This is a genomic window from Citrobacter sp. T1.2D-1 (assembly GCF_950098555.1).
GTDB classification, from domain to species: domain Bacteria; phylum Pseudomonadota; class Gammaproteobacteria; order Enterobacterales; family Enterobacteriaceae; genus Citrobacter_A; species Citrobacter_A telavivensis.
The window spans coordinates 1-115,343 of sequence record NZ_CATNHH010000003.1 but is presented as its reverse complement, the minus strand read 5'-3'; the positions used below and the strand labels follow the sequence as shown (position 1 = coordinate 115,343).

Below are 115,343 nucleotides of genomic sequence, written 5' to 3'. Positions count from 1 at the left end.
ATCAGCAGACTTCGGGATACCGGCATCAGCAAATTGCTGTACCAGGCGATCCACGGAGGTCTGTATCTCTACGGCCAGCGCTTTTACGGTTACATCTGTCATGCTGTTCCTTCCTGCTACAGTTTATTACGCTTCGTCGCCGAACCAGCAAATATTACGGGCAGCCATAATCAGCTCACCGGCTTTTTCGTCGGTCAACCCTTCGATATCAGCCAGATCATCAATGCCCTGTTCGGCGAGATCTTCCAGCGTACAAACACCACGGGCAGCCAGTTTGAAGGCCATATCGCGATCTAATCCTTCCAGATTCAGCAGATCGTCAGCCGGCTTGTTATCACCGAGACTTTCTTCCTGGGCCAGTGCCAGAGTGGTCAGTGCGTTTTTAGCACGCTCGCGCAGTGCTTCAACGGTCGGCTCATCAAGGCCGTCAATTTCCAGCAGTTCTTTCATTGGCACGTAGGCCAATTCTTCCAGAGTTGCGAACCCTTCTTCAACCAGAACTGTGGCGAACTCTTCATCAATATCGAGATATTTGGTGAAGGTATCGATCGCGGCATGTGCTTCAGCCTGATGTTTAGCCTGGAGGTCATCAACGGTCATCACGTTGAGTTCCCAGCCGCTTAATTGCGAAGCCAGGCGGACGTTCTGACCATTACGTCCAATTGCTTGCGCCAGGTTACCGGCTTCAACGGCGATATCCATGGTGTGTTTATCTTCATCCACCACGATAGACGCAACGTCAGCAGGCGCCATAGCGTTAATGACGAACTGCGCCGGGTTATCATCCCACAGGACGATATCGATGCGCTCACCGCCCAGTTCGGTCGAGACCGCCTGAACGCGCGCGCCGCGCATACCGACACACGCACCGACCGGGTCGATTCGCTTGTCGTTGGTTTTCACTGCGATTTTCGCGCGAGAACCAGGATCACGAGCAGCAGCTTTAATTTCGATCACTTCTTCGCCAATTTCCGGCACTTCAATGCGGAACAGTTCGATCAGCATTTCCGGCTTGGAGCGGGTGACGAACAGTTGTGCACCGCGTGCTTCCGGGCGAACAGAGTAGAGAACACCACGAATACGGTCGCCTGGGCGGAAGTTTTCACGCGGCAGCATATCTTCACGCAGGATCACGGCTTCAGCATTGCTGCCCAGATCCAAAGAGATGTTGTCGCGGTTCACTTTCTTCACCACGCCGGTGATGATTTCACCTTCGTGTTCACGGAACTGATCGACAACCATCGCGCGTTCAGCTTCACGAACCTTCTGCACGATAACCTGTTTTGCCGTCTGGGTCGTGATACGGTCAAAAGTCACAGATTCAATCTGATCTTCAACGTAATCGCCCAGGTTCAGGCTTTCGTCTTCATAACGCGCGGCTTCCAGCGTGATTTCTTTCGTCGGCTGGGTCACTTCTTCCACGATCACCCAGCGACGGAAAGTGTCAAAATCACCGCTTTTACGATCGATTTCTACGCGAACGTCAATCTCTTGTTCATATTTTTTCTTTGTCGCTGTAGCCAGCGCACTTTCCAACGCTTCAAAAATTTTCTCGCGTGGCAGCGCCTTTTCATTGGATACGGCTTCAACAACAGCCAAAATTTCTTTGTTCATCGCGGGCTTTTCACCTCATCCAGACTGTTAAAAGTGGGGAACCAGGTTCGCCTTCTGGATATTACTCAGCGCGAACACTTCATCTTTTCCTTCGACTGTGACAGTGATCATTTCACCATCTACCGCTTTGATAACGCCCTGCCATTTACGGCGGTTCTGTACCGCCATGCGGAGTACCAGCGAAACTTCTTCACCCAGGAAACGCACATAGTGTTCAGCAGTGAACATTGGGCGGTCGAGACCCGGTGAGGAGACTTCCAGGTTGTAAGCCACAGTAATAGGATCTTCGACGTCCAGTACTGCGCTCACCTGATGGCTCACATCAGCACAATCATCAACATTGATGCCATCTTCACTATCAATATAGATGCGCAGTGTGGATGTGCGACCGCGAATAAATTCGATGCCGACCAGCTCATAACCTAAGGCTTCAACTGGTGCTGTAATCATCTCTGTTAATTTTTGCTCTAATGTGGACAAGCCCACCCCCAAGACATAAAAAAAGGGCCTAAAGCCCAGTTATTCTGTAGTCAGATAACAAAAAACCCCGATAAATCGGGGCTTTAGATAACTGAACCCTATAACCGCAACTGCGGTCTGGAGAACCTTCCGAAAGAATTTTTTTCAAATCCAGCTACGAAGGCCATAGTCTTCACAGTATATTTGAAAAAGAACTCTTAGGGAAAGTGGTTGCGGGGGCCGGATTTGAACCGACGACCTTCGGGTTATGAGCCCGACGAGCTACCAGGCTGCTCCACCCCGCGCCTGAAACGTGGCAAATTTTACTCGTTTTGGGTAAAAGATGCAAATACTGTTGGGATTTGGTACCGAGGACGGGACGTAAAATCTGCGCGTATTATATTGATTAACTCCCCATTGTGTCAACCTTGTTAACGACATAACCTGAGACGTCGTCGTCAGCGTTATTTGTGGAAAAAAGCACGAAACTCTTCCTGTCTCCGTAAAAAGATGATTAAATGAAAACTCATTTATTTTGCATAAACATGCACTGAGAGCAGAAAGCCGATCTCACCATCAGTCTATCAAGCAGGGTTTTATTTTATGACGACGATTCTCAAGCATCTCCCGGTAGGTCAACGTATTGGTATCGCTTTTTCCGGCGGCCTGGACACCAGCGCGGCACTGCTGTGGATGCGACAAAAAGGGGCTGTCCCATATGCATATACTGCGAACCTGGGTCAACCAGACGAGGAGGACTATGATGAGATCCCTCGTCGTGCAATGGAATACGGTGCAGAGAACGCTCGCCTGATCGACTGCCGTAAACAGCTGGTTGCTGAAGGTATCGCCGCGATTCAGTGTGGTGCATTCCATAACACCACCGGCGGGCTCACCTATTTCAATACTACGCCGCTGGGTCGTGCAGTCACCGGCACCATGCTGGTTGCAGCGATGAAAGAAGATGGCGTCAATATCTGGGGCGATGGCAGCACCTATAAAGGAAACGACATCGAGCGTTTCTATCGCTATGGCCTGCTGACCAACGCCGAATTGCAGATTTATAAACCATGGCTGGATACCGACTTTATCGATGAGCTGGGCGGTCGCCATGAGATGTCCGAGTTTATGATTGCCTGTGGATTCGACTACAAAATGTCCGTCGAAAAAGCCTACTCCACGGACTCCAACATGCTCGGCGCGACGCACGAAGCCAAAGACCTCGAATTCCTGAACTCCAGCGTCAAGATAGTCAACCCGATCATGGGCGTGAAGTTCTGGGATGAGAACGTGAAGATCGCGGCGGAAGAAGTCACCGTGCGTTTCGAACAGGGCCACCCGGTCGCGCTGAACGGTAAAACCTTCAGTGACGATGTAGAAATGATGCTGGAAGCGAACCGTATCGGCGGACGTCACGGTCTGGGGATGAGTGACCAGATTGAAAACCGTATAATCGAAGCCAAAAGTCGTGGTATTTACGAAGCCCCGGGAATGGCGCTGCTGCATATCGCCTACGAGCGTCTGCTGACGGGTATTCACAACGAAGATACCATCGAGCAGTATCACGCCCACGGTCGTCAACTGGGCCGCCTGCTGTATCAGGGCCGTTGGTTCGACTCTCAGGCACTGATGCTGCGTGATGGTCTGCAGCGTTGGGTCGCCAGCCAGATTACCGGTGAAGTGACTCTGGAACTGCGTCGCGGCAACGACTACTCGATCCTGAATACCGTGTCCGACAACCTGACCTACAAGCCAGAACGTCTGACCATGGAAAAAGGTGACTCCGTGTTCTCACCAGACGATCGTATTGGGCAACTGACCATGCGTAACCTGGACATCACCGATACCCGCGAGAAGCTGTTTGGCTATGCACAGTCCGGCCTGCTTTCAGCCTCTTCAGCAACAGGTTTGCCCCAGGTCGAAAACCTGGAAAACAAAGCGAAGTAACGGGTTTAAAATCTGAAAAAGGCCGCGAAAGCGGCCTTTTTTTGGGTCGTGTCACCTACATCAGAATGTATATTGCAGCCCTAAACGATATCGACTTTCGCGATCGTCTCGTATCGGGGATACCGCAACATTTCCCACCTCGACATAGGGCGTCCATTGCGCAGAGGCTTTCCATGCAATTCGGCCATTATATTCATAATCCTCTTTCTTATTATCATACTTGATTGCGTCGCTGTGCTTATAGACGTAATTGGTTTCAAAGGTGAGCGTGTTCCACCGATATCCCAGCCAGATATCGCCTCGGTTAATATGTTCGTCATCTTTGCCCGCGCTGGTATCCCGCGCATACTCATAACGATACCGTGCGGAAAGATAGAACCCCGAATCAAAGTTATACCAACCGCGTAAGTACGGTTTATAGATTGTTTTAGACGACGTGGTTTCGAACTCTACTCCGGGTTGTAAATCGATTACCGGAGTCAGTTTGTACGTGTAATTAAGCGAGTATTCGCTACCGTTGTCGACAATATCTGAAAACGGTTTATCCGTTGAATCTCCACCCGATTTAAATTTCCCTTCAACAAAGAATCCCACACCATTCGCAAACCGATGCGAAACCTGAATCCTGTCACGGTGAACTTTATTATCGTCGAGATACTCATGCCTGAAATCAAGCATGACCGCAGTCGAAGAAAATGCTGTCGTGAATAAAAAGAGGCTTAATACAATATTCCTTTTCATAATATTACCCTGTGATATTTATTTTTAAAAATACCAATTTCAGAATTGGTTGCAGGGGAAATACGCAGCCGTAATTAAACCGTTGCCAGATAACGTCAATAATTCTATTGACTCACGTTCTTAAACGACCAGACGTATTTATTCTTATCGTCACTCAATAAGGAGACGTTTCCTTTACAGCAACAACCGTTAACGCCAGATATCTTCAATAATTTCACATTGCTTACTGGCGAGCTCCCTGTCCACCCAACTGCGGTCAGCGTTACCCGCCCGGGTTGCCAGCAATTTTTTACTGTCAAAAAGCTGATATTTTTCAGCTTCTGCCAGAAGTGCTCGCGCATCTTGTCGGGCAATAACAATTACGCCATCACCATCGCCGACAATGATATCCCCCGGCATTACCGACATACCGCCGCAGGATATCGGCACATTAATCTCCCCCGGTCCGTCCTTAAAAGGACCCGCAGGCGTACTTCCCGTCGCGTAAACCGGAAATTCCATCGCCTGAATACTGTATAAATCACGCACAGGACCATCCAGAACGATCCCGCAGGCCTTACGCGTTTGGGCATACGTAATCATGATTTCACCCATCAGCGCCTGGCTATTACCGCCATCATTGGAGACCACCAGCACATCACCCGGTGTCAGGATATTTAATGCCTTATGGACCATTAAGTTATCACCGGCACGGGCTTTCACTGTCAGTGCCACCCCAACCATGTTGTCTTTACATGGCAAAGACAGTCGACGGATAGTGCTGTTCATCGCACTGAGTCTTCCCATGCAGTCGGCAATATTCGCGGCCGGGATAGCTTTAAATGCAGCAATCAGCTCCGGGTCCGGAAGATGACGCTGAGTAAATACTCTGAATCCATTGCTCATACTCTTTCCTCCTTTTATTTGAGTGTCTCAGAGCGATATTCCACCGCTGAGTTTTTTGACTGCGTGTTAAGCGTCTGGCGCATTTGTTCTTTATCAAGAACACCGTCCCATGCAGACACCGCAATGGCTGCAATACCGTTACCGATCAGGTTGACAATCGCCAGTCCGGTTCCGACAAAACGGTGGATACCCAGAATAAGAACCATCCCGGCGACAGGCACGACGGGCAGAACAATCAGGGTACTGGTTAACATGACAAATGCCGCACCCGTCACGCCTGCCGCGCCTTTAGAGGTCAACATCGCAACAAGGATCAAGATCATCTGGCTGGAGAAGGAAAGTTCCGTATTCGTCGCCTGGGCGATAAACAGGATGGCCATCGTCATATACAGGTTGGTGCCATTAAGATTGAACGAATACCCTGACGGTATGACAAGCGCCACTACCGGTTTTGGGCACCCCATCCGTTCCACTTTTTCCATCAGGTGAGGTAAGACGACCGATGAAGAACCCGTCCCCAGAATGATCAACAGTTCTTCTTTGATAAACCGGAGATAAGCGAACAGGCTGAAACGGCAGACGCTGGCGACAGCACCATAAACAACGACCACAAAAACAATCAGCAGCAGATAGAAGCCGAAGACCATTTTGACCAGCGGGATCAACGACGCAAGCCCATAGGCGCCGATGGTATACGCAATGGCGCCAAATGCCCCAATTGACGACAGTTTGGAGATCAGATGCACATTATGGAAAAAGACGCGGGACGCACTTTCAACAAACTGAAATACCGGACGCCCTTTCTCACCGATGGCTGACAAAGAATAACCAAACAGAATAGACACCATCAGAATGGCCAGCACATTCCCCGAAGAGAAGGCGCTTACAAAGGTTGATGGGATAATACCCATCACGAAAGTCACCACGTTCACTTCTTTGGCGCTCTCGGTATATTTGCTTATCGCTGAGGTATCCAGAGTGGAAAGCTCAACATTAAATCCGGCGCCAGGCTGGATAACATGGCCGCCAATCAGACCGATAATTAAGGCGACAATCGACATGACCGCAAAATAGATCAATGCCTTGCCGCCCACCCGGCCCAGTTCTTTCATATCGCGCATCCCGGCAATACCGGTGACGACGGTACAAAAAATGATCGGGCCAATGATCATGGCGATCAACTTAATGAAGCCATCGCCTAATGGCTTCATTTTTACTGCCAGATCCGGAAAGAAATAGCCAAGAGAAACACCAATCACAATCCCAACTATTACCTGAAAATAAAGTTCTTTATAAAATGGTTTGCTGGTCATCTTATTCACCTCCACATTTCAATGTGGCTTCAGTAACCTCTGAACACTCAAATCCGTATAAAAAGTCACACGCCTCTGGTCGAGCTTATGCCTCAACAGGCGTAAAACCATAGATACGGACGGGGTTTTCGACGAGCAGTTTGCGGCGCATGTGCTCATCCTCACAGAAATCCAGCATCAGATTGACCAGTTCACCGTCGTTAGGCATGTCGTTACTGATATTGGGATGTGGCCAGTCGGTTCCCCACAACACCCGATCCGGGGCGGTTTCAATCAATGCGCGGGCAAAAGGAATGGCATCATTGAACGGTCGAATACCAGCAGAAATACGCTCCGAGCCGCTGACTTTAACCCATGCAAACGGATTGTCTCGCATGAGGTGCAGTAACTGCTGGAAGGGTTTTTGCTCAAGACCTGACGCGGTTTTCGCGCGGCCCATGTGATCGATAATGAACGGAATATCAATTTTGCTAATCACGTCGGAATAGGTAACGATATCCTGCGCGTCCAGATGCAGCACGACATGCCAGCCCAGGTCTTTAACACGGTGCAGAACCGAGAAAAAACGAGGGAGATCGGGTGCGCCGCCAAGGTGTTGAACGAAGTTAAAACGAACCCCTCGCACCCCACCAGTATGGAGCCGCTCCAGTTCGGCATCGCTTTCATCGCCATTGACCATGGCAACGCCGAGATAACGTCCTTTGCTTCGGGCGATAGCATCCAACATCGCGCGGTTATCAGTACCATGGCAGCTGGCCTGGACAATCACGGCCCGGCTGATACCCAGCCAGTCATGCAGCGCCATCAGCTTTTCAAACGGCGCATCTTCCGGGGTGTATTTCCGGTTTGGCCCGTAGGGGAAGATGCTACCAGGACCAAAAACATGGCAATGCGCGTCACACGCACCGGGCGGTAATATCGCCCTCGGTTTAATCGGGTTGGGATCGGGTGATTTGCAGCTTTTCATGGGGCCTCCTTGGGCATTATTTTTCATCAAGAAAACTGGGCGGTAACCTGCGGGAAAATGCGCTGATAACCTTCGGCGTATTTGATTTTCAAATCTGAATTTCTCGACGCCTGCACGCCGCGCTGCAACGCGACTCGGGTGTAGTACTCCCAGAGATGTTCCTGCGCCGCCATGGACTCCATCGCTTCACGCTTGGTTTGCCAGACGTCGCTGATATCCAACAGCACTTCTGGCTTCCATTCACATTGCTCGGGTTGATGAGGTTCAAACAGAAAGACGGGCGGTGCGCCAATCACGGGCTTTTCAGGATGGTGGCCGTGCGCCTGGGCGACGATACGCGCTTCCTGAGCGATATGCGTCGCCATTGGGTGGTCGAAGTTGTAGGGATCTTTCAACGAATGCGTCAGCACAAACTCAGGTTTGAGTTCACGATACAAATCAGCGAGGGCAAACAGAACGTCATCATTGACTCGCATGGGATAGTCACCGACATCCATAAAATGGATCGTTCTGGCCCCCAGGATCCCAGCAGCCTTCCGCGCTTCCTTCTCCCTTTCCTGTTTTACGGTGGTCATCTCCATGCCTGGCTGACGCCAGAGTTTGGCGGATTCACCACGTTCACCAAACGACAGGCAAACAATATGCATGTCCCAGCCACGAGCGGCATATAGCGCAATGGCACCACCCGCACGCCAGACAAAATCAGCGGAGTGAGCGCTGACGACCAACGCGGTTTTAGGTTGCGTATTCATATTTCTTCCTTCTGTGAGAGCTAACAAATCAAGGAACGAGCACGTCGCCACGCATGATCAACCGTGCCGTTCGCATCAATGCGGCCTGCGCCACAGAGCCATCCTCATTCAGGTGCAGATACACCGTTAATTCGCCGGAAGGATGCTCAATGGACAGGCGTTGTTCAGTGCCACCGGAAAGTTGTGATACGGCGTGAGCGACGGAACCCGGCATAACGGCAGCGGTAGCAACGGTGACGGCACCGAGGACGCCAATGGCGGCATGGCAGGTATGAGGGATGAAGGTTCTGGTGCAGAGCGCGCCGCCAGATTGCGCTCTGGCAACCATGCTGATTTTCGGCACCGACTTATTGGCTAAATCAGTGATTCCCATCAGCTTGCCGGCTTTCAAACGCAGGTTTTCAATACGCGCCGCCAGCGCGCTATCCGCATTAAGCCGATCTTTCGTTTCATAACCGGTTATCCCCATATCGCTGGCAGCAACAATAATGACCGGCATGCCGTTATCGATGCAGGTCACCCGGATGCCATCAATGACATCGCACAGTTGACCCGTGGGGAGTAAGGCGCCGCAGACCGAACCTTCCGTATCAAGAAAATTCTGCAACACCGGGGCGGAGGTTCCGGGAACACCGTCAATACTGACGTCCCCTTCGTAACAAGGATGTCCACCGGGCGTTTGTAGGGTCACTTCAGCGATCATGTTGGTATTGAGTGTACGGATACGCAGCACCGTTTGATCGCCCTGCGCGGCAATCAGCCCCGCCTCCAGCGCCGCCGGCCCTGCCGCGGCCAACATGTTTCCGCAATTGGGCGTGGTATCCACACGCCGTTCGTTGATGGCGACCTGGGCAAACAAAAAGTTGATATCAGCCTCTGCATCGGGGGCCAGCGAGATAATGCCGACTTTACTCGTCAGCGTCGTGGCACCGCCAAGACCATCAATTTGTCTTTCATCAGGAGAGCCCATCACTGACAGAATTAAACGATCGCGTTCGGCAATCTCCTCCGGCAGATCTTTCGCCAGGAAAAACGGTCCTCTTGATGTGCCACCGCGCATAAACCAGCAGGGTAATGTCTTCATGATCTTCTCGCTTCGTCATAACCATCAGGTCTGTGAGGACTAAGCTAACAACGAAGATGACTATGAAAAAGATGCAAACGGTTATAGCTGAATTGCATTTTTTGCATAGAAGTCGGGAAGCATGACCTCGTGATGACCACCAATGTCGGCAAGAAAAGATTCAGGATAATCGCTGACTGATAATCCGTTGCTGGAGAAGCAGTTCCATCGTCCGCTGGGCGAGAGAAGAGAAATGATGCTGGTTCGATGTGGCCAGGATGACCCGGTTCAGGATAGGGGGCGTAATGGGAACAGCTGTTAATCCTTCAGGGCGGTAATCAACTTCCAGTGAATTCGCGGGTAATACCGCGTACCCAAATCCTCTGGACACCAGTCCCAGCATTGAGGGAACCGTGTCAATCTCCAGGACAACGTTCAGACTGACATCATGACGGGCGCATTCTATTTCGACCAGATTGCGCAGCATTTGCTGTCGGTTAGGGATAATAAGGGGATAGGTGCTGAGTTCATGCAGTGGAATACTCATGTTGCTGGCAACAGGCGAATGACTCGGCGCAATAAGACATAATTTTTCAGTCCAGAGATGCTGATATTTCAGGCTGCGTTCAGGAGAGGGGTTATAAAGTATTGCAATATCCAGTTCCCCCAAAATTAAACGTTTTTGCAGCCAGTACGTCAGGTTTTCGGTAATCGCCAGGGAACAGTCAGGAAATTCAGCAAGAAAATCGGTGACCAGACCCACGGTTAAGAGTTTCCCCAGTGTAGGAGGCATGCCAACCGTCACTTTGCCCTGGTATATACCATCACCGGTACTCAACGCCTGCTCGGCGATTTCAACCTGCCGTAGAATACCTTTGCCGTGCTCCAACAGTTGCCGGCCTTCGGCGGTCAGCGTCACGCCACGACCGTTACGTTTAAGCAAGGTTTTCCCCAGTTCCAGTTCTAACTGACGTACCTGTCGGCTGACCATCGACTGAGATTGATCCAGTGTCTGGGCCGCCTGGCTGAAACTGCTTTGCTCCGCTACCCGGATAAAACTGCGTAATTTCTTTAAATCCACACATCCCTCCTGCGCCGTGTCATGTCATTCTGAATAAGACAACAGCGGACTAACGTAACAAAGGTCATCCAGGCAATTGGCTAACATACCTCTGGGCGGAGGTTGCGCCGCTGAAAAAATCAGGATTCTCCGACGTACCAGGCCGTCCTCTTGCTCTCTGATGGCACCATGATCCCAAACGTGAAGCCGTCATCATGTGATCCATCACTGATACTGATGATCCTCCTTCTTTTGATAACCATTACACGATCTGCGATCAAAATCACAGACGATCCTTCATCTGCCTGTATATTTAGGTAATCGATTACCTAAAATTAAAAACAATGAAAAAGAAACTGCTAATTAAAGATGTTGCAAACATGGCGGGTGTATCAACGGCAACAATCTCCCGTTTTCTTAATGGGAAATATCAGTCTATGAGCGAAACAACCCGCCAGAAGATTGCCAGTACGATCGAAAGCATTGGTTACCAACCCAATAACATTGCCAGGTCGTTACGCCGTCAGGAAAGTAAAACTATCGCCGTTATTATGGCAGATATTTTTAACCCGTACTCTATGGATGTATTACGCGGCATTGAGGAATATTGCTCGCAGGAAGGATACAAAATATTTATTTGCGATGCGAAAAACTCAGGAGTCAGAGAACGTAACTACATTGAAGAGATGGTTAACCGGGGAGTGGATGGGTTTATCCTCAACACTACCGGCGAAAACGATCTTTTTATTAAGGGCATTTCTTTAGAACACCCTGTCGTATTAATCGGCAGAAAGATAAAAAACAGCAACATCAGCAGTGTCGCGGCAGATAACGCCCAGGGTGTTAAGCTTGCCCTTGAACATCTGCTGAATACTCATTGCAGTCGTGTCAGTTATTTAACACCAACACCAGGGAATGTCTCACCACGTATTGAAAGAGTTGACACTTTCGAACGTTTTGCCGCTTTAAGCGCTTATTCGCATATTGCCTTTGAATGCATCCAGTTCGATATAGTCGATCGCGAACACGTGACAAAAGCACTGGAAACGTTGACTCCTCGTTCCTCACCAAACCACACCATCATCACTGGGAACGGGTTGCTGTCATTGTATGTGGTGCAGGCGGCTAAAGCGCTAAGTAAGCGGATCCCGGAGGATTTCTCGCTGATCGGTTTTGACGAGACCGAATGGTCGGAGATCCTCAAAAACCCGCTGACTGTCGTGGCGCAACCAACCTATGACATTGGCTGTAGTGCAGCGAAAAAAATAATCACCACGCTCAGAAAAGAAAATGAAAGCAATGAAGAAAGGATCACTCTCTTGCCATTTTCACTGATTGTCAGAGAAACCGCCTGACGGATGAGAGGATATGATGAAAATTAGATCAATCAATACCCGGGTAATTACTGACGAGTTGCCAGAGAAATTTGGCATGTCGCAATGGTTCTGGAATAAACGAGCAATATGCATCGTTGAAATAGAAACCGATGAAGGTATCACCGGCTGGGGCGAATGCTTTGGCCCGGCACAGGCGAATGCCGCGTTGATTAACGAGCTATTCGCTCCGCTATTAAAAGGCAAAAACCCGCTACAGCGCCGGGTAATATGGGAAGAGATGTACAATCGCACGCGGGAATTTGGCAGAAAAGGCATTGCCATTACCGCATTATCAGGAATTGATATTGCACTGTGGGATATTTTTGGCAAAGCCACCGGTAAATCCATTGCTGAACTGCTGGGTGCCGATCTTGAAACACCCATTACCGCTTACGCTTCCAGCTTTTATTATTCGCCCACGGATGATTTCCGGCAAATTGCAATAGACGCCAGAAGCGGCCTGGATGAAGGCTATCAACATTTTAAAATGAAAGTCGGCGCCCTGACGCTGCCAGAAGATATTAAGCGCGTTGCACGCGTGCGCGAACTCATTGGCCCTGACGTCACGCTCGCCGTGGATGCTAACCGTGCTTATACCACTCATGAAGCGCTGAAATTCGCCCAGGCGATTGAGCAATATGACATTAGCTGGTTTGAAGAACCGATCTTGCCCGACGATACGGCGGCATATCACCAACTTAAACAACAGTTCCCGATAAAACTCGCGGCTGGGGAATCGGAATTCACCCGTTTCGGTTTCCGTCGTTTCCTTGAGGCCGATTGCGTAGATATCGCGCAACCTGACGTCGCCGCCTGCGGCGGTATCAGCGAAATCCTTAATATCGCCGCCCTTTCCACCGCCTATGGTGTTGAGTGCTATCCGCATCAGTGGGGATCAGGCATCTCGCTCGCAGCCACGCTGCACGTGATGGCGGCGCTACCCGCCGCAGTACCACGGATGGCAAAAGAGCCGGCACGGCTGGAGCTCGATCGCGCACCCAATATTTTCCGTGACAAGTTAACCGATCTGGATATTGGTCCAGTCATGACCGTGCCTAATAAACCAGGGCTGGGTATCGAGATCGATCCTGACATGCTTGACCATTACGCGCTGAAATAAAAGGTAGAGAAAATGTTTAAATCAAAATGGTTCAGAATTGGCGTCACGCTGATGGTAGGGCTATTTGTTGCCTACCTTGATCGTTCAAACCTCTCTATCGCACTGCCGGGCATGGAGAAAGAACTCGGCATTGATGGCGCAGCCACAAAGAGTCTCGCATTAACGGGGTTTCTGATTGGCTATGCGCTGGCTAACTTTTTTGGCGGCTTTCTGGCGAACCGTCTGAATCCCAAAATTACCATTGTCACCATGGTGTTCCTGTGGTCGGTAGTACAGATTATGACCGCCTGGATCAGCTCAGCAGCGCTACTGATTGCATTCCGTATTATTCTGGGCATTGCCGAAGGCATTTACTGGCCACAGCAGTTTCGCTTCGCCAGGGCCTGGTTTAATAAAGATGAAATCACGCGCGGCACAAACCTGATCCAGTTTTACGGTCAATTTCTGGCGCTGAGTCTGGGCTTTATCATTCTGACCCCGATCTTCGATCACCTCGGCTGGAAATGGGTGTTTTACATTACTGGCGGCATGGGTGTCTTTATTGTGGTGCCAATGTTCCTCGCATTCCTGAAAAACAGCCCGGACAAGGCTTCAGCTCCAGACGAACCAGCGGAAGAACCGGAACCCGCTGGGGGTAAAATAAGCTTCAGCGATCTCGGCGGTGCACCGTTCCTGCTGCTGGTGTTCAGCTATTTTGCTAATGGCATGCTGTTCTGGGGGATCACACTGTTTATTCCAATGGCAGTGTTGTCACTAGGTTTCAGCGGATTTTCACAAGGTGTAGCAAGCGCGCTACCTTATTTTCTGGCGATTCTGCTGGCGATCCCGGTGTCGTGGTACAGCGATAAAACGCAAAAACGCGGGCTTATTGCGGCCTGCGGGCTTGGCTCAGCAGGGCTGTTTTTAATCGCGCTGCCATTTATCGACAGCCCGTTCGGCAAACTGGCGCTGATCACCTTAGCCATCGCCTGGTTCACCAGTTGCTACACCACCAATATCTGGTCAATTATCACTTCCAGCGTGAAGAAATCAGCGGTGGGACCAGCGGCAGGGGTCATAAACGGTGTGGGAGCAGGTCTTGGGGGAACGACAGCCGGGTTTGTTGTACAGTATCTGCAATCCTGGAGCGGATCGTATGTGCCAGGGTTCACGGTACTTGGCGTTGTCGCAATCCTGGGCGGACTCAGCGTTTACACCTACAGCCGGATTATGGCGGCGCGTCCGGTTATAGCATAATGGTAGAAACATAAGCGGCAGTCGTGACACCACGACTGCCGCTTATTTCTTTGCAGAGAACGCCCGGATTCACGACGTTCTCTGCAAAAAACGCGGGATTATTTATCTGCAGCTACCAGCTTTCGGGCATCGTCCCGCCATTGACGTGCATTCCAGTGGCACCAGATGGCTTTACTGGATTATCACCTGTGATTTACCCGTTCTGACCTTAGCATCCGTGATGCGCCTTAGGTTTTCCTCTATCCACCGGTACAAGGTTTACCTTTGCGAAGGTGGTACCAACATTTAAACCAACAAGGATTGATTGATATCGATTGAATTAAGTTGACGTCGGGAGGGTATAAAACGGAGAGAAAACCAGTCACTACGCGGATTTTAGATACAAAAATGGACGTCCGTTGACGTCCATTTTTTGAATATTGGTACCGAGGACGGGACTTGAACCCGTAAGCCCTATTGGGCACTACCACCTCAAGGTAGCGTGTCTACCAATTCCACCACCTCGGCACTGAGATCTTACTGCGGGATATCGCTGGTCGGCTTAGCCGGAGCAGCTGGCTGAGGCTGTTCGGTCTTCGCCGGCGCACTCAGATTTTCCCACTCACTTCCTTTATTGGTTTTGTTGCTGTTGATATTGCCCAGCACCAGACTGATGATAAAGAACAACGTCGCCAGCACAGCCGTCATACGGGTCATGAAGTTACCAGAACCACTTGAACCAAACAACGTCCCGGAAGCGCCTGCTCCGAAGGAGGCTCCCATATCAGCGCCTTTACCTTGCTGCAGCATGATCAAGCCCACAAGGCCAATTGCCACAATAAGGAAAACTACCAAAAGAGCTTCGTACATAATCAACCTGTTCCTTGCGGAGTTGCCGCATACCAATGCTTCTAACCAATAAAGCGGGATTTTTACTGTTTCCCACTGAAGCGGGTGTGAATACTAACCAAAGCGAATGACCTTCGCAAGGGCAATTTTAGTGCATTGTATCAACTGCGGAAAAAAACAGCAAAAGCCGAGTTTCTCGTGAGTAAAAAGGCGGCAAATACCGCCTTTTTATGCAGTTAAGTCTCTCTCACACCGCTTTGACCGCATCCGCAATGCGATGGGCAAACTCGGTCACCTGCGCTTCGTCTTCACCTTCTACCATGACGCGAATTAACGGCTCGGTACCCGATTTGCGCAGCAGGACGCGCCCACGATTGCCCAGCGCAGATTCCACTTCCGCAGTCACCGCCTTCACCGTGTCATTTTCCAGCGGATCACCGCTGCCAGCGGTGTAACGCACGTTCACCAAAATCTGTGGGAACATTGTCATGCCGCTGCACAGATCGTGAAGACTCATGTGATTACGCACCATCGCGGCGACCACCTGCAGACCTGCAACAATGCCGTCACCGGTAGTCGTTTTATCCAGCAGAATGACGTGGCCAGAGTTTTCCGCTCCGATACGCCAGCCTTTTTCCTGCATTTTTTCCAGCACGTAGCGGTCACCCACTTTCGCGCGGGTAAACGGAATACCGAGCTGCTTCAGTGCCAGTTCCAGCCCCATATTGCTCATCAGCGTCCCGACAGCACCACCGCGCAATTGTCCCTGACGCAGCGCTTCACGAGCGATGATGTACATGATCTGATCGCCATCGACTTTATTACCTTCATGGTCAACCATGATCACACGATCACCGTCGCCATCCAGCGCGATACCCAGGTCGGCTTTTTCCGCGATCACTCGGGCCTGCAAGGCACGTACATCGGTGGCGCCGACTTCTTCGTTAATGTTCACGCCGTTTGGCTCACAGCCAATAGTAATGACCTTCGCACCCAGTTCACGCAATACGTTCGGCGCAATATGGTAGGTTGCCCCGTTGGCACAATCCACCACGATTTTTAATTCGTTCAGGCTCAGCTCGTTCGGGAATGTGCCTTTGCAAAATTCAATGTAGCGACCCGCGGCATCGACAATGCGACTGGCTTTGCCGAGCTCCGCGGAGTCCACACAGGTGATCTCTTTTTCCATCTCGGCTTCGATGGCCTCTTCGACCGCATCGGGCAGTTTGGTCCCGTCGATGGAGAAGAATTTGATACCGTTGTCATAGAACGGGTTATGCGATGCGGAGATCACAATCCCGGCCTCAGCGCGGAAAGTGCGCGTCAGATATGCGACTGCAGGGGTCGGCATCGGGCCCGTAAACGACGCGGACAACCCTGCCGCCGCCAGGCCAGCTTCAAGCGCTGACTCCAGCATGTAACCGGAAATACGGGTGTCTTTGCCGATGATGATTTTACGCGAACCGTGGCGCGCCAGGACCTTACCGGCCGCCCAACCCAGCTTCAGCACAAAATCAGGCGTAATCGGCGCATCGCCCACGCGTCCACGGATCCCATCAGTTCCAAAATATTTACGGTTACTCATAGCGTTTGTTTTCCTTTGCGGACAATGTGGCTTCCACCACACGCATCGCTTCTACGGTTTCTTTGACGTCATGGACACGAATGATCTGCGCCCCCTGCATAGCAGCAATGACCGCACAGGCAAGGCTACCGCTCAGACGCTCTGATGGCCCCACGTTGAGCAGTTGGCCCACCATCGATTTACGTGACATTCCCACCAGCAGCGGCAGGTTAAAATGGTGAAACTCAGCCAGTCGCGCCAGTAATGTATAGTTGTGGGAGAGATTTTTACCGAAACCGAATCCCGGGTCGAGCAACAATTTCTCTTTTGCGATGCCTGCCCTTTCACAACGTGCTATTTGCTCAATAAAGTAGCGATTCACATCCGCAAACACGTCCTCATATTTGGGCGCTTCCTGCATGGTCTTCGGCTGGCCTTGCATATGCATCAGGCAAACCGGTAAACCGGTTTCTGCCGCCGCCTCCAGCGCACCAGGTTCAGAGAGCGAGCGAATGTCGTTAATGATGTGAGCGCCCACTCTTGCCGATTCGCGGATCACCTCAGGTTTTGAGGTATCGACAGAAATCCAGACTTCAAAACGTTGGGCAATGGCTTCAACCACCGGGATAACACGCGTCAGTTCCTCTTCCACACTCACATCCGCCGCACCGGGGCGCGTAGACTCACCGCCGACATCGATAATGGTCGCTCCGGCATTAATCATCAGATTGGCATGTTTCACAGCTTCAATCAGCGTGTTATGCGCTCCACCATCTGAGAAGGAGTCCGGCGTGACGTTAAGGATCCCCATCACATGAGGATGACTGAGATCCAGTGAGGTGCCCTGGGCATAGAGTTTCATGGTGTTATCCCTGGTATGAATTGATAAGAAAAAACCCCGGAGCAAGCCCCAGGGTTTTCAATAAAACGCAGTCATCAACAACGGTAACTTATTTGTCGCCTAACTGCTCTGACATGGTATTACCTGGGTTCGGCGTGCGCGGTTCATCAACCGGGCGCGGCGCACGAGGTGTGCCATTATTGTCAGAATTGTTAGAGCCCGGTTCTTCCCAGCCAGCAGGCGGGCGAACATCGCGGCGAGCCATCAGGTCATCAATCTGCGGCGCATCGATGGTCTCATATTTCATGAGCGCATCTTTCATGGCATGCAGGATGTCCATGTTGTCATTCAGGAGCTGACGCGCACGATTGTAGTTACGTTCAATCAGTGCTTTCACTTCCTGGTCGATGATACGCGCGGTTTCATCGGACATATGTTTCGCTTTTGCAACGCTACGACCGAGGAAAACTTCACCCTCTTCTTCCGCGTACAGCAGCGGACCGAGTTTGTCGGAGAAGCCCCACTGAGTCACCATGTTACGCGCCAGGTTGGTTGCAACCTTAATGTCGTTCGACGCACCGGTAGAAACATGTTCAACACCGTAGATGAGCTCTTCTGCCAGGCGACCACCGTACAGCGTGGAGATCTGGCTTTCCAGTTTCTGACGGCTAGCGCTGATCGCGTCGCCTTCAGGCAGGAAGAAGGTCACACCCAGCGCACGTCCGCGCGGGATAATCGTCACTTTATGCACCGGATCGTGTTCCGGGACCAGGCGACCGATAATCGCGTGGCCTGCTTCGTGGTAAGCGGTCGATTCTTTCTGCGCTTCCGTCATCACCATGGAGCGACGTTCCGCACCCATCATGATTTTGTCTTTCGCTTTTTCGAACTCAACCATCGACACGACGCGCTTGTTGCCACGAGCAGCAAACAGCGCCGCTTCGTTCACCAGGTTCGCCAGATCTGCACCCGAGAAGCCCGGCGTACCACGGGCAATGATTGCCGCGTCGATATCCGGCGCCAGCGGTACACGGCGCATATGCACTTTCAGGATCTGTTCACGACCACGTACATCCGGTAAGCCGACCACAACCTGACGGTCGAAACGGCCTGGACGCAACAGCGCAGGGTCAAGAACGTCCGGACGGTTAGTTGCCGCGATAACGATAATACCTTCGTTACCTTCAAAACCATCCATCTCAACCAGCATCTGGTTCAGGGTCTGTTCACGTTCATCGTGACCACCACCCAGACCCGCGCCACGCTGGCGACCTACGGCATCGATTTCATCGATGAAGATAATGCACGGTGCCGCTTTCTTGGCCTGTTCGAACATGTCACGCACACGAGATGCACCGACGCCGACGAACATTTCCACGAAGTCAGAACCTGAAATCGTAAAGAATGGGACCTTCGCTTCACCTGCAATGGCTTTCGCCAGCAAGGTTTTACCGGTACCCGGAGGACCGACCATCAGGACGCCTTTCGGGATTTTACCGCCCAGTTTCTGGAAGCGGCTCGGCTCGCGCAGGTATTCAACCAGTTCCGCCACTTCTTCTTTCGCTTCGTCACAGCCTGCAACGTCGGCGAAAGTGGTTTTGATCTGATCTTCCGTCAGCATGCGCGCTTTGCTCTTACCGAACGACATGGCGCCTTTGCCACCGCCGCCCTGCATCTGACGCATAAAGAAGATCCAGACGCCGATCAACAGCAGCATCGGGAACCAGGAAATGAAGATGGAAGCCAGCAGGCTCGGTTCTTCTGGTGGTTCACCAACAACCTTGACGTTCTTAGTCAGCAGGTTATCAAGCAGCTTCGGATCGTTTACCGGAATGTAAGTCGTGTAACGGTTACTATCTTTCTTGGTAACGTTGATCTCACGTCCGTTGATACGTGCTTCACGAACCTGGTCGTTGTTGACCTCTTGCAGGAAGGTAGAGTAATCCACCTTACGGCCATTAGACTCGCTGGGCCCAAAGCTCTGGAATACTGACATCAGCACAACGGCAATGACCAGCCAGAGTATTAGGTTTTTCGCCATGTCACTCAAGGGATTAACCTCTTATTACAACTGTGTTAAAAACAGCGTCAGGATACTCTATATCCAGCGTCTTTCAAACTTTCGTCTGAAATCGACCAGTTATGGTTTACGCCCGGTCGCTACAATATACACTTCACGCGAACGTGCGCGAGAAGAGTCCGGCTTACGAACTTTCACCTTCGTAAACAGGGAGCGAATTTCCCTTAGATACTCATCGAAACCTTCGCCCTGGAACACCTTCACTACAAAACTGCCACCCGGCGCTAGTACATCACGACACATTTCTAACGCCAGTTCCACCAGATACATGGCACGGGGGATATCCACCGCCGGTGTTCCGCTCATGTTTGGTGCCATATCGGACATGACAACCTGGACTTTACTGTCACCCACGCGTTCCAGCAGCGCCTTCATGACAAGTTCATCACGAAAGTCGCCCTGAAGAAAGTCCACACCAACGATAGGATCCATAGGTAAAAGATCACAAGCGATGATACGGCCTTTGCCGCCAATCTGCGAGACCACATACTGTGACCAGCCTCCTGGCGCGGCACCGAGATCGACTACCGTCATCCCCGGCTTAAAAAGTTTGTCACTTTGCTGTATTTCATCAAGTTTAAACCAGGCACGGGAACGCAACCCCTTTTTCTGTGCCTCTTGAACATATTTATCGCTAAAGTGTTCCTGAAGCCAGCGACTCGAGCTGGCAGAACGCTTCTTACCTGTCATTTAACTTTCCCATCGGGGCAGAACATCGTTGCCATACGGCGTAAATTTCCACGCACTATTTGGCGATATATGGGAGATGGCGGTAGAATGACCCGTTTTCAATCCCAACGTAAGCAAAAATATACGATGAATCTGAGTACTAAACAAAAACAGCACCTGAAAGGTCTGGCACATCCGCTCAAGCCGGTCGTTATGCTTGGCAATAATGGTTTGACCGAAGGGGTACTGGCCGAGATTGAACAAGCGTTAGAGCACCATGAACTTATCAAGGTGAAAGTCGCGTCTGAAGATCGCGAAACAAAAACCTTGATCGTGGACGCTATCGTGCGCGAAACCGGCGCCTGTAATGTACAGGTCATCGGTAAAATGCTGGTGCTTTATCGCCCGAGTAAAGAACGCAAAATCTCGCTGCCACGCTAAGAATATCCTAAAGTCGAACACAAAACCTGTGTAAAACGAGGGATTTCCCGCAAGCAGGAGAGCAAAATGCCACGCTCTCTTCGTTGATAAAAGGCCGCTATGCGGCCTTTTTCCTTTCTTTACAATACATCAACATCTTGAGCACTTACAGGTATTCTACCTTAGTGACCTCATATTCCACTTCGCCGCCCGGGGTTTTGATCACCACGACGTCATCCTGTTCTTTGCCAATCAGGCCACGCGCAATCGGCGAGTTGACGGAAATCAGGTTCTGTTTGAAGTCCGCTTCATCATCACCCACGATGCGCCAGGTCTGCTCTTCGTCGTTATCGAGATTCAAAACGGTGACTGTGGCACCAAAGACAACGCGACCGTTATTCGGCATTTTAGTGACATCGATGACCTGTGCATTCGACAGCTTCGCTTCGATGTCTTTGATTCGACCTTCGCAGAAACCCTGCTGTTCACGCGCCGCGTGATATTCCGCATTCTCTTTCAGATCGCCGTGCTCGCGCGCTTCGGCAATAGAGGCAATAATTTCAGGACGGCGCACAGATTTCAGAAAATCCAGCTCTTCGCGTAATTTTTCTGCACCACGTAAGGTCATCGGAATCGCTTGCATTTGTTATACCTCTTGAACATTCCTGTAGGGGGCGATCGCTCCGCCCCGGCTGTTAAGCCTGCCCCGGTATGGCGTCATACCCGGGCCAGAAGCAAAAAAATACCGACCCGGAAGCAAGGTCCAGGTCAGCTACAATTCTTAATTTGATGTTCATTTTACCCTGGAGTTCCCTATGGGTCATCGTTTACTTTGCAGGGCATTGCGCCGTAGTATGACGGCTTGTTTCCAGGTTGTTAGCGCGAGATTATGCGATTTCCCAGATTTATCATCGGATTGACTACCAGCGTAGCGTTCAGCGTCCAGGCCGCGAACGTTGACGAGTACATCAACCAGCTCCCTGCCGGAGCCAACCTTGCACTCATGGTCCAGAAGGTCGGCGCCCCGACCCCCGCGATTGATTATCATAGTCAGCAAATGGCGCTTCCTGCCAGTACGCAGAAAGTGATCACCGCGCTGGCGGCCTTAATTCAGCTCGGCCCTGACTTCCGCTTTACTACCACGCTGGAGACCAAAGGCAGCGTCGATGAGGGCGTGCTGAAAGGCGACTTAGTTGCGCGATTTGGTGCCGATCCGACGCTAAAACGCCAGGATATTCGGAATATGGTGGCGAACCTGAAAAAATCAGGCGTCACGGAAATTACCGGAAACGTCCTTATTGATACCTCTGTTTTTGCCAGCCACGATAAAGCGCCAGGGTGGCCCTGGAACGACATGACCCAGTGTTTCAGCGCGCCGCCAGCGGCCGCGATTGTCGACAGGAACTGCTTCTCAATTTCGCTCTACAGCGCGCAAAAAGCGAACGATTTGGCCTATATTCGCGTGGCGTCTTACTACCCTGTCACCATGTTCAGCCAGGTTCGCACCCTCGCGCGCGGCTCGGCAGAGGCGCAATATTGTGAGCTGGACGTGGTTCCGGGCGATTTAAACCGCTTCACGCTGACCGGTTGTCTGCCGCAGCGTGCTGACCCTCTCCCACTGGCATTTGCCATTCAGGACGGTGCAAGTTATGCCGGGGCGATCCTGAAAGATGAGTTAAAACAAGCCGGTATCAGCTATGGCGGGACATTATTGCGCCAGACGCAGGTCAACGAACCGGGTACCGTTGTGGCAAGCAAGCAGTCTGCGCCACTGCACGATCTGCTTAAGATTATGCTGAAAAAGTCGGACAATATGATTGCCGATACCGTCTTCAGGATGATTGGTCACGCGCGATTTAACGTGCCGGGAACGTGGCGTGCAGGCTCCGATGCCGTGCGGCAGATCCTGCGCCAGCAAGCGGGAGTGGATATTGGCAACACAATTATCGCCGACGGCTCCGGTCTGTCGCGCCATAACCTGATTGCCCCTGCCACCATGATGCAGGTGCTGCAATACATCGCACAGCACGACAACGAACTGAACTTCATCTCAATGCTACCGCTGGCGGGCTATGATGGCTCTCTGCAGTACCGTGCGGGTCTGCATCAGGCGGGCGTCGACGGTAAGGTCTCGGCGAAGACGGGGTCGTTGCAGGGTGTGTACAACCTGGCGGGCTTTATTACCACCGCAAGCGGGCAGCGGATGGCGTTTGTGCAGTATCTGTCGGGTTATGCAGTAGAACCTGCCGATCAACGTAACCGTCGCATTCCGCTGGTTCGCTTTGAAAGCCGGTTGTACAAAGATATTTATCAGAATAACTAGGTGGGTATTTTGCCGGATGGCGCTAGCGCTTATCCGGCCTACAGATGATGTATGCCCGGTAAGCGCTAGCGCCACCGGGCATTGAAACGGGGATTAACGCTTATAGATGAACTCGACGCCTTCTTCGTCGTCTTCGTCCCAGTCGTCATCCCAGTCGTCTTCTGCTTCTTCTTCCACTTCCGCGATTTGCTGGCGATGATAATCATCCCACATGAACTCGACTTTCTCTGGCTGCTTCGCTTCTTCCGCCTGAGTAATCGGGTTCTCGATGATAAAGGTCATCACATCCCAGCAGAGATCCTTCACGCCCAACTGGCTGGCGGCAGAGATCAGATAATATTTATCTTCCCAGCCCAGCGCCTGCGCGATGGCTTTGGCTTTCTCTTCCGCTTCGGCTTTATCCAGCAAATCGATCTTGTTGAACACTAACCAGCGCGGTTTGGCAGCCAGATCCTGACTGTATTTTTCCAGTTCACCAATGATGATCCGCGCATTCTCAACCGGATCGGAACCGTCGATCGGATCGATATCAATGAGGTGCAGCAGTACGCGGCAACGTTCAAGGTGTTTCAGGAAGCGAATCCCCAGACCGGCACCTTCCGCAGCACCTTCAATCAGCCCCGGGATGTCCGCGACCACGAAGCTCTTTTCGTTATCCATACGGACAACGCCAAGACTTGGCACCAACGTAGTAAACGGATAATCCGCTACTTTAGGTTTCGCCGCAGAGACCGCGCGGATAAAGGTTGATTTACCGGCATTTGGCATCCCCAGCATGCCCACATCCGCCAGCAGCATCAACTCCAGCAACAGGTCACGCTTGTCACCCGGCGTCCCCATCGTTTTCTGACGCGGTGTGCGGTTGACTGAAGATTTAAAACGGGTGTTACCCAGACCGTGCCAGCCGCCTTTTGCGACCATCAGACGCTGACCGTGTTTGGTCATGTCCCCCATGGTTTCGCCCGTGCCCTGGTCTATCACACGCGTACCTACCGGTACTTTAATGGTGACATCTTTCCCTCGTTTACCGGTACAGTCACGGCTGGCGCCATTCTGACCACGCTCTGCGCGGAAAGATTTCTCAAAACGGTAGTCGATCAGAGTGTTCAGGTTTTCGTCGGCTTCCATCCAGACGTCGCCACCATCACCACCGTCCCCGCCGTCCGGGCCGCCTTTCGGGATATATTTCTCACGGCGGAAGCTAACGCAACCATTACCGCCATCGCCTGCAACGACCAGAATCGTTGCTTCATCAACAAACTTCATTTTACTCTCCGTAAATCATTCGCCTGAGCGGGGCTGCGATACCACCGATTCATGCTTACGTAATCCGCCCCAAATACGATGACCAATGGCGGAGTACATCGCGCCCGCAACCACGACAAACGCACCGAGATAACCTAGAAGGTTTAACATCGGTCTGGCGAAGAAATCGGGCCAGGCCATAGATAAAAGATCTGAAAATAACAGCGTAAACAGCGGGGTGAGCGTGATTAATGCGCTCACCTGAGCTGCCTGCCAACGCGCCATCGCTTCCGCCAGGGCGCCATATCCTACCAGCGTATTCAGCCCACAAAAAATCAAACAGGCAAGCTGCCAGTCACTGAGCTGGGCTATTACGCCGGGCTTTGCCAGTGGCAACAGCGCTATCGTACATAAAGTGTACAGTAAAAACAGGATCTGCGGTGATGCCAGACGCCGCAATAACACCTTTTGCGCGACGCCATAACTGACCCAGACCATGGCCGCACCGACGCCAAAAATAACACCCCAGGTGTAATCGGTCAGTTTGGTAAAAATTTCTATCAGACTGGTGTTGAAGAACATCACCAGCCCGCTTAACAGCATTATCGCGCCAACAATCTGCGTACCGCGCATCTTCTCTTTAAGGATAAATACGCTCGCGACCATCATACCCACTGGCGACAGTTGACCAATCACCTGCGAAGCCGTCGGGCTTAAATACTGCAGGGAAGAGCTGAACAGGATGAAGTTCCCAAAGAGTCCAGCGGTGGCAATCGCCAACAGGATCAGCCAGCGCGACTTGCGAAAAATTCGCAGCGGCGGAAGCCTGCGCTTCGCGGTCAGAATCGCCCCGAGGCCAACGCTCGCGATTAAAAAACGGTAAAACACGATGGTAGAAGGTTCCATCACCTCCAGCACCTGCTTCATAGCAATTGGCAAAGCCCCCCAACACACTGCGGTTGTGAGCGCCAAAAGAATACCAATGCCAGCCTGCTGCTTCATGCCCGTTTTCCCTGCAAGGGCTCGTTATCCGGTACAAAGCGGTTTCACGAGCATATTTACCGGTCGTCGAATGTAAAAAGCCCCGCAACAGGGTGCGGGGCTTTTATCCGTTACCGGACCACGAAAAACTTACTCAGCAACGATGCTGATGTATTTACGGTTGTTCGGGCCTTTAACTTCAAATTTCACTTTACCGTCTGCTTTAGCAAACAGAGTGTGGTCACGACCGCAACCTACGTTGGTGCCAGCGTGGAACTTGGTGCCACGTTGACGAACGATGATGCTACCCGCCAGAACGGATTCGCCACCGAAACGCTTAACGCCCAGGCGTTTAGCTTCTGAATCGCGACCGTTACGAGTTGAGCCGCCAGCCTTTTTATGTGCCATTTAAATCTCTCCTCAGGTCTTAGGCGCTGATGCCAGTAATTTTCACATCAGTGAACCACTGACGATGGCCCTGCTGCTTACGATAGTGTTTACGACGACGAAACTTAACGATTTTAACTTTCTCGCCACGACCGTGAGCAACAACTTCAGCTTTGATTACGCCGCCATCAACGAAAGGAACGCCGATTTTGACTTCTTCACCGTTTGCGATCATCAGAACTTCAGCGAATTCGATAGATTCGCCAGTTGCGATGTCCAGCTTTTCCAGGCGAACGGTCTGACCTTCGCTTACTCGGTGTTGTTTACCACCACTTTGGAAAACCGCGTACATAAAAAACTCCGCTTCCGCGCACACCTTTCAATGATTCAGAGTGCGCTATAAATATTCACAATAGGGCGCGAATATTACGCAAAACGTGAGCCTTTGACAAGTGCTACAGTCAATACATGAAGAAAAAAAACACAACGTGTATGGTAACGTTTATCTGCGGCGTTTTTTCAGTACAATCAGCATATATTTCTAACCCTAAACCCTAAGTTACCTTGCCACATGATGAGGTAAACGGGGCGAAAAGCCCGGCTTTTGCGATGAATTTAGAAAAAATCAATGAGTTAACCGCGCAAGATATGGCGGGTGTCAATGCGACAATCCTTGAACAGCTTAATTCCGACGTCCAACTGATCAATCAGTTAGGCTATTACATTGTGAGCGGTGGCGGTAAACGTATTCGCCCAATGATTGCCGTACTCGCGGCGCGCGCCGTTGGCTATCAGGGACACGCCCATGTCACGATCGCGGCATTGATCGAATTTATCCACACCGCCACCCTGCTTCATGACGATGTGGTGGATGAATCCGATATGCGTCGGGGCAAAGCCACAGCAAACGCTGCATTTGGCAATGCTGCCAGCGTGCTGGTTGGCGATTTTATCTATACCCGAGCTTTCCAGATGATGACCAGCCTCGGCTCACTAAAGGTGCTGGAAGTGATGTCTGAAGCCGTGAACGTCATTGCTGAAGGTGAAGTCCTGCAGTTAATGAACGTTAACGACCCGGACATTACAGAAGAAAGCTATATGCGCGTGATCTACAGTAAGACAGCGCGACTGTTTGAAGCGGCGGCGCAGTGTTCCGGTCTCCTCGCAGGCTGTAGCGAAGCCGAGGAAAAAGGGTTGCAGGACTATGGTCGCTATCTGGGAACGGCTTTCCAGTTGATTGACGATCTGCTGGACTACAACGCCGATGGCGAACAACTTGGCAAAAATGTCGGTGATGACCTGAACGAAGGCAAACCTACGCTACCGCTGCTGCATGCGATGCGTAACGGCACGCCAGAGCAGGCGCAAATGATTCGCCACGCCATTGAACAAGGAAATGGCCGACACCTTCTGGAGCCGGTACTGGACGCGATGAACGCCTGTGGTTCACTGGAATGGACACGCCAGCGCGCAGAAGAAGAGGCTGACAAAGCCATCGCCGCACTGCAGGTACTTCCTGACTCCCAATGGCGCGAGGCGTTGATCGGTCTGGCGCATATTGCCGTACAGCGTGATCGCTAATGACGACGCAATCATCCCGCCACGTCGCGCGGGATGATTCACATAAGTTCCAATAAAACCCGTACAAGCTCACTTCCCCATTGCAACTCACGCAATAAATCTTAATAAATTCTGAATATTCAAACTCTTTACATGAACATATTAGAACATCAATTCTCTGAGCGTATAGTGTCTTTTGCAAATTGATTGTGCAAATCAACGATGAATGACCATGAGCGAGGGGATAAATGGAGAGCAAACTCATTGACTGGCATCCGGCAGATATCATTGCTGGATTACGTAAAAAAGGGACATCAATGGCTGCCGAATCGCGCAGGCATGGATTAAGTTCCTCCACGCTGGCAAACGCCTTAACCCGACCGTGGCCGAAAGGCGAGCTAATCATAGCGAAAGCGCTCGGAACGGAACCCTGGGTTATCTGGCCGTCACGCTACCATGATGCCAGAACACACGAATTCATCGACAGGACGCGTCTGATGCGGGCGGCGCGCCGGGAAAAGCCGGACGTAAAGTAACTCGCGAAACAGTAGCCCCGGCACAGCGCATCGGGGCTACTCAATGACACACAATTATTCGGCTTTCACGCGCTCGATGTTAGCGCCCAGCGCACGCAGTTTATCTTCGATGCGCTCATAACCGCGATCGATATGATAAATACGATCAACGACCGTCGTCCCTTCCGCAATACATCCCGCCAGCACCAGACTGGCAGAAGCACGCAGATCCGTCGCCATCACCTGCGCGCCGGAGAGCTTATCGACACCGTGACAAATCACAGTATTGCTTTCGATTTCCGCATGGGCACCCATACGGCTCAGCTCAGGCACGTGCATAAAGCGGTTTTCAAACACGGTTTCCGTGATGAAGCCAGTCCCTTCCGCCACCAGATTCAACAGCGTGAACTGGGCCTGCATGTCCGTCGGGAATGCCGGATGTGGAGCGGTGCGCACGTTGACCGCTTTCGGACGTTTGCCGTGCATGTCGAGGCTAATCCAGTCTTCACCCACTTCGATATCCGCACCGGCATCGCGCAGTTTCGCCAGAACCGCATCCAGCGTATCCGGCTGCGCGTTACGGCAGATAATTTTGCCACGGGAAATCGCCGCAGCCACCAGGAACGTCCCGGTTTCGATACGGTCTGGCAATACGCGATAAACACCGCCACCCAGGCGTTCTACGCCTTCGATGGTGATACGATCGGTCCCCTGACCGGTAATTTTCGCCCCCAGCGCAATCAGGAAGTTGGCGGTGTCGACAATTTCCGGTTCACGGGCGGCGTTTTCAATGATGGTGGTGCCTTCCGCCAGCGTCGCGGCGCACATGATTGTCACCGTTGCGCCAACGCTGACTTTATCCATGACGATATGCGCGCCCTTCAGACGACCATCAACAGAAGCTTTCACATAGCCTTCTTCCAGCGTGATCGTCGCGCCCAGTTGCTCCAGACCGGTAATATGCAGATCAACCGGACGTGCGCCAATAGTGCAACCGCCAGGCAGTGAAACCTGACCCTGACCAAAACGGGCGACCAACGGCCCCAGCGCCCAAATCGATGCGCGCATGGTTTTCACCAGATCATACGGTGCGCAGAAGACATTAACGTCGCGGGCGTCGATGTGCACGGAACCATTGCGTTCCACTTTCGCACCGAGCTGGCTCAGCAGCTTCATCGAGGTATCAACGTCCTTCAGTTTCGGGACGTTCTGGATCTCTACCGGCTCTTCCGCCAGCAACGCCGCAAAAAGGATCGGCAGAGCGGCGTTTTTCGCGCCAGAAATTGTGACTTCGCCCTGGAGCCGGGTTGGCCCCTGTACACGAAATTTATCCATGATGTTGTTCTCAGTTAAAATTCATCGTCGTTACCGGTGCTTCACCCGTAACTCAAAAACCGTTTAGTTTACGATCGCGCGCCCACTCTGCTGGGGTATACGCTTTGATCGACAGGGCATGAATGCGGTTGTCCGCAATGTATTCCATCAGCGGCGCATAAACCGACTGCTGTTTCTTCACCCGGCTCATGCCGTCAAACATCTCACCCACGGCAATAACCTGAAAGTGACTGCCATCGCCAGAGACGTGGACTTCCTGGAGGGAGAGTGCGTTCATCAGCACGCTCTGAATTTCATTATTTTCCATGGGCTCTTCATTCGTCAGATTGTGAAAACAGCCCAACATCTTAGAGCAAAGTTGCGCTGTCATAAATAAGCAAAAAGCCTCGCGGGTAAATCCAGCGAGGCTATAGATAATAACGTACTGATATCACTGACGCGGGAGCACGTCAGCAGGTAAGTTATAGAGTTCCGCCAGGGTGAAGACTTTGTCGTTCACCCCCGTCAGAGACACGTTGTTGCCCTGCTTTTTCGCCAGACTGATGAGATGGACCAGCAGCGCCAGTCCCCCCGTATCCACTCGGGAAATCTGGCTGAGATCGATGCAGGTCACGCCGGTCATCGCCTCAACGCGCGCATCCCACAAGGGATTCAGCACGTCCTGGTCCAGCTCTCCCACGAGCGCCAGCCTGTCACCGTCACGCATCCAACTGAGTGACTGAGTCATTTACTTCTTCTCTTCCAGCGTGATTTTTTGCTGCGCAATAGATTTCAACTGCGCCGTCAGTCCATCGATCCCTTTAGTACGCAGCAGATCGCTCCACTCGTTCTGTTTGGTGGTGATCATGCTGACGCCTTCAGCGATCATGTCATAGGCCTGCCAGTGACCCGTCTGGGTATTTTTACGCCACTGGAAGTCCAGACGTACCGGAGGACGACCGTTTGGATCGAGAATCGTCACGCGAATAGGAACGATGGTCGCATCACCCAACGGTTGTTCCGGGGCAATCTGATACGTCTGACCGTGATACATTGCCAGCGCCTGGCCGTAGGCCTGTTTCAGGTATTCGCGAAACGCGGCGAAATAGGCATCACGCTGAGCCGGAGTCGCCTCTTTGTAATAACGACCCAGCACCAGCGCGCCGGCGTATTTCACCTGGACATACGGCAGCAGTTCCTGGTCAACCACATCGCGCAGATAGTCCGGATTCGAACGGATTTTCGGCTGTTCGTTTTTCAGGCGGTCGAAGGTTTTCTGCGCCGCTTCATCCATCAACTTGTAAGGGTTGGTCTGATCGGCTGCAATGGCGGTGCTCAGCGGTGCAATCACCAGTAGAGCCACCATCATTAAACGTTTAATCATAATTCGATTCTCCTGAGATTAATTCGTTGTGCCCGCAGGCCCAGTGGCTTCATTATGACCTTCGGTCGGCGCCGATGCATCGCCAGAATTCTTATTGTCATCGCCTTTACTGTTGCTGTTGTAAAGGAACTGACCAATCATATCTTCCAGCACCATCGCGGATTTAGTGTCCTGGATCGTGCCGCCATCCTTGAGGATAGACGTTCCGAGCTCAGGATCTTCAAAACCAACGTTCAGCGCCAGGTACTGTTCCCCCAGCAGACCGGACGTCCGGATGCTCAGTGAACTGGTATCAGGGATGTTGTTATAGCGCTCTTCGATGTCCAGCGTCACACGGGGTAAATAGGTCTTCGGGTCTAAGGAAATATCCGCCACGCGGCCAACCACCACGCCACCGATGCGCACCGGCGAACGCACTTTCAGACCGCCGATATTATCGAATGTCGCGTAAATCGTGTAGGTCGGTTCTGTGCGCATAGAGGTCACGTTGGCCGCCTTCAGGCAGACAAACAGCGCGGCCAGCAATGCGGCTAACAAAAAGATCCCCACCCAAATTTCATTTTTTTTCGTTTGCATGAACTCAATTCCCAAACATCAATGCGGTCAGTACAAAGTCCAGACCCAGAACGGCCAGCGACGAGTGCACAACGGTGCGTGTGGTTGCCCGGCTAATGCCTGCCGAGGTCGGAATCGCATCATACCCATTGAACAATGCAATCCAGGTTACCGTAATGGCGAACACCACGCTTTTAATCAAACAGTTGACCAGATCCAGACGCCAGTCGACGGCATTCTGCATCGCAGACCAGAAGAAACCGGCGTCAATCCCCTTCCAGCTTACGCCGACCAGAGAACCGCCCCAGATCCCTACGGCCACAAACAAAATCGTCAGCAGCGGCAGCGAAATCACGCCCGCCCAGAAACGCGGGGAGATCACCCGACGCAGTGGGTCGACGGCCATCATTTCCATACTGGAAAGCTGCTCCGTGGCGCGCATCAGGCCAATTTCAGCGGTCAGAGCGGAACCCGCACGACCGGCAAACAGCAGCGCGGCGACGACCGGACCGAGTTCACGTAGCAGCGACAGCGCCACTAACATCCCCAGACTGGTTTCCGCACTATAGGTGGTGAGTACCAGATAGCCCTGCAACCCCAGCACCATGCCGATAAACACGCCAGAAACAATAATGATCAGCATCGACAAGACGCCCACATTATAAAGCTGGCGCACCAGCAGCGGCGCGTGTTTACGAAATTCCGGTTTGCCGACCAGCGCATTGAACAACATTAACCCAGCGCGCCCGAACGTTCTGAGGGTTTTAATCCCCTTATGTCCCAGCGTCGCCAGTGCATTTAACAGCATGAGTGGCTTAACTCCCTGTTCCGAGTAAATCAGAGTGATAATCGCCCGCAGGATAGCGGAACGGGACCGGCCCGTCTGCAATGCCATCCAGGAACTGACGTACGCGCGGGTCGTCATTCTCTTGCAGCGCTTGCGCGCTGCCGTGGGCCACAATCTTTTTGTCCGCCATAATATAGGCGTGATCGGCAATGCTCAGAACCTCCGGCACATCGTGAGAGACCACGACGCAGGTCACGCCCAGCGCATTGTTTAATTCTGAAATCAGTTTGACCAGCACGCCCATGGTGATCGGATCCTGACCGACAAACGGTTCATCAAACATGATGAGATCCGGTTCCAGCGCAATGGCGCGCGCTAACGCCGCCCGACGGGCCATCCCTCCGGACAGTTCTGAAGGCATCAGTTTTGCCGCACCGCGCAGACCGACGGCTTCCAGTTTCATCATCACCGTGCTTTTCAATAACGACGGGGGAAGCGTGGTATGTTCGCGTAACGGATATGCCACGTTATCAAACACGTTCATGTCAGTGAACAGCGCCCCTGACTGAAACAGCATACTCATCCGTTTGCGTACCGTGTAGAGGCGCGAGCGAGACATTTCAGGGATGTTCTCACCATCAAACAGGATCTCTCCCTTATCTGGCAGAATTTGTCCGCCGATCAGGCGCAGCAGCGTCGTTTTACCGATCCCCGATGGCCCCATGATCGCGGTGATCTTGCCACGCGGTACGGTCAGAGAGATGTTATCGAAAATGCAGCGATCGCCGCGCGTAAAGCTGACATCGCGCATGTCGACTAAATTCGCCACAGACTGACCCATTGATTCATCCTTCGTGTTGCTTGTTGATCTCAGCATGGCGTGGAATTTAGCCATGAACCCAACATATTTACAGAATATTACCCGCGCTGGTTAGCGAAAGCTGGCATTTGTTTTACTTTTTAGCTGCATAAAGTCAAAATTAAGACTTCGTAACGGTTTCCAGACAATCCCGGTGGACCGGCGAGTATACCTGAAGAAAGGACTTTAGATGCTTTTAGCCACGGCGCTGTTAATTATTGGTTTATTATTGGTCGTCTACGGCGCCGACCGCCTGGTATTTTCCGCGTCAATCCTATGCCGAACCTTCGGGATCCCGCCGCTGATCATTGGTATGACGGTAGTCAGTATAGGCACATCTCTGCCTGAAATTATTGTTTCTGTCGCCGCCTCCCTGCACGGGCAGGTAGATTTAGCCGTTGGCACCGCGCTCGGATCCAACATAACCAACATTTTGTTGATCCTCGGACTTGCCGCGCTGATCCACCCTTTTACCGTGCATTCCGATATTCTACGTCGCGAATTACCGCTAATGTTACTGGTTAGCGTCGTGGCCGGATCCGTACTGTATGACGGACAACTCAGCCGCAGCGATGGTATCTTTCTTTTACTATTAGCCGTGTTATGGCTGTTGTTCATTGTTAAAATCGCCCGTCTCGCTGAGCGTCAGGGCAATGACAGTCTCACGCGGGAGCAGGTTGCTGAATTGCCGCGCGAAGGCGGACTGCCGGTGGCGTTTTTATGGCTGGGCATTGCGCTGATTATCATGCCAATGGCCACCCGAATGGTGGTGGATAACGCCACCGTGATTGCCAATTACTTCGCGATGAGCGAACTGACGATTGGCCTGACGGTAATCGCGATCGGCACCAGCCTGCCTGAACTGGCAACCGCCATCGCGGGCGTGCGCAAAGGTGAGAACGATATCGCGGTGGGCAATATTATCGGCGCGAACATTTTTAACCTCACCATTGTCCTCGGCCTCCCCGCCCTGATTACGCCGGGTGAGGTGAACCCGTTGGCGTTCAGCCGTGACTACAGCGTGATGCTGCTGGTGAGCATCATCTTTGCATTACTTTGCTGGCGGCGTCCCCGCCAGTCCGGTCGCGGCGCGGGCGTGCTGTTGACCGGCGGTTTTATCGTATGGCTGGCGATGTTGTATTGGCTGTCGCCGCTTCTCGTTGGATAACTGGAAACAGACATATGTCGCACTTAGCGTTACAACCGGGTTTTGACTTTCAGCAAGCCGGCAAAGAGGTTCTGGCGATTGAACGTGAAGGCCTGGCGGAACTCGATCAGTACATCAACCAGGATTTCACTCTCGCCTGTGAAAAAATGTTCAATTGCACCGGCAAAGTGGTGGTGATGGGCATGGGGAAATCGGGGCATATTGGCCGCAAAATGGCCGCGACCTTTGCCAGCACCGGTACCTCTTCATTCTTCGTCCATCCGGGTGAAGCCGCCCACGGCGATCTGGGGATGGTGACCTCGCAGGATGTGGTGATTGCCATCTCCAACTCTGGAGAATCCAGCGAGATCGCGGCCCTGATTCCGGTCCTTAAGCGACTGCAGGTTCAGCTTATCTGCATCACCGGTCGACCAGAAAGCAGCATGGCACGTGCTGCGGATGTCCATCTGTGTGTTAAAGTACCGCAAGAAGCCTGCCCGCTTGGACTGGCACCAACGAGCAGCACCACCGCCACGTTAGTGATGGGCGATGCGCTGGCGGTGGCGTTATTAAAGGCGCGCGGCTTTACCGCAGAGGATTTTGCCTTGTCGCATCCGGGCGGTGCGCTGGGGCGTAAACTGCTGCTGCGCGTTAACGATATTATGCATACGGGCGATGAGATCCCGCATGTCACCAAAGATGCCAGTCTGCGCGACGCGCTGCTGGAAATCACCCGCAAGAACCTCGGGATGACCGTGATTTGCGATGATGCGATGAAGATCGACGGTATCTTCACCGACGGTGATTTACGTCGCGTCTTTGATATGGGTGTTGACGTGCGCCAACTCGGTATTGCCGACGTGATGACGCCAGGGGGCATTCGCGTGCGTCCAGGAATTCTGGCGGTCGATGCCCTGAACTTAATGCAGTCCCGCCATATCACCTCCGTGATGGTTGCCGATGGCGACCAGTTACTCGGTGTGTTACATATGCATGATCTCCTGCGTGCAGGCGTTGTGTAGAAATTCAAGGATAAAGAGAAATGAGCAAAGCAGGTGCGTCGCTTGCGACCTGTTATGGACCCGTCAGCGCGGACGTCATCGCCAAAGCAGAGAATATCCGTCTGCTGATTCTTGATGTCGATGGCGTACTGTCGGATGGCCTGATTTATATGGGCAACAACGGTGAAGAACTGAAAGCTTTCAACGTCCGTGACGGTTACGGGATTCGTTGTGCGCTGACGTCTGATATCGACGTCGCCATCATTACCGGACGAAAAGCTAAACTAGTAGAAGATCGGTGTGCCACACTGGGGATCACGCATCTGTATCAGGGGCAGTCGGACAAACTGGTCGCCTTTCACAGTCTGCTGGCAAAACTGGCGATTGCGCCGGAAAACGTGGCCTACGTCGGGGATGATCTGATCGACTGGCCAGTGATGGAAAAAATTGGCCTAAGCATTGCCGTTGCGGATGCGCATCCGTTACTGCTTCCGCGCGCGGATTACGTCACCAAAATCGCGGGCGGACGCGGCGCGGTACGCGAAGTCTGTGATTTACTATTACTGGCGCAGGGTAAGCTTGATGAGGCCAAAGGGCAATCGATATGAGTAAAGCCAGACGTTGGGTTATCATTCTACTGTCGTTGGCCGTGCTGGTGCTGATTGGTATTAACCTGGCCGATAAAGACGACACGGCTCAGGTGGTGGTGAATACGAGCGATCCGACCTACAAGAGCGAGCACACGGACACCGTTGTCTACAGTCCGGAAGGCGCACTGAGCTATCGTTTGATCGCCCAACATGTTGAATATTATTCCGATCAGGCCGTTTCGTGGTTCACGCAACCCGTGTTAACGACGTTTGATAAGGACAAGATCCCGACGTGGTCAATCAAGGCTGATAAAGCCAAACTGACCGAGGATCGAATGCTGTATCTTTATGGTCACGTTGAAGTCAACGCGCTGGTGCCTGACGCTCAACTTCGCAGAATTACCACCGATAACGCGCAGATCAATCTGGTGACGCAGGATGTTACCTCTGAAGACCTTGTCACGTTATACGGAACTACATTTAACTCCAGCGGACTGAAAATGCGCGGCAACTTACGCAGCAAGAACGCCGAGCTGATTGAAAAGGTTAGAACCTCCTATGAAATTCAAAACAAACAAACTCAGCCTTAATCTTGTGCTTGCCAGCTCACTTCTGGCCGCCAGTATTCCGGCGTTCGCCGTCACCGGTGATACCGAACAGCCGATCCACATTGAATCGGACCAGCAGTCTCTGGATATGCAGGGCAACGTCGTGACCTTCACCGGCAATGTCATTGTGACCCAGGGCACCATCAAAATTAACGCCGATAAAGTGGTCGTTACCCGTCCTGGCGGTGAAGAGGGCAAAGAGGTCATTGACGGCTTCGGCAACCCGGCCACCTTCTATCAAATGCAGGACAACGGTAAGCCGGTAAAAGGCCATGCGTCGAAAATGCATTATGAGCTGGCGAAAGATTTTGTCGTGCTCACCGGCAATGCGTACCTGGAACAGCTCGACAGCAACATCACCGGGGACAAAATTACCTATCTGGTGAAAGAGCAGAAAATGCAGGCCTTCAGTGAGAAAGGCAAGCGTGTGACCACTGTTCTGGTTCCGTCGCAGTTGCAGGACAAAAACAAAAACCAGGCCCCGGCTCAGAAGAAGAGTAACTAATTCGCTATGGCAACATTAACTGCAAAGAATCTGGCGAAGGCCTATAAAGGCCGCCGCGTCGTGGAAGATGTCAGCCTGACCGTCAACTCGGGCGAGATTGTCGGTCTGCTTGGGCCAAACGGTGCGGGTAAAACCACCACCTTTTACATGGTCGTCGGTATTGTGCCGCGCGATGCCGGTAACATCATCATTGATGATGAAGACATCAGCCTGCTGCCGCTACATGCCCGCGCACGCCGCGGGATTGGCTATCTGCCACAGGAAGCCTCGATTTTCCGTCGTCTGAGCGTGTTCGACAACCTGATGGCAGTACTGCAAATTCGTGACGATCTCTCTAGCGAACAGCGTGAAGACCGTGCGAACGAGCTGATGGAAGAGTTTCACATTGAGCATCTGCGCGACAACATGGGTCAGTCGCTCTCCGGGGGGGAACGTCGCCGTGTGGAAATCGCCCGCGCGCTGGCCGCCAATCCAAAATTTATCCTGCTGGATGAACCGTTTGCTGGTGTTGACCCCATCTCCGTTATCGATATCAAACGCATTATTGAGCATCTGCGTGACAGCGGCCTCGGCGTGTTGATTACCGACCATAACGTCCGTGAAACGCTGGCCGTGTGTGAACGGGCCTATATCGTGAGCCAGGGACACCTGATTGCGCACGGTACGCCGACAGAAATCCTGCAGGACGAACACGTTAAGCGCGTATACCTTGGGGAAGACTTCAGACTCTGATAGGGTAGAAGTTTGTGACGTCATAGCGGGAGAAGACGACTCTGAACATGAAGCAAGGTTTGCAACTCAGGCTGAGCCAACAACTGGCGATGACGCCGCAACTACAACAGGCGATTCGTCTGTTGCAGTTGTCCACGCTGGAACTGCAGCAGGAACTCCAGCAGGCGCTGGAAAGTAATCCGCTGCTGGAGCAAACCGATCTTCACGACGAAGTTGATACCCACGAAACTCAGGACAGTGAATCGCTGGATACCGCCGACGCCCTCGAACAAAAAGAGATGCCGGAAGAGTTACCGCTCGACGCCAGCTGGGATGAAATCTACACCGCCGGGACGCCATCGGGCACCAGCGGTGACTACATCGACGATGAACTGCCCGTTTACCAGGGAGAAACCACACAGACCCTGCAGGATTATCTGATGTGGCAGGTAGAACTTACCCCGTTCTCCGATACCGACCGCGCGATCGCCACCTCGATTGTTGATGCCGTTGACGACACTGGCTATCTCACCGTTTCGCTGGACGATATCCTCGAAAGCATGGGCAATGAAGAGGTGGGTCTTGACGAGGTTGAAGCCGTTCTCAAACGTATTCAGCGGTTTGATCCTGTTGGCGTGGCGGCAAAAGATCTGCGCGATTGTCTGCTGATCCAGCTCTCGCAGTTCGACAAAGCGACGCCTTTCCTTGAAGAAGCCCGGCAGATCATCAGCGATCATCTCGATCTGCTGGCGAACCACGACTTCCGCACCCTGATGCGCGTCACGCGCCTCAAAGAAGAGGTGCTCAAAGAGGCGGTCAATCTGATTCAGTCGCTCGATCCCCGCCCCGGTCAGTCGATCCAGACCGGTGAGCCAGAATACGTGATCCCGGATGTACTGGTGCGTAAGCATAACGGTCACTGGACGGTCGAGCTCAACGGCGACAGCGTTCCCCGCCTACAGATTAATCAGCACTACGCCGCAATGTGCAGCGGTGGACGCAATGACGCCGACAGCCAGTACATCCGCAGCAATTTGCAGGACGCAAAGTGGTTGATTAAGAGTCTGGAGAGCCGCAACGATACCCTGTTGCGCGTCAGTCGCTGCATCGTTGAACAGCAGCAAGCCTTCTTTGAGCAAGGCGAAGAGTTTATGAAACCGATGGTGCTGGCGGATATCGCCCAGGCCGTTGAGATGCACGAGTCGACCATTTCTCGTGTGACCACGCAGAAGTATCTGCACAGTCCACGCGGCATTTTTGAACTGAAGTATTTTTTCTCCAGCCATGTGAATACCGAGGGGGGTGGCGAAGCTTCCTCCACGGCGATCCGCGCACTGGTGAAGAAGTTGATTGCGGCGGAAAACCCCGCGAAGCCCCTGAGCGACAGCAAGCTAACATCGATATTGTCGGAACAAGGTATCATGGTGGCGCGCCGCACCGTTGCGAAGTACCGAGAGTCTTTATCCATTCCGCCGTCAAACCAGCGCAAACAACTGGTTTGACCCAACCGATAAGGAAGACACTATGCAGCTCAACATCACTGGAAACAACGTCGAGATCACAGAAGCCCTGCGTGACTTTGTGAATACCAAGTTCGCCAAACTCGAACAGTATTTCGACAGGATCAATCAGGTCTATATTGTGTTGAAAGTGGAGAAAGTCACCCACATCTCGGATGCAACACTGCATGTAAACGGTGGCGAAATTCATGCCAGCGCGGAAGGTCAGGATATGTACGCGGCCATTGATGGCCTGATTGATAAGCTGGCAAGACAGCTCACTAAACACAAAGATAAATTGAAACAACACTAATTGTCCGGGCAGTTAGCGGGTGCAGGACGGCCTGTTGTGCAGAACAACAGGCCATTTGTACAGTTAGCGCTCCGAACTTGTCCCGCCGTTGTGGGGCAGGTTCTTAGGTGAAATTATGATAAATAACGATACGTCTCTACAACTGAGCAGTGTACTTAACCAGGAATGTACGCGCAGTGCCGTTCACTGCCAGAGCAAAAAACGCGCGCTGGAAATCATCAGTGAACTGGCGGCAAAACAGCTCAGTTTACCGCCGCAGGTCGTTTTTGAAGCGATCCTGACGCGCGAAAAAATGGGCAGTACCGGCATCGGCAATGGGATCGCCATCCCGCACGGTAAGCTGGAAGAAGATACTCTGCGCGCCGTCGGCGTGTTTGTGCAACTGGAAACGCCAATCGCCTTCGACGCGATTGATAACCAACCCGTTGATCTGCTTTTTGCTCTGCTGGTGCCTGCGGATCAAACCAAAACGCATCTGCATACGTTATCACTGGTGGCTAAGCGCCTGGCGGATAAAACCATCTGCCGTCGGCTGCGCGCCGCACAAAGCGATGAAGAGTTGTATCAAATCATCACTGACACCGAAGGTGGTCAGGATGAAGCGTAACTCCCCTTTTGCCGTGGTGAGGAGAAACAGTACATGGTACTGATGATCGTCAGCGGTCGTTCAGGGTCAGGTAAATCTGTTGCCCTGCGCGCGCTGGAAGATATGGGCTTTTACTGCGTGGATAACCTCCCCGTGGTGCTGTTACCCGATCTGGCTCGTACGCTTGCCGAACGCCAGATTTCGGCAGCGGTCAGCATTGACGTACGCAATATGCCAGAGTCGCCAGAAATTTTTGAGCAGGCAATGAACAACCTGCCCGAGGCGTTCTCGCCGCAGCTGCTGTTTCTTGATGCCGATCGCAACACGTTGATTCGTCGCTATAGCGATACGCGTCGTCTGCACCCCCTCTCCAGCAAAAACCTGTCGCTGGAAAGCGCCATCGATCAGGAAAGCGACCTGCTGGAACCGCTGCGTTCTCGCGCCGACCTGATTGTCGACACCTCAGAAATGTCGGTACATGAACTGGCAGAAATGCTGCGAACTCGCCTGTTGGGTAAACGTGAGCGTGAACTGACCATGGTGTTTGAGTCCTTCGGCTTTAAGCATGGGATCCCCATCGATGCCGATTACGTCTTCGACGTACGCTTCCTGCCGAACCCGCACTGGGACCCGAAACTACGTCCGATGACCGGTCTCGACAAACCCGTTGCCGCCTTCCTCGACAGGCACACAGAAGTACACAATTTTATCTACCAGACTCGCAGCTATCTTGAGCTATGGTTACCCATGCTGGAGACCAACAACCGTAGCTATCTGACCGTTGCTATCGGTTGTACCGGCGGGAAACACCGTTCGGTGTATATTGCAGAACAGCTGGCAGACTACTTCCGCTCACGCGGTAAAAACGTACAGTCACGCCATCGTACGCTGGAAAAACGCAAAACATGACCGTGAAGCAAATTGTTGAAATTACGAATAAGCTGGGCATGCATGCCCGGCCAGCAATGAAGCTCTTTGAATTAATGCAGGGATTTGATGCGGAAGTCCTGCTACGAAATGATGAAGGCACCGAAGCGGAAGCCAACAGCGTCATCGCTTTGCTGATGCTGGACTCCGCCAAAGGCCGACAAATTGAGATCGAAGCCTCGGGTCCGCAAGAAGTCGAAGCGCTGGCCGCCGTCATCGCCCTTTTCAATTCGGGATTCGACGAAGACTAAGCTTTCACGTCCGACGGATAGCTTCACAGAAAACGCCACCCGGCGTTTTTTTATTTTTTACCCCCTTAACTGTACAATTCGTGCGCTTTTTCACTTAAGGATTATCTTAAGAAAACCTTAAGACAAGTCGTTTAGGTTTCATTTAACTTGAGTGTTCATACTGGATTATTGTCAGTAAATATTTCCAGGATATCACTCATGATTCGTTTATCAGCAGAGACTCCCCTGGGCACCGGACGACATCGTAAGTGCTATGCGCATCCGGATGATGCTCAGCGTTGTATTAAGATTGTTTACAACAGTGGCCAGGGCGGCGACAAAGAGACACAGCGCGAGCTGAAGTACTACGCGCACCTCTCTCGCTACCTGAAAGACTGGAGCGGTATCCCGCGCTATTACGGCACGGTAGAGACCGACTGCGGAACGGGTTATGTTTACGATGTGATTGCCGATTACGACGGCAAGCCGTCCATCACTCTCACCGAATTTGCCCGCCAATGTCGTTACGAAGACGACTTTGTCGTGCTACGTCAGATGCTGAAGAAGCTAAAACGCTACCTGCGTGACAACCATATCGTTACCATGACGCTGAAACCACAGAACGTTCTCTGTCACCGTATCAGCGAATCGGAAGTGGTGCCGGTGGTTTGCGATAACATTGGCGAAGGAACGTTGATCCCGCTGGCGACCTGGTCAAAATGGTTCTGCCGTCGTAAGCAGGAAAGATTGTGGCAGCGTTTTATCGCCCAACCGGTCCTGGCCGTCGCGCTGGAAAAAGAAGCCCAACCGAAAGAACGCGGCGGATTGTCGCTCTCTTCGCGCGAGGCTTAATGCAGGTGATGGCGGGTCATAAATGACTCCCCGCCCAACTGCCGCATTTGACGCAGTATCCACGCCTGACGGCTACGCACATAGCCTGAGGGCGCGGCGGCCTTAAAGCGCAGAGGATTGGGCAACACAGCAGCAAGCAGCGCCGCTTCTGACTGGGTTAATCGGCTGGCCGGTTTGCCAAAATAGCGCTGCGCCGCGGCTTCCACGCCAAATACGCCATCACCAAATTCCGCGATATTCAGGTAAACGGTGAGGATCCGTTTCTTACTCCAGACGGTCTCAACGCCGACCGTAAGCCCGGCCTCAAGTCCTTTGCGTAGCCAACTGCGCCCATCCCAGAGAAAGAGATTCTTAACGGTCTGCTGTGACAACGTCGAGGCACCGCGAATGCGGTTTTCATTACGTTCGTTATGTGACAACGCCTTCTCGATGGCGGCGACGTCAAAGCCCCAGTGGTCCGGGAAGGTCTGGTCTTCTGCGGCAATCACCGCGAGTCCCATCCACGGTGAGATCTCATCCATGCTCACCCAGTCGGAATGGGCAACATAGCCAAAATCGCCCTGTAGCCAGGCGCCTACCTGTCGCTCGACCATCACCGCCGAAAAGGGAACAGGCACCACGCTGAACAACGCAATGCCACCTCCCCAGAACACAGCAAGGACGATCGCGACACGCCACATCACCCGCCGCAGAAAGACGAAAACTCCTTTTTTCATTCCGCCAGAACCAGCACGCGTGATACCAGTTTTTCGATACCCATTGCCGCCTGAGCGATATCCTGCGCCAGCATATAGGCAGGCGTAGTGACGATTTTATTGTCTTCATCAACGACGATATCGTCGACCGGGCACGGTACATGCTCCGCCCCCATCTCTTCCAGCACTTCTGCCGTATCAATATCGGTCCCGATAGTCAAACGCAGCGGGAAGTCGAAGATTTTCGGCAGCATTGCCGGGGCGATGCACATAAAACCCAGCGGCTTACCAGACTGGTGCATCGCCAACGCGAGCCCGGCTAAATCCGGATCAACCCGGCATTCGCTGCCCTGACTGGCGAAGTTGCTCAAATTTTTAGCCGCGCCGAAACCACCGGGAACAATCAGCGCATCCAGGTCCGTCGAGACGGCCTGAGAAAGTGGACGAATATTGCCACGCGTAATACGAGCCGCTTCAATCAGCACATTGCGGGTTTCCGCCATCGGTTCGCCCGTCAGATGATTAATGACATCAACCTGCGCTTTGTCGGGCGCGAAGCAGACGGCCTGCGCACCGCTGCGGGCAATAGCCAGCAACGTCAGTACGGCTTCATGAATTTCAGCACCGTCATACACACCGCATCCACTAAGAACTACGCCAATTTTTTTCATTCAAATGTCCTTTTCACCACTTTCTGCAGCACATTAATAATTGTGATTAAAATGCTACGCTTCACACATTTAACTGATTCATGTAACAAAGCATTTAAGATTTGCTATCTTAACTGCGTGCGGCCCGAATTTAAGCGCTGCGCCTTTTAAATCACAATTATAACTTACGGCGCAGCCACGATTTCCCTGGTGTTGGCGCAGTATTCGCGCACCCCGGTCAAGCCGGGGTCATTTTTTTCCAGCGTTTGCCACCCAGGCTTTTAACACCGCAACGTCGTGTTGCCACTCCTGCTTCATCTCTTCAATCCATTCGCCCACGTTATCTTCCCATGCAGGAAGATCGGGTGACTGGATCTGCTGCCCCAGTTGTTGCAGATGACGAAGGCCAACAGAACCAGCAGCCCCTTTAATTTTGTGCCCTTCTTCAACCACACCTTTCTTATCACGCGCGGTCAGATTGGATTCCAGAACGCTTAAATAGCCTGGCATCATCTTCTCGAAGACTGCCAGCCCATCGGTAATCAGTTTCGGCCCCACCAGCTCTATGTACTGTTCCAGCATCGGAATATCTAATAGCGCTTGCGATTTACTGCTCTCTTCAGATTTCACCGTGCACTCCTCTTCGTCTTGGGTATCCCAGTACTTCTTAATCATGGCGGTTAACGCCGGTACCGATAGCGGCTTGCTCAGCACGTCATCCATACCCGCATCCAGATACTCTTTTTTATCTTTCAGGACGTTCGCCGTAAGCGCCACCAGTGGCGGCAGATCTTCACGCGTATAGCGCTGGGTTAGTTCGCGCGAAATATCGAGGCCGGTCATATCCGGCAACTGAATATCCAGCAACACCAGGTCATACTCACCCGGCGTGAACATCTCCAGCGCCGCTTTCCCGGTCATGGCGACATCCACGCTGTTGCCGAGTTTTTCCAGCACCGAGCGTGCCACAATGACGTTCAGTTCGATATCTTCCACCAGCAGGACGTTCAATGCCGGCAGCGGCAAATCATCATCCTCAAATGCATCTTCAACTTCTTCCGCCACCGCAGGCGCATTGACGGTCAAGGTAAAGATCGAGCCTTTGCCGGGCTGACTTACCACGGTGATATCCCCACCCATGTTTTTTGCCAGACGTCGCGAGACCGCCAGACCGATGCCCGTACCGGTCGCCGGTTTTCCGCCGTGGCTGTCTTTCACCTGATAATACATGGCGAAGATTTTATCCTGCTCATCCTGCGGAATGCCGATGCCGGAGTCTTCCACTTCAAAGTGCAGAATGCCGCCTGCGTCGTAACGTACGCGCACGGTCACCTGACCCTGCTGGGTAAATTTCACTGCGTTGCTGATAAGGTTCCACAGGATCTGCCGCAGACGCGTTCCGTCGGTCACGACTTTATGCGGCAGCGGCAAGGTCGGGTCGAGCACAAAACGCAATCCTTTCTGCTGCACCTGCAGGCCAGAGAGGTTCTCCAGATCGGCCAGGAAGCTGGTGAAATCCACCGGCTGGTTATCCAGTTGAACTTTGCGCCGCTCCATCTTATCCATATCAATGATATCGTTGAAGATATTCCCCAACGTCACGGCGGAGACATGGATAGTTTTCAGGTATTTTTCCTGCTCGGTCGTCAGTTCAGTATCCAGCAGAATACGGCTCAGGCCGACAATTCCGTTCAGCGGCGTACGCAGTTCGTGACTGATGGTGGAGATAAAGGTCGTTTTATCGCGACTGGCGCGTTCAAGTGCATCCTGATAGCGCTTGCGCTCGGTAATATCACGACCAAATCCCATCAGGCCATGACGTTTACCCACGCGATCGTAATAAGGTACTTTGCGGATTTCAAAACAGGCTTTGCGCCCGTCCGGATAATCGAGCCATTGCTCATAGGTCAGCGACACATTATGGCGGAAGACTTTTTCGTCGGTCTCAATGACCTTTTCGGCCGCTTCCGGCGAGTACACATCGGCAGGCTTTAAATGCACCAGCTGCTTTTCGCTTTTGCCGGTGAGCAATTCCATCGCCCGGTTACAGCCGGAAAACTCTTTATCTTCATTGCGATAAAAAACCAGATCTGGCGAGGCATCCAGAAAGGAACGTAAGAAAGAGGATTGCTGTTCAAGCTGAATCTGCGCCTCTTCGCGCTCTTTGATCTCAACTTTGAGCTGTTCAAACGTTGACTGGCGTTCCGCCTCCGCCTTTTCGCGGTCGGCAATCTCCTGATTCAACTGCGAAATATTATCTTTCAGTTGGACGTTAAGCTTGAGGTCGCGTTCGCGCATCTCTTCCAGCTTTTGCACCAGTCGGGATAACCGCTGACGGGACTCCTCCAGTTGCTCCACCACCACCGACAAAAAATAGACCGCCCAGGGGGTGATTAACAAACCAAAGAAAATGGAGCGAATGACATCGATCTGTTCGACCCGACCATGCAGCACCATGGTGACCGCCATCTGCACCACAATTGCCAGCACAACGAGCGCTAACGCCAGCAACAGCGAAAAGCGCACCAGACCCAATTTCATCATCAGGTCCACATAGTACTGCGCCAGCATACGAATTTGCTTCATCAGGGATTTCCTTTACGACAACCTGGCACAATAATACTCAATTCTGCGCAAGACGTTAGAGAATGTGCAAGAAATCCGTAGGCCCGTCATAGTTCAGGCGTCAGGCGAAACCCATGGCCGCCCAAGCGCAGAACCCTGTACGCCATGAGTATTCAAATAACGATCCAGTTCGACCATCCCGGTCCAGCGGTTTTCGCACCACAGCGGTGCCAGCAGCGTGGGGCGGCGTGCGCTGGCAGAAATACGATGATAAATCACCTCCGGCGGCGTATGGCGGATCATCTCGCCTGCGGTTTGCGTGTAGTCCGCCAGTTCAATCCCGTTCAGACGCCCCGCCTCCCATGCTCTGGCCATAATGCTTCCCTTCACGATGTGCAGCGGGTGCAGTTTGATGCCATCCACTCCCGTCTCCACCACCCGCTCAAGCGTTTGCAGGCATTCGGCCTGCCCTTCTCCCGGCAGGCCGACAATAAGATGCGAACAGACTTTCAGTCCGCGCTCACGCGCAAGGCGGGTCGTGCGCTGATAGCAGGCAAAATCGTGCCCGCGATTGATACGATGCAGGGTTTTGTCATGCGCGGTTTGCAATCCCAGCTCCAGCCACACTTCATAACCCTGATCTTTATATTCACAGAGCAGATCGAGAACCGCCTCCGGTACGCAGTCGGGACGCGTCCCCACGCACAGGCCAACAATACTGGCCTGGCTGACTGCCTGCTGATACATCGAACGCAATACCTGCACTTCAGCAAAGGTACTGGTGTAGGCCTGGAAGTAGGCCAGATAACGTTTCGCCCGATTAACCCGATGCGCCTGGTGCGCGAGCTGTTCCGCGATCGAATGATGCTGCTGCGCTTCATCCGCAAAAGAAGCAACATTACAGAAGGTGCAGCCGCCGCGTCCGATGGTGCCATCGCGATTTGGGCAGCTAAATCCACCGTGGAGCGTCAGTTTATGAACCTTTTGTCCATAACGACGAGAAAGATCCCCACCAAACATATTGACTAATTTCTGTAACTGCATAATCTGATAGACCGCGCCTTGAAAAGAGGCCAAAGCCTGCCATTTTTAGCCCTTGTCGGCGATGACCTGGATCAATCGCCCCGGCAGGCTTTTATCAATTGCATATCCAGTCAAAATAAACGATATTTCATTCACAACCCAGCCAATTACTTTTCCTTATCTCCGGCCATTTTTTTTATCTTCTGACGTCGATTGCGCAAAAACAGTGACATAAAACGCCATATCGCAACAAACCAGCATGAAACACTGTATATGACGGTGAATAAAGCGGAGACATGAGCTAACAGGCGGTTATGACAGTGAGACAGATCACACTCCCCGCCTCGTTTCCAGTACGTTAATTCAATGTCAAAATGATATTATTCTTAATACTTTCATCAAGATATATGCTCGATAGCACATTATTAGAGAAATAAGATTGCCATTTGACCTGTGTGTGGATTCCCGATAACGTGGAAATCCGCTGGAAGCTTTCTGGATGAGCGGTGTGCTCATCATATTTATGCAGTAATTGAGATTCCCTCTGACAGCAAGTCCTCAAACTTGTTTGACCTAAGCGAAAAGGATAAAGAGGGCGAATGCGAGGTAAGCGTATGACACGCAAACCCCGTCGCCATGCTCTTGGTGTGCCCGTGCGCAAACGGTATCGGAAGGGGGTCCCGCAGAGCCTGGGGAGGTTCACTGATATGTTGTACGATAAATCCCTTGAGAAGGATAACTGTGGTTTCGGCCTGATCGCCCACATAGAAGGCGAACCTAGCCACAAGGTAGTGCGTACCGCCATACACGCACTGGCCCGAATGCAGCACCGTGGCGCAATCCTCGCCGATGGTAAAACGGGCGATGGTTGTGGTCTGCTGCTGCAAAAACCTGACCGCTTTTTCCGCATCGTTGCCGAAGAGCGCGGCTGGCGTTTAGCCAAAAACTACGCGGTCGGTATGATCTTCCTGAACAAAGATCCTGAACTGGCCGCTGCATCTCGCCGTATTGTCGAAGAAGAGCTTCAGCAGGAAACCCTGTCGATTGTTGGCTGGCGCGATGTGCCGACCAACGAAGGTGTACTGGGTGAAATCGCCCTCTCCTCCCTGCCGCGTATTGAACAAATTTTTGTGAATGCCCCTGCGGGCTGGCGTCCACGCGATATGGAACGTCGTCTGTTCATCGCCCGTCGCCGTATTGAAAAACGACTGCAGGAAGACAAAGACTTCTACGTCTGTAGCCTGTCAAACCTGGTCAACATCTATAAAGGTCTGTGTATGCCGGCGGATCTGCCGCGCTTCTACCTGGACCTCGCGGACCTGCGTCTGGAATCGGCCATCTGTCTGTTCCACCAGCGCTTTTCCACCAACACCGTGCCGCGCTGGCCGCTGGCGCAGCCGTTCCGCTACCTGGCGCACAACGGTGAGATCAACACCATTACCGGTAACCGCCAGTGGGCCCGCGCCCGTACCTATAAATTCCAGACCCCGCTGATCCCGGATCTGCACGACGCCGCGCCGTTCGTTAACGAAACCGGCTCCGATTCCAGTTCCATGGATAACATGCTGGAACTGCTGCTGGCCGGGGGGATGGATATCATCCGTGCCATGCGCCTTCTGGTGCCGCCGGCCTGGCAAAACAACCCGGATATGGATCCGGATCTGCGCGCCTTCTTTGACTTTAACTCCATGCACATGGAGCCGTGGGACGGCCCGGCGGGTATCGTCATGTCCGACGGGCGCTTCGCCGCCTGTAACCTCGATCGTAACGGTCTGCGTCCGGCGCGTTATGTCATCACCAAAGACAAGCTGATCACCTGCGCGTCTGAAGTCGGGATCTGGGACTACCAGCCTGACGAAGTGGTCGAAAAAGGTCGCGTCGGCCCGGGCGAACTGATGGTTATCGACACCCGTGGCGGCTGCATTCTGCATTCGGCCGAAACTGACGACGACCTGAAAAGCCGCCATCCGTATAAAGAATGGATGGAGAAGAACGTCCGTCGCCTGGTGCCGTTTGAAGATCTGGCTGACGATCGGGTGGGCCAGCGTGAACTGGACGACGACACGCTCGCCAGCTACCAGAAACAGTTTAACTACAGCGCCGAAGAGCTGGATTCCGTACTCCGCGTGCTCGGTGAAAACGGTCAGGAAGCGGTCGGCTCAATGGGTGACGATACCCCGTTTGCCGTACTTTCCAGCCAACCGCGCATTATTTACGACTACTTCCGCCAGCAGTTTGCTCAGGTGACTAACCCACCTATCGATCCGCTGCGTGAAGCACACGTCATGTCGCTGGCGACCAGCATCGGTCGCGAGATGAACGTCTTTTGCGAAGCGGAAGGACAGGCGCACCGTCTGAGCTTTAAATCGCCGATTCTGCTGTACTCCGATTTCCAACAGCTCACCACGATGAAAGAAGAGCACTATCGCGCTGACCGGCTGGATATCACCTTCGATGTAACGCAAACCACGCTGGAAGAAACGGTCAAAGCGCTGTGCGATACCGCCGAGCAGATGGTACGCAGCGGCACCGTTCTGCTGGTGCTGACGGATCGTAATATTGGCAAAAATCGTCTGCCGGTACCGGCTCCAATGGCGGTCGGCGCGGTACAGACGCGGCTGGTAGAACAGAGCCTGCGCTGCGATGCCAACATCATCGTCGAAACCGCCAGCGCCCGTGATCCACATCACTTCGCCGTGCTGCTGGGCTTTGGCGCAACGGCCATTTATCCGTACCTCGCGTACGAGACGCTGGGCCGTCTGATAGACACCCAGGCGATCGCCAAAAACTACCGTACCGTGATGCTGAACTACCGTAACGGCATCAATAAAGGGCTGTACAAGATCATGTCCAAAATGGGCATTTCGACCATCGCCTCCTACCGCTGCTCCAAACTGTTTGAAGCGGTAGGTCTGCATGATGATGTCGTTGCGCTGTGCTTCCAGGGCGTGGTCAGCCGTATCGGCGGCGCGGGTTTTGCTGACTTCCAGCAGGATCTGCTGAACCTGTCTAAGCGAGCCTGGCTGGCGCGTAAACCGATTACGCAGGGCGGCCTGCTGAAGTATGTGCACGGCGGCGAATACCACGCCTACAACCCGGATGTCGTACGTACTCTGCAACAGGCGGTTCAGAGTGGTGAATACAGCGACTATCAGGAATACGCAAAACTGGTCAACGAACGTCCCGCGACGACGCTACGCGATCTGCTGGCAATTAACCCCGGCGACGAGGCGGTCAGCATTGAGGCGGTCGAACCGGCAAGTGACCTGTTCAAACGTTTTGATACTGCGGCAATGTCGATTGGCGCACTGAGCCCGGAAGCACATGAAGCGCTGGCCGAAGCGATGAACAGCATCGGCGGTAATTCTAACTCTGGTGAAGGTGGCGAAGATCCGGCGCGCTACGGCACCAATAAAGTGTCGCGCATCAAACAGGTGGCTTCCGGTCGTTTCGGCGTCACGCCGGCGTACCTGGTTAACGCCGACGTCATTCAGATTAAAGTCGCTCAGGGCGCGAAGCCCGGCGAAGGCGGTCAGTTACCAGGTGACAAAGTGACCCCGTACATCGCTAAACTGCGCTACTCGGTGCCGGGCGTGACGCTGATCTCCCCGCCGCCGCACCACGATATCTACTCTATCGAGGATTTAGCACAGCTGATTTTCGACCTGAAGCAGGTTAACCCGAAAGCGATGATCTCCGTGAAGCTGGTTTCTGAACCGGGTGTCGGCACCATCGCCACCGGCGTAGCGAAAGCCTATGCGGATCTCATCACCATCGCCGGTTATGACGGCGGCACCGGCGCGAGCCCGCTCTCTTCGGTGAAATACGCGGGCTGTCCGTGGGAACTTGGACTGGTGGAAACCCAGCAGGCGCTGGTCGCTAACGGCTTGCGTCACAAGATCCGTTTGCAGGTCGACGGCGGTCTGAAAACCGGCGTGGATATCATTAAAGCGGCGATTCTCGGCGCAGAGAGCTTCGGCTTCGGGACCGGTCCGATGGTGGCGCTGGGCTGTAAATACCTGCGTATTTGCCATCTGAACAACTGTGCAACCGGCGTAGCAACCCAGGACGATAAACTGCGTAAGAACCACTATCACGGTCTGCCATTTAAAGTCACCAACTACTTTGAGTTCATCGCTCGCGAAACTCGCGAACTGATGGCGCAGCTTGGCGTGACGCGTCTGGTGGATCTGATTGGCCGTACCGACCTGTTGAAAGAACTGGACGGGTTTACCGCCAAACAGCAGAAGCTGGCGCTGTCCCGACTGCTGGAAACCGCAGAACCGCATCCCGGCAAAGCGCTGTACTGCACCGAAAACAACCCGCCGTTTGATAATGGCGTGCTGAACGCGCAGTTACTACAACAGGCGAAGCCGTATGTCGACGAACGCCAGAGCAAAACCTTCTGGTTCGATATTCGCAACACCGATCGGTCCGTTGGCGCATCGCTCTCGGGGTATATCGCTCAGACCCACGGCGATCAGGGACTGGCCTCTGACCCGATTAAAGCGTACTTCAGCGGCACGGCAGGCCAGAGCTTCGGCGTCTGGAACGCGGGCGGCGTGGAGCTGTATCTGACCGGCGATGCCAACGATTATGTCGGTAAAGGCATGGCGGGCGGCCTGCTGGCGGTACGTCCTCCGGTTGGTTCCGCTTTCCGCAGCCATGAGGCGAGCATCATCGGTAACACCTGCCTGTATGGTGCGACCGGTGGTCGTTTGTATGCCGCAGGGCGAGCAGGTGAACGTTTCGGGGTACGTAACTCCGGCGCGATCACCGTGGTGGAAGGGATTGGCGACAACGGTTGTGAATACATGACCGGCGGGATCGTCTGTATCCTCGGCAAAACCGGGGTGAACTTCGGCGCAGGCATGACGGGTGGGTTCGCCTACGTGCTGGACGAAGACGGCGAATTCCGTAAACGCGTGAACCCAGAACTGGTCGAAGTACTGGGCGTTGATGAACTGGCTATCCACGAAGAGCATCTGCGTGGCCTGATCACCGAACACGTGCAGCATACCGGTTCGCAGCGCGGAGAAGAGATTCTGGCCAACTGGTCAGCCTTCGCCAACAAATTCGCGCTGGTTAAACCGAAGTCCAGTGATGTGAAAGCACTGTTGGGTCACCGTAGTCGTAGCGCAGCAGAGCTGCGCGTGCAGGCGCAGTAAGGGGTAGCAACAATGAGTCAGAACGTATACCAGTTTATCGACCTGCAGCGTGTTGATCCGCCGAAGAAGCCGCTGAAGATCCGCAAAATCGAGTTTATTGAAATCTACGAACCGTTTTCAGAAGGTCAGGCAAAAGCGCAGGCAGACCGCTGTCTGTCCTGCGGCAACCCGTACTGTGAGTGGAAATGTCCGGTTCATAACTATATTCCAAACTGGCTGAAGCTCGCCAATGAAGGACGAATCTTTGAAGCAGCGGAACTGTCTCACCAGACCAATACGCTGCCCGAAGTGTGCGGACGCGTGTGCCCACAGGACAGACTCTGCGAAGGTTCCTGTACGCTGAACGATGAGTTTGGCGCCGTCACCATCGGCAACATCGAGCGTTATATCAATGATAAAGCGTTTGAAATGGGCTGGCGTCCGGATATGACCGGCGTTCGCCAGACCGACAAACGGGTGGCGATCATCGGCGCCGGCCCGGCTGGACTGGCCTGTGCCGACGTGTTAACCCGCAACGGTGTGAAGGCCGTGGTGTTTGACAGGCATCCGGAGATCGGCGGCCTGCTGACTTTTGGCATTCCGGCCTTCAAACTGGAAAAAGAGGTGATGACCCGCCGCCGTGAAATTTTCACCGGTATGGGGATCGAGTTCAAACTGAACGTGGAAGTGGGTCGTGATGTACAGCTCGACGACCTGCTGAAAGAGTACGATGCGGTATTCCTCGGCGTCGGCACCTATCAGTCCATGCGCGGCGGGCTGGAAAACGAAGATGCCGATGGCGTATTCGATGCCCTGCCGTTCCTGATCGCCAACACCAAGCAGATCATGGGCTTTGGTGAAACCACCGACGAGCCGTACGTCAATATGGAAGGGAAACGCGTGGTGGTGCTGGGCGGCGGCGATACCGCCATGGACTGCGTGCGGACCTCCGTTCGTCAGGGCGCAACGCACGTCACCTGCGCCTATCGTCGTGATGAAGAGAACATGCCGGGCTCCCGCCGCGAAGTGAAGAACGCGCGCGAGGAAGGCGTTGAGTTCCAGTTCAACGTGCAGCCGCTGGGCGTGGAAGTAAACGCCAATGGTAAGGTCTGCGGCGTGAAAATGGCGCGTACCGAAATGGGTGCGCCGGATGCGAAAGGCCGCCGCCGTGCGGAGATCGTAGCGGGTTCCGAGCACATCGTGCCGGCAGATGCCGTGGTCATGGCGTTTGGTTTCCGTCCTCACAGCATGGAGTGGCTGGCGAAACACAGCGTCGAACTGGATTCTCAGGGTCGAATCATCGCCCCGGAAGGCAGCGACAACGCTTTCCAGACCAGCAACCCGAAAATCTTCGCCGGTGGTGACATTGTGCGCGGTTCGGATCTGGTGGTTACCGCCATTGCCGAAGGGCGCAAAGCAGCTGACGGGATCATGAACTGGCTGGAAGTGTAGTAAACCTTTCTGACTCCCCTGCCCCGAGAACTCGCTCAGGGATGGGGAGTCACTCTTGTTCTTCACATTATCCCACCTCCATTCTTCGAAAGCGGCTCGCAAATATCGCCGTAAGTGGATGTAATGGGCTGAGAAGAATTGACCGCATATCCCTTAAGTATACTGATAGCGATATATTTTCAATTCGTAACTATCATGTCAGGGATAATATGATGGCAACAACATCAGCACAACACACAGACGATTATCAGCAAATCCACGACGGCATTATCCATCTGTTGGATACCGCCAGGACAGAGACCGTCCGCAACATCAACGCGATCATGACGGCGACGTACTGGGAAATTGGCCGACGCATTGTCGAGTTTGAGCAGGGCGGAGAAGCACGGGCAGCTTATGGTACTCAACTGATTGAGCAACTGTCCGTTGATTTAACCCGGCGCTATAAACGAGGTTTCTCAACCGGAAACCTGCGTCAAATTAGAGCTTTTTATCTTTATTTTCAGCATATTGAAATTCACCAGACGGTGTCTGGTGAATCTATAAATCTCATACAACTCGCCAGGATATTCCCGTTGCCCTGGTCAGCCTATGTCCGGCTCCTGTCGGTTAAAAACGCAGATGCCCGCACCTTTTACGAGAAAGAGACATTACGCAACGGTTGGTCGGTACGACAACTCGATCGGCAAATCGCTTCTCAGTTTTATGAACGGACAATGCTGTCTCATGATAAACCCGCATTGCTGCAACAGGCCGCACTCACCGTGCCCGACGTCTTACCAGAACACGCAATACGCGATCCCTTTATTCTCGAATTCCTCGAACTAAAGGATGTGTATTCGGAATCCGATCTGGAAGAAGCACTGATAAATCATCTGATGGAGTTTATGCTTGAGCTCGGTGACGATTTCGCTTTTGTCAGCCGCCAGCGCCGATTGCGCATTGACGATAGCTGGTTTCGCGTCGACCTGCTTTTCTTCCATCGCCGCTTGCGCTGTCTGTTAGTCGTTGACCTGAAAGTGGGAAAATTCAGCTATGCCGACGCAGGACAAATGAACATGTACCTGAACTACGCTAAAGAGCACTGGACAATGCCTGGGGAAAATCCGCCAGTCGGGTTAATCCTGTGTGCGGGAAAAGGAGCTGGAGAAGCACACTACGCGCTGAACGGTTTACCGAATACTGTGATGGCAAGCGAGTACAAAGTGCAATTACCTGACGAAAAATTACTGGCAGATGAACTCATCCGTTCGCAAATAGCACTGACAGCGCAGAAAATTGAATCCTCAGAAACGCGTTTGACGGAATGATGAACGGAAGGAATATAAAAACGTAAATCCGGATGGTAAAAACCATCCGGCCTTTTCATGCGGCTAACAGGCTGGCGCGCACCTTCACGACAACTTTCTTAATCTCTTTCGGTTCACCAACACAGCATCCTGGCTTGTGTGGTTCTCCTGGCATAAACACCGCGAACATACCAGGCTGTAGGGAAATGGTCTGGCAATCAGCAATCTCACGGCAAAGCTGATAGTCCTCTTCTACATGCACCTCTTCACACTGGCGCGCGGAATCGACCACGCCGAACTGAATACGCTCCTCCCCGGTCAGTAATAGCTGGATATCGATATACTGCTCGTGCCGCTCTGCCTTTTTCTCTGTGGACGATTGCGTGGCAAACTGCATCACATTCATAAAGATATCGTCCCCGCGTAGCTCAACGCGACCAGGGGCTTGCTCTTGTGGTCTGGCGGTCAACGCCAGCGTCAGCGCCTCTTCCAGTACAGGATGCAGACCCGCTGCGGACAACGAACTAACTTCACCCAATATCATCCTTTTTCTCCCTGTGCTAACAATGCCGCGCCCAGCAGTCCCGCGTCGTGACGGTAGTGTGCTGCGCTTAATTCAACGTGATAAACCGGGGGCATCTGTTCGAGACAGGCGCGGACCTGCGCCAGATACCCTTGCGCCAGTCCAACGCTGCCGCCGACAACCACCCGCTGGCAATCGGTGATCGCTTTCGTATCGGCTATCAGCCGCGCCAGCACCTGTGCGGAGTATGCGACCAGACGACTGGCCTGTTCATCACCCTCTGCCGCACGGGAAAAAATGGTTTTCGCATCACATCCGGCGAGCGCCCCTTGTGCCGCTGCGGCAATCCCGCGCCCCGACGCGATCGCCTCGACGCACCCCACCCGCCCGCAGCCGCACACCGGTCCATTAGGATCCGCGAGGGTATGTCCCAGGTGTCCGGCCAGGCCGCCAGTGCCGGTAACTAAACGACCGCCGCTGATCACCCCTCCGCCCACACCGGTTGAAACGGTGATAAACACCATATCGCGCGTATCATCGGCCATGGCGTGATACTCCGCCCATGCGGCGGCCTGTGCATCGTTGACCGCCAGCGTTGGTAAACGGGTGAGGGCTTCTAACGTCTGCACCAGCGGAAAGTGAAGCAATCCGCCCAGGTTCCCCGGGTTAATCGCCAGCAGATTCCCTTCACGAATAATCCCCGTCGAAGCAATTGCCACCCGATGCGCCTGTGCCTGCAACGGTTGCACCAGCGTTTTCAGCGCGTCGCACAGTGCCTGCGACGTTTTACTGGCAGGCGTGGGCAGCTCGCGACGTTCGCGAATCTGCAAATCATCCTCCACCAGCGCGGCGGCAAGTTTCGTGCCGCCAACATCAATTGCCAGTGTCGTCATAGCACCGCCTTTTTCAGCGCCGTGTTATACCACTCGCAGATGTGCTCCAGCCGGGTAATTGCAGATCCGACCGTCACCGCCCAGGCACCGTGTCGCATCGCTTCACCAGCCTGCGCTGGGGTGTTGTAACGGCCTTCGGCAATCACCCGACAACCGGCTTCGCTCAGCGCTTTCACCAGCGCCAGATCCGGCTCTGCAGGCGTTTCTGCCGTGGTGTAACCCGAAAGCGTGGTGCCAATAATTTCTGCACCGAGCGCCTGACAGGCCAGACCGTCCTTCAGCGAGGAGCAATCGGTCATTGCCAGCAACTGGTGATGATGAATACGGGTCAGCAGCGCTGCAACCGGCACCGGACGCACACGGTCAGTCCCGTCAATCGCAATAATGTCCGCACCGGCCTGCGCCAGCGCATCGACATCCTCCAGAAACGCGGTAATGCGCACCGGAGAATCCGCAAGATCGCGCTTGAGAATGCCAATTATCGGTACGGAAACGACGGCACGCGTCGCCTTCAGATTCTCAACACCTTCAATACGCAACGCGACGGCACCCGCCTGCTCTGCCGCCAGCGCCATCGCCGCCACAATCTCAGGTTTATCCAGTGGGCTGCCGGGAACCGGCTGGCAGGAGACAATCAGACCACCCTGCGCGGCAATGTTTTTATCCAGTTGTGCAAGTAACGACATACCTCTTCCCTTACGAATGCTGCCCGGTACAGGACCGGGCAAGTGGATTAACTTTTGCTTTTGACTAAAGGGCTTTTATCACCGCCGAACGGGATGGCACCGCTAAACGGTTTACCGTCGATAGCGTCATGGGTACGCAGCGCCTCAGGTCGCAGCCAGCGCTGGACGCGGGACGGCATATCCAGACCAATCAGCAGGATCACCACAAAGGTCAGGCTGAAAGAGAGCGATCCCAACGCGGTCCCCAGATCCAGACGCTGGGCAATCAGCGCCCCCAGAATCGGTGCCAATGCCCCGCCGAGCGCCCCGACGTTATAGGTGAAGCCCAGACCGGCCGCACGCTGATCGGTATCGAAATAGCCGCCAATCAATTTCGGCAAGATCCCGGAGATCCCTTGTCCCAGCATCTGCTGGAAAAACAGCAGAAAGCCGAGCACCCAGACGTTAGTACCACCTATCGCAAACACCGGAATGATCAGCACCTGTGAGGCCAGCAAGCTGCACACATAAGCTTTGCGGGTCCCCAGCCAGTCTCCGAGGAAGCCACCCACGCAGCAACCGACCGCGGCGCCAAAGCCGCTAAAGAAGAGCACGCGCGCCACGGTGGAAGGATCGTATGCCAGTTCAGTTTTCAGATAGGTAGGCAACAGCGCCTGAATCGGCCACGAGTAGAGGAAAGCAAACAAGACGACAACCATGAGCGTGACGCCCGTCGGCCAGCGCTTGCCGCTGCTTTGTACCATGAAGCTGATGAAGATCACCGCACACAGCAAACCCAGTACCGCGACAATCGCCGCATTTTGCAGGTCGCCGGCAAAGCAGAACCACAGTGCCGCCGCCGCTGCTATTGTCATCAGAATGTTGACGACGCGATGCTCACCCCGATAGAGAATATCAACCATCGTACGTACCGGCGCTTTGCCTGCATGCTTCTCTTTCCAGTCCTCAGCTTCCGGTATGTTTTTCCGCAGCCAGAGGGCAAAAATAATCGGCAGAATGCCAATGAAGAACAGCGCGCGCCAGCCCCAGACCGGCACAACCAGGCTGTAGACCTGAGCCGCAATCACGGCGCCAACGGAGAAGCCCGAGATAAGAAAACCACTGGCCTTATTACGCAGATGCTTCGGCCAGCTTTCAATAACATAGGTTGCACTGGAGCCGTATTCGCCCGCCATCCCCATGCCAATCACCAGTCGGGCGATAAACATGGTGGTGTAACCCGGCGCAAAACCACAGGCCAGCGTCCCCATTGAAAACAGAATAATACTGGTGACCATTGCCAGACGGCGTCCATAACGGTCGCCCATTGCGCCCAGCATTAACCCGCCAAACCAGCGGGAAATAAAAGCTGCCGAAATCAGACTCGCCGCCTGAACCGTCGTCAGCCCAAATTCTCCCTGTACTTCCGTCAGCACAAGGGCAATCAACACAAAATCAAAACCATCCAGCAAATATCCCAGCCATGCGGCGGAGAATGCCCGCCATTGTGCCCGGTTGAGATGGCGATACCACGGGATGCTTTGGGTAGAAGTACTCATTTTACTCTCCCGACGATTTTTTTATTGTATTGCCGGATGGCGGCTTCGCCTTATCCGGCCTACGTATCGTGTTGTGTTTTGTAGGCCGGATAAGCATCAGCGCCATCCGGCACCCCATCAGGAACGTTCCGCCATCAATTGTTCCGCCAGTGCTTTCAGCGCAGGCACGTATTTTTCCTCTACAGGGGCAAACGGCTTACGGCACAGTGGTACAGAAACCACGTCCATATAGTGCAGAACCGTTTTCAGCCCACGGAACACGCCGGCCTTAATAAGGAGATCGATAACCTTATTGCACTCTGTTTGCAGTTTTTGCGCCGTCCGGATGTCGCCTTCTTTGAGCGCTTTCACAATTCCCAGATATCGCCAGCCCATGATGTTGTAAGTGCTGCCGATACCACCGTCCGCTCCGGCCAGCAGGCCAGAAGCGAAAATTTCGTCATAACCGTTATAGAGCACCAGATCCGGATGCGCGCGGCGGATCTGTTCCATCTGAAACAGATCGCCCGACGTTTGTTTCAGTGCGCCAACGCCAGGCAATGTCACCAGCGTGTTGATCTGATCCAGCGTTAACTTCACGCCACTCAACGCCGGAATGTTATAGACCACCATCGGCAGGCCATCTGCTGAATCAATAATGGCCCGGTAATGATCGCAGTGTTCTTCAAAGCTGAACGGATAGTAGAACGGCGTTACCGCAGAGACGGCGTCAAAGCCGTAACGGTGCGCTGCGCGAGCGAGTTGCTGGCTCTCGTGAGTGCTGACCGTTCCAACATGAGCGATAAGCGTCACCTTGCCCTTCGCCTCTTCCGCGACCACTTCCAGCACCTGCTCCCTTTCCGCACAGTTCTGCACAAAGGCTTCGCCGGTAGAGCCACCGACGTACAGCCCATCAATACCCTGAGCGATGTTAAAACGCACCAGTCGGCGCAGGCTCTCAATATCCAGTTTTTGTTGGTTATCGAAGGGGGTTAACAACGCTGGCATCACGCCTCGTAAATCTTTTGCCATAACGACCTCTGTCATGATTAGTGTTATCTAACTGCATACCTTTATACCTGTTATACCAGATCAAATAAGCAGCAGCACAATACAGAACGCTTATAGTGCGATCTGCTTCACTAAACGATCGTCAGGATCGCGATCACTTACGTGTTTTTGAATTTTTACCGAGCGCGTGCCAGGTGGCGGAAACGCTGTTGAGATGAGATTGCAAGGCGCGGTCGGCTTCATCCGGATCGTGCTGGCGAATGGCCTCTACGATGGCAATATGCTGCTGATAACTCACGTTATTGTGCTCGTAAAGCTCACGATCCGACACGGTCGGGCGAGCGGCGATCAGCCAGTCAAGCAGCGCAACGTGGATCGCCATAAAGATCGGATTGCCGGGGATCTCCGCCAGCACGCGATGAAAATCGACATCTGAACGGATGAACAGCGCGTTATCATCCAGCGACTGACTGTTGATCTCCAGTGCTTTTGTCAGCAGATCGATTTGTTCCTCTGTCGCATTCTCCGCGGCATAACGCACGAGGCTGGACTCAAAGAACAGACGCAATTGCTCAAAGTGGGCAATACCGCCAGGATGCGCGAGGAAATCTTTCGCCATTCCGGACAGTTCACCAATGATGGTGTCCGCCGAAGGACGCGAAACGCGGGCGCGTTCGCCGTTGTTGATTTGCACCAGACCTTTACGCTTCAGCGCTGCCAACGCCTCACGTACAGAAGGACGACCGACGTTGAAAAAGGCCATCAGTTCCCGCTCGGACGGCAACTGTTCTCCCTCGCCGAATTCACGACGACGGATCATCTGCTCTAACTCTTCCTCGACCATTTCCGACAGCTTTTTACGCGCCAGCGGACGACGACGAAGGCTACGCCCAATGGTAGCGGGAGAATCTTCTGCTTGCGAATCGAATGCGTTCATAAGACCTATTTGCGAATCACGGTGACAAACAACAGCAGGCTCATCGTAACACAGGATCGGAAGGAGGGCGAAACCGTGGTCGGCGCGATCAAAAACAGGCCTCACTGGGCCTGTTTTCATCTATTTAACAACACGTAATGCCGGTCGGCCACCACGCGGCGGTGGCGGATCGTCATCCGGGCTGTTGTCATCATCATGATCCGGCTTATCACCGTCAATGACTGACATAACGGTTTCGCTCTCTGCGCCAGATGCCGCATCATCATCGTTGAGACTGGCAACATCCTCGTCATAGGCCGCTTCCGGTTCAAACATCGTTCCGGCACCGTTTTCACGCGCATAAATAGCCAGCACTGCTGCTAACGGCACAGAAACCTGACGTGGAACACCGCCAAAACGGGCGTTAAAACGCACCTCGTCATTTGCCAGCTCCAGATTTCCCACCGCACGCGGCGCAATGTTCAGGACAATCTGCCCGTCGCGTGCATATTCCATTGGGACATGCACACCAGGCAACGTCACATCCACCACCAGGTGCGGCGTGAGCTGGTTGTCCAGCAACCACTCATAGAAAGCGCGCAGCAGATACGGACGACGTGGTGTTAGCTGTGACAAATCCATCAGTATTAACCCCGGCCAAGACGCATTTCGCGTTCAGCTTCGGTTAAGGACGCCAGGAAAGAATCACGCTCGAAGACGCGGGTCATATAACCTTTCAACTCCTTCGCGCCCGCCCCACTGAACTCAATTCCCAACTGCGGCAGACGCCACAGCAGCGGCGCCAGGTAGCAATCCACCAGGCTGAATTCATCGCTCAGGAAATACGGTTTCTGACCGAATACCGGTGCAATCGCCTGCAGCTCTTCACGCAGTTGTTTGCGGGCAACGTCAGCTTCTGAAGCAGACCCGTTAACGATGACGTTCATCAACGTATACCAGTCTTTTTCGATACGGTGCATGTACAGGCGGCTTTCACCACGTGCCACCGGGTAAACCGGCATCAATGGCGGATGAGGGAAACGCTCATCCAGGTATTCCATAATGATGCGAGATTCCCACAGGGTCAGCTCACGATCCACCAGTGTCGGGACGCTCTGATTCGGGTTGAGGTCAATCAGATCCTGCGGGGGATTGTCCTTTTCCACGTGCTCGATCTCGAAACTTACACCTTTCTCCGCCAACACAATGCGGACCTGATGGCTATAGATGTCAGTAGGACCAGAAAACAGCGTCATTACCGAACGTTTGTTGGCAGCGACAGCCATGAAAACCTCCAGGTATATTCAGAATTTTTACTGCTACCGGCCATCGCATGGCCAGTCAGAAGTGATGACACCCACTTCGGAAAAGTCATCATCGTTCAAAAAGCAAACAAAAAATGAGCAATACCCGATATTTGGGCGGAAAATTGGATGATAGTTTACCAGATTTTGTGACCTTTGTGGTGAGTCGATTCTGGAAATGGGGAAAAAGAGGGTTTTGTCAGAGGATTACGCCAGGTTTATTCATAAAAAAACCCGCCGAAGCGGGTTTTTCGCCAACGGTAATCTGCCAAAGGCAGAAAACAATTAACGTTTGGAGAACTGCGGACGACGACGTGCTTTACGCAGGCCGACTTTCTTACGTTCAACCTGACGAGCATCACGAGTAACGAAGCCAGCTTTACGCAGTTCGCCACGCAGGGACTCATCGTACTCCATCAGAGCGCGGGTGATACCGTGACGGATCGCACCAGCCTGACCAGAGATACCACCACCTTTAACAGTGATGTACAGATCCAGTTTCTCAACCATGTCGACCAGTTCCAGCGGCTGACGAACTACCATGCGGGCAGTTTCACGACCGAAGTACTGTTCCAGAGAACGTTGGTTGATAACGATTTTGCCGTTGCCCGGTTTGATGAAAACGCGAGCTGCGGAACTTTTGCGGCGACCAGTGCCGTAGTATTGATTTTCAGCCATTGCCTATAATCCCGATTAGATGTCAAGAACTTGCGGTTGCTGTGCCGCGTGGTTGTGCTCGTTGCCAGCGTAAACTTTCAGTTTACGGAACATAGCACGACCCAGCGGGCCTTTTGGCAGCATGCCTTTAACCGCGATTTCAATCACACGCTCAGGACGGCGGGCAATCATCTCTTCAAAGGTCGCTTCTTTGATACCACCGATGTGGCCGGTGTGGTGATAGTACACTTTGTCAGTACGCTTGTTGCCGGTTACAGCAACTTTGTCAGCGTTCAGAACGATGATGTAATCACCGGTATCTACGTGCGGAGTGTATTCCGCTTTATGCTTACCGCGCAGGCGACGAGCCAGTTCAGAAGCCAGACGGCCCAGAGTTTTACCGGTCGCGTCAACAACGTACCAGTCGCGTTTTACGGTTTCTGGTTTAGCTGTAAAAGTTTTCATTAAAAGCTTACCCAATAAATAAGTTACACGTTGGTGAACACCCAAACGTTATGTCAGTTGAGGTTCACACGACAAAGTCCGGCAAACCTACCCCTTCGAATAGCCAATGCCAGCACACAAAAAGTTTTGGGAAAAAACTTTCTTGTAACGTGGGGTCGCAAGATTATAGAGAAGTCGGGGTCAAAGATCGACCCCTAAATGTGATTTGCTCAACAGTTTGTTGGTAGGCGTCAGGGCATATGTTCCCGCTTCAGATACTCTTCGCTCTGCATCTCCTGCAAACGCGACAGACAGCGCTGAAATTCGAACTTCAGTCGCTCGCCCTGATACACCTCATAGAGAGGCACGGCGGCGCTCACCACCAGCTTGACGTGGCGCTCATAAAATTCATCCACCAGCGCGATAAAACGGCGCGCTTCGCTTTCCATCAGCGGCGTCATCACCGGTACGTCAAACAGCATTACCGTATGGTACAACCGTGACAGCGCAATGTAGTCATGCTGGCTACGGGCATCGACGCACAGGGTGTGAAATGACACCGCCAGCGTCTGGTTTTCCATGCCCAGCGTCGGCAACGGGCGGTGATTGATCTCCAGAACCGGCCCCTGTTCACGTTTGACACCCGCCAATGCCAACCAGAGGTTGTCCATCTGCTGCTGCGTTTCATTGTTCAGCGGTGAGAGCCACAAATGCGCCTGGGTCAACGTCCGCAGACGATAATCCACACCCGCGTCTACGTTCATGATGTCGCAATGTTGTTTAATCGCATCGATCGCGGGAAGAAAACGCGTGCGCTGTAACCCGTTACGGTAGAGCTCATCAGGCGGAATGTTCGATGTCGCCACCAGCGTAATACCGCGCGCAAACAGCGCCTTCATCAGGCCGCCGAGCAGCATGGCGTCAGTAATATCAGAAACAAAAAACTCATCAAAGCACAGCACATCCGTCTCGGCCTTAAAGCGGTCGGCCAGGATTTCAAGCGGATCGGTTTGCCCCTGCAGAGCCGTTAACTCCTCATGCACGCGCAGCATGAAGCGATGGAAGTGCAGGCGCTGCTTCCGAACGCCTGGCAGGCTATGGTAGAACAGATCCATCAGCCAGGTTTTCCCTCGCCCTACGCCCCCCCACATATATAAGCCTCGCACCGAAGCGCTATGCGCCGCTTCCTTTTTTCCCAACAGCTTACCGACGCGGGCCATAAACCCTTTTGTTTCAGGGACTGAGGTTTTGTTCGAGGTCAACGCCTGATAAATAATCTCCAGACGATTGACCGCCTCTTTTTGCACGTCATCGGGCTGGTGAGTACCCTCGCTAATGGCTTTCAGATAACGGGATGTGGGGGTAAAGCTTTGCATGATGTTATTGTTATTCCTTGAAAATCGGTGTGCCGTCGTTCACGGTTGACGAAAAAAAGGCCGTTCTACACTACGCGATATAAAGACGGGATTCCACTTCTGCGGGATTAGCGGTTATAGTGGCAGTATCAGGCGCAGGCATGGAGCCTAAAGCCAACACCCTACGGAAACAAAAGACAGCGGGAGATGTTCATGACCTGGGAATATGCGCTAATTGGGTTAGTCGTCGGCATCATCGTCGGTGCTGTAGCCATGCGTTTTGGTAACCGGAAATTACGTCAGCAACAGGCGTTGCAGTACGAACTGGAAAAGAATAAAGCCGAGCTGGAAGAGTATCGTGAAGAGTTGGTCAGCCATTTTGCCCGCAGCGCTGAGTTGCTGGACACCATGGCCCACGATTACCGCCAGCTGTATCAGCACATGGCGAAAAGCTCCAGCAGCCTGCTGCCGGAACTGTCAGCGGAATCTAACCCGTTCCGTAACCGTCTGGCCGAGTCTGAAGCCGGCAACGATCAGGCACCGGTACAAATGCCGCGTGACTATTCCGAAGGCGCATCCGGCCTGCTGCGTAGTGGTGCAAAGCGCGACTAATCGCACATCGTTAATATTTTTCCTGGGCGCAGCGATTGCGCCCACCTCTTATCTCCCGTCCCGACTATCATTTAATCATTATCCGCATTGTTAGCAGATTGAAAATTCAATAACATCAAACTGTTTTGAATCGTCTTTCCCTTTACTCAAGGTACGAGAGCAGGATCAATGAAAATACAAACCCAGCTGTTGAGTGCATTAGCGTTAAGTGTCGGGTTAACTCTCTCGGCGCCATTTCAGGCCATTGCGTCGATTCCAGGCCAGGTTCCCGGCCAGCCCGCGCTTCCCAGTCTCGCCCCGATGCTCGAAAAGGTGCTGCCTGCCGTCGTTAGCGTGAAGGTTGAAGGCACCGCAACCCAAACGCAGAAAGTCCCGGAAGAGTTTAAAAAATTCTTTGGTGATGACCTGCCGGATCAGCAGGCGCAGCCGTTTGAAGGGCTGGGTTCTGGGGTCATTATCGACGCCGCGAAAGGCTATGTTCTGACCAATAACCACGTGATTAATCAGGCGCAGAAGATCAGCGTCCAGTTGAATGATGGACGTGAGTTCGAGGCTAAACTGATTGGCAGCGACGATCAAAGCGACATCGCCCTGCTACAAATTCAAAACGCCAGCAAGCTGACGCAAATCGCCATCGCCGACTCGGATAAACTGCGCGTCGGTGATTTCGCCGTGGCAGTCGGTAACCCGTTTGGCCTGGGGCAAACTGCAACTTCCGGTATCGTCTCGGCGCTGGGGCGCAGCGGGTTGAATCTGGAAGGTCTGGAAAACTTTATTCAAACCGACGCCTCTATTAACCGCGGGAACTCCGGCGGCGCGCTGCTTAACCTGAACGGTGAACTGATCGGTATTAACACCGCCATCCTTGCACCTGGCGGCGGCAGCGTTGGGATCGGTTTTGCCATCCCCAGTAATATGGCCCGCATCCTGGCGCAGCAACTGATTCAGTTTGGTGAAATCAAGCGCGGTCTTCTGGGCATTAAAGGCACCGAAATGACTGCCGACATCGCCAAAGCGTTCAAAATGGACGTACAGCGCGGTGCCTTTGTCAGCGAAGTGCTGCCGAACTCCGGTTCCGCCAAAGCGGGCATTAAGTCCGGCGATGTGATCACCAGCCTCAACGGTAAACCGCTCAACAGTTTTGCCGAACTGCGCTCCCGAATTGCCACCACAGAACCCGGCACCAAAGTGAAGCTGGGCCTGTTGCGTAACGGCAAGCCGCTGGAGGTGGAAGTGACGCTCGATACCAGCACCTCGTCGTCTGCCAGCGCGGAGATGATTGCCCCGGCATTGCAGGGGGCGACGCTGAGTGACGGTCAGCTTAAAGACGGCAGTAAAGGCATCAAAATTGACAGCGTTGAAAAGAGCAGCCCCGCCGCACAGGCCGGTCTGCAAAAGGATGATGTGATCATTGGGGTCAACCGTGACCGGGTGAACTCTATCGCCGAGATGCGCAAAGTGCTGGAAGCCAAACCGTCCATTATCGCGCTACAGATAGTCCGCGGTAACGAGAGCATTTATCTGCTCCTGCGCTAAATCCAGGCTGCCGGACATCAGCCTCGCGTGTGATGTCCGGTTAACTCGTGATATGCTGCTGCCGTTCCCTTTATTAATGACGCCTCCATCATGTTAGTGAAGCTCTTACGTTCGGTCGCAATTGGTTTGATTGTTGGCGCCATTCTTCTGGCCGCCATGCCTTCGCTTCGCAAAATCAACACGTTTTCTGCGCCGCAATATGACAGTGCCGACGAGACGCCCGCCAGCTATAACTCTGCGGTACGTCGCGCGGCCCCTGCTGTGGTCAACGTCTATAACCGCAGTATGAACAGCACCGCGCATAATCAACTGGAAATCCGCACTCTGGGTTCCGGTGTGATTATGGATCAGCGCGGCTACATCATTACCAACAAGCATGTGATCAACGATGCCGATCAGATTATCGTCGCTTTACAGGACGGACGAGTGTTTGAGGCGCTGCTGGTCGGCTCCGATACGTTGACCGATCTGGCGGTACTGAAAATCAATGCCACTGGCGGTCTGCCGACGATTCCGATCAATGCCGGACGTTCACCGCATATCGGCGACGTGGTGCTGGCGATCGGTAACCCCTATAACCTCGGACAGACCATCACTCAGGGCATTATCAGCGCTACGGGGCGCATCGGCCTGAACCCAACCGGACGACAGAACTTCCTGCAAACGGATGCTTCTATCAACCACGGTAACTCCGGCGGTGCACTGGTGAACTCGCTGGGCGAACTCATGGGCATCAACACTCTGTCATTTGATAAAAGCAATGACGGCGAAACGCCAGAAGGGATCGGCTTTGCCATTCCGTTCCAGTTGGCGACCAAGATTATGGATAAGCTGATCCGCGATGGTCGTGTTATTCGTGGCTACATTGGGATTGGCGGTCGTGAAATCGCCCCACTGCACACCCAGGGCGGTGGCATAGATCAGATTCAGGGGATCGTCGTCAATGAAGTGGCACCTGATGGCCCAGCGGCACAGGCCGGTATTCAGGTTAACGATCTGATTATCTCCGTGAACAGCAGGCCCGCAGTCTCCGCACTGGAAACAATGGACCAGGTGGCAGAGATTCGCCCCGGATCGGTGATTCCGGTGATTGTCATGCGTGATGATAAGCAACTGACGCTACAGGTCACCATCCAGGAATACCCGGCAACGAATTAACCTTAATTGAGATGTAAAAAAAACCGGAGCCCGCTCCGGTTTTTTATGCGTCTCGATGAGTTTGTAGGCCGGATAAGGTGTTTACACCACCATCCGGCAATCGTACTTACTTGTTAACGAACTCTTCGCCCAGCTGAATATCTTTCTTCAGGGTATCCAGCATGCCTTCCAGCGCGTTCTGCTCGAATGCGCTCAGTTTGCCGATAGACTGACGCTCTTCCACGCCGTTTTTACCCAGCAGCAGCGGCTGAGAGAAGAAACGTGCGTACTGGCCATCGCCTTCAACGTAGGCACATTCTACAACGCCTTTTTCGCCCTGCAGTGCGCGAACCAGTGAAAGACCGAAACGCGCGGCCGCCTGGCCCATAGACAGGGTTGCCGATCCGCCACCCGCCTTCGCTTCAACCACTTCAGTACCAGCGTTCTGGATACGTTTGGTCAGGTCAGCCACTTCCTGCTCAGTGAAACTTACGCCCGGGATCTGCGACAGCAGTGGCAGAATGGTCACGCCAGAGTGTCCGCCGATAACCGGAACTTCAACTTCAGTCGGCAGCTTACCTTTCAGTTCCGCTACAAAGGTGTTGGAGCGGATAATGTCCAGCGTGGTCACGCCAAACAGTTTATTTTTGTCGTAAACGCCCGCTTTTTTCAGTACTTCTGCGGCAATAGCGACAGTGGTGTTCACCGGGTTGGTAATGATACCGATGCAGGCTTTCGGACAGGTCGTCGCGATCTGCTGTACCAGGTTCTTCACGATGCCCGCATTGACGTTAAACAGGTCGGAACGGTCCATACCCGGTTTACGCGCCACACCTGCGGAGATCAGCACCACATCAGCACCGTGCAGTGCCGGGGTCGCGTCTTCACCGGAGAAGCCTTTGATTTTCACAGCAGTTGGGATATGGCTCAGATCTACAGCCACACCGGGAGTCACTGGAGCGATGTCGTACAGGGAGAGTTCTGAACCTGAAGGCAGTTGGGTTTTTAACAGTAGTGCAAGCGCCTGGCCGATACCGCCAGCTGCGCCGAGGACTGCGACTTTCATCCTAAACTCCTTATTATATTGATAAACTAAGTGTTTGTTGCTCCGCGGCGGCGACGTTAAACCACAATTTCGATGAACACAATCACCCGTATTCAATTCTGTGTAGTCACGCGAATTTAGCTTTTATGCATTTAATTGACGTAACCCGAAGATGTCTGTGCTGTAGAGCAACTTTCCAACAGGTGGTGACAATATACCCTACTGTCAGCCCAAAACAACATCAATTTGATAACAATTAATTTACTTTTAAGCTTATTTGCGAGGCGTGACATAGGCATGTTTCTTGATAACGAAATTTGATAAAATTCCGCTCTTTCATAACATTATTTCAGCCTTCATTTGGGCAGACCGTTTGCATAAAAATTCATCTGTATGCATAATAATGTTGTTTCCACTCTCATACTACGGGTGACTTATGCGAAGCTCAGCTAAGCAAGAAGAATTAGTTAAAGCGTTCAAAGCGCTACTTAAAGAAGAAAAATTCAGCTCTCAGGGCGAAATTGTCCTCGCATTGCAGGATCAGGGCTTTGATAACATCAACCAGTCCAAAGTTTCACGCATGCTGACAAAGTTTGGGGCTGTTCGTACCCGCAACGCAAAAATGGAGATGGTGTACTGCCTCCCGGCTGAACTGGGCGTACCCACTACCTCCAGCCCGCTGAAAAACCTGGTTCTTGATATCGACTTTAACGATGCGGTGGTGGTGATCCACACAAGCCCAGGTGCGGCGCAATTGATCGCCCGCCTGCTGGACTCCCTGGGCAAAGCAGAAGGTATTCTCGGAACCATCGCCGGGGATGACACCATTTTTACCACTCCGGCCAATGGCTTTACGGTGAAAGATCTCTACGAAGCCATTCTTGAACTGTTCGAACAAGAGCTTTGACCCTTCCCACCCCGCCGCCGACGTGGCGGGGTAAAACCCTGCATTAACGTCCGTTCCCCGTTAATTTAACTGCCTCTTATTTAGCAAATAGTGCGTTTATCTGCCCAAAATCATTCACACAGTGAATATGCAAACGAAAAACCGCACAAATCGCAAAATTTAATATCCATATGATTTTATTAGATATAAATAAAATCCCATGACTTTTTAATTCCAGATAAGCATAAAAAACAAAATATTCATTACTTACCCATCAGCGAAACAATTAGCGTGGTATTAATTTATCGCGTGATTAGTGTATACTTGATTTTGTGATGAGGGTCACGAAACGAAGACCCCCAATAATAAATTCGACGAGGTACTTATCATGAAAATCAAAACAACTGTTGCTGCGTTAAGCGTTCTCTCTGTTCTTTCTTTCGGCGCATTCGCCGCAGATTCTATTAGCGCAGAACAAGCACAAAATCGCGAAGCGATTGGCTCTGTCTCCGTAAGTGCAATCGGCTCTAGTCCAATGGACATGCATGAAATGCTGAACAAAAAAGCCCAGGAAAAAGGCGCATCAGCGTATCAGATCACCGAAGCGCGTAGCGGTGACACCTGGCATGCCACTGCCGAATTGTACAAATAAACCCTCGTCGTCTAGTCCGACGACCTTGCCCCCGACTGTCGGGGGCTTTTTTTATCTCTCAATGACGAACATTAAAACGCAGTTGACCTTCCAGCTCTTCTTCCGCTTCATCAAACAACAAAATCAATGCGCCATAACGTCGGCGTGATTTGTCGGGTAGATGCACAAACTCGATCTCCAGCGGTAACGGCAGCGCTTCACTCATGATGATGTCCCACAGAGAGTCGAGGTCACTCACTTTCTCTTTGGCAAGGCCGAACATCCGCGCAAACTCACGGTAGAAGTCGTCCTGATCTTCAATTTCATCAAAATCAAATGTATAGATATTCATCTATTGCCACCTTCCCGACCTCAGTCTAACTACAGGCCGCCAATATGCAGGGTTTTCACTTCCAGAAATTCGTCTAACCCCAGCACCGATCCTTCACGACCCAGTCCGGACTCTTTCACCCCGCCAAACGGTCCCAGTTCGGTGGACACTGCACATTCGTTTATCCCGATCATGCCACTTTCAATGGCCTGGGAGACACGGAACACCCGTTGCAGGTTTTGCGTATAAAAGTAAGCGGCCAGGCCAAACGGCGTGTTGTTCGCACGCTGAATCACCTCTTCTTCGCTGGTAAAGCGGAAGCAGGCGGCAACAGGACCGAACGTTTCTTCACTCGCCAGCGTCATGCCATCACTGCACTCACCCAACACGGTAGGTTGCCAGAAGTTGCCGCCGAGCGCGTGCGCTTTCCCGCCCGCCAGCACTTTTGCCCCTTTCGCAATGGCATCTTCAACGTGCTCACGCACTTTATCGACCGCAGAAGGTTCGATCAGCGGCCCCACTACTACACCCTCATCCAGACCATTCCCCACCTTCAATGCCTGAACCGCATCGGCCAGTTTTCGGGTGAATTCATCGTAGACGTCCTCCTGGATATAAAAGCGGTTCACGCTGACGCAGACCTGCCCGGCATTACGGAACTTATTGGCGATAGCGCCTTTCACCGCCGCATCGATGTCGGCATCGTCAAACACGATGTAGGGGGCATTACCACCCAGCTCCATCGATACTTTCTTCATGGTTTCTGCGGCGTTACGCACCAGCGTTTTACCGACTGCCGTTGAACCGGTGAATGAAATTTTGCGCACCTCATGGCTTGCCATGATGGCGTCGCTGATTTCCGGCGTATTGCCCGCTACGGCGTTGAGTACGCCATCGGGCACCCCCGCTTTCTTCGCCAGCGTAAGTAGCGCAAAGGCACTCAGCGGCGTGTTATTGGCCGGTTTTATCACCCCGGTACAGCCCGCCGCCAGCGCCGGGCCAAGCTTACGGGTCAGCATCGCCATCGGGAAATTCCACGGCGTGATTGCCGCCACCACGCCTATCGGTTCGCGGGTCGCCAGAATGCGGGAGCCGGGTTTGATCGGCGGGATGATTTCACCATTGGCGCGCTTCGCCTGCTCGGCAAACCATTGAATAAAGCTGGCCGCGTACTCTACCTCACCCTCGGCTTCTTTCAGCGGTTTACCCTGCTCGATGGTCATCAGCCGTCCCAGCCAACTCTTGTTTTCGATGATCAATTCATACCAGCGGTACAGAATCGCCGAGCGCTCTTTTGCCGTTTTTGCCCGCCAGGCAGGAAATGCCTTACTGGCCGCCGCAATGGCCTCTTCGGTCTGTTGTTTCCCCGCTTTCGCCACCTTCGCGATCGTTTCGCCCGTTGCCGGATTAAGCACATCAAAGGTGGTATCAAGCGTTTTCCACCGCCCATCAACCAGATATCCCGTCTGAAAAAGTTCGTTGTCCTGAAGCGTTTGCATGCTGTTTTCTCCTTCTGATGTCCTGAGTTGCGCACATCGAATAAGTATAGCCATAAAAAAACCGACGCTTTTGGCGTCGGTTTCTGTGGGTTAGCTGTCGGTTAGCGCATGCTGGTACTTGTGCAACATGCCGGTCAACCGTTTCACCGGTTCGGTGACCTGCGGCGGCGCTTCCCAGACCCGCAGTTTTTCCTGATACACGTCCAGTTCGTCTAATAGCTGACCAAAGTAGCGTCGGCGCTTGTCATCATTCACGGCAGAAATGACGTGATCCGCCGTACGACGCAACTGCTGGTGGAAGGCGGAGAGATCGCTATTGACCGGAATCGGCGCATCCCGCAGGCGCTGGTGCGCAATGATCATTGTCAGCGCCAGGCGGAACTTCGGCAAATCACCGGGGAATTTGTTCATCAACAGAAACAGCTGCTGATAGAGCGCGGGAAGATGGTTCTCTTTGCGTCGCACCGCGTTGGTGGTCATCGCCGACACCGCCGCAGAGACGAACTGGTTGAGCAGCACGCGGCCCGTACGGTCGCGCGAGTTATCGCGCACAATCACGATGACCAGAAAGGCCAGTACACAACCCACAATCTGCCCTAACGCACTGTCCAGGAACAGGCTGAAGTGGAAGGTCATCGGGTTATCCAACACGATAATGTTAATGGTACTGGCCAGCGCGCCCATAGAGCCCAGCCGCCGCTTCTGTACTTCGATCCCCAGAAAGAACCCCAGTACCGCGAGACTCAGACAGAGCAGCAGCATGCTTTGCTGGGTATTGGGGAGGATCACCAGAAAATAGAGCGCCCCCAGGGGTAGCGCGGCAAGCGTCCCGTAAATAAAGTCAATGGCGACCATGCGCGGATTCGGCAGACGCATCGCCAGCGAAGTGACCACCGCAATCATCACCATGGCGCCGTTACCGGAGGTCCAGCCGGTCCACAGCCAGAACAGCGTCCCCAGCACGCAAGAGATCGTGGTGCGCCAGAAGTTCACCATGGCATGGTGGCGCTCGGCAGATTCGACTTTCACCACGGGTTCATCCTGCAGCACCTCCTCTTCCGTGGCGCTGATTTTGGTATTGCTGATCACGCCACGCTTGAGCAGCAGATAGCGCGTGGCCGCTCCGGCCCAGGTATACAGCGTAACGGGCGTTTCGCGCTCACCAGTCCATGCAATCACCCGGCGCAGACGCTTAAGCTGTTTATGCACATCCTGCGCGGTTTCAACCGGCATGGCGAAGAACTCACGAAAGGTATCGGTGATCAGCTCAGGACGCGTGTTCTGGATCAGGTAGGTTTCGCAGGATTGCGTAATCATGGTCAGCGACAGCGTATTAATCGCCTTCAGGCGGCGATTCGCCCGCGCCCAGCGGGAGGATTCCATGTTCAGGTTGCTACGCATTCCTTCCAGCGCGGTTGCCCGACGCACCAGCGAGCCCCAGGCCTTATCCACGTCTTCGCTATCACCATGCTTAATGCACAGCTGCATCAACTGGTACTGCGCCACCAGCAGGCTATCCAGTTCGCGATCCACCTCCTGTTTGATCGATCGCGGAGAAAAAATCAGATCCGCCATAATGGCGCAGACAATACCAATGACAATCTCACTACAGCGCTCTACGGCAAACTGCGGCGTCAGCAGCGGCTCGGTTTGAATGGTAATGACGATAATCAGCGCAGTGTAGCCCGATAACCCCCACGCATAGGAGTTCTCGACGCGGACCAGCGAGGAGATCCAGGTACAAAAACCCGCCCAGATACAGCAGACAAGAATCATCAGCAGCGGTGCGCGGATCATCGCAATGATGATCGCCAGCGCTGCAATTGAACCGATAAACGTCCCGACGATGCGCAACATCCCACGATAGCGAATCGCGCCGGAGTACGGTTCGCCGCCAGCGGCAAAGGCCGGGCCCGCTGCGACAATCGCTGCCGTCAGTACCGCCCAGCGCGGCGTTTCAAGCTGAAAGTGGAAGCCAACAAACAGCGCGAGAACAATCGCACAGGCCAGTTTGACCGCAAAGCGAATGTGCTGGTTGGCGATGGAAAAAATGCCCATCGCGATTAACCAAATTCGCGCAGACGATGCGCCATTTTGCGGAAGAACGAGTCATTATTTTCATCACGATCCTGCTTGCCGGTGATCACGACAGTCGCGGTGGTACCGGCTGGCCACAGGTTTTCCTGCTGATCGTCAAGCTGGATCCGTACCGGAACGCGTTGCGCGAGGCGTACCCATTCCAGATTCGAATCGATGGTCGCCATGCCTTTATCGTCGCGGGTGCTGCTGGCATTGGTGACCCCTGCCGCGATGCTATCGACTCTCCCTTTTAAAACCTTGTTGCTGCCCAGCGGGGTAATTTCTGCGCGATAGCCAGGGCGTACGCCTTCCAGTTTGGTCTCTTCCATATAGGCCAGTACATAGAAAGAGTTCTGTTTCACCAGCGCCACGGCGGTTGAACCCCGGGTGATAAACTCACCGGTATAGACGTTCAGGTTGGTCACCCAACCATCCGCAGGGGCACGAATGACGGTACGTTCAAGATCTAACTTTGCGAGATCGCGGGTCGCCTGCGCTTTGGCAAGCTGATGTAATACGGTTTGCAGAACGTTGTTGGCCTGATCGATCTCTTCACGAGACATCGCCTGGACGCCAAGACGGTTACGACGTCCGGCTTCCTGGCGTTTCTCTTGCGCCAGCACCTGGTAATAGGCGACATCGGCTTCAGCTTCTTCCAGTGCTTTTTGGTAACGCGGTTGATCGATGGTGAACAGTACCTGATCTTTCTTCACCAGATCGTTATCGTGGACATTAACATGCGTGATAAGTCCGGCAACATCCGGCGCGATGGCAACCACGTCCGCACTGAAGCGGGCGTCACGCGTCCATGGTGATTCAGTGTAATAGACCCAGGTGCGGAAAATAGCGATGAACGCCAGGATGACCAGAACGAGGGTAATGGCCGTACGGGAGATTTTTCTTGTTAGTGTTTTCACTTCAACCTCAAACGAACAGGCGCGATATCAAGTAAAAGAGACAGCAATACAGCGCAGTATTAAACAGCGCCGGATGCCAGACAAAATCATAGATGCCCGTAGGCACCAGCACCCGGCGCACCAGCCAGAAAATCGCCAGTGACAGAAGCAATTCAAAGAATATCGGTGGGAAGGAAAGACCAAACACCACGATAACGGGAAACAGACTCATGTTGACCTTGATATTTTAGAGAGTGCAGGCGATGCAGTTTTCAGCTGATGTCGACGCGGAGAAGGGCAAGGAAAGCCAGGCGAGAGCGACACAGCCTTTATTTGAATAATAATATATTACCGTAACTGTTATGCTGTTATCTATAATATGTGATCTAAATCACTTTTAAGTCAGAGTGAATAATGGAACGATTAAAACGCATGTCGGTGTTCGCGAAAGTGGTGGAATTTGGTTCCTTCACCGCCGCTGCCAGACGGTTACAAATGAGTGTTTCGTCGATCAGCCAGACGGTGGCAAAACTGGAAGATGAGCTGCAGGTTAAGTTGCTGAACCGCAGCACGCGCAGCATTGGGCTTACTGAAGCTGGCAAAATTTATTATCAGGGCTGTCGGCGTATGCTGCATGAAGTGCAGGATGTTCATGAGCAGCTTTACGCCTTTAACAACACGCCGATTGGTACGCTGCGCATTGGCTGTTCTTCAACCATGGCACAAAATGTCCTCGCGGGGATCACCGCCAAAATGCTCAAAGAGCATCCAGGCCTGACGGTCAATCTGGTCACCGGTATTCCGGCACCCGATCTGATTGCCGACGGCCTGGATGTCGTCATCCGCGTGGGCGCCCTGCAGGATTCCAGTCTGTTTTCCCGTCGCCTGGGCGCAATGCCGATGGTGCTGTGCGCAGCGAAAAGCTATCTCGCCCAATACGGTATACCGGAAAAACCGGCCGACCTCACCAACCACTCCTGGCTGGAATACAGCGTGCGTCCGGATAATGAATTCGAACTGATCGCCCCGGAAGGGATCTCCACGCGACTGATCCCACAAGGGCGATTCGTCACTAACGATCCGATGACCCTCAACCGCTGGCTGACCGCCGGTGCGGGGGTCGCCTATGTCCCGCTGATGTGGGTGATCAACGAGATCAATCGGGGCGAGCTTGAGATCTTACTGCCGCGCTACCAGTCCGATCCGCGTCCGGTCTATGCGCTGTATACCGAAAAAGACAAACTGCCACTGAAAGTGCAGGTGGTGATTAACTACCTGACCGACTATTTCGTCGACGTGGCAACGATTTTTCAGGGAATGCACGGACGAGGAAAAGAGAAATAGACACCTTATTCAGGCGAGACAATAGCGGATAACGGCCAAAAAACCCCGTTATCCGCCAGAAACACGCCAGCCGTCTGACTACGCCTCATCCACCCAAATCCGCATCTCCCCTTCGCCGCGGTTGGCCCAGCTAAACCATGGGATAAACGTCAGCGTGTGATCCTGACGCGCACCGGGGGCGGTGTCGTAGTGCCACAGCGGCTGCTCGCCCTGCTGTTTTGGGCTTTGCCGGTATCCCTGCGCCTGAATCAGAACGTTATGCGCGAAAATACCTTTCCCTTCGATGGCGGTAAACGCGCTCTCTTTCGGCAGGCTCAGATTATGCAGTAACGCGCCGTTGTCGGCTTCTTCCAGACAGTACACCAACGGCCCGCGTTGTAGCGCGACTTTACCCGCCACGTGGCGCACCTGCGGATTGCCGTAAACACGGCGTACCGGCATCGGCAGCGTTAACGTGAGGGTGTCGCCCGCTCCCCAGTCACGGCGGATATGCAGATAGCCCTTGCGTACCTCACCCTCGGCAGGCGAACCGTTGAGCAACACCTGTGGCTTGTCGCACCAGTCCGGCAGCCGCAGCGCCAGCGTATGCGCCACCGGCTGTGGGGAGTCGATACTTATCTCCACCCGTTCCTGCCAGGGGAAATTACCGCTAATTTTCAGGCCCAGCTCACCGCCATTGACCGGAACCGTTACGCGGTTGCCGATATACAGATTGATATAGAGCGCTTCCGGGCGCGGCGTATAAATATAGTGACCAATAGAGGTCAGCGTACGCGCGATATTCGGCGGGCAGCAGGCGCAGCCGAACCAGCGCTGACGAACAGGTTTGATGTGATCGTAAATATGGTTGAATTTCAGTACGTTTGGCTGCACTTCCAGCGGATTCACATAGAAGAAATGCTTACCGTCCAACGCCATGCCGCCCAACACAGTATTGTAGAGCGCGCGCTCCATCACGTCGGCGTACTGGCTGTCGGCTTCCATTTCCAGCATCCGACGCGCAAACATCATCAGGCCGATGGAGGCGCAGCTTTCGGCGTATACCGTATCGTTTGGCAGATCGTAGTCGCAACTGAACGCTTCACCACGTCCCTGCGAACCGATACCGCCGGTGATGTACAGCTGGCGCTGCGCCATGTTTTTCCACAGACGCAGGCAGATCTGGCGTTTTTCTTCGTCCTGACTTAAGCGCGCCAGATGTGCCACGCCGGTCATCAGGTAGACAAAACGCACCGCGTGACCGATGGCCGTCTGTTGATCCGCTAACGGTAAATGCGCCTGGCTGTAGTCCTTATCGTGCGTCATCCAGCCCGCGCCGTAAATCAGCCAGTGCGAAGTGCCACCGCGTTTTTCAAACTCAATGTCGTAATAGTGCGGCTGCGTACCGCGCGCTTCGACAAAATAGCGCGACAGATTCAGATAGCGCGGCTCCTGTGTCACTTCATACAGCCGCATCAGCGCCAGCTCCACCTCCGGGTGGCCGGGATAACCGTGCAGCTTGTGCTCTTCTTTGCCGAACACGCTGTCGATATAGTCAGCAAAGCGGCACACCACGTTCAGCAGGCTACGCTTGCCGGTGGCCTGAAAGAAGGCGACGCCCGCTTCAATCATATGTCCGGCGCAGTAAAGCTCGTGGCATTCGGCCAGATTGCTCCAGCGCTTATCCGGCGCTTTGGCGGTGAAATACGTATTCAGATAACCGTCTTCACACTGGGCGGCGGCAATCAGCTCGATCACCTCGTCGGCGGTTTTCTCAAGTTCCGCATCTGGCTTCTGGCACAGCGACCACGCCACCGCCTCCAGCCATTTCGCCACATCGCTGTCCTGGAACACCATGCCGTAAAACTCCCCCTGCTGCCGCCCGGCGGCGATACGGAAGTTTTCAATCGCATGGCTGGGTTCCGCTTCCGCAATACGATCGTTAAGCGCATCCCACTGATAAGGGATTACCACATCGCGCACCAGTTGCTGGTACTGGCCGAAAAACGGATCGCTGACCTTAAGCCGGTGGAGATCCACTTCCATGATTTCAGGTTTCATTTTTTTGCTCCTACAGGGCCTGGGCGTGACGCTGGCGTAAATCACCGGAAATACGGGCCATCATCGGGTTATTGAGTTTACAGGCGCGGATAGACAGCGCCAGCAGCAGGTGGAACAGTGCGGGCAGCAGGCTTTCCATTGAGAAAATCCCCTGCAATGACGCGGGCGTCTGGTTTTCCGCCCCTGCCCTGTAAGCAACGGCAATAAACACCAGGCTGATAATTCCGGCGCTGGAGGCCCATGCCAGCTTGATAAAGAACAGGTTGAAGGCAAAGTTCATGCCGGAGGAACGCACGCCGGTTTTCCACTCGCCGTAGTCGTCGGCAAAGGCCATCAGCGAAAAGTGCAGCGGTAGGGTAAAGCCAAGGATAATGCCGTTCCCGAGGATCACGACCAACCATAACGTCTGCCAGTCAGGACTGGCGGGCAGAAACCACATAATGACCGCAAGTAAAGCTAACACCAGGTTAGTGTGATAGTAGAGTTTGACCGTATCAATGCGGCGCGACAGCAGGTTAACCATCACCGAACCGATAATGGAAGCGAACGTCACCATGGTAAAAAACAGCGAGGTGTAGGCGGTGCTGCCCTGCAACACGTAGGTGATGAAGTACATGTAGCCGCCGCCGCGAATATTAAACACGTTAATCAGTAGGAATGACATCAACAGCATCAGCAGTAACTGGTCGTTTTTGCGCAGGCCCGCCAGATGTTCGCGCAGGGAAAAGTGGCCCATCATGTTGAGCGACACCCGCTCACGTACCCAGAAGAAGCAGCACAGGAACATTACCACCGCGACGGCGCACAGTACGCCGACGCCAAGCTGGTAACCCTGCGCGGTGTTGCCATGGCCGAGCGTCTCCACCAGCCACGGCAGCCCGACGGAGACCAAAAAGCCCGCCACACCGCACAGCACAAAGCGCCAGGACTGGCAGGCAATGACTTCAGTGTGGCGCGTGGTCATGGTATTGATTAGCGCACAATAAGGAACGTTAATCGCGGTATAGCTCACCGAAAGCAACAAATACGTGCCAAAGGCCCAGGCGATTTTGACCCCCGTTGATGCGTCCGGAACGGTAAAGGTCAGTACGCCGATAACGCCGATGGGCACGGCGATCCACAGTTGCCACGGGCGAAAACGCCCCCAGCGGCTGCGGGTACGGTCAGCAACCGCGCCCATAATCGGATCGGAAATAGCGTCGAAAACGCGCAGCACCAAAAACAAGGTGCCAACCAGTGCGGGCGTCAGCCCGAAGACATCGGTGTAGAAAAAGGTCAAAAAGTTCATGATCAGGCAGGTGATCACCGTGCCACCCGCGTCGCCCAGCCCGTAGCCAATCTTTTCTCGGATCGACAATTTTTCGTCGGGATGACTTCCGGCAATATCCGTTTCCGTCAGTGATGTAGAGGTCATAAAAAGGTTCCTCGTCTGAAGCAGATTTATCCCGATAAATTCGCAGGATTCCGGTTTTAATAAGAAAATTCAGATGTCATTTTGCCCGGAATTACCGTGCCAACAAGGCGATAAACAGGTATAAAAAGATGACGATTCCGACCTGCCGGCAAAACTGTGAGGCCGATCGGCAAATATCAAATAACTTTTTATTAATCATATAGAAAGGTCATTTACGCCTAAAAAAAACGCGAGAAATTACATATCCATGCTTGATTTATCCATAGCGCTTCCGATTAGGGTACAAAACGGCGGTTTGTTCATCTCGCGCGGCGTAGGCAGCCATCCGGCACGCAGGCTGGAATCCTGGGAGTTGATTTTTGTACAACAGGGGACGCTGACCATTAGAGAGAACGACGTCCAGTTTGAGGTTAAGGCCGGAGAAAGCTTGTTGCTGTGGCCTCAGCGCCGCCACGTCGGGATTGGGGATTTCCCGCCGGATCTCACATTTTACTGGGTGCATTTTGACGTGCTGCCCGCGACAACAAATCCGACACAGTTACTCTCGTTACCGCAGCATATCAGCGTCAGCAGCCCACAGTACGTCATGTCGCTGTTTCGTCAGTTTTTAAGCGAACAGGAAAACAGGCGTCACGGCCCGGCACTGGAATTTATTTTGCTGTTGATTTTGCAGCAAATCGCCTCAGCGGCGGGGAGCGAAACCCACGGTGATAGCGCTGGCGTGGCGTTGGCCTATAAGGCGCGCAAGCAAATTCGCACCCAGTATCACCTGCCACTCTCCACATCGCAGCTTGCCCGGGAGTTGCATTGCAACGCCGATTACCTGGGACGGGTTTACCGACGGATATTTCATATGACGATGACCGAAGCCATTCATCGACAGCGCGTCAGTGCCGCAGAAAAACTGTTAATTAGCGATTCGCTGGCACTCAGCGAAGTGTCGGAAAAGTGTGGATTTAATGACGTTGGATATTTTCGGCAGATTTTTCGCAAGCATACTGGCCTGACGCCAGCCGCATGGAAACGGCGATATTGTAAGGAACATATCAATTCAGACTGAAACAAGCGCTGGCCGGATGGGGCGTTTTGCCGCCATCCGGAAAATAGGGCTACGCAGTACCGCCGACGGTCAGGTTATCCACCTTCAGCGTCGGTTGACCCACACCAACCGGCAGGCTCTGGCCTTCTTTGCCACAGACGCCGACGCCGTTATCCAGCTTCAGGTCGTTTCCGACCATCGAAATCTGCTGCATCGCTTCGATACCCGAACCAATCAGCGTGGCTCCTTTCACCGGTTTCGTTACTTTGCCATTCTCAATCAGATAAGCCTCTGAGGTAGAGAAGACAAACTTACCGGAGGTGATATCCACCTGACCGCCGCCAAAGTTTGGCGCATAGATCCCGTACTCTACGGACTCAATGATCTCCTGCGGCGTGGATTTGCCCGGCAGCATATAGGTGTTGGTCATGCGCGGCATCGGCAAATGCGCGTAAGACTCGCGGCGACCGTTCCCGGTCGGCGCCACGCCCATCAGTCGCGCATTCAGTTTGTCCTGCATGTAACCTTTCAGAATGCCGTTTTCGATCAATACGTTGTACTGACCCGGCGTCCCTTCGTCGTCAATAGCCACGGACCCCCGGCGATCCGCCATCGTGCCATCGTCCACCACGGTACACAGCTCAGAAGCCACCAGTTCACCCATATGACCGCTGAATACGGATGTGCCGCGACGGTTAAAGTCTCCTTCCAGACCATGCCCCACTGCTTCATGCAGCAGCACACCCGGCCAGCCGGCACCCAATACGACAGGCAGTGTCCCGGCGGGTGCCGCGACCGCAGACAGGTTCACCAGCGCCATACGCACGGCCTCTTTCGCCCATACGTCGGCGCGGACGTCGCCGTCCAGATCCGCGAGGAAATAATCATAACCAAAGCGCCCGCCGCCACCGCTGGCACCGCGCTCACGTTTACCGTCTTCTTCCACCTGCACGCTGACCGACAGACGCACCAGCGGACGCACATCGGCGGCCAGCGTCCCGTCGGTGGCAGCAACCAGGATCAATTCATACACGCCGGTCAGGCTCGCCGACACTTCCTGCACGCGTTTATCCGCTTCGCGGGCGACTTTATCGACGCGGCGCAGGATATCGAGTTTCTCTTCACGGCTCATGCTTTGCAGCGGATCGACAGAGGTGTACAGCGCCGGATACTCCACGGCACCGAGGGTCTTCACTTTCCCGTCGCCATTGTCTCGCACGATGGTACGCGCGGCGCGCGCGCTCTGTTCCAGCGCCTGCAGGCTAATCTGGTCAGCATAGGCAAATCCGGTTTTTTCACCGCTCACTGCGCGAACGCCAACGCCCTGATCGATATTGTAAGAACCATCTTTAATGATGCGGTCTTCTAAAACCCAGGATTCGTGATAGCTCGACTGAAAATAGAGATCGCCGTAATCGAGACGACGTTCGGCCAGTTGGCCCAGAATGGCAAACAAATCCTGATGTTTCAGGCCGTTCGCCGCTAGCAATTGTTCACTTACCAGGTTCAGACTCATCGTTATTGCTACTCGTTAGTGACTGCGATAGAGGATCTATGTACTGAGAGTGGGGCAATTCCTTGCCCTCGTCAAATCATTGCGAATTTTCTTTCCGCGGCTGGCGCAGGACTTCGTTGATCTGCGGTTTGTCGAGCGGACCGGTGATCCGATAGCGCAGAATCGAGACTTTACTCCACAGCGGTCCAAGCACTTTACTGGCGGCAAAGACCGCCGCGCCAACGATCGGGTTCACCGCAAACGCGGCTGCCACCCCCACCGTGGCGGAGATTTCCGGAGCCACCACCGCTTCAACATCCAGTTCGCGGCGCACCAGGTTGACCGATCCTTTCATGGCGATATCCGCTTCCAGTCCGTCCACCAGCGTGTCGTCCGTATGCAATATGCCGTCTTTGATCCAGGCGGTACTGCGAATGGAGTCGAAGTAAAATCCTTCGTTGAAGGTATCGCTAAAATCAAAGCGTAGTTTGCGCAGCAGTGCGTCAAAGCTCAGCAGGCGCAGCAACTGCCCCGCGTGCCCGGTGCTTAATTCGGTGATATCCCCTTTGCCCAAGCGGGTGCGGATAATGCCGTTCAGCGAGGCTTCTTCCGGCTTCCACGGCGGGTTGCGCCAGTGCAGATCGTAATCAACGTTAAACGACGCGTTGCGAATGGGGGTGGAGACGCCAAAGAATCCTGCCGCCGCATCAATCTTATTACCCCGCAGCTTCCCTTTTAAAGAGGTGCGTTCACTGCCGGGGGTGTTTACCCACTGTCCATCCGCCGTCAGTCGGGTGAAGCCGGTATCCAGCAGGCCGTTACTCAGGTTCAGGGTGTCGCCCTGAATGGCTACATCCGCATCGATACGTCCGTACTTCTGTCCCCACATCCAGCACTCTTCACAGCGCAACTGCACGTCAGGCCAGCCGCGGAAACTAAAGCGTTCTACGGATGCAAATGGCGAAGCTGGTGCGTCGCTTTTATCCGTTGTGGCTACGGTGGGGTTGTAATAAAGGTATTTGATAAAAGCCTGCCACGGCGCGTTATTGCGCATTGCCAGCGTGGCATTGATCTCACGCCCCTGTGCCTCGACTTTAGTGCCATTCGGCGCCGGTTCAGAAACGATACTCAGGTTGTTCCACTGCTGTCCTCCCAGCGTTAACGCAGGCGTACGCAACGTGACATGTTGTGGGAAATTCGCGTTGGCCCCAACGTTATCGACCGCGCCTTTCTGGAACAGGGCCAGCCATTGCGCACCATCCATCGATGGCAGATTCAGCTCAATACCTTCCCGTTCAGGCAAAGGCGGTGCCGTCTGGCTTTCTGCCGTCCAGATTGCACGATCCAACGTCAGTTTCTGATTCAGCAACCAGCGGCTGTTAAAATGATTTTCCTGCCCGGCGCTACCGGTCAGCGTAAAGCTGCGCAGATCGCCGGTTGCTTTGATTTTAACGGGTAACGCCGCGCCAGCCTCTTTATCCAGCGGAGAAGGTAAGTGACTACTTACATTCCTGAGATCGCCGTTCAGTTCAATGTTATACGTCGTGCCGGAATGATACGGCAGGTCAATCCCCACCTTACCGTTCCACGCCATGCTGCCGCCGAGCGCCTCATTAACCTGCGAAGGCAACACACCGGTGCGAGCGGGCTGCCAGTTGCCGTTGAGATTCACCGCGACCTGATAGGCTTTCGCGCCCTCTGTGGTTGTAAAATCAACGTTCAGCGGCTGATTGAACCAATTCGCCGTCATCGGCTCGCTTTTCAGGTTGCCATTGATAAAACTGAATTTGCCGCTGAGGTTTTTCAGGGTGCTGTCGAGCGGTTTGATGAACAGGCTGTTATCGCGCAGCGACACATCGCCCTTTGCGGTAACCATTTCGCCGTCCAGCGGGATATCCAGATGTAAGCGAGCATTCACATCGCCATCGATCTGCAACTGCTCAAGCGTGGCGCCCAGCGACGTCTTCAACGGCGTGTCGTCAAAATACGGTCCTACCGCTTTGCCTGGCCCCTGAATATCGGCGTCAATCAGCAACTTTTCTTTGGCGTAGTCCGGGATAATAGCCGTCAGGTTCGTGGCCTTCACGCCGCCTAAATTGACGCCATCGGTTTTCATCCACAGGCCGTCGTTGAGAAAATCCAGTTCGATACTCAGATCGGTCAGTGCAGGCCAGTCCGGCTGGAAGGCAAATTTCGCATTGCGCAGCGGGACCAGCACTTCAAACTGGCCTTCATTGTGCTTGTACGGGAACAAATGCGGATTCCCGCCGTACACCAGCGTCGCATTATCCGCTTCTCCGCCCTGAATCGCGCCGCTGAGATAGTCCACCAGCGCCTTGCCCATCAGATTCTCCGGGAAGTAACGCCAGGCCTGAGAGCCGTCGTCAGTGCTGATGCCAGCCAGAATCCCCAGCCAGGGGTCATCGCCTGCCGGTTGCAGATAGCGGAAACCGCCGCGCGCATGAACCGCTTTCGCCTTCACGTCGATGTTGCGCCCGTCCAGTTGAAAGCCTTTGTCATTCTTCAGCCAGTTCAGCGTGGCAACACCGTCTTCAATTTCTAATGGCGCGCGAAAGACCGTTTCGTAGGGCATTTTTGCCTGTTTCATCGACGCGGTCAGCGCGCCGTTTTCCACGCTCCCGGAGAGCGTTCCGGAGAAATGCTCTCCCCCAGGCAACAGCTTCCACTGCTTCCATGCCAGATCGCGCCATGACGCCTGAAAACGGGTCTTTTCCGTGGCCTGGAGTGGGATATCCAGCGCCAGGGTATCGATATTTCCACTCGGTTGAGTGGCAAGCCAGATATCACCCAGCGCGGGCGAAAGCTTCGACACCATCGGGCGCAGCCCCTCAAGCCCGGTCAACTCCAGATGGCTGGCGCGAATGCGCAGTTCGTCACTGCGTTTGCTGTCCACGCCGCCGACTTCCTGTTCAGGGATCCAGGCAAGCTGTAGCGCACCGCGCGGCCATGCCTTGCCGTCCATCGTGATGCGGGTATCAGGAATAGAAAACTGCCAGCCGGGCTGTTCACGGCTGATATGTGCCGTCAGGTTGTCCACAGAGAGCGTATGGGAGTGATTGTCGCCTTTCCAGCTCGCTCCGCCTTGTTTCAGCCAGACATCGCCACCGGCGATTTCACCTTTGCTGATGGTCATCCAGCCTTCAAGACTGAAGCGCGCGGTCTCCAGCGCCACGTTATCCTGCATCCACTTGCCCAGCCACGGCTTCACGTCGATGTCGTCAGCCTGCAGCCAGACCCGACCATTATTCAGCAGACCGTCGTCATCACGCAGATCCATGCGCACCTGCATGATGCCGTGCTGGCCGGTCAGACTGGAGAGGCTCACCTGTCCTTCCGCGCGGTGGCGGTTTTTACCGTTAACCCAGGTGAGTTGCGGAATCGCCAGTTCGGCGCGCTGGCCGGAGAGCGTCAGAAAGCTGATTTGGCTGTCGCGGAGATCGAAGTGATCGAACTGGCGCAGGAAAAGATCGTTGATTCGGCTGGCTTCCAGCCCGTCACCGCTTTCGCTGCGCTCAATCGGCGTGTTGGTACGGAAGTTCAGTTGCCAGAAGGTGAGATCGCGAAACTGCCAGCGCATGTGCAGCAAACTCTGCCAGACATCCAGCGCCAGGGTAACGCGTTTAACCGAGAATTCACCGCCGTCTTTCAGTTCCGCGTGGATATCACGCGCTTCGAGGGTGGGACCGAAATTTTGCCAGTTGGCAGAGATCTGGCTGGCTTTGACCGGCAGTCCCGTTGCAGACTCAATTTTGCTGAGGATCGTCGGACGCCAGCTGTCGAGATGCGGTAATGCCAGGCGCAAACCACTGACCAGCAGCGCTACGACAACAACGAGCGCGGCTCCAGTGAGCAATAATATCCCCGGCAATCGCCTCACGCGTCTCTCCTTGTCTGCCTAAAAATGTGACTCACAAACCCACTTCTCCGGATGGCGGCGTGAACGCCTTATCCAGCCTACGTCTGGTTTGTAGGCCCGATAAGCGCAGCGCCATCGGGCACAGTCGTTTTACATCATGACGACGTCAAACTGCTCCTGGTTATAGAGCGGTTCAATTTGCACTTTGACCTGTTTGCCGACAAAAATCTCCACTTCCGCCAGCGCGTGCGACTCTTCCCCTTTCAGCGTTTCCGCAACGGAAGGAGAAGCATAGACCAGGAAGCGGTCAGAGTCGTAAGCATGGTGCACGCGAACGATTTCACGCATGATCTCATAGCAGACGGTTTCCACTGTTTTCACCGTGCCGCGTCCATGACAGGTCGGACACTCGTTGCACAGCACATGCTCCACGCTCTCACGCGTGCGCTTGCGCGTCATTTCTACCAGACCCAACTGGGAAAAACCGTTAATGCTGGTTTTCACCCGATCTTTACTCAGCGCCTGCTCAAGCGAATGCAGCACCCGTCGACGGTGATCTTCATTATTCATGTCGATAAAATCGATAATAATGATGCCGCCGAGATTACGCAGTCGCAGTTGGCGGGCAATCGCCTGGGTCGCTTCAATATTGGTGTTGAAGATGGTGTCATCGAGATTACGATGGCCGACAAACGCGCCAGTGTTGATATCGACGGTGGTCATCGCTTCAGTCTGATCGATAATCAGGTAGCCGCCGGATTTCAGTTCAACTTTGCGCTCCAGCGCACGTTGGATCTCATTTTCAACGTCGAAGAGATCGAAAATCGGCTGACGTCCGCTGTAATGCTCCAGCTTGCTGGTCATTTCCGGGATGTACTCCGCCGTAAATTCCAGCAGGGCTTCATAGGTCAGACGGGAATCCACGCGAATTCGGTCTAACTGCGCGTCGGCAAAATCACGCAGCACACGCTGTGCCAGCGCCAGTTCGCCATACATCTGGTAACGCGTCTGCGGGCGCTTTTTGCGTTCCATCACTTTGGTCCAGACGCGCTTAAGGTACGCAGCATCTGACGCCAGATCCTCTTCACAGACCCCTTCCGCCGCGGTACGGATGATAAATCCGCCCTGCTCGTCGCAGTACTCGGCGACCACTTTTTTCAGTCGCTCACGCTCGGCTTCGCTTTCGATACGCTGAGAAACGCCAACGTGCGAGGCGCCAGGCATAAAGACCAGATAGCGAGACGGTAAGGTGATGTCGGTTGTCAGGCGCGCGCCTTTGGTGCCCAGCGGATCTTTTACCACCTGCACCATCAGGTCTTGCCCCTGACGCACCAGCTCTGAAATATCGCGAACGGTGAACTGCTTCTGCTCTTCCCCCGCCACGCATTCAGTGTGCGGCATAATGTCAGAAGCGTGAAGAAACGCGGCTTTATCCAGCCCAATATCTACAAAAGCCGCCTGCATACCCGGAAGTACGCGACTGACCCGACCTTTGTAGATATTGCCTACGATCCCGCGTCGCGCTTCGCGCTCAATATGAATTTCCTGCAGAATACCGCCATCAATGTACGCCACGCGTGTTTCCGATGGCGTTACGTTTACCAACAATTCAGCCGTCATGTTTATCCCTTTTCTCACGCAGTGAGTTAAAATTGCTCAGCAACTCATACGTTTCAACCAGCGGTAAGCCGACCACGGCGTGATAGCTGCCATTTATCTTCCTGACAAAACAGCCACCCTGCCCCTGAATACCGTATGCACCTGCTTTATCCATCGGTTCACCGCTGGCGATATAGTCAGCGATATCCGCATCCGTCAGCGCTCTGAACGTCACCTCGGTCATCACCAGGCAGTCGAGCACATACTGGCTATCCGCCAACGCAACGGCCGTCATCACCTGATGCGTTTGCCCGGATAATTTACGCAACATCAGCGCCGCATGGTGTGCGTCACGCGGCTTCTCTAACACTTCACCGTTGAGGATAACGATGGTATCCGCTCCCAGCACGGGAAGATCGCGCGGCGTCAGCGCCACACCGGCCCGGGCTTTTTCCCGCGCCAGGCGTGACACATACTGCTGTGCGCTTTCTCCCTCGCCACGCGTTTCTTCTATTCCCGTGACAATACGTTCGAAAGAAATGCCTAATTGCGAGAGCAATTCCTGGCGGCGCGGCGAACCAGAAGCTAAGTATAAAGACGTCATAGAAACCTTTATTGCACTGCAAATTGCTGGCGGACTTTGCGCATCAGCAAGAAAAGCCACGGCCAGAGCACACCGTTGACTACACTACTCCAGAATACTTCAGGCCTGAAAGAGACGTTGATCACTAAAAACTCTGACCAGAAAACAATAATATCCACCACGAGCGAAAGCAACATCACCACCAGCGCCTGTTGCCAGAGCGCCAGATTGCGAAAGAGCTGAAATTTCAGCGCAACCAGATAAGCGATGATACTCATCGACAACGCCCTCACGCCAAGCGTGGAACCGCTAATGAGATCCAGTATGGCACCCATCACGAAACCTGTGCCCACATTGACACGGTGCGGCAGGGCGAGGATCCAGTAGAGTAAAATGAGCAGCACCCAGTTTGGCCGAAAGACAATGATCTCTTCCGGCCAGGGCATCACTTGCAGTAACAGTGCGATAAAGAACGAGAGCCAGATAACCCAGCGTCCCTGGCTACGATAGCTTGCCACTACTGGCCTCCCGGCGCGCGCGGTGCAGGCGGCGTCGTACCAGCTGGCGGAGCGGCAGATGACGAAGTGATACCGGTCGCTGGTGCAGGCACGGGCGGCGGCGGCCCCATCATATCCGGAGACGGCAGCACTTGCGGCATCATCTGCATCAGACGTTCATTCGCGACACGATGCACTTCTTCCGGCGTCATCGGGTTGGCACCGTTACGGTCGGCCCCCCACAGCAGCAGCAGATAGCGCAGACGTTGCAAGCCCGCGGTAGGGCGCGCCTGAATCACAGTGTAAGCACGTTGGGTATCCAACTTAACGGAAGAGACAACCGCCACCGGATAGCCTTCCGGGAAACGGCCGCCCAGCCCCGACGTGACCAGCACGTCGCCAACGCGAATATCGGTATTGGCCGGCAGGTGTTCGAGTTGCAAATCGTCGGTGCAGCCGTTGCCAGCCGCGATCACCCGGATGTCGTTGCGCAACACCTGAATAGGCAAGGCATGAGTGGCATCGCAAATCAGCAGAACGCGGCTGGTCAGTTTCGCCACTGCGACGACCTGGCCGACAACGCCTTTATCGCTGATCACTGGCTGGCCTTCGTAAACGCCGTTCACGCTGCCTTTGTCGATAACCACCTGGTCGCTGTAAGGATCGTTAACCGTGGAGATGACCTGCGTCACCATCTTTTGTTCATCCTGACGCAGCGGCGAACCCAGCAGCTCGCGCAGACGCGCGTTCTCCTGTTTGTACTGCCCCAGCATCAACAGCTCGCTGTTTTTCAGCAGCAGTTCCTGACGCAGCGCCCGGTTTTCAAGCTCAAGCTGGTCGCGCGACGCGAGCGTTTGCGAGACGCCATCAAGCAGTTCACGGGGACCATTGGAAATAAAGTAGAAAGGACTGACGGCGGTATCCATGTACGTACGGATCTGACTGAACGTACCCAGGCGGCTGTCGGCAATAATAACGCCGAGCGCCACCAACACCGCCAGAATAAGGCGAATCTGTAGCGACGGGCCACGGCTAAAAATTGGCTTCATAAGTTTGCGTATTCTCGTATCAGAGTCGGCAGGACAGCGTGACGCTCTCCTGCCGGCATCCGATTACTCTTCGCTGAACAGGTCGCCGCCGTGCATATCGATCATTTCCAGCGCTTTGCCGCCGCCACGCGCCACACAGGTCAGCGGGTCTTCAGCAACAACAACTGGAATACCGGTTTCTTCCATTAACAGACGATCAAGGTTACGCAACAGCGCGCCACCGCCAGTGAGCACCATACCGCGCTCGGAGATATCAGACGCCAGTTCCGGCGGGCACTGTTCCAGTGCAACCATCACCGCGCTAACGATACCGGTCAGCGGCTCCTGCAGGGCTTCCAGAATCTCGTTAGAGTTCAGGGTAAAGCCGCGAGGAACCCCTTCTGCCAGGTTACGACCGCGCACTTCAATTTCACGCACTTCGTCGCCCGGATAGGCGGAACCGATTTCATGCTTGATACGTTCTGCGGTGGCTTCACCGATAAGCGATCCGTAGTTACGGCGCACATAATTAATGATTGCTTCGTCGAAGCGATCGCCGCCGATACGTACAGAAGAGGAATAGACCACGCCGTTCAGGGAGATAACGGCGACTTCCGTCGTACCGCCACCGATGTCCACAACCATTGAACCGGTCGCCTCAGAAACCGGCAGGCCAGCACCAATTGCCGCAGCCATCGGCTCTTCGATCAGGAAGACTTCGCGGGCGCCAGCGCCCTGTGCGGATTCACGAATAGCACGACGCTCAACCTGAGTGGCACCAACCGGTACACACACCAGCACACGCGGGCTTGGACGCATAAAGCTGTTGCTGTGCACTTGCTTGATGAAGTGCTGGAGCATTTTTTCAGTCACGAAGAAGTCAGCAATAACGCCGTCTTTCATTGGGCGAATAGCAGCAATATTGCCCGGTGTACGACCCAGCATCTGCTTCGCATCATGACCTACTGCAGCCACGCTTTTCGGTGAACCGGCACGATCCTGACGAATGGCCACAACGGAAGGCTCATTCAATACGATGCCTTGTCCTTTTACATAAATGAGGGTATTCGCGGTACCCAGGTCAATGGACAAGTCATTGGAAAACATGCCACGAAATTTTTTCAACATACTAAGGGATAATCCTGAAAGCTGGGGCGGAAAACAAAATCCGCTTACTTTACCAACCACACGCAGCAGCGACAAGGCGCAAAAATCATCTGCTACGGTGAAAATTAGTGCAGTTCGTTTCCTTTGTTACAAATCTCTACCTGAGTCCCTCAGGGCTGAGCACTTTAGCAGCAATCCTCGCCCTCATTTGCAACCGGTTTAAGGTCATTCACCTGCATATGTGCTGTTACAAAATGGCGAGCAGACAAGCACACCCCCATGAAGGCACAGCGCGCGTTATTCTACGTGAAAACTGAACAAACGGCAGGTTAAACCGAGTATCTTTGAGAATATTTTTTCACATTGGTATCCAGCGGCTGGGAGGCAGCAAAAAAATCCCCCTGTCCACCGGAAACACCACGCGCTGTCAGCGTCTGCCACTCACCGCGCGAACGTACGCCCGTTGCGTAAACCTGGGTGTTGGTGCCCGAGCAGGCTTCCACCAGACTTTGAACCAGCAACTGGTTTTCCGTTCGCTTCTCAATATTCCTGACCAGACTCGGATGGAGCTTGATCAATTCCACATTGAGTTCTTTAATCCAGCTGGTACTCACCAGCGTTAAACCCGCCTGCGTGACGGCAACCCGAACCCCCAATGCATTCACTAAACGGATAACAGGCTGCAATCGGCTGATGTGTTGACCTACATCCGCCTCTGCAAGTTCAATAATTATGCGTTTTCGTTGCGATTTTTCACACTGCATCAAGGTATCGCGTAACCAACGCTGAAAACGCGGACGAATCAGTGACTCAACCGTCACCTGTATCGCCAGATTCTCTTCTGGCCAGTAGTTCAACAGCGGGATGACACGACTTATTTGTAAGCGGTCATACTCTTCTGATAAACCAAACTGTAAAACCATCGGCATGTATTCCGCCGAACTGACCTCTTCATTACCATCAAAGATGCGGCACATCAGTTCCCGATGATGAACGTGCCCGTCCCGGGTGACGGCCGGTTTCTGATAGATTCGCGGGCCGCCGCGGCTGAGCATCTGTTCAATCAGCGTCCGCCAGCGCACATTGCCACGCCCTTTTTCCGGCAACGAATCGTCATACACCGTCCAGCTATTCCCGCCCTGCAACACGGCGTTGCGGGTCGCCGCTTCCGCATGTTCCATCACCTGTTCGGTCGACTGTCCGCTGCGCCAGGCGCAAATGCCGATATGTACCATATCGTCACGATCGAGCATTTTATTAGTCGGAAGTGCATCAACCGCTTTTAATAATTGTCCAGCCACGCTTTCCGCCTCTTTCAGAGTACGGTGTGGCAGAAGAACGGCAAAGTCGCTGCGGTGGTAGCGCGCCAGCAGTGCCCCCGGATAACGCATCATAAAAGTGGACAATAAATTGATCAGGCTGAAAAGCTCTTCTTCAGCCAGGTTACGCCCCCAACTGTCGCGCAGCAGGTTAAAGTCCGGTAGGCGAATCATCATCACCACGCCATGCGCGCCGACTTTTTCCTGATCGTCCAGCAGCGTCGCCAGTTGGTTGTCAAAAAAGAGTCGATTGCTGAGGCCAGTTTTGGTGTCCTGCGCGGCGTAAGATCGAATCAGCGTATCGAGTCGGCTCCGCTGCTCCTGGGCACTCTGGATTTCGGCCAACAACATATCCAGCGCGCTGCTGGTGCGCGCCGGCCATTCATAGACCGTACCGCGCACGCTGGCGCCGCGTTCTCCGTTCAAAATTCGCGTCGAACGTATCTCCAGCAGTTCCTGGCCGGAAAGTTGGCGCTGAAGCCAACGTACCGACAGAAACAGCATCAGCACAATAAAGCCAATGGCCAGCGTGAGCGGCGCAGTGGTCATCAGTGAATGAAAATAGTTGCCCATCGGATCCTGATAGACCAGATCCATCGTCATTCCCGGGTGCTTCATCAGCGGAACCGAGAGCTCGCGAAAGAGATTACTGGTGCCAACCGGGCGATAGCTGCTGTTGCGTGTTTGGCTATAAATGACCTTATCGCCCTGCCGGAGATCCACGCGCACGACGTCCGCTGACACCATCAGTTCATCGATCTGCGACGTTAACTGTTTGAAATCGCGAGAAACAAGATGCGTATCAATCGCTGTCGCCACCGCCTGGACACGATGGTTCATCTTGTACTGGATAGCATTATAAAAGCTCAGCGAGCAGCCGATCAGGGTGACAAAGATCGTTAACCCGGTGAGCAGCGTGACAAAAGCTGAGAATTTCGTCGTTAATCGCATCCTTGAGTTAACTCCGACGGTTGAATTGCGACACGGAACAGCTTAACCAAACGCAAAATTCGTCCGGTTGCGCAAAGAGTGAGTGCATACTACCAAATCAGGTGTATCTGGCAATTTATTGCGTTGCATCGGCTTCACGTTTCAATTAGCGAGTATAGTCTTCAGACGTCATTTTCCAATCCACCATGCAGAATTGAGGACAGGTTATGCAGGCTTTGATCTTAGAACAGCAGGACGGTAAAACCCTTGCATCCGTGCAGACTATCGAAGAAAGTCGGCTGCCAGAAGGCGATGTCACCGTGGATGTCCACTGGTCCAGTCTGAACTATAAAGATGCGCTCGCCATCACCGGAAAAGGAAAAATCATCCGCAACTTTCCGATGATTCCTGGTATTGATTTCGCCGGCACCGTTCGGGCCAGCGAAGATCCTCGTTTTCATGCGGGCCAGGAAGTGTTGCTGACCGGTTGGGGCGTGGGCGAAAACCATTGGGGCGGTCTGGCAGAACAGGCACGCGTGAAAGCGGACTGGCTGGTAGCGCTGCCAAAAGGGCTGGACAGCCGTAAAGCGATGGTGATCGGTACCGCCGGATTTACCGCCATGCTGTGCGTGATGGCTCTTGAAGAGGCAGGCATTCGCCCGCAAGACGGTGAAATCGTGGTCACCGGCGCCAGTGGCGGCGTCGGCAGTACCGCAGTCGCACTGTTGCATAAGCTGGGCTATCAGGTTGTTGCGGTGTCTGGACGCGAAAGCACCCATGATTATCTCCGCCAGTTAGGCGCAAGCCGTATTCTGGGCCGTGATGAGTTCGCCGAATCTCGTCCGCTGGAAAAACAACTGTGGGCCGGAGCGATTGATACCGTGGGCGATAAAGTGCTGGCGAAAGTGCTGGCGCAGATGAACTACGGCGGCTGTGTTGCGGCCTGTGGCCTGGCGGGTGGTTTTGCCCTGCCGACGACGGTGATGCCATTTATTTTGCGCAACGTCCGCCTGCAAGGGGTCGATTCCGTAATGACACCGCCGGCGCGCCGCGCAGAGGCCTGGCAGCGTCTGGTGAAGGATTTACCAGAATCGTTCTACGCACAGGCAGCGACGGAAATTTCGCTGGCCGATGCGCCGAAGTTCGCTGAAGCCATCATTAATAACCAGGCGCAAGGCCGTACGCTGGTTAAAGTGAAGTAAACACAAACGCCGCAGAAATTTACACTTAATTAACTAAATTTCGCTGCGCACTGACAGACTCCCTGCCATAGTAACTACGCGTTACGCGTACGCCGGGAGCCTGTTATGAAAAAATCACGTCCACTTACTGAAGCCGATGTCACTGCAGAATCGGCTTTCTTTATGCATCGCCGCCAGGTGCTGAAAGCGCTGGGGATCGGGGCTGCCACGCTGTCGCTACCGATAGCGGCGCAGGCGGATCTACTGAGCTGGTTCAAAGGCAACGATCGCCCACCCGCGCCCTCCGGCAAACCGTTGGATTTCAGCAAACCTGCGGCATGGCAAAACGCACTGCCTTTAACGCCAGAAGAGAAAGTCACCGGCTACAACAATTTCTACGAGTTTGGTCTGGATAAGGCCGATCCTGCCGCCAATGCCGGCAGCATGAAAACCGATCCCTGGACGCTGAAAATCAGCGGCGAAGTAGCCAAACCGTTAACCCTGGATCACGATGCGCTGACAACGCGCTTTCCCTTAGAAGAACGAATTTACCGGATGCGCTGCGTTGAAGCCTGGTCGATGGTGGTGCCGTGGATTGGCTTTCCTTTACATAAACTGCTGGCACTCGTCGAACCCACCAGCAATGCTAAATATGTCGCATTCGAGACACTTTACGCGCCGGACGATATGCCAGGACAAAAAGATCGCTTCATTGGCGGTGGATTGAAATACCCCTATGTCGAAGGTCTGCGGCTGGACGAAGCGATGCATCCGCTGACGTTGCTGACCGTTGGCGTTTACGGTAAAGCGCTGCCGCCGCAAAACGGTGCCCCCATTCGCCTGACGGTGCCATGGAAATATGGCTTTAAAGGCATTAAATCGATCGTCAGCATCAAACTGACTCGCGAACGGCCGCCAACCACCTGGAATCTTGCCGCTGCCGATGAATACGGTTTTTACGCCAATGTGAATCCGCATGTCGATCATCCACGCTGGTCGCAGGCAACAGAACGGTTTATTGGCACGGGCGGGATTCTGGATGTCCAACGGCAACCCACTTTACTGTTTAATGGCTATGCCAATGAAGTGGCTACGCTGTATCGCGGCCTGGATTTGCGGGAGAATTTCTAAGTGCGGCTAAGTGCAAAACAGATAACCTGGTTGAAAGTTGCCCTTCATCTGGCGGGACTGCTGCCGTTTCTCTGGCTGTTCTGGGCGATTAATAGCGGCGGGCTCAGCGCCGATCCCGTGAAGGATATCCAGCATTTTACCGGTAGGATGGCTCTGAAATTTCTGCTCGCCGCCTTGCTGGTCACGCCGCTCGCGCGCTACGCTAAACAGCCATTATTGATACGCACCCGTCGTCTGCTGGGGTTATGGTGTTTCGCCTGGGCCACGCTGCATCTGACCAGTTACGCGCTGCTGGAGTTGGGTATCCATAATCTCGGATTGTTGGGACGAGAACTGATTACGCGCCCGTATTTGACGCTTGGGATCACCAGTTGGCTCATCCTGTTCGCGCTGACGCTAACGTCAACACAGGCGGCACAACGAAAACTGGGCAAGCGCTGGCAACTTTTACACAATTTCGTCTATCTTGTGGCGATCCTCGCCCCGATACATTACCTGTGGTCGGTGAAGATCTTGTCGCCTCAACCCATCATTTATGCCCTGCTGGCACTACTGCTTTTGGCCTGCCGTTACAAGAAGTTCCGCCAGTGGTGGCGCTAGTTCGGCGAACTGTGCAGTCGGTTACAAAATGCAGAGACTCGGATGTTATTTGTGTGTTAGCGGTTGATTATCTTCCCTGATAAGACCAGTATTTAGCTGCCAATTGCTACGAAATCATTATAATGTGCGACCTTGGCTCCCTGGACGGCGTTTTTAGACCGCTGAAAAGGTGACAATCGAGCATTGAAGGTATATTTTGTTTTTTGCCGGAGGATTGCAGCAAATCGCAGCATGTTAACCGACAAGTCTCACATAAATCGTTGAGGCGGAATATACCGGCGTCCAGGCAGGCAGAAGCCGTTTTGCCGTCGGGACTCACGCTTTACAGACAGCGCTTAACGCCTGTCACAATCACACTAAACAAAGAGTACGGAACCCACTCATGGATATTCGTAAGATTAAAAAACTGATCGAGCTGGTTGAAGAATCAGGCATCTCCGAACTGGAAATCTCTGAAGGCGAAGAGTCTGTACGCATCAGTCGCGCGGCGCCAGCAGGTAGCTTCCCGATGATGCAACAAGCCTACGCTGCACCAATGATGCAGCAGCAACCTGCTCTGTCTAACGCAGTTGCTCCGGCAGCAGAAGCGCCGGCTGCGGCAGCCGCAGAAATCAGTGGTCACATCGTACGTTCCCCAATGGTTGGTACTTTCTACCGCACCCCGAGCCCGGACGCAAAAGCGTTCATCGAAGTGGGTCAGAAAGTTAACGCAGGCGATACCCTGTGCATCGTTGAAGCCATGAAAATGATGAACCAGATCGAAGCGGACAAATCAGGTGTCGTGAAAGCCATCCTGGTCGAAAGTGGTCAACCGGTAGAATTTGACGAGCCGCTGGTCGTCATCGAGTAACGAGGCGAACATGCTGGATAAAATTGTTATCGCCAACCGCGGCGAGATTGCATTGCGAATTCTTCGTGCCTGTAAAGAACTGGGTATCAAGACTGTCGCTGTGCACTCAAGCGCGGATCGCGATTTAAAACACGTATTACTGGCGGATGAGACGGTTTGTATTGGCCCGGCTCCGTCCGTAAAAAGTTATCTGAACATCCCGGCTATCATCAGCGCCGCTGAAATCACCGGCGCGGTGGCGATTCACCCGGGTTATGGCTTCCTCTCTGAGAACGCCAATTTTGCTGAACAGGTTGAACGTTCTGGCTTTATCTTCATCGGCCCGAAAGCTGACACCATCCGTCTGATGGGTGACAAAGTGTCGGCGATCACCGCGATGAAGAAAGCTGGCGTCCCAACCGTACCGGGTTCTGACGGCCCTCTGACCGACGATATGGATGCTAACCGCGCCCATGCAAAACGCATCGGCTACCCGGTTATCATCAAGGCGTCCGGCGGCGGCGGTGGTCGCGGTATGCGCGTAGTACGCGGCGATGCCGAACTGGCGCAATCCATCTCCATGACCAAAGCGGAAGCAAAAGCAGCTTTCAGCAACGACATGGTTTACATGGAGAAATACCTCGAGAACCCACGCCACATCGAAATTCAGGTGCTGGCTGACGGTCAGGGTAGCGCTATCTATCTGGCTGAGCGAGACTGCTCTATGCAGCGTCGTCACCAGAAAGTCGTCGAAGAGGCACCGGCACCGGGCATTACCCCGGAACTGCGTCGCTACATCGGTGAGCGTTGCGCGAAAGCGTGTGTGGATATCGGCTATCGTGGCGCAGGCACCTTTGAGTTCCTGTTCGAAAACGGCGAGTTCTATTTCATTGAAATGAACACCCGTATTCAGGTTGAACATCCGGTGACCGAAATGATCACCGGCGTTGACCTGATCAAAGAACAGCTGCGCATCGCGGCGGGTCAACCGCTGTCGATCAAGCAAGAAGAAGTGGTGGTCAAAGGCCATGCGGTGGAATGCCGTATCAACGCCGAAGATCCGAACACCTTCCTGCCGAGCCCGGGTAAAATCACCCGTTTTCACGCGCCGGGTGGCTTTGGCGTACGTTGGGAATCGCATATCTATGCCGGTTACACCGTACCGCCATACTATGACTCAATGATCGGCAAGCTGATCTGCTACGGTGAAACTCGTGACGTGGCAATTGCCCGCATGAAGAACGCCCTGCAGGAACTGATCATCGACGGCATCAAAACCAACATTGATTTGCAGACCCGTATCATGAACGACGAGCACTTCCAGCATGGTGGAACCAACATCCACTATCTGGAGAAAAAACTCGGTCTTCAGGAAAAATAAGACTGCATCAGCGTCAAAAGGCCGGATTTTCCGGCCTTTTTTTATTTCTGGGGGTCGTCAATTCCATAAGGTACAATCCCCGCTTTCTTTTTTCACAAGGGACAAAAAATGGACAACCGTTTTGTTCAGGCCCACAAAGAGGCGCGCTGGGCGCTGTGGCTGACCCTTCTCTATCTGGCTGCGTGGTTAGTGGCTGCTTACTTACCTGATTCGGCGATCGGCTTTACCGGTCTGCCACACTGGTTTGAACTGGCCTGTCTGCTGACGCCGCTGATCTTCATTTTACTGTGCTGGGCCATGGTGAAATTTATCTACCGTGACATTCCCCTGGAGGATGACGATGCAGCTTGAAGTCATTCTGCCGCTGATTGCCTATCTGGTCGTGGTGTTTGGCCTTTCTGTCTACGCCATGCGTAAACGGCAAACCGGCACCTTTCTGAATGAATATTTCCTTGGCAGTCGCTCAATGGGCGGGATCGTGCTGGCGATGACGCTGACCGCGACCTACATCAGCGCTAGCTCGTTTATTGGCGGGCCTGGTGCTGCCTATAAATATGGGTTGGGCTGGGTACTGCTGGCCATGATTCAGCTCCCCGCCGTCTGGCTATCGCTGGGGATCCTTGGCAAGAAATTCGCTATCCTTGCCCGTCGCTATAATGCCGTCACCCTCAACGATATGCTGTTTGCCCGCTACCAGAGTCGCCTTCTGGTGTGGCTGGCGAGCCTCAGTCTGTTAGTGGCGTTTGTCGGCGCCATGACCGTACAATTCATCGGTGGCGCGCGCCTGCTGGAAACCGCCGCAGGTATTCCCTATGAAACAGGCCTGCTGATTTTCGGCGTCAGCATTGCGCTGTATACCGCGTTCGGCGGCTTTCGTGCCAGCGTGCTTAACGACACGATGCAGGGACTGGTGATGCTGATTGGCACCATCGTGCTGCTGGTGGGTATCGTGCACGCCGCTGGCGGCCTGAGCCATGCCGTAGAGACCTTAAACGCCATCGACCCGAAACTGGTTTCGCCACAGGGTGCCGATGACATTCTGTCTCCGGCCTTTATGACCTCATTCTGGGTGTTGGTGTGCTTTGGCGTGGTTGGCCTGCCGCATACGGCTGTGCGCAGCATCTCCTACAAAGACAGCAAAGCTGTACACCGGGGGATTATCATCGGCACCATCGTGGTGGCAATCCTGATGTTCGGTATGCACCTTGCCGGCGCGCTAGGGCGAGCGGTGATCCCCGACCTGACGGTGCCGGATCTGGTTATCCCAACGCTAATGGTGAAAGTGCTGCCGCCTTTTGCCGCCGGGATCTTCCTTGCCGCGCCGATGGCGGCCATTATGTCGACGATCAACGCCCAATTGCTGCAAAGTTCCGCTACGATCATTAAAGATCTCTATCTCAACATCCGCCCGGAGCAGTTACAGAATGAGACGCGACTGAAGCGAATGTCGGCAATGATCACCCTGATCTTAGGCGCGCTATTACTGCTTGCCGCCTGGAAACCGCCAGAGATGATTATCTGGCTGAACCTGCTGGCCTTTGGCGGGCTGGAAGCCGTGTTCTTATGGCCGCTGGTGCTCGGCCTTTACTGGGAGCGCGCGAACGCGAGCGGTGCACTGAGTGCGATGATTGTCGGCGGCGTTCTGTACGCGATTCTCGCCACCTTTAACGTTCAGTACCTGGGCTTCCACCCGATTGTGCCCTCGCTACTGTTAAGTTTGTTGGCTTTCCTGGTTGGAAACCGTTTCGGTTCTCCTGCCCCGCAAGTCGCTGTATTGTCTACTGATAAATAAAGAGTTTTGCCATGCCATGGATCCAATTAAAACTGAATACGACGGGCGCTAACGCGGAAGAGTTGAGCGATGCCCTGATGGAAGCGGGTTCCGTTTCCATCACCTTCCAGGACACGCACGACACGCCGGTTTTTGAGCCATTGCCGGGCGAAACCCGCCTGTGGGGCGACACTGACGTCATTGGTCTGTTTGATGCAGAAACCGACATGAAAGACGTCGTCGCCATCCTGGAACAACATCCGCTGTTGGGTGTCGGTTTCACGCACAAAATCGAACAACTGGAAGACAAGGACTGGGAACGCGAGTGGATGGATAACTTCCACCCGATGCGTTTTGGTGAACGCCTGTGGATCTGCCCAAGCTGGCGCGATGTGCCGGATGAGAACGCGGTCAACGTCATGCTCGACCCCGGCCTGGCATTTGGTACCGGCACCCATCCCACCACCTCACTGTGCCTGCAGTGGCTCGACGGCCTCGATTTAACCGGCAAGACCGTCATCGACTTTGGCTGCGGTTCTGGCATCCTGGCGATTGCCGCGCTGAAACTGGGCGCAGCGAAAGCGATCGGTATCGATATCGACCCGCAGGCGATTCAGGCCAGTCGTGATAACGCCCAGCGTAACGGCGTGTCAGAACGTCTGGAACTCTACCTGCCGCAGGATCAGCCAGACGCGATGAAAGCCGACGTGGTGGTCGCCAACATCCTGGCAGGCCCATTACGCGAACTGGCACCGTTAATCAGCGTGCTGCCCGTTACAGGCGGTCTGCTGGGTCTTTCCGGTATCCTTGCCAGTCAGGCCGACAGCGTGTGCGAAGCCTATGCCGATCTCTTCACCCTCGATCCGGTCGTTGAGAAAGAAGAATGGTGCCGCATTACCGGTCGTAAGCAGTAATCTTCCCAGAAACGTGGTCTCATCGCAGGCCACGTTTTTCCGCATTTTCAATACACACGCCTGTATCTTCCCGCGCTAAAATAGTCGCATAACTCATTGAAGTTACGAATATAAAAATCTATTTTATTTAATGGAAGAATATTATGAAGCCATTTTTGAGCAAGGCAGCACTCCTGGCGTTAAGCATTATGCCGTTTACCGCGATGGCGTCGCACTGGAGCTATGAAGGTGAAGGCTCTCCGGAACACTGGAGCTCCCTCAATGAAGAATATAAAACCTGCCAGGCAGGCATGAACCAATCCCCGATTAACATTGAGACCACGCTTAAAGCACATATATCTCCACTCAGTATTCACTACTCCGATGGCCCGATAACGCTTCTCAATAATGGGCATACGATTCAGGCCGGACTGAAAAACACTACTGCGGATACTGTATCAATAGATGGTGTCCCCTTCACGTTGCAACAGTTCCACTTTCACACCCCGAGCGAAAACACCCTACACGGAAAACATTACGCGATGGAGATGCATCTTGTGCACAAAGATGCAAAAGGGGCGGTGGCGGTCGTCGCAGTCATGTTCGATAAAGGGGCGGCCAACGCAGAGCTGGAAAAGCTCTGGGCAACAATGCCTGAAAAAGCGGAGCAAGACGTGAAAATCACCGCGCAGATGGACCTCAACGCCTTGCTGCCTAAGGATAAAACCTACTGGCGTTTCAGTGGTTCGCTCACAACTCCTCCCTGTTCTGAGGGCGTGACCTGGCTTGTCCTTAAACATCCTCTGACGCTCTCCACTGCACAACTGGAGAAATTTACTCACACCATGCATCACGATAACAGTCGCCCAACACAGCCGCTCAACGGTCGGGTAGTGGTTGAATAATCCCTTCACTGCACAATCATCTGCTGAAATGAGAGCATAGTCACATTAAGTCACGATAATCTGCTGATTAATTCAGCAGATTATCTTGTCAGCCCCCGTCGTTGCGAAGAAAAAATGAGAAGTTACGCAAAATTATACGCGTACAGATTTTCGTCACATTTTTATAACGCAATGATTTGTATGGCTAATTATTTAATGGCGTTTACTTTAACGGCGATTCTTTGATCCACCTCAGAGGATTGGTTAAAGTTTGGCCTTTCATCTCGTGCAAAAAATGCGTAATATACGCCGCCTTGCAGTCACAGTATGGTCATTTCTTAACTCATGCGCATCGGACAATACCAGCTTAGAAATCGCCTGATTGCAGCGCCCATGGCTGGCATCACTGACAGACCTTTTCGGACGCTGTGTTATGAGATGGGAGCCGGATTGACCGTATCCGAGATGATGTCGTCTAACCCGCAGGTTTGGGAAAGCGATAAGTCCCGTTTACGGATGGTGCACGTTGATGAGCCAGGAATTCGCACGGTGCAAATTGCCGGTAGCGATCCTGTTGAGATGGCCGATGCCGCACGGATTAACGTGGAAAGCGGCGCCCAGATTATTGATATTAATATGGGGTGCCCGGCTAAAAAAGTGAATCGCAAGCTCGCAGGTTCAGCCCTCTTGCAGTACCCGGATTTAGTGAAGTCGATACTAACCGGGGTGGTTAATGCAGTGGACGTTCCTGTGACCCTGAAGATTCGCACCGGCTGGGCTCCGGAACACCGTAACTGCGTAGAGATTGCCCAACTGGCTGAAGACTGTGGCATTCAGGCTCTGACCATTCATGGACGCACCCGTGCCTGTTTGTTCAATGGAGACGCTGAGTACGACAGTATTCGGGCAGTTAAGCAGAAAGTTTCCATTCCGGTTATCGCGAATGGTGACATTACTGACCCGCTTAAAGCCAGAGCTGTGCTTGACTATACGGGGGCTGATGCCCTGATGATAGGCCGCGCAGCTCAGGGAAGACCCTGGATCTTTCGGGAAATCCAGCATTATCTGGACACTGGGGAGTTGCTATCCCCCCTGCCTCTGGCAGAGGTTAAGCGCTTGCTTTGTGCGCATGTTCGGGAACTGCATGACTTTTATGGCCAGGCAAAAGGGTACCGAATCGCGCGTAAACACGTCTCCTGGTATCTCCAGGAGCACGCTCCAAATGACCAGTTTCGGCGCACATTCAACGCCATTGAGGATGCCAGCGAACAGCTGGAGGCGTTGGAGGCATACTTCGAAAATTTTGCGTAAACAGAAATAAAGAGCTGACAGAACTATGTTCGAACAACGCGTAAATTCTGACGTACTGACCGTTTCTACCGTTAACTCTCAGGATCAGGTAACCCAAAAACCCCTGCGTGACTCGGTTAAACAGGCACTGAAGAACTATTTTGCTCAACTGAACGGTCAGGATGTTAATGACCTCTATGAGCTGGTACTGGCTGAAGTAGAACAGCCCCTGTTGGACATGGTGATGCAATACACCCGTGGTAACCAGACCCGTGCTGCTCTGATGATGGGCATCAACCGTGGTACGCTGCGTAAAAAATTGAAAAAATACGGCATGAACTAATCTCGATTAGCTAATTGCTTGTTTAAAAAGGCGCTACTCGGCATGGGGAAGCGCCTTTTTTATACGCATCTTTTGTGGAGCAGGTATGAACTCACGATTTGAACCACAGTACTTTGGTGATGAATCCGCGTCGATCGTCCACGGAGATGCGCTGACAGAACTCAAAAAACTCCCCGCTGAAAGCGTCGATTTAATCTTTGCCGACCCGCCTTACAATATCGGAAAGGATTTTGACGGCATGGTGGAGTCCTGGGACGAAGGCGTCTTCCTGGGCTGGCTGTTTGCGTGCATAGAAGAGTGCCATCGGGTACTGAAAAAACAGGGCACGATGTACATCATGAACAGTACCGAAAACATGCCGCATATCGATCTCAAATGCAGAACGCTGTTTACCATCAAAAGCCGGATCGTCTGGTCTTATGACAGTTCAGGCGTACAGGCGAAGAAATTCTTTGGCTCAATGTATGAACCCATCCTGATGATGGTCAAAGATGCCAGACAGTACACATTCAACAGTGACGCCATTCTGGTCGAGACCAAAACCGGCGCGCAAAGAGCGCTAATCGACTACCGTAAAAACCCGCCACAGCCATACAACACGCAAAAAGTTCCGGGCAACGTGTGGGAATTCCCCCGCGTACGATATTTGATGGATGAATATGAAAACCATCCGACGCAAAAACCTATCGCCCTGTTAAAGCGGATCATTCTGGCCTCCTCAAATCCTGGCGATACGGTGCTGGATCCCTTCGCTGGCAGCTTTACGACAGGTGCCGTGGCCGTGGAATCGGGGCGTAAATTCATCGGCATTGACGTCAATAACGAGTATGTGAAGATGGGGCTCAGGCGGCTGAACATCAGCTCACACTACTCCCCGGAAGAGCTGACGAAAGTCAAAAAGAGAAAGACTAAAAACCTGTCGAAAAAGAGCCGAACGGCATCGGATGTGGTGAAGATCACAGCAAAGTAAAAGCATTGTAATCCTGCTTTTCTGAACGCGTTTTTCGTGTATATTTCCTGCACGCTTGGGCATGAATACACAGGATTTAGCAATGATTCGTAAGTATTGGTGGCTGGTTGTGTTTGCCGTCTCCGTTTTCCTTTTTGATGCCTTACTGATTCAGTGGATTGAGCTGATCACCACGGAAGTCGATAAATGCCGCAATATGGATTCTGTTAATCCGCTCAAACTGGTCAACTGCACCGATCTGCAATAGCGTTTGATTGATAAGCAGGAGAAATGATTAAATTTATTTTGTCACGTTTTTTCCGGCATTAATTGCATGATATTTTCGTCAGTAATTAACATCCTTAATACATTATCCACCAGCAACGGGGCCTGCTGATAAAGATCGTAGCGGGCGGGATTCATCAACCAGTTTTTCACAATACCGCTAAAACTACCGTGAATAATAATTAAGACGACGTCTAAATCCAGCGTTCTGGAAATCAATCCTTCCGCCATACTCGCCTGCAATGCGTCGCGTAGTCCCTTCTGGCTAAATCCAATTTTCTCTCGTATTTCTTGCTCTGATATCATGCCCTCATGAAATTCGCATTTATGATATAAAATTTGCAACAACGCCTGCTGCCGGGGAATCTCTGCGATATATTGCAATCCTGCGATTAGCTTCTCACGCAACTGCTGTAGCGGATTATCGCAAACATACAACGCTAACCGTTCCTGAATAAGATCGCGTAATGGCGGTTGCTGCTGCCAGAGTTCATTAAAAAGCTGCGTTTTATTGTCAAAATGCCAGTAGATAGCGCCCCGTGTGACCTGAGCCGCGTCCGCAATGTCGTTGAGCGTCGTGTTGCCAACGCCTCGCGTGGCAAACTGGATGATTGCAGTTTCAATCAAATGTTGCCGCGTTTTCAACGCTTCAGCTTTTGTTCTCTTAGCCATAGGTTATCGTATCAGAGGAAGAATAAAAAAATGAATACGACGATTCAAAATCGTCGATAAAAATAACTGTATCATTTCATCCATTCAGAGATGGCATAAAAGCGAACCACTTCAGCACAAAACATTCAAATAAACACCACAAATGAAATGAATATAAATATTCACACCACGAATATATATTTCAAAACATATTAATATCCAAAAAAACATAACAAAACAAAACAGAATGAAAAGGTAAGCACCTCTTCTTTTTGCTTTTACGTGCCGTAACCCAGAGCATAAAATAAGTATTACTTACATCGCACGATAATAATTTGTAGGATAGCCAACTGTTATTTCTTCGTGCACGTTATCGCCTTACCGTTATCCGGTAAATAACGAGCTATTGGTTTTTAAGGAACAGTAATGACGAAACATGCCAGGTTTTCACTCCTGCCCTCATTTATCCTCATCTCTGCTGCGTTGCTTGCCGGTTGTGACGATCAGGGAGATAAGCAAGCTCAGGCAACTGAACCGCAGGTGACCGTTCATGTGGTCACCTCCGCGCCATTAGCGGTAACGACCGAACTGCCCGGACGCACCTCTGCATTCCGCGTTGCAGAGGTGCGTCCACAGGTCAGTGGTATTGTCCTCAAAAGGAATTTCACCGAGGGCAGCGATGTTGAGGCCGGGCAGTCGCTGTATCAAATTGATCCTGCCACCTTGCAGGCGAATTACGACAGCGCGAAAGGGGATCTGGCGAAAAGTGAAGCCGCTGCTGCCATCGCCCGTTTGACGGTAAAGCGCTATGCCCCGCTGGTTGGGACAAAATATATCAGTCAACAGGAATACGACCAGGCGATTGCGAATGCTCGTCAGGCCGATGCGGTAGTTATCGCCGCGCAAGCCGCCGTTGAAAGCGCACGCATTAATCTGGCTTACACCAAGGTCACCTCGCCGATCGGCGGCCGGGTTGGCAAATCCAGCGTCACTGAAGGCGCACTGGTGACCGACGGTCAGGCAACGGCACTGGCTACCGTACAGCAACTCGATCCTATCTATGTCGATGTCACACAGTCCAGCAGCGACTTTATGCGTCTTAAGCAGTCCGTTGAACAGGGCAGCCTGCATAAGGACAGTGCCAGCAGCAGCGTCCAGTTGCTGATGGAAAATGGTAGTGCGTATCCCCTGAAAGGGACACTGCAGTTCTCTGATGTCACGGTGGATGAAAGCACGGGCTCCATCACCCTCCGCGCCGTATTCCCTAACCCGCAGCATACTCTGCTGCCGGGGATGTTTGTTCGCGCGCGAATCGACGAAGGCGTTCAACCAAACGCCATTCTGATCCCCCAGCAGGGCGTAACGCGAACACCTCGCGGTGATGCGACAGTGCTGGTCGTCAATAACCAAAGCCAGGTTGAACCACGCACCGTCATCGCTTCACAGGCCATCGGTGACAAATGGCTGATTAGCGAAGGCTTACAGCCCGGCGACCAGGTGATCGTCAGCGGAATACAAAAAGCCCATCCCGGCATGAAAGTGAAAGCCACCACGGATGCCAATACCCCTGCGGCGAAAGCGGCGCAATAAGGTCACCGGATATGGCAAACTTTTTCATTAGACGTCCGATCTTTGCCTGGGTACTCGCCATCATTCTGATGCTGGCGGGAGCCCTGGCGATTATGCAACTGCCTGTTGCGCAATACCCGACTATCGCACCACCTGCGGTTGCGATTTCCGCGACCTATCCAGGGGCAGATGCGCAAACGGTGCAAGATACCGTGACGCAGGTTATCGAACAGAATATGAACGGTATCGATAACCTGATGTATATGTCGTCCACCAGCGACTCTGCAGGTAGCGTGACCATCACGTTAACCTTTCAGTCCGGTACCGACCCGGATATCGCTCAGGTTCAGGTGCAGAACAAACTGCAGTTGGCGACGCCGTTGCTGCCTCAGGAAGTACAACAACAAGGGATTAGCGTAGAAAAATCGAGCAGCAGCTTCTTGTTAGTCGCAGGGTTCGTCTCTGACAATCCGCAAACGACTCAGGACGATATTTCCGACTACGTCGCCTCAAACGTGAAAGATACGATCAGCCGCCTGAGCGGTGTGGGTGATGTACAACTGTTTGGCGCACAGTACGCGATGCGTATCTGGCTTGATGCCAATCTGCTGAACAAATACCAGCTCACGCCGGTTGATGTCATCAATCAGTTGAAAGTGCAGAACGACCAGATCGCAGCCGGTCAGTTGGGCGGAACGCCAGCATTGCCGGGTCAACAGTTGAACGCCTCCATCATCGCGCAGACGCGTCTGAAAGATCCTGAGGAATTCGGCAAAGTCACATTACGGGTAAACAGTGACGGTTCCACCGTGCGCCTTAACGATGTTGCGCGTATCGAACTTGGGGGAGAAAACTATAACGTTGTCGCCCGAATTAACGGTAAGCCAGCCGCTGGCCTGGGGATCAAACTGGCGACCGGCGCTAACGCCCTGGATACCGCCAGCGCGATCAAAGCCAAACTCGTTGATCTGCAACCTTTCTTCCCACAAGGGATGAAAGTGGTCTATCCGTACGACACAACGCCATTTGTGAAGATCTCCATTCACGAAGTCGTGAAAACGCTATTCGAAGCGATCGTACTGGTTTTCCTTGTGATGTATCTGTTTTTGCAGAACATCCGTGCAACGCTCATTCCGACAATTGCGGTTCCCGTCGTGCTGCTGGGTACGTTTGCGGTCCTCTCGGCGTTTGGCTACTCGATCAACACCTTGACGATGTTCGGGATGGTACTGGCGATAGGCCTCCTGGTCGATGACGCCATTGTGGTGGTGGAAAACGTTGAACGCGTGATGATGGAGGACAAGTTGCCGCCCAAAGAGGCAACGGAGAAATCCATGTCCCAAATCCAGGGGGCGCTGGTTGGGATCGCGATGGTGCTGTCTGCCGTCTTCATCCCGATGGCCTTTTTTGGCGGCTCCACCGGGGCGATTTACCGCCAGTTTTCTATCACTATCGTATCCGCAATGGCGCTCTCCGTTCTGGTGGCATTGATCCTGACTCCGGCACTTTGCGCAACGCTGCTTAAGCCAGTGTCCGCCGAACACCACGAGCAGAAAGGGAAATTCTTCAGTTGGTTTAATGCCAAATTTGACCTCAGCGTTAACCACTACACCCACAGCGTCAGCGGTATTGTACGCAACACCGGGCGCTACCTGATTATCTACATCCTGATTGTCGTCGGGATGGCGATACTGTTTCTACGTCTCCCTACCTCCTTCCTGCCTGAAGAAGATCAGGGTGTGTTCATGACCATGATTCAGTTACCTGCCGGGGCAACCCAGGAACGAACCCAAAAAGTGTTAGATCAGGTTACGCATTACTACCTGAATAACGAAAAAGCGAACATTGAGAGCGTGTTTACGGTCAATGGTTTCAGCTTTAGCGGCCAGGCGCAGAACGCGGGTCTGGCTTTCATTAGCCTAAAACCCTGGGATGAACGTAGCGGCAAAGAAAACAGCGTCGAAGCGGTGATTGCGCGCGCGACCCACGCGTTCAGTCAGATAACGGATGGAATGGTCTTTCCCTTCAACATGCCGGCAATTATTGAACTGGGCACCGCGACCGGTTTCGACTTTGAGCTCATTGACCAGGGCGGGCTGGGTCACGCCGGGCTAACATCAGCACGTAATCAGCTATTGGGCATGGTTGCTAAGCACGCCGATCTGCTGGTCCGTGTTCGTCCTAACGGTCTGGAGGATACCCCGCAGTTCAAGCTGGATGTTGACCAGGAAAAAGCGCAGGCGCTTGGCGTTGCACTGTCAGACATTAACCAAACGATCTCAGCATCACTCGGTGGTTCCTACGTTAACGACTTTATTGACCGCGGACGCGTGAAGAAAGTCTATGTTCAGGCGGATGCGAAATTCCGTATGCTGCCAGAGGACATCAACAATCTGTACGTTCGCAGCGCCAACGGCAAGATGGTGCCCTTCTCAGCCTTCAGCACCGCCCGTTGGGTGTATGGCTCTCCGCGTCTGGAACGCTACAACGGCATGCCATCAATGGAACTGTTGGGTGAGGCTACACCAGGTCGAAGCACCGGTGAGGCGATGGCGTTGATGGAAAATCTCGCGTCAAAATTGCCAAATGGCATCGGCCATGACTGGACGGGAATGTCATATCAGGAACGTCTGTCTGGTAATCAGGCACCGGCACTGTATGCCATCTCACTGATCGTCGTGTTCCTCTGCCTTGCCGCACTGTATGAAAGCTGGTCCATTCCATTCTCGGTGATGCTGGTTGTCCCGCTTGGTGTAGTTGGCGCGCTTCTGGCCGCCTCCCTGCGAGGGCTGAATAACGACGTCTATTTCCAGGTCGGACTGTTAACCACGATTGGCCTTTCCGCGAAAAACGCCATTCTGATCGTGGAGTTTGCCAAGGATCTGATGGAGAAAGAAGGTCGTGGCCTGATAGAGGCAACGCTTGAGGCGGCACGCATGCGCCTACGCCCTATTCTGATGACCTCACTCGCATTCATCCTCGGCGTAATGCCGCTGGTCATTAGTCAGGGAGCGGGGAGCGGTGCCCAGAATGCGGTCGGAACCGGTGTGATGGGAGGAATGCTGACAGCAACGCTGCTGGCCATCTTCTTTGTCCCGGCATTCTTTGTCGTAGTAAGAGGCCGTTTTAACAAATCCCAGAGCTAATGTGTAAATAAAGGCGTCGACGGACGCCTTTATCCTTTCAATATCTTTCTTTATTTATTAAACAGATAGTCATTTACTCTGCGTAATACGAAACTTGTGCCTCCATTATTTTTACAATCCACATGAATTGAGATTATTCCATATGCCAATCTTTTTTTAAGCGGTGGTAAAATTCGGTTCGTATTCGCAAAGCAGCATTCACTATTACTGCATTTAGCGGAACGCTTATTTTTGAGGTAACACCATGAAAAGATTAATTCCAGTGGCATTGCTCACGGCATTGCTGGCGGGCTGTGCACACGATTCCCCCTGCGTTCCGGTTTATGACGATCAGGGACGCCTCGTTCATACCAATACCTGTATGAAAGGGACGACTCAGGATAACTGGGAAACCGCTGGCGCGATTGCTGGCGGGGCCGCCGCTGTTGCGGGCCTGACGATGGGGATCATCGCGCTGTCAAAATAACATTCTCAGAGCGCGGAACATGCCGCGCTCTTAGCCTAAGATCACCTTTTTTCATACCATACAATGTGTTGAAAAATAGATATCTCATTACATTTTAATTATCAATAACGTCCCGACCTCTTCTTTTCTTCATTTATCTTTCAATACTCACCCTCTCGATATTCACGCCCGAAACTGTTATTTCACTTCGCGAGCATTGTTTTAAATATTTTGCTCCAAAATGTGGCTTACGTTTCAATTTCGCACCATTTCAGGGCGCTGAGTTTATTTTTTCCTGTCTACACTCTGCTTATTGCGTCGGATATTCGTACGCAAAACCTGGCACTACCTTTGCTTAAAAGAGTATGGCCAATGCCACAGACAGGTTAAAGACGTTGCAGAACGTCTCTCTATAACAATAATTTCTTTGCCACACAGGATGCATTATGAAAAAGATGATGATTGCCACACTGGCTGCGGCCGGCGTGCTGCTTGCGATTGCCAATCAGGCACATGCGGGTACAACGCTGGATGCTGTAAAAAAGAAAGGGTTCGTGCAATGTGGTATCAGTGACGGTCTTCCCGGTTTTTCTTACGCTGATGCGAACGGGAAATTCTCCGGGATAGATGTGGATGTTTGCCGTGGCGTTGCTGCCGCCGTCCTGGGAGATGATACAAAAGTAAAATATACCCCACTCACCGCAAAAGAACGCTTCACCGCATTACAGTCTGGCGAAGTCGATCTTCTCTCCCGTAATACCACCTGGACCTCTTCGCGTGATTCCGGAATGGGCATGTCCTTTACTGGCGTCACCTATTACGATGGCATCGGCTTCCTGACCCACAACAAAGCGGGCCTGAAAAGCGCGAAAGAGTTAGATGGTGCCACCGTCTGTATTCAGGCGGGAACGGATACGGAACTGAACGTGGCGGATTATTTCAAAGCCAACAACATGAAATACACCCCGGTCACCTTTGACCGCTCAGATGAGTCGGCAAAAGCGCTGGAATCAGGACGTTGCGATACCCTCGCCTCTGACCAGTCCCAACTCTATGCCCTGCGCATCAAACTCAGCAATCCGGCAGAGTGGCTTGTGCTACCAGAAGTGATCTCGAAAGAGCCGCTGGGCCCGGTTGTTCGTCGTGGCGATGACGAGTGGTTCTCTATTGTGCGCTGGACGCTGTTTGCCATGCTGAATGCCGAAGAGATGGGCGTGACGTCGAAGAATGTCGATGAGAAAGCGGCGAACCCTGCGACACCAGACATGGCGCATCTGCTGGGCAAAGAAGGTGACTACGGCAAAGATCTGAAGCTCGACAATAAATGGGCTTACAACATCATCAAGCAGGTGGGTAACTATGCGGAGATCTTTGAGCGCAACGTCGGATCGGAAAGCCCACTGAAGATCAAACGTGGACAGAACAATCTCTGGAATAACGGCGGCATTCAATACGCACCGCCAGTGCGTTAATTCGTTGTGATGTAACGGGCGCCGCACAGGCGGCGCTCAGTTCAGAGTCATGGTTACCGAGGCTTTCTTATGTTCCATCGCCGCTCAAGTGTAAAAGGGTCACTCTCCTTTTCAAACCCTGCGGTCCGCGCCTGGCTGTTCCAGATCCTCGCCATTCTTGCGGTCGTTGCAGTTGCAATCTATCTCATTCATAACACGATAAATAATCTAAGCAGTCGCGGCATTACCTCGGGCTTTGCCTTTCTTGACCGTAGCGCTGGATTTGGCATTGTCCAGCACCTGATCGACTATCAACAGGGTGACACATACGGACGCGTTTTTCTGGTGGGTTTGCTTAATACGCTACTGGTTTCCGCGCTGTGTATTGTCTTTGCGTCATTTATCGGCTTCTTTCTCGGGCTGGCGCGCCTGTCGGATAACTGGTTACTGCGTAAACTCTCAACGGTTTATATCGAGACCTTCCGTAACATCCCGCCGCTCCTGCAAATCTTTTTCTGGTACTTCGCGGTTCTGCGCAATTTACCCGGCCCCCGCCAGGCCGCCAGCGCGCTGGAGATGGTCTTTTTAAGCAATCGCGGACTCTATATCCCGTCGCCACAGTTAGGAGAAGGCGTGCTCGCTTTCGTGCTCTCGACAGCAATTGCTATTGCGCTGTCCGTGGGTCTGTTCCGTTTCAATAAAATGCATCAGATGAAAACGGGACAGTTATGCAGAACCTGGCCCACGGCATTAAGCCTGATTGTGCTGCTGCCGCTCATCGCGCACTGGCTTTTTGGTGCGGCGCTGCACTGGGATATTCCACAGCTACGCGGCTTCAACTTCCGTGGCGGAATGGTGCTCATTCCTGAACTGGCGGCCCTGACGCTGGCGTTGTCGGTATACACCTCAGCATTTATTGCCGAAATCATTCGTGCCGGTATTCAGGCCGTTCCCAACGGTCAGCATGAAGCCGCCCGTTCTCTCGGGTTGCCCAATACCGTGACACTTCGCCAGGTCATCATTCCTCAGGCGTTACGCGTCATTATTCCGCCACTGACCAGTCAGTACCTGAATATCGTGAAAAACTCATCGCTGGCTGCCGCCATTGGCTATCCCGATATGGTATCGCTGTTCGCCGGCACGGTGCTTAACCAGACGGGACAGGCCATTGAAACGATCGCCATTACAATGTCGGTGTACCTGATAATTAGCCTGACCATCTCGCTGCTGATGAACATCTATAACCGGCGAATCGCCCTCATTGAGCGCTAAGGAACCATGATGACAAAAGCATTGCTGTCTCATCCCATGCGCCCGGCCAGTAACGGTCCTGGTCGTTCGATCTTATGGGTACGTAAAAATCTCTTTTCCAGTTGGTCAAACAGCCTGTTGACGCTGTTCTGTCTGTGGCTGATGTGGGAGTTAATTCCTCCCTTGCTGAACTGGGCGTTCCTGCAGGCCAACTGGGTGGGTTCCACCCGTGCTGACTGTACCAAAGCGGGTGCCTGCTGGGTGTTTATTCATGAACGTTTTGGACAGTTCATGTATGGGCTGTACCCACACGACCAGCGCTGGCGTATCAACCTGGCGTTGATCATCGGGTTGGGCTCCATTGTTCCGATGTTCTGGAAAGCGTTGCCGCGTCGCGGACGCTATATCGCCGGCTGGGCCGTCATCTACCCGATCGTTGTCTGGTTCTTGCTGTATGGAGGTTTCCTTGGGCTGGATCGTGTTGAAACGCGTCAATGGGGTGGGCTGACGCTGACCTTAATCATCGCATCAGTCGGGATCGCGGGGGCATTGCCCTTAGGGATTTTGCTGGCACTGGGACGTCGATCCCACATGCCCGTCGTGCGGATCTTATCCGTCATTTTTATCGAGTTCTGGCGTGGCGTACCGTTGATCACCGTACTGTTTATGTCTTCGGTAATGCTGCCGCTGTTTATGTCAGAAGGAACCAGCATTGATAAACTTATTCGGGCGCTGGTTGGCGTAATCCTCTTTCAGTCAGCCTACGTCGCAGAAGTGGTTCGTGGGGGACTGCAGGCATTACCAAAAGGGCAATACGAAGCAGCAGAGTCGCTGGCGTTAGGCTACTGGAAAACCCAGGGACTGGTCATTCTTCCCCAGGCCCTGAAGCTGGTCATCCCTGGGCTGGTCAACACGATTATTGCCCTGTTTAAGGATACCAGCCTGGTCATCATCATCGGCTTGTTCGATCTGTTCAGCAGCGTGCAGCAAGCGACGGTTGACCCGGCCTGGCTGGGTATGTCGACGGAAGGGTATGTCTTCGCTGCTCTGATCTACTGGATTTTTTGTTTCAGCATGTCGCGCTACAGCCAGCATCTGGAAAAGCGCTTTAACACCGGGCGTACACCGCACTGAGGATTCTATGAGCCAACTATTAATACAACCTGCCGACGCGATGATTACGCTGGAAAACGTCAACAAGTGGTACGGACAGTTTCACGTACTGAAGGATATCAACCTGCGCGTAAAACAGGGGGAACGCATTGTATTATGTGGCCCCTCGGGCTCGGGGAAATCAACCACCATCCGCTGTATTAACCATCTGGAAGAACATCAGCAGGGACGAATCATTGTCGATGGAATTGAACTGAATGAGGACATCCGCAATATTGAGCGCGTCCGACAGGAGGTCGGTATGGTATTTCAACACTTCAATCTCTTCCCCCATCTTACCGTTCTACAAAACTGTACGTTGGCGCCCATTTGGGTGCGTAAGATGCCGATAAAAGAAGCTGAAGCGCTGGGAATGCACTACCTGGAACGTGTGCGTATTGCAGAGCACGCGCATAAATTTCCAGGACAGATCTCCGGCGGACAGCAACAGCGCGTAGCCATTGCCCGCTCGCTATGTATGAAACCCAAAATTATGCTGTTTGATGAGCCCACATCAGCGCTGGATCCCGAGATGGTGAAAGAGGTGCTGGATACGATGATAGGCCTGGCGCAGTCAGGGATGACAATGCTTTGCGTAACACATGAGATGGGATTTGCCAGAACGGTGGCAGACAGGGTGATCTTTATGGATCGCGGGGAAATTGTTGAACAGGCACCGCCGGATGAGTTTTTTGCTCATCCTAAATCAGAACGTACTCGTGCATTTTTATCGCAGGTAATACATTAATCAGAATGCAAAAAGGCCACCCTGATGGGTGGCCTTCTGCTTTTCTGTACCCAACTCCGCCTGATGGCACTGCGTCTATCAGAACTACAACACAGGAAAAACAAAAGGCCCTGTCTTTCGACAGAGCCTTTTGTTTTATTTGATGTCTGGCAGTTCCCTACTCTCACATGGGGAGACCCCACACTACCATCGGCGCTACGGCGTTTCACTTCTGAGTTCGGCATGGGGTCAGGTGGGACCACCGCGCTACAGCCGCCAGACAAATTCTTTTCTACTGTGCCGAACTTTAACCTAATTAAGTGGTGCTGATACCCAGAGTCGAACTGGGGACCTCACCCTTACCAAGGGTGCGCTCTACCAACTGAGCCATATCAGCACGCTAAATTTGATGCCTGGCAGTTCCCTACTCTCACATGGGGAGACCCCACACTACCATCGGCGCTACGGCGTTTCACTTCTGAGTTCGGCATGGGGTCAGGTGGGACCACCGCGCTACAGCCGCCAGGCAAATTCTGTTTTATCACCCCG

At 53.3% G+C, this 115,343-nt stretch carries 109 protein-coding genes, 3 tRNA genes and 2 rRNA genes (1 of these 114 running past the window's edge); 50 read left to right on the top strand and 64 right to left on the bottom strand.

The window, feature by feature from the left end; all coding sequences use genetic code 11:
- The 4 genes from infB to QQZ17_RS05255 form a co-directional block, all read right to left on the bottom strand.
- A protein-coding gene (gene infB, locus QQZ17_RS05270; protein WP_152406139.1) for a translation initiation factor IF-2 crosses the window boundary here: on the bottom strand, positions 1-102 show its 5' portion. The gene continues 2,589 nt to the left of window position 1, outside the view; the window shows 102 of its 2,691 coding nt (coding positions 1-102); the start codon lies at positions 100-102; its stop codon lies beyond the left edge, outside the window.
- Positions 103-126: 24 nt separating this feature from the next.
- The gene (nusA, locus tag QQZ17_RS05265) at positions 127-1,614 is read right to left on the bottom strand and encodes a transcription termination factor NusA (protein WP_046487985.1); all 1,488 of its coding nucleotides are present in this window, start codon (positions 1,612-1,614) and stop codon (positions 127-129) included.
- A 27-nt stretch (positions 1,615-1,641) separates the two neighbouring features.
- Positions 1,642-2,094: a ribosome maturation factor RimP gene (gene rimP / locus QQZ17_RS05260; protein WP_043001756.1), complete on the bottom strand. Its 453-nt coding sequence runs from the start codon at positions 2,092-2,094 to the stop codon at positions 1,642-1,644.
- A gap of 207 nt (positions 2,095-2,301) precedes the next feature.
- Positions 2,302-2,378: transfer RNA gene (locus tag QQZ17_RS05255), tRNA-Met, on the bottom strand.
- Positions 2,379-2,676: 298 nt separating this feature from the next.
- Here QQZ17_RS05255 and argG point away from each other — a divergent pair.
- Positions 2,677-4,020 (top strand): argininosuccinate synthase, encoded by a 1,344-nt coding sequence (gene argG, locus QQZ17_RS05250; RefSeq protein ID WP_152406140.1) that lies wholly within the window; start codon positions 2,677-2,679, stop codon positions 4,018-4,020.
- Positions 4,021-4,080: 60 nt separating this feature from the next.
- Here the strand turns inward: argG and QQZ17_RS05245 are convergent, their stop codons facing one another.
- The 7 genes from QQZ17_RS05245 to QQZ17_RS05215 form a co-directional block, all read right to left on the bottom strand.
- Positions 4,081-4,761 carry an oligogalacturonate-specific porin KdgM family protein gene (locus QQZ17_RS05245; RefSeq protein ID WP_152406141.1) on the bottom strand — a complete coding sequence of 227 codons (681 nt, stop codon included), beginning with the start codon at positions 4,759-4,761 and terminating at the stop codon, positions 4,081-4,083.
- A 189-nt stretch (positions 4,762-4,950) separates the two neighbouring features.
- The gene (locus tag QQZ17_RS05240) at positions 4,951-5,646 is read right to left on the bottom strand and encodes an RraA family protein (protein ID WP_152406142.1); all 696 of its coding nucleotides are present in this window, start codon (positions 5,644-5,646) and stop codon (positions 4,951-4,953) included.
- A 14-nt stretch (positions 5,647-5,660) separates the two neighbouring features.
- A complete protein-coding gene (dctA, locus tag QQZ17_RS05235) occupies positions 5,661-6,959 on the bottom strand; it encodes a C4-dicarboxylate transporter DctA (protein WP_152406143.1) in 1,299 nt (432 codons plus the stop codon).
- 85 nt (positions 6,960-7,044) lie between these two features.
- Positions 7,045-7,926: an amidohydrolase family protein gene (locus QQZ17_RS05230; protein ID WP_152406144.1), complete on the bottom strand. Its 882-nt coding sequence runs from the start codon at positions 7,924-7,926 to the stop codon at positions 7,045-7,047.
- A gap of 26 nt (positions 7,927-7,952) precedes the next feature.
- Positions 7,953-8,678, bottom strand: a complete 726-nt coding sequence (locus QQZ17_RS05225) for a PIG-L deacetylase family protein (protein WP_152406145.1) — start codon at positions 8,676-8,678, stop codon at positions 7,953-7,955.
- A gap of 28 nt (positions 8,679-8,706) precedes the next feature.
- Entirely contained in the window at positions 8,707-9,762 is a 1,056-nt protein-coding gene (locus QQZ17_RS05220) for a 4-oxalomesaconate tautomerase (RefSeq protein WP_152406146.1), read from the bottom strand.
- A 160-nt stretch (positions 9,763-9,922) separates the two neighbouring features.
- Positions 9,923-10,822: a LysR family transcriptional regulator gene (locus tag QQZ17_RS05215; protein ID WP_152406147.1), complete on the bottom strand. Its 900-nt coding sequence runs from the start codon at positions 10,820-10,822 to the stop codon at positions 9,923-9,925.
- A 323-nt stretch (positions 10,823-11,145) separates the two neighbouring features.
- Here QQZ17_RS05215 and QQZ17_RS05210 point away from each other — a divergent pair, with 323 nt between their 5' ends.
- From QQZ17_RS05210 to QQZ17_RS05200, 3 genes are read left to right on the top strand one after another with little or no spacing between them, the layout of a single operon-like run.
- A complete protein-coding gene (locus QQZ17_RS05210) occupies positions 11,146-12,156 on the top strand; it encodes a LacI family DNA-binding transcriptional regulator (protein ID WP_152406148.1) in 1,011 nt (336 codons plus the stop codon).
- Positions 12,157-12,169: 13 nt separating this feature from the next.
- Complete coding sequence (locus QQZ17_RS05205; protein ID WP_152406149.1) at positions 12,170-13,297, top strand: mandelate racemase/muconate lactonizing enzyme family protein; 1,128 nt, start codon at positions 12,170-12,172, stop codon at positions 13,295-13,297.
- Positions 13,298-13,309: 12 nt separating this feature from the next.
- Positions 13,310-14,533 carry an MFS transporter gene (locus tag QQZ17_RS05200; protein WP_152406150.1) on the top strand — a complete coding sequence of 408 codons (1,224 nt, stop codon included), beginning with the start codon at positions 13,310-13,312 and terminating at the stop codon, positions 14,531-14,533.
- 420 nt (positions 14,534-14,953) lie between these two features.
- On the opposite strand, the gene QQZ17_RS05195 is transcribed toward QQZ17_RS05200, so the two are convergent.
- The 6 genes from QQZ17_RS05195 to rlmE form a co-directional block, all read right to left on the bottom strand.
- A tRNA-Leu gene (locus QQZ17_RS05195) sits at positions 14,954-15,040 on the bottom strand.
- A 9-nt stretch (positions 15,041-15,049) separates the two neighbouring features.
- On the bottom strand, positions 15,050-15,382 hold the full coding sequence (secG, locus tag QQZ17_RS05190; RefSeq protein ID WP_046488020.1) for a preprotein translocase subunit SecG: 333 nt from the start codon (positions 15,380-15,382) through the stop codon (positions 15,050-15,052).
- Positions 15,383-15,608: 226 nt separating this feature from the next.
- Entirely contained in the window at positions 15,609-16,946 is a 1,338-nt protein-coding gene (glmM, locus tag QQZ17_RS05185; RefSeq protein ID WP_152406151.1) for a phosphoglucosamine mutase, read from the bottom strand.
- Entirely contained in the window at positions 16,939-17,787 is an 849-nt protein-coding gene (folP, locus tag QQZ17_RS05180) for a dihydropteroate synthase (protein ID WP_152406152.1), read from the bottom strand. Before folP ends, glmM begins: the two co-directional genes overlap by 8 nt.
- Before the next feature lie 88 nt (positions 17,788-17,875).
- Positions 17,876-19,807 (bottom strand): ATP-dependent zinc metalloprotease FtsH, encoded by a 1,932-nt coding sequence (ftsH, locus tag QQZ17_RS05175; RefSeq protein ID WP_152406153.1) that lies wholly within the window; start codon positions 19,805-19,807, stop codon positions 17,876-17,878.
- Between the two features lie 99 nt (positions 19,808-19,906).
- A complete protein-coding gene (rlmE, locus tag QQZ17_RS05170) occupies positions 19,907-20,536 on the bottom strand; it encodes a 23S rRNA (uridine(2552)-2'-O)-methyltransferase RlmE (protein ID WP_042291855.1) in 630 nt (209 codons plus the stop codon).
- Between the two features lie 126 nt (positions 20,537-20,662).
- Here rlmE and yhbY point away from each other — a divergent pair, with 126 nt between their 5' ends.
- The gene (gene yhbY / locus QQZ17_RS05165; RefSeq protein ID WP_041686369.1) at positions 20,663-20,956 is read left to right on the top strand and encodes a ribosome assembly RNA-binding protein YhbY; all 294 of its coding nucleotides are present in this window, start codon (positions 20,663-20,665) and stop codon (positions 20,954-20,956) included.
- Positions 20,957-21,101: 145 nt separating this feature from the next.
- Here the strand turns inward: yhbY and greA are convergent, their stop codons facing one another.
- Positions 21,102-21,578 (bottom strand): transcription elongation factor GreA, encoded by a 477-nt coding sequence (gene greA, locus QQZ17_RS05160; protein ID WP_042325084.1) that lies wholly within the window; start codon positions 21,576-21,578, stop codon positions 21,102-21,104.
- Between the two features lie 246 nt (positions 21,579-21,824).
- Between greA and dacB the strand changes: the two genes are divergently transcribed.
- Positions 21,825-23,258: a serine-type D-Ala-D-Ala carboxypeptidase gene (gene dacB, locus QQZ17_RS05155; protein WP_152406154.1), complete on the top strand. Its 1,434-nt coding sequence runs from the start codon at positions 21,825-21,827 to the stop codon at positions 23,256-23,258.
- A gap of 93 nt (positions 23,259-23,351) precedes the next feature.
- Here the strand turns inward: dacB and cgtA are convergent, their stop codons facing one another.
- The 4 genes from cgtA to rplU form a co-directional block, all read right to left on the bottom strand.
- The gene (gene cgtA / locus QQZ17_RS05150) at positions 23,352-24,524 is read right to left on the bottom strand and encodes an Obg family GTPase CgtA (protein ID WP_042325080.1); all 1,173 of its coding nucleotides are present in this window, start codon (positions 24,522-24,524) and stop codon (positions 23,352-23,354) included.
- Positions 24,525-24,539: 15 nt separating this feature from the next.
- Positions 24,540-25,505, bottom strand: coding sequence for a DMT family transporter (locus tag QQZ17_RS05145; RefSeq protein ID WP_152406155.1), 966 nt, complete (start codon positions 25,503-25,505; stop codon positions 24,540-24,542).
- Positions 25,506-25,634: 129 nt separating this feature from the next.
- The gene (gene rpmA / locus QQZ17_RS05140) at positions 25,635-25,892 is read right to left on the bottom strand and encodes a 50S ribosomal protein L27 (RefSeq protein ID WP_003861831.1); all 258 of its coding nucleotides are present in this window, start codon (positions 25,890-25,892) and stop codon (positions 25,635-25,637) included.
- 19 nt (positions 25,893-25,911) lie between these two features.
- Complete coding sequence (rplU, locus tag QQZ17_RS05135; RefSeq protein ID WP_042325074.1) at positions 25,912-26,223, bottom strand: 50S ribosomal protein L21; 312 nt, start codon at positions 26,221-26,223, stop codon at positions 25,912-25,914.
- A 257-nt stretch (positions 26,224-26,480) separates the two neighbouring features.
- Here rplU and ispB point away from each other — a divergent pair, with 257 nt between their 5' ends.
- Positions 26,481-27,452 carry an octaprenyl diphosphate synthase gene (gene ispB / locus QQZ17_RS05130; protein WP_152406156.1) on the top strand — a complete coding sequence of 324 codons (972 nt, stop codon included), beginning with the start codon at positions 26,481-26,483 and terminating at the stop codon, positions 27,450-27,452.
- Between the two features lie 227 nt (positions 27,453-27,679).
- Positions 27,680-27,967 (top strand): DNA-binding transcriptional regulator SfsB, encoded by a 288-nt coding sequence (gene sfsB / locus QQZ17_RS05125; protein ID WP_152406157.1) that lies wholly within the window; start codon positions 27,680-27,682, stop codon positions 27,965-27,967.
- Positions 27,968-28,021: 54 nt separating this feature from the next.
- Here the strand turns inward: sfsB and murA are convergent, their stop codons facing one another.
- The 7 genes from murA to mlaF all read right to left on the bottom strand — a co-directional run bounded on the left by murA (position 28,022) and on the right by mlaF (position 32,827).
- Positions 28,022-29,281, bottom strand: coding sequence for a UDP-N-acetylglucosamine 1-carboxyvinyltransferase (murA, locus tag QQZ17_RS05120; protein WP_152406158.1), 1,260 nt, complete (start codon positions 29,279-29,281; stop codon positions 28,022-28,024).
- Between the two features lie 52 nt (positions 29,282-29,333).
- Entirely contained in the window at positions 29,334-29,588 is a 255-nt protein-coding gene (gene ibaG, locus QQZ17_RS05115) for a BolA family iron metabolism protein IbaG (RefSeq protein WP_042325065.1), read from the bottom strand.
- A 123-nt stretch (positions 29,589-29,711) separates the two neighbouring features.
- Positions 29,712-30,008, bottom strand: coding sequence for a lipid asymmetry maintenance protein MlaB (mlaB, locus tag QQZ17_RS05110; RefSeq protein WP_152406159.1), 297 nt, complete (start codon positions 30,006-30,008; stop codon positions 29,712-29,714).
- On the bottom strand, positions 30,009-30,644 hold the full coding sequence (mlaC, locus tag QQZ17_RS05105; protein WP_152406160.1) for a phospholipid-binding protein MlaC: 636 nt from the start codon (positions 30,642-30,644) through the stop codon (positions 30,009-30,011).
- A gap of 18 nt (positions 30,645-30,662) precedes the next feature.
- Positions 30,663-31,220 (bottom strand): outer membrane lipid asymmetry maintenance protein MlaD, encoded by a 558-nt coding sequence (gene mlaD / locus QQZ17_RS05100; protein WP_152406161.1) that lies wholly within the window; start codon positions 31,218-31,220, stop codon positions 30,663-30,665.
- Between the two features lie 4 nt (positions 31,221-31,224).
- Entirely contained in the window at positions 31,225-32,007 is a 783-nt protein-coding gene (gene mlaE, locus QQZ17_RS05095; RefSeq protein WP_042325057.1) for a lipid asymmetry maintenance ABC transporter permease subunit MlaE, read from the bottom strand.
- Positions 32,008-32,014: 7 nt separating this feature from the next.
- Positions 32,015-32,827 (bottom strand): phospholipid ABC transporter ATP-binding protein MlaF, encoded by an 813-nt coding sequence (gene mlaF / locus QQZ17_RS05090; protein ID WP_152406162.1) that lies wholly within the window; start codon positions 32,825-32,827, stop codon positions 32,015-32,017.
- A gap of 208 nt (positions 32,828-33,035) precedes the next feature.
- Here mlaF and QQZ17_RS05085 point away from each other — a divergent pair, with 208 nt between their 5' ends.
- From QQZ17_RS05085 to yrbL, 12 genes are all read left to right on the top strand, one after another.
- Positions 33,036-34,013, top strand: coding sequence for a calcium/sodium antiporter (locus QQZ17_RS05085; RefSeq protein ID WP_152406163.1), 978 nt, complete (start codon positions 33,036-33,038; stop codon positions 34,011-34,013).
- Between the two features lie 14 nt (positions 34,014-34,027).
- Positions 34,028-35,014: an arabinose-5-phosphate isomerase KdsD gene (gene kdsD, locus QQZ17_RS05080; RefSeq protein ID WP_042325051.1), complete on the top strand. Its 987-nt coding sequence runs from the start codon at positions 34,028-34,030 to the stop codon at positions 35,012-35,014.
- Positions 35,015-35,034: 20 nt separating this feature from the next.
- The gene (kdsC, locus tag QQZ17_RS05075; RefSeq protein ID WP_046488128.1) at positions 35,035-35,601 is read left to right on the top strand and encodes a 3-deoxy-manno-octulosonate-8-phosphatase KdsC; all 567 of its coding nucleotides are present in this window, start codon (positions 35,035-35,037) and stop codon (positions 35,599-35,601) included.
- Positions 35,598-36,173: an LPS export ABC transporter periplasmic protein LptC gene (lptC, locus tag QQZ17_RS05070; RefSeq protein WP_042325047.1), complete on the top strand. Its 576-nt coding sequence runs from the start codon at positions 35,598-35,600 to the stop codon at positions 36,171-36,173. Before kdsC ends, lptC begins: the two co-directional genes overlap by 4 nt.
- Positions 36,142-36,696 (top strand): lipopolysaccharide ABC transporter substrate-binding protein LptA, encoded by a 555-nt coding sequence (gene lptA, locus QQZ17_RS05065; protein WP_042325045.1) that lies wholly within the window; start codon positions 36,142-36,144, stop codon positions 36,694-36,696. The genes lptC and lptA overlap by 32 nt, the downstream gene beginning before the upstream one ends.
- A 6-nt stretch (positions 36,697-36,702) precedes the next feature.
- Positions 36,703-37,428: an LPS export ABC transporter ATP-binding protein gene (gene lptB, locus QQZ17_RS05060; RefSeq protein ID WP_042325043.1), complete on the top strand. Its 726-nt coding sequence runs from the start codon at positions 36,703-36,705 to the stop codon at positions 37,426-37,428.
- A gap of 47 nt (positions 37,429-37,475) precedes the next feature.
- Positions 37,476-38,909, top strand: a complete 1,434-nt coding sequence (rpoN, locus tag QQZ17_RS05055) for an RNA polymerase factor sigma-54 (protein ID WP_152406164.1) — start codon at positions 37,476-37,478, stop codon at positions 38,907-38,909.
- Between the two features lie 22 nt (positions 38,910-38,931).
- Positions 38,932-39,219, top strand: coding sequence for a ribosome hibernation promoting factor (gene hpf / locus QQZ17_RS05050; RefSeq protein ID WP_003025078.1), 288 nt, complete (start codon positions 38,932-38,934; stop codon positions 39,217-39,219).
- 115 nt (positions 39,220-39,334) lie between these two features.
- Positions 39,335-39,826: a PTS IIA-like nitrogen regulatory protein PtsN gene (ptsN, locus tag QQZ17_RS05045; protein ID WP_046488143.1), complete on the top strand. Its 492-nt coding sequence runs from the start codon at positions 39,335-39,337 to the stop codon at positions 39,824-39,826.
- 33 nt (positions 39,827-39,859) lie between these two features.
- The gene (rapZ, locus tag QQZ17_RS05040; RefSeq protein WP_012908509.1) at positions 39,860-40,714 is read left to right on the top strand and encodes an RNase adapter RapZ; all 855 of its coding nucleotides are present in this window, start codon (positions 39,860-39,862) and stop codon (positions 40,712-40,714) included.
- Positions 40,711-40,983, top strand: a complete 273-nt coding sequence (gene npr, locus QQZ17_RS05035; protein WP_152406165.1) for a PTS phosphocarrier protein NPr — start codon at positions 40,711-40,713, stop codon at positions 40,981-40,983. The genes rapZ and npr overlap by 4 nt, the downstream gene beginning before the upstream one ends.
- 198 nt (positions 40,984-41,181) lie before the next feature.
- Entirely contained in the window at positions 41,182-41,814 is a 633-nt protein-coding gene (gene yrbL / locus QQZ17_RS05030; RefSeq protein ID WP_152406166.1) for a PhoP regulatory network protein YrbL, read from the top strand.
- On the opposite strand, the gene mtgA is transcribed toward yrbL, so the two are convergent.
- The 4 genes from mtgA to QQZ17_RS05010 form a co-directional block, all read right to left on the bottom strand.
- A complete protein-coding gene (gene mtgA / locus QQZ17_RS05025) occupies positions 41,811-42,530 on the bottom strand; it encodes a monofunctional biosynthetic peptidoglycan transglycosylase (RefSeq protein ID WP_152406167.1) in 720 nt (239 codons plus the stop codon). The two genes, yrbL and mtgA, sit on opposite strands and share 4 nt — an antisense overlap.
- Positions 42,527-43,180 carry an isoprenoid biosynthesis glyoxalase ElbB gene (gene elbB, locus QQZ17_RS05020; RefSeq protein ID WP_152406168.1) on the bottom strand — a complete coding sequence of 218 codons (654 nt, stop codon included), beginning with the start codon at positions 43,178-43,180 and terminating at the stop codon, positions 42,527-42,529. The genes mtgA and elbB overlap by 4 nt, the downstream gene beginning before the upstream one ends.
- A gap of 228 nt (positions 43,181-43,408) precedes the next feature.
- A complete protein-coding gene (gene arcB, locus QQZ17_RS05015) occupies positions 43,409-45,745 on the bottom strand; it encodes an aerobic respiration two-component sensor histidine kinase ArcB (RefSeq protein WP_152406169.1) in 2,337 nt (778 codons plus the stop codon).
- A 93-nt stretch (positions 45,746-45,838) separates the two neighbouring features.
- Positions 45,839-46,768 (bottom strand): TIGR01212 family radical SAM protein, encoded by a 930-nt coding sequence (locus QQZ17_RS05010; RefSeq protein WP_152406170.1) that lies wholly within the window; start codon positions 46,766-46,768, stop codon positions 45,839-45,841.
- A 686-nt stretch (positions 46,769-47,454) separates the two neighbouring features.
- Here QQZ17_RS05010 and gltB point away from each other — a divergent pair.
- From gltB to QQZ17_RS04995, 3 genes are all read left to right on the top strand, one after another.
- On the top strand, positions 47,455-51,915 hold the full coding sequence (gene gltB, locus QQZ17_RS05005; RefSeq protein WP_152406171.1) for a glutamate synthase large subunit: 4,461 nt from the start codon (positions 47,455-47,457) through the stop codon (positions 51,913-51,915).
- A 12-nt stretch (positions 51,916-51,927) separates the two neighbouring features.
- Positions 51,928-53,346 carry a glutamate synthase subunit GltD gene (gltD, locus tag QQZ17_RS05000; RefSeq protein WP_152406172.1) on the top strand — a complete coding sequence of 473 codons (1,419 nt, stop codon included), beginning with the start codon at positions 51,928-51,930 and terminating at the stop codon, positions 53,344-53,346.
- 212 nt (positions 53,347-53,558) lie between these two features.
- Positions 53,559-54,656 (top strand): PDDEXK nuclease domain-containing protein, encoded by a 1,098-nt coding sequence (locus QQZ17_RS04995; RefSeq protein ID WP_152406405.1) that lies wholly within the window; start codon positions 53,559-53,561, stop codon positions 54,654-54,656.
- A 55-nt stretch (positions 54,657-54,711) separates the two neighbouring features.
- Here the strand turns inward: QQZ17_RS04995 and nanQ are convergent, their stop codons facing one another.
- The 11 genes from nanQ to zapE form a co-directional block, all read right to left on the bottom strand.
- Positions 54,712-55,179 (bottom strand): N-acetylneuraminate anomerase, encoded by a 468-nt coding sequence (gene nanQ / locus QQZ17_RS04990; RefSeq protein WP_152406173.1) that lies wholly within the window; start codon positions 55,177-55,179, stop codon positions 54,712-54,714.
- Entirely contained in the window at positions 55,176-56,051 is an 876-nt protein-coding gene (gene nanK, locus QQZ17_RS04985; RefSeq protein WP_152406174.1) for an N-acetylmannosamine kinase, read from the bottom strand. Before nanK ends, nanQ begins: the two co-directional genes overlap by 4 nt.
- Positions 56,048-56,737 carry an N-acetylmannosamine-6-phosphate 2-epimerase gene (locus tag QQZ17_RS04980; RefSeq protein WP_152406175.1) on the bottom strand — a complete coding sequence of 230 codons (690 nt, stop codon included), beginning with the start codon at positions 56,735-56,737 and terminating at the stop codon, positions 56,048-56,050. The genes nanK and QQZ17_RS04980 overlap by 4 nt, the downstream gene beginning before the upstream one ends.
- Before the next feature lie 47 nt (positions 56,738-56,784).
- Positions 56,785-58,275, bottom strand: coding sequence for an MFS transporter (locus QQZ17_RS04975; RefSeq protein ID WP_152406176.1), 1,491 nt, complete (start codon positions 58,273-58,275; stop codon positions 56,785-56,787).
- A gap of 117 nt (positions 58,276-58,392) precedes the next feature.
- The gene (gene nanA / locus QQZ17_RS04970) at positions 58,393-59,286 is read right to left on the bottom strand and encodes an N-acetylneuraminate lyase (protein ID WP_152406177.1); all 894 of its coding nucleotides are present in this window, start codon (positions 59,284-59,286) and stop codon (positions 58,393-58,395) included.
- Between the two features lie 133 nt (positions 59,287-59,419).
- Positions 59,420-60,211, bottom strand: coding sequence for a transcriptional regulator NanR (gene nanR, locus QQZ17_RS04965; RefSeq protein ID WP_152406406.1), 792 nt, complete (start codon positions 60,209-60,211; stop codon positions 59,420-59,422).
- A gap of 111 nt (positions 60,212-60,322) precedes the next feature.
- A complete protein-coding gene (gene sspB / locus QQZ17_RS04960) occupies positions 60,323-60,823 on the bottom strand; it encodes a ClpXP protease specificity-enhancing factor (RefSeq protein WP_152406178.1) in 501 nt (166 codons plus the stop codon).
- Between the two features lie 5 nt (positions 60,824-60,828).
- Complete coding sequence (gene sspA / locus QQZ17_RS04955; protein ID WP_042998321.1) at positions 60,829-61,467, bottom strand: stringent starvation protein SspA; 639 nt, start codon at positions 61,465-61,467, stop codon at positions 60,829-60,831.
- A 303-nt stretch (positions 61,468-61,770) separates the two neighbouring features.
- A complete protein-coding gene (rpsI, locus tag QQZ17_RS04950; RefSeq protein WP_000829815.1) occupies positions 61,771-62,163 on the bottom strand; it encodes a 30S ribosomal protein S9 in 393 nt (130 codons plus the stop codon).
- Between the two features lie 15 nt (positions 62,164-62,178).
- A complete protein-coding gene (rplM, locus tag QQZ17_RS04945) occupies positions 62,179-62,607 on the bottom strand; it encodes a 50S ribosomal protein L13 (protein WP_046488313.1) in 429 nt (142 codons plus the stop codon).
- Positions 62,608-62,837: 230 nt separating this feature from the next.
- Positions 62,838-63,962, bottom strand: coding sequence for a cell division protein ZapE (zapE, locus tag QQZ17_RS04940; protein WP_152406179.1), 1,125 nt, complete (start codon positions 63,960-63,962; stop codon positions 62,838-62,840).
- A gap of 192 nt (positions 63,963-64,154) precedes the next feature.
- On the opposite strand from zapE, the gene zapG reads away from it, so the two are divergent.
- The 3 genes from zapG (at position 64,155) to degS (ending at position 67,247) form a co-directional block, all read left to right on the top strand.
- Positions 64,155-64,553, top strand: coding sequence for a Z-ring associated protein ZapG (gene zapG, locus QQZ17_RS04935; protein ID WP_043001761.1), 399 nt, complete (start codon positions 64,155-64,157; stop codon positions 64,551-64,553).
- A gap of 168 nt (positions 64,554-64,721) precedes the next feature.
- Positions 64,722-66,089, top strand: coding sequence for a serine endoprotease DegQ (gene degQ / locus QQZ17_RS04930; RefSeq protein ID WP_152406180.1), 1,368 nt, complete (start codon positions 64,722-64,724; stop codon positions 66,087-66,089).
- Between the two features lie 90 nt (positions 66,090-66,179).
- Positions 66,180-67,247, top strand: coding sequence for an outer membrane-stress sensor serine endopeptidase DegS (degS, locus tag QQZ17_RS04925; RefSeq protein ID WP_152406181.1), 1,068 nt, complete (start codon positions 66,180-66,182; stop codon positions 67,245-67,247).
- Positions 67,248-67,353: 106 nt separating this feature from the next.
- Here the strand turns inward: degS and mdh are convergent, their stop codons facing one another.
- Positions 67,354-68,292, bottom strand: a complete 939-nt coding sequence (gene mdh, locus QQZ17_RS04920; RefSeq protein ID WP_152406182.1) for a malate dehydrogenase — start codon at positions 68,290-68,292, stop codon at positions 67,354-67,356.
- 415 nt (positions 68,293-68,707) lie between these two features.
- On the opposite strand from mdh, the gene argR reads away from it, so the two are divergent.
- The gene (gene argR / locus QQZ17_RS04915) at positions 68,708-69,178 is read left to right on the top strand and encodes a transcriptional regulator ArgR (protein WP_042324992.1); all 471 of its coding nucleotides are present in this window, start codon (positions 68,708-68,710) and stop codon (positions 69,176-69,178) included.
- Positions 69,179-69,545: 367 nt separating this feature from the next.
- A complete protein-coding gene (gene yhcN, locus QQZ17_RS04910; protein WP_042324990.1) occupies positions 69,546-69,809 on the top strand; it encodes a peroxide/acid stress response protein YhcN in 264 nt (87 codons plus the stop codon).
- A 58-nt stretch (positions 69,810-69,867) separates the two neighbouring features.
- Here the strand turns inward: yhcN and QQZ17_RS04905 are convergent, their stop codons facing one another.
- The 5 genes from QQZ17_RS04905 to aaeX all read right to left on the bottom strand — a co-directional run bounded on the left by QQZ17_RS04905 (position 69,868) and on the right by aaeX (position 74,825).
- The gene (locus QQZ17_RS04905; protein ID WP_152406183.1) at positions 69,868-70,140 is read right to left on the bottom strand and encodes a barstar family protein; all 273 of its coding nucleotides are present in this window, start codon (positions 70,138-70,140) and stop codon (positions 69,868-69,870) included.
- Positions 70,141-70,169: 29 nt separating this feature from the next.
- Positions 70,170-71,618, bottom strand: coding sequence for an NAD-dependent succinate-semialdehyde dehydrogenase (locus tag QQZ17_RS04900; RefSeq protein WP_152406184.1), 1,449 nt, complete (start codon positions 71,616-71,618; stop codon positions 70,170-70,172).
- A gap of 90 nt (positions 71,619-71,708) precedes the next feature.
- Positions 71,709-73,676 carry a p-hydroxybenzoic acid efflux pump subunit AaeB gene (gene aaeB / locus QQZ17_RS04895; RefSeq protein WP_152406185.1) on the bottom strand — a complete coding sequence of 656 codons (1,968 nt, stop codon included), beginning with the start codon at positions 73,674-73,676 and terminating at the stop codon, positions 71,709-71,711.
- 5 nt (positions 73,677-73,681) lie between these two features.
- Entirely contained in the window at positions 73,682-74,614 is a 933-nt protein-coding gene (gene aaeA, locus QQZ17_RS04890; RefSeq protein ID WP_152406186.1) for a p-hydroxybenzoic acid efflux pump subunit AaeA, read from the bottom strand.
- Between the two features lie 7 nt (positions 74,615-74,621).
- Positions 74,622-74,825 carry a p-hydroxybenzoic acid efflux pump operon protein AaeX gene (gene aaeX, locus QQZ17_RS04885; protein ID WP_000051841.1) on the bottom strand — a complete coding sequence of 68 codons (204 nt, stop codon included), beginning with the start codon at positions 74,823-74,825 and terminating at the stop codon, positions 74,622-74,624.
- 182 nt (positions 74,826-75,007) lie between these two features.
- Between aaeX and aaeR the strand changes: the two genes are divergently transcribed.
- The gene (gene aaeR / locus QQZ17_RS04880; protein ID WP_152406187.1) at positions 75,008-75,937 is read left to right on the top strand and encodes an HTH-type transcriptional activator AaeR; all 930 of its coding nucleotides are present in this window, start codon (positions 75,008-75,010) and stop codon (positions 75,935-75,937) included.
- Between the two features lie 78 nt (positions 75,938-76,015).
- Here the strand turns inward: aaeR and QQZ17_RS04875 are convergent, their stop codons facing one another.
- Entirely contained in the window at positions 76,016-77,977 is a 1,962-nt protein-coding gene (locus QQZ17_RS04875; protein ID WP_152406188.1) for a glycoside hydrolase family 127 protein, read from the bottom strand.
- A gap of 10 nt (positions 77,978-77,987) precedes the next feature.
- On the bottom strand, positions 77,988-79,391 hold the full coding sequence (locus QQZ17_RS04870; RefSeq protein WP_152406189.1) for an MFS transporter: 1,404 nt from the start codon (positions 79,389-79,391) through the stop codon (positions 77,988-77,990).
- 247 nt (positions 79,392-79,638) lie between these two features.
- Here QQZ17_RS04870 and QQZ17_RS04865 point away from each other — a divergent pair, with 247 nt between their 5' ends.
- Positions 79,639-80,451, top strand: a complete 813-nt coding sequence (locus QQZ17_RS04865) for a helix-turn-helix domain-containing protein (RefSeq protein WP_152406190.1) — start codon at positions 79,639-79,641, stop codon at positions 80,449-80,451.
- Between the two features lie 49 nt (positions 80,452-80,500).
- Here QQZ17_RS04865 and tldD read toward each other — a convergent pair whose 3' ends face one another.
- From tldD to csrD, 8 genes are all read right to left on the bottom strand, one after another.
- Entirely contained in the window at positions 80,501-81,946 is a 1,446-nt protein-coding gene (tldD, locus tag QQZ17_RS04860; RefSeq protein WP_152406191.1) for a metalloprotease TldD, read from the bottom strand.
- Positions 81,947-82,022: 76 nt separating this feature from the next.
- Positions 82,023-85,823, bottom strand: coding sequence for an AsmA2 domain-containing protein YhdP (gene yhdP, locus QQZ17_RS04855; protein ID WP_152406192.1), 3,801 nt, complete (start codon positions 85,821-85,823; stop codon positions 82,023-82,025).
- Positions 85,824-85,952: 129 nt separating this feature from the next.
- Positions 85,953-87,422 carry a ribonuclease G gene (gene rng, locus QQZ17_RS04850; RefSeq protein ID WP_046488475.1) on the bottom strand — a complete coding sequence of 490 codons (1,470 nt, stop codon included), beginning with the start codon at positions 87,420-87,422 and terminating at the stop codon, positions 85,953-85,955.
- Entirely contained in the window at positions 87,412-88,005 is a 594-nt protein-coding gene (locus QQZ17_RS04845) for a Maf family protein (protein ID WP_152406193.1), read from the bottom strand. The genes rng and QQZ17_RS04845 overlap by 11 nt, the downstream gene beginning before the upstream one ends.
- Before the next feature lie 8 nt (positions 88,006-88,013).
- Positions 88,014-88,502: a rod shape-determining protein MreD gene (gene mreD, locus QQZ17_RS04840; RefSeq protein ID WP_042324970.1), complete on the bottom strand. Its 489-nt coding sequence runs from the start codon at positions 88,500-88,502 to the stop codon at positions 88,014-88,016.
- On the bottom strand, positions 88,502-89,530 hold the full coding sequence (gene mreC / locus QQZ17_RS04835; protein ID WP_152406194.1) for a rod shape-determining protein MreC: 1,029 nt from the start codon (positions 89,528-89,530) through the stop codon (positions 88,502-88,504). Before mreC ends, mreD begins: the two co-directional genes overlap by 1 nt.
- A 63-nt stretch (positions 89,531-89,593) precedes the next feature.
- On the bottom strand, positions 89,594-90,637 hold the full coding sequence (gene mreB / locus QQZ17_RS04830; RefSeq protein WP_000913396.1) for a rod shape-determining protein MreB: 1,044 nt from the start codon (positions 90,635-90,637) through the stop codon (positions 89,594-89,596).
- Positions 90,638-90,945: 308 nt separating this feature from the next.
- A complete protein-coding gene (csrD, locus tag QQZ17_RS04825; RefSeq protein ID WP_152406195.1) occupies positions 90,946-92,886 on the bottom strand; it encodes an RNase E specificity factor CsrD in 1,941 nt (646 codons plus the stop codon).
- A gap of 206 nt (positions 92,887-93,092) precedes the next feature.
- Here csrD and acuI point away from each other — a divergent pair, with 206 nt between their 5' ends.
- From acuI to QQZ17_RS04760, 13 genes are all read left to right on the top strand, one after another.
- The gene (acuI, locus tag QQZ17_RS04820) at positions 93,093-94,067 is read left to right on the top strand and encodes an acrylyl-CoA reductase (NADPH) (RefSeq protein ID WP_152406196.1); all 975 of its coding nucleotides are present in this window, start codon (positions 93,093-93,095) and stop codon (positions 94,065-94,067) included.
- Between the two features lie 105 nt (positions 94,068-94,172).
- The gene (gene msrP, locus QQZ17_RS04815; protein ID WP_152406197.1) at positions 94,173-95,177 is read left to right on the top strand and encodes a protein-methionine-sulfoxide reductase catalytic subunit MsrP; all 1,005 of its coding nucleotides are present in this window, start codon (positions 94,173-94,175) and stop codon (positions 95,175-95,177) included.
- Positions 95,178-95,777 (top strand): protein-methionine-sulfoxide reductase heme-binding subunit MsrQ, encoded by a 600-nt coding sequence (gene msrQ, locus QQZ17_RS04810; RefSeq protein WP_152406198.1) that lies wholly within the window; start codon positions 95,178-95,180, stop codon positions 95,775-95,777. It begins immediately after the preceding gene.
- 382 nt (positions 95,778-96,159) lie between these two features.
- Positions 96,160-96,627, top strand: coding sequence for an acetyl-CoA carboxylase biotin carboxyl carrier protein (gene accB, locus QQZ17_RS04805; RefSeq protein ID WP_046489344.1), 468 nt, complete (start codon positions 96,160-96,162; stop codon positions 96,625-96,627).
- Between the two features lie 10 nt (positions 96,628-96,637).
- Positions 96,638-97,987, top strand: a complete 1,350-nt coding sequence (accC, locus tag QQZ17_RS04800) for an acetyl-CoA carboxylase biotin carboxylase subunit (RefSeq protein WP_152406199.1) — start codon at positions 96,638-96,640, stop codon at positions 97,985-97,987.
- A 108-nt stretch (positions 97,988-98,095) separates the two neighbouring features.
- Positions 98,096-98,338: a YhdT family protein gene (locus tag QQZ17_RS04795; RefSeq protein ID WP_046489353.1), complete on the top strand. Its 243-nt coding sequence runs from the start codon at positions 98,096-98,098 to the stop codon at positions 98,336-98,338.
- A complete protein-coding gene (panF, locus tag QQZ17_RS04790) occupies positions 98,328-99,779 on the top strand; it encodes a sodium/pantothenate symporter (protein ID WP_152406200.1) in 1,452 nt (483 codons plus the stop codon). Before QQZ17_RS04795 ends, panF begins: the two co-directional genes overlap by 11 nt.
- Before the next feature lie 11 nt (positions 99,780-99,790).
- Complete coding sequence (gene prmA, locus QQZ17_RS04785; protein WP_152406201.1) at positions 99,791-100,672, top strand: 50S ribosomal protein L11 methyltransferase; 882 nt, start codon at positions 99,791-99,793, stop codon at positions 100,670-100,672.
- Positions 100,673-100,815: 143 nt separating this feature from the next.
- Positions 100,816-101,556, top strand: coding sequence for a carbonic anhydrase (locus QQZ17_RS04780; protein ID WP_152406202.1), 741 nt, complete (start codon positions 100,816-100,818; stop codon positions 101,554-101,556).
- A 324-nt stretch (positions 101,557-101,880) separates the two neighbouring features.
- Positions 101,881-102,846: a tRNA dihydrouridine synthase DusB gene (gene dusB / locus QQZ17_RS04775; RefSeq protein WP_046489370.1), complete on the top strand. Its 966-nt coding sequence runs from the start codon at positions 101,881-101,883 to the stop codon at positions 102,844-102,846.
- 25 nt (positions 102,847-102,871) lie between these two features.
- On the top strand, positions 102,872-103,168 hold the full coding sequence (gene fis / locus QQZ17_RS04770) for a DNA-binding transcriptional regulator Fis (RefSeq protein ID WP_000462905.1): 297 nt from the start codon (positions 102,872-102,874) through the stop codon (positions 103,166-103,168).
- A gap of 85 nt (positions 103,169-103,253) precedes the next feature.
- Positions 103,254-104,138, top strand: coding sequence for an adenine-specific DNA-methyltransferase (gene yhdJ, locus QQZ17_RS04765; RefSeq protein ID WP_152406203.1), 885 nt, complete (start codon positions 103,254-103,256; stop codon positions 104,136-104,138).
- An 82-nt stretch (positions 104,139-104,220) separates the two neighbouring features.
- Positions 104,221-104,385 (top strand): DUF2556 family protein, encoded by a 165-nt coding sequence (locus QQZ17_RS04760; protein ID WP_042324928.1) that lies wholly within the window; start codon positions 104,221-104,223, stop codon positions 104,383-104,385.
- A gap of 41 nt (positions 104,386-104,426) precedes the next feature.
- Here QQZ17_RS04760 and envR read toward each other — a convergent pair whose 3' ends face one another.
- Positions 104,427-105,074, bottom strand: a complete 648-nt coding sequence (gene envR, locus QQZ17_RS04755; RefSeq protein ID WP_152406204.1) for an acrEF/envCD operon transcriptional regulator — start codon at positions 105,072-105,074, stop codon at positions 104,427-104,429.
- 405 nt (positions 105,075-105,479) lie between these two features.
- On the opposite strand from envR, the gene QQZ17_RS04750 reads away from it, so the two are divergent.
- The 7 genes from QQZ17_RS04750 to QQZ17_RS04720 all read left to right on the top strand — a co-directional run bounded on the left by QQZ17_RS04750 (position 105,480) and on the right by QQZ17_RS04720 (position 114,815).
- On the top strand, positions 105,480-106,643 hold the full coding sequence (locus QQZ17_RS04750; RefSeq protein WP_152406205.1) for an efflux RND transporter periplasmic adaptor subunit: 1,164 nt from the start codon (positions 105,480-105,482) through the stop codon (positions 106,641-106,643).
- 11 nt (positions 106,644-106,654) lie between these two features.
- Positions 106,655-109,768 carry an efflux RND transporter permease subunit gene (locus QQZ17_RS04745; protein ID WP_152406206.1) on the top strand — a complete coding sequence of 1,038 codons (3,114 nt, stop codon included), beginning with the start codon at positions 106,655-106,657 and terminating at the stop codon, positions 109,766-109,768.
- A 244-nt stretch (positions 109,769-110,012) separates the two neighbouring features.
- Entirely contained in the window at positions 110,013-110,234 is a 222-nt protein-coding gene (locus tag QQZ17_RS04740) for a membrane protein (protein WP_000825639.1), read from the top strand.
- 425 nt (positions 110,235-110,659) lie between these two features.
- Positions 110,660-111,685 (top strand): amino acid ABC transporter substrate-binding protein, encoded by a 1,026-nt coding sequence (locus QQZ17_RS04735; RefSeq protein ID WP_152406207.1) that lies wholly within the window; start codon positions 110,660-110,662, stop codon positions 111,683-111,685.
- A 69-nt stretch (positions 111,686-111,754) separates the two neighbouring features.
- Entirely contained in the window at positions 111,755-112,936 is a 1,182-nt protein-coding gene (locus QQZ17_RS04730) for an amino acid ABC transporter permease (protein WP_152406208.1), read from the top strand.
- A gap of 9 nt (positions 112,937-112,945) precedes the next feature.
- Positions 112,946-114,049, top strand: a complete 1,104-nt coding sequence (locus QQZ17_RS04725; RefSeq protein WP_152406407.1) for an amino acid ABC transporter permease — start codon at positions 112,946-112,948, stop codon at positions 114,047-114,049.
- Between the two features lie 7 nt (positions 114,050-114,056).
- The gene (locus tag QQZ17_RS04720) at positions 114,057-114,815 is read left to right on the top strand and encodes an amino acid ABC transporter ATP-binding protein (protein WP_152406209.1); all 759 of its coding nucleotides are present in this window, start codon (positions 114,057-114,059) and stop codon (positions 114,813-114,815) included.
- 144 nt (positions 114,816-114,959) lie between these two features.
- On the opposite strand, the gene rrf (QQZ17_RS04715) is transcribed toward QQZ17_RS04720, so the two are convergent.
- The 3 genes from rrf (QQZ17_RS04715) to rrf (QQZ17_RS04705) all read right to left on the bottom strand — a co-directional run bounded on the left by rrf (QQZ17_RS04715) (position 114,960) and on the right by rrf (QQZ17_RS04705) (position 115,321).
- A 5S ribosomal RNA gene (gene rrf, locus QQZ17_RS04715) occupies positions 114,960-115,075 on the bottom strand.
- 40 nt (positions 115,076-115,115) lie between these two features.
- A tRNA-Thr gene (locus tag QQZ17_RS04710) sits at positions 115,116-115,191 on the bottom strand.
- A gap of 14 nt (positions 115,192-115,205) precedes the next feature.
- Positions 115,206-115,321, bottom strand: a 5S ribosomal RNA gene (gene rrf / locus QQZ17_RS04705).
- Between the last annotated feature and the right edge of the window lie 22 nt (positions 115,322-115,343).

Coding starts and splice junctions, on each gene's coding strand:
- rapZ (WP_012908509.1), top strand. CDS start 39,860: ATGGTACTGATGATCGTCAGCGGTCGTTCAGGGTCAGGTAAATCTGTT.
- QQZ17_RS04905 (WP_152406183.1), bottom strand. CDS start 70,140: ATGAATATCTATACATTTGATTTTGATGAAATTGAAGATCAGGACGAC.
- yhcN (WP_042324990.1), top strand. CDS start 69,546: ATGAAAATCAAAACAACTGTTGCTGCGTTAAGCGTTCTCTCTGTTCTT.
- QQZ17_RS05225 (WP_152406145.1), bottom strand. CDS start 8,678: ATGAATACGCAACCTAAAACCGCGTTGGTCGTCAGCGCTCACTCCGCT.
- rlmE (WP_042291855.1), bottom strand. CDS start 20,536: ATGACAGGTAAGAAGCGTTCTGCCAGCTCGAGTCGCTGGCTTCAGGAA.
- QQZ17_RS04750 (WP_152406205.1), top strand. CDS start 105,480: ATGACGAAACATGCCAGGTTTTCACTCCTGCCCTCATTTATCCTCATC.
- murA (WP_152406158.1), bottom strand. CDS start 29,281: ATGGATAAATTTCGTGTACAGGGGCCAACCCGGCTCCAGGGCGAAGTC.
- dacB (WP_152406154.1), top strand. CDS start 21,825: ATGCGATTTCCCAGATTTATCATCGGATTGACTACCAGCGTAGCGTTC.
- QQZ17_RS04980 (WP_152406175.1), bottom strand. CDS start 56,737: ATGTCGTTACTTGCACAACTGGATAAAAACATTGCCGCGCAGGGTGGT.
- QQZ17_RS04760 (WP_042324928.1), top strand. CDS start 104,221: ATGATTCGTAAGTATTGGTGGCTGGTTGTGTTTGCCGTCTCCGTTTTC.
- mreC (WP_152406194.1), bottom strand. CDS start 89,530: ATGAAGCCAATTTTTAGCCGTGGCCCGTCGCTACAGATTCGCCTTATT.
- QQZ17_RS04975 (WP_152406176.1), bottom strand. CDS start 58,275: ATGAGTACTTCTACCCAAAGCATCCCGTGGTATCGCCATCTCAACCGG.
- QQZ17_RS04730 (WP_152406208.1), top strand. CDS start 111,755: ATGTTCCATCGCCGCTCAAGTGTAAAAGGGTCACTCTCCTTTTCAAAC.
- prmA (WP_152406201.1), top strand. CDS start 99,791: ATGCCATGGATCCAATTAAAACTGAATACGACGGGCGCTAACGCGGAA.
- argG (WP_152406140.1), top strand. CDS start 2,677: ATGACGACGATTCTCAAGCATCTCCCGGTAGGTCAACGTATTGGTATC.
- aaeX (WP_000051841.1), bottom strand. CDS start 74,825: ATGAGTCTGTTTCCCGTTATCGTGGTGTTTGGTCTTTCCTTCCCACCG.
- QQZ17_RS04870 (WP_152406189.1), bottom strand. CDS start 79,391: ATGACCTCTACATCACTGACGGAAACGGATATTGCCGGAAGTCATCCC.
- argR (WP_042324992.1), top strand. CDS start 68,708: ATGCGAAGCTCAGCTAAGCAAGAAGAATTAGTTAAAGCGTTCAAAGCG.
- QQZ17_RS05085 (WP_152406163.1), top strand. CDS start 33,036: ATGCTTTTAGCCACGGCGCTGTTAATTATTGGTTTATTATTGGTCGTC.
- degQ (WP_152406180.1), top strand. CDS start 64,722: ATGAAAATACAAACCCAGCTGTTGAGTGCATTAGCGTTAAGTGTCGGG.
- ptsN (WP_046488143.1), top strand. CDS start 39,335: ATGATAAATAACGATACGTCTCTACAACTGAGCAGTGTACTTAACCAG.
- nusA (WP_046487985.1), bottom strand. CDS start 1,614: ATGAACAAAGAAATTTTGGCTGTTGTTGAAGCCGTATCCAATGAAAAG.
- aaeB (WP_152406185.1), bottom strand. CDS start 73,676: ATGGGCATTTTTTCCATCGCCAACCAGCACATTCGCTTTGCGGTCAAA.
- tldD (WP_152406191.1), bottom strand. CDS start 81,946: ATGAGTCTGAACCTGGTAAGTGAACAATTGCTAGCGGCGAACGGCCTG.
- sfsB (WP_152406157.1), top strand. CDS start 27,680: ATGGAGAGCAAACTCATTGACTGGCATCCGGCAGATATCATTGCTGGA.
- hpf (WP_003025078.1), top strand. CDS start 38,932: ATGCAGCTCAACATCACTGGAAACAACGTCGAGATCACAGAAGCCCTG.
- folP (WP_152406152.1), bottom strand. CDS start 17,787: ATGAAACTCTATGCCCAGGGCACCTCACTGGATCTCAGTCATCCTCAT.
- QQZ17_RS04745 (WP_152406206.1), top strand. CDS start 106,655: ATGGCAAACTTTTTCATTAGACGTCCGATCTTTGCCTGGGTACTCGCC.
- acuI (WP_152406196.1), top strand. CDS start 93,093: ATGCAGGCTTTGATCTTAGAACAGCAGGACGGTAAAACCCTTGCATCC.
- QQZ17_RS04995 (WP_152406405.1), top strand. CDS start 53,559: ATGGCAACAACATCAGCACAACACACAGACGATTATCAGCAAATCCAC.
- QQZ17_RS04795 (WP_046489353.1), top strand. CDS start 98,096: ATGGACAACCGTTTTGTTCAGGCCCACAAAGAGGCGCGCTGGGCGCTG.
- QQZ17_RS04900 (WP_152406184.1), bottom strand. CDS start 71,618: ATGCAAACGCTTCAGGACAACGAACTTTTTCAGACGGGATATCTGGTT.
- envR (WP_152406204.1), bottom strand. CDS start 105,074: ATGGCTAAGAGAACAAAAGCTGAAGCGTTGAAAACGCGGCAACATTTG.
- zapG (WP_043001761.1), top strand. CDS start 64,155: ATGACCTGGGAATATGCGCTAATTGGGTTAGTCGTCGGCATCATCGTC.
- yrbL (WP_152406166.1), top strand. CDS start 41,182: ATGATTCGTTTATCAGCAGAGACTCCCCTGGGCACCGGACGACATCGT.
- dusB (WP_046489370.1), top strand. CDS start 101,881: ATGCGCATCGGACAATACCAGCTTAGAAATCGCCTGATTGCAGCGCCC.
- QQZ17_RS04720 (WP_152406209.1), top strand. CDS start 114,057: ATGAGCCAACTATTAATACAACCTGCCGACGCGATGATTACGCTGGAA.
- rplM (WP_046488313.1), bottom strand. CDS start 62,607: ATGAAAACTTTTACAGCTAAACCAGAAACCGTAAAACGCGACTGGTAC.
- fis (WP_000462905.1), top strand. CDS start 102,872: ATGTTCGAACAACGCGTAAATTCTGACGTACTGACCGTTTCTACCGTT.
- ispB (WP_152406156.1), top strand. CDS start 26,481: ATGAATTTAGAAAAAATCAATGAGTTAACCGCGCAAGATATGGCGGGT.
- ftsH (WP_152406153.1), bottom strand. CDS start 19,807: ATGGCGAAAAACCTAATACTCTGGCTGGTCATTGCCGTTGTGCTGATG.
- lptC (WP_042325047.1), top strand. CDS start 35,598: ATGAGTAAAGCCAGACGTTGGGTTATCATTCTACTGTCGTTGGCCGTG.
- aaeR (WP_152406187.1), top strand. CDS start 75,008: ATGGAACGATTAAAACGCATGTCGGTGTTCGCGAAAGTGGTGGAATTT.
- QQZ17_RS04865 (WP_152406190.1), top strand. CDS start 79,639: ATGCTTGATTTATCCATAGCGCTTCCGATTAGGGTACAAAACGGCGGT.
- zapE (WP_152406179.1), bottom strand. CDS start 63,962: ATGCAAAGCTTTACCCCCACATCCCGTTATCTGAAAGCCATTAGCGAG.
- QQZ17_RS05205 (WP_152406149.1), top strand. CDS start 12,170: ATGATGAAAATTAGATCAATCAATACCCGGGTAATTACTGACGAGTTG.
- msrP (WP_152406197.1), top strand. CDS start 94,173: ATGAAAAAATCACGTCCACTTACTGAAGCCGATGTCACTGCAGAATCG.
- greA (WP_042325084.1), bottom strand. CDS start 21,578: ATGCAAGCGATTCCGATGACCTTACGTGGTGCAGAAAAATTACGCGAA.
- accB (WP_046489344.1), top strand. CDS start 96,160: ATGGATATTCGTAAGATTAAAAAACTGATCGAGCTGGTTGAAGAATCA.
- QQZ17_RS04725 (WP_152406407.1), top strand. CDS start 112,946: ATGACAAAAGCATTGCTGTCTCATCCCATGCGCCCGGCCAGTAACGGT.
- ibaG (WP_042325065.1), bottom strand. CDS start 29,588: ATGGAAAATAATGAAATTCAGAGCGTGCTGATGAACGCACTCTCCCTC.
- mdh (WP_152406182.1), bottom strand. CDS start 68,292: ATGAAAGTCGCAGTCCTCGGCGCAGCTGGCGGTATCGGCCAGGCGCTT.
- yhdJ (WP_152406203.1), top strand. CDS start 103,254: ATGAACTCACGATTTGAACCACAGTACTTTGGTGATGAATCCGCGTCG.
- arcB (WP_152406169.1), bottom strand. CDS start 45,745: ATGAAGCAAATTCGTATGCTGGCGCAGTACTATGTGGACCTGATGATG.
- gltB (WP_152406171.1), top strand. CDS start 47,455: ATGTTGTACGATAAATCCCTTGAGAAGGATAACTGTGGTTTCGGCCTG.
- cgtA (WP_042325080.1), bottom strand. CDS start 24,524: ATGAAGTTTGTTGATGAAGCAACGATTCTGGTCGTTGCAGGCGATGGC.
- yhbY (WP_041686369.1), top strand. CDS start 20,663: ATGAATCTGAGTACTAAACAAAAACAGCACCTGAAAGGTCTGGCACAT.
- QQZ17_RS05240 (WP_152406142.1), bottom strand. CDS start 5,646: ATGAGCAATGGATTCAGAGTATTTACTCAGCGTCATCTTCCGGACCCG.
- QQZ17_RS04735 (WP_152406207.1), top strand. CDS start 110,660: ATGAAAAAGATGATGATTGCCACACTGGCTGCGGCCGGCGTGCTGCTT.
- nanA (WP_152406177.1), bottom strand. CDS start 59,286: ATGGCAAAAGATTTACGAGGCGTGATGCCAGCGTTGTTAACCCCCTTC.
- kdsD (WP_042325051.1), top strand. CDS start 34,028: ATGTCGCACTTAGCGTTACAACCGGGTTTTGACTTTCAGCAAGCCGGC.
- QQZ17_RS05245 (WP_152406141.1), bottom strand. CDS start 4,761: ATGAAAAGGAATATTGTATTAAGCCTCTTTTTATTCACGACAGCATTT.
- csrD (WP_152406195.1), bottom strand. CDS start 92,886: ATGCGATTAACGACGAAATTCTCAGCTTTTGTCACGCTGCTCACCGGG.
- rpoN (WP_152406164.1), top strand. CDS start 37,476: ATGAAGCAAGGTTTGCAACTCAGGCTGAGCCAACAACTGGCGATGACG.
- QQZ17_RS05230 (WP_152406144.1), bottom strand. CDS start 7,926: ATGAAAAGCTGCAAATCACCCGATCCCAACCCGATTAAACCGAGGGCG.
- QQZ17_RS05145 (WP_152406155.1), bottom strand. CDS start 25,505: ATGAAGCAGCAGGCTGGCATTGGTATTCTTTTGGCGCTCACAACCGCA.
- mtgA (WP_152406167.1), bottom strand. CDS start 42,530: ATGAAAAAAGGAGTTTTCGTCTTTCTGCGGCGGGTGATGTGGCGTGTC.
- mlaE (WP_042325057.1), bottom strand. CDS start 32,007: ATGCTGTTAAATGCACTGGCGACGCTGGGACATAAGGGGATTAAAACC.
- nanK (WP_152406174.1), bottom strand. CDS start 56,051: ATGACGACACTGGCAATTGATGTTGGCGGCACGAAACTTGCCGCCGCG.
- rplU (WP_042325074.1), bottom strand. CDS start 26,223: ATGTACGCGGTTTTCCAAAGTGGTGGTAAACAACACCGAGTAAGCGAA.
- mlaB (WP_152406159.1), bottom strand. CDS start 30,008: ATGACTCAGTCACTCAGTTGGATGCGTGACGGTGACAGGCTGGCGCTC.
- QQZ17_RS04845 (WP_152406193.1), bottom strand. CDS start 88,005: ATGACGTCTTTATACTTAGCTTCTGGTTCGCCGCGCCGCCAGGAATTG.
- glmM (WP_152406151.1), bottom strand. CDS start 16,946: ATGAGTAACCGTAAATATTTTGGAACTGATGGGATCCGTGGACGCGTG.
- kdsC (WP_046488128.1), top strand. CDS start 35,035: ATGAGCAAAGCAGGTGCGTCGCTTGCGACCTGTTATGGACCCGTCAGC.
- rpsI (WP_000829815.1), bottom strand. CDS start 62,163: ATGGCTGAAAATCAATACTACGGCACTGGTCGCCGCAAAAGTTCCGCA.
- mlaC (WP_152406160.1), bottom strand. CDS start 30,644: ATGATTAAACGTTTAATGATGGTGGCTCTACTGGTGATTGCACCGCTG.
- sspB (WP_152406178.1), bottom strand. CDS start 60,823: ATGGATTTGTCACAGCTAACACCACGTCGTCCGTATCTGCTGCGCGCT.
- QQZ17_RS04875 (WP_152406188.1), bottom strand. CDS start 77,977: ATGAAACCTGAAATCATGGAAGTGGATCTCCACCGGCTTAAGGTCAGC.
- QQZ17_RS05210 (WP_152406148.1), top strand. CDS start 11,146: ATGAAAAAGAAACTGCTAATTAAAGATGTTGCAAACATGGCGGGTGTA.
- gltD (WP_152406172.1), top strand. CDS start 51,928: ATGAGTCAGAACGTATACCAGTTTATCGACCTGCAGCGTGTTGATCCG.
- nanQ (WP_152406173.1), bottom strand. CDS start 55,179: ATGATATTGGGTGAAGTTAGTTCGTTGTCCGCAGCGGGTCTGCATCCT.
- accC (WP_152406199.1), top strand. CDS start 96,638: ATGCTGGATAAAATTGTTATCGCCAACCGCGGCGAGATTGCATTGCGA.
- lptA (WP_042325045.1), top strand. CDS start 36,142: ATGAAATTCAAAACAAACAAACTCAGCCTTAATCTTGTGCTTGCCAGC.
- mreB (WP_000913396.1), bottom strand. CDS start 90,637: ATGTTGAAAAAATTTCGTGGCATGTTTTCCAATGACTTGTCCATTGAC.
- mlaD (WP_152406161.1), bottom strand. CDS start 31,220: ATGCAAACGAAAAAAAATGAAATTTGGGTGGGGATCTTTTTGTTAGCC.
- QQZ17_RS05220 (WP_152406146.1), bottom strand. CDS start 9,762: ATGAAGACATTACCCTGCTGGTTTATGCGCGGTGGCACATCAAGAGGA.
- sspA (WP_042998321.1), bottom strand. CDS start 61,467: ATGGCTGTCGCTGCCAACAAACGTTCGGTAATGACGCTGTTTTCTGGT.
- rpmA (WP_003861831.1), bottom strand. CDS start 25,892: ATGGCACATAAAAAGGCTGGCGGCTCAACTCGTAACGGTCGCGATTCA.
- secG (WP_046488020.1), bottom strand. CDS start 15,382: ATGTACGAAGCTCTTTTGGTAGTTTTCCTTATTGTGGCAATTGGCCTT.
- QQZ17_RS05200 (WP_152406150.1), top strand. CDS start 13,310: ATGTTTAAATCAAAATGGTTCAGAATTGGCGTCACGCTGATGGTAGGG.
- QQZ17_RS04740 (WP_000825639.1), top strand. CDS start 110,013: ATGAAAAGATTAATTCCAGTGGCATTGCTCACGGCATTGCTGGCGGGC.
- elbB (WP_152406168.1), bottom strand. CDS start 43,180: ATGAAAAAAATTGGCGTAGTTCTTAGTGGATGCGGTGTGTATGACGGT.
- mlaF (WP_152406162.1), bottom strand. CDS start 32,827: ATGGGTCAGTCTGTGGCGAATTTAGTCGACATGCGCGATGTCAGCTTT.
- lptB (WP_042325043.1), top strand. CDS start 36,703: ATGGCAACATTAACTGCAAAGAATCTGGCGAAGGCCTATAAAGGCCGC.
- QQZ17_RS04780 (WP_152406202.1), top strand. CDS start 100,816: ATGAAGCCATTTTTGAGCAAGGCAGCACTCCTGGCGTTAAGCATTATG.
- dctA (WP_152406143.1), bottom strand. CDS start 6,959: ATGACCAGCAAACCATTTTATAAAGAACTTTATTTTCAGGTAATAGTT.
- rng (WP_046488475.1), bottom strand. CDS start 87,422: ATGACGGCTGAATTGTTGGTAAACGTAACGCCATCGGAAACACGCGTG.
- degS (WP_152406181.1), top strand. CDS start 66,180: ATGTTAGTGAAGCTCTTACGTTCGGTCGCAATTGGTTTGATTGTTGGC.
- panF (WP_152406200.1), top strand. CDS start 98,328: ATGCAGCTTGAAGTCATTCTGCCGCTGATTGCCTATCTGGTCGTGGTG.
- QQZ17_RS05010 (WP_152406170.1), bottom strand. CDS start 46,768: ATGCAGTTACAGAAATTAGTCAATATGTTTGGTGGGGATCTTTCTCGT.
- npr (WP_152406165.1), top strand. CDS start 40,711: ATGACCGTGAAGCAAATTGTTGAAATTACGAATAAGCTGGGCATGCAT.